We start from the raw sequence: 115,343 nt of genomic DNA, 5'->3' as shown, positions 1-115,343 counted from the left end.
GAAAAAGTCAGTGACCATTAGGTATTCGGCAGCTTGAAAACCGCCCTCTTCAACTAATTGTTCTTCAAGCAAGTACGGATCGACATATTGGAATTTAGGCTTATTCTTCAGATCTTTTGCCATAATACCGGCAATATAATACCTGACATGTAAATATAAAAGAAGTGAGTTATTTTCGAAAAATGAATTGGCTTCTTCTTGCAGCCTTGCGCGTATTTTCCAACGCTGTTTGGCAAGCCGCTGCTCTTCTTGTCGCCTAAAGAATTTCTCCCTTGCATTTTTATATCTCTTCTCCCAATCCTCTTGATTGTCGGCAAAGGTTTTTTTAATCCACGTTAAGCCATCAAATGGGCGATACTTCTTTAATTCGTTCCGGAACATGCTATTGATCAGCTTATGGTCTGAACCTTCCGTTACAAATCCCCTTTCGCTTAAAAAAGCCTTTTTTTCCTTTCTGGGCACATCATTTGATGCTTTATTTATCCAAACATTAATCCAAATTTGCTCAATAAAAGTCGTCCTGTCTGATATATATGCTGAATAAGAAGGCATTGTCTCTTGATTCTCTAAATAAAAATCAATATCCTGGATGATTTTTTCTTTTGTATTCTCTATAGCAATAGGATATATACTTTCTAATTTTCCCATAGTGATCCCCTTTTGAATTATCCAATATGTACTTGATTACTTCCTTTTATCCTCCCCAAATTTTTGTTTAAAATGAGCTTGTTACATTCGTTTTATCATTTAAATTCATGAGCTCCGTTATCATGAGAGGATGCAAAAATGTCAGGTTGCTTTACTTCCCAAGGTAAATATCAAAAATATGCCAAATATGCACATTAAAGTTACCCTCACCATTTCATTTACAGTATAATGCTATAAATACTGATTAGAATTTATGGATTATGAAGAGATACCCAGCCTTGGCCAGAATCGTTTTATAATCAGGAGAATTTAATGATAATAAAAAAAAGCCGAAAATAAAGTAAAGGTCCATTTTTCAACTTTCCCGATTACATGATTCATCCATAATACAATTCCAACCCCTTAATTGAGTTTAGAGTAAATCCGAGCAACTGTCACGATATTCAGATTATGCTTTTGTGTCTTTGCTTTGTGTATAAGGAATATCATCAGAAAACCCTAAAAAGAATATAGATAAAAAAAGGAGTCTGAGAATGATTCAGCAAGATATCAACTATTATAAAAATTTTGATTCCATCGCTAAAGAAGTATTAGCACTATTAGCTCAAACCATTGAGGTCAATACATTTTTCCTTTCTATAGTGAATCCCATCCAGAGTTTCATGATCAAGTCCTTCAATAGAAATGCAAAGTTAATTTGTGAAGGTGACATCCTTCCTTATAATATGGCTTATTGTAAATTAGTTGTTGAGAATGGCTTGGAACCACTTGTTATCCCGAATTTGGGGAAACATGAATTGACTAGTAACCACCCTGCAACGAGGTTTATCGGGAATGGGTGTTTTATGGGAGCTCCCCTTATAAATGAGGATGAAATCATTGGGACATTATGTGCATTCGACATTAATCCTCATGTTTTTAAAGAATATGACCTAACCCTCATTAAGTCTATGGCAGCTTTGATTAGTCATGCCATCAATCTTGAAAAAGGGATTATCAGGGATCCTTTATCAGGTCTTTATAATCGGAACTTCATTTATAATTATTTTGATTATCATCAAGATAAAACGAACGATGAAATGGCCCTTCTTTACATCGATCTTGACCATTTTAAATTTTTTAATGATTCCTTTGGACATGATACTGGTGACGGCGTCATCAAAAAGGCTGCCGAATGTTTTTTGCAAACCGTCCCCGAAGGCAGTCAGGTGGCTCGAATCGGTGGTGATGAATTCATTGTATTATTAAATCCTTCGCATTGTGAGGATTTAATGAAAAGCACTCAGCAAAACGCTGAATTATTATTGAACAGTTTATCCACCATGCCCATTACCATTAATGGAAATGATCATTTTATATCAGCTAGCATAGGGATTAGCTTTTATCCTCATCATGGTACGGAAATGGACTCACTTTTGAAAAAAGCGGACCGTTCCATGTATATGGCCAAAGAGTCTGGACGGAAAAATATTCAATACTTCCACCCTGAGTGATCATGTAAAAAATAAAAAAACCAGTTCTCCTTAGGAGACTGGCCTTCTTTCACCTTAAAAAAATCCAACGTTTCGCTTTCAGCCTTTGCAAAAGCTTGAGCAGGTCGGCATTTGCCTTATGTATCCGTTTCTCGGATGGTGAAGCGGAGGGGACCGGGATGTTAACTCTCTCGGGCTTTTTGTTCATATTCTGAAAGCCCCTTCCTATTCTTTGATTTTGAATAGTATATGCGGGTTAACCATTAAATATCATAAGGAAAGGAAAACCTTCCTTCTTATAAAACATTTTTTAACCGGCTGAGGCGTGCGGCTTTTTCTTTTTGTTTCAGAATGATGCGTTCGTTCTGTTTCATCACTTTTTTAGTGTGGGGACTTAAACCTACATCGGGTATTTTAACCTGTGGTTTGATTACGGCAACTGACACGTCGTTGCCGGCTTTATCATAAATGCTCATTTATCCTTCACCACCTGGTTTTTGTTTTATGACCATATCGAACATCATGATTAATAATGCTATCAATAAACAATCGACTTCTGAAACGAAGCTTTCTGATTTAACGTCAAGGATATAGGGTTCCATCAAAATACTAACAGGCTGCAGAGCCATTTTTTCTTCATCATTATAATACGTATCTTCTCTTTCCAATGTAGCACGAATGGTACTGCCATTCAAGTTCGGAACCCCATTTATCACCGACTGCTTGTCCTGTTCGGTTTTGAAAGGAAGGATTTTCACGTTCATCCCTTCCTTTGCTGCATATGCTTGAAGGAGAATGCTCAAATAAGCCAAGTATTCCTTATTCGTTTGATAATACTCAGGTATTCCTTCTTTCTTTAGGAGATGGAACATATTCTTGACCTTTTCCCTATTATCCGTTAATAGTTTATCACTTTCCGCAACGGCTTTTGTTGCATAGGATAGCTCGTTATCGCCAATCTTCGATATATACATGCTCAAGAACACAAACATATCAATCAGGATGAATACGATAGCCATGATCAAGAAATTTTCCCACTCATTAAAAATGCTCATCGGATAGAAATTCCAATAAATCAGTGCTCCCAGTATAAAAATGATATACCAGGTTTTTCGAATCGCTTCAATCCTTTTACTAACCTTCTCTTTATATTTCCAAGAAAGAATGACATAAGCTAATAATGCAATAAATACTACCCATACAAAGACTCTGAAAAACATTAACAATCGATTTATCCCCCTACCCTTCAGCTGCTACATTCCTTATCCCGTCCTCTATATTATTCATTATATATACCTCTATTCCCTGCCTGAGACGGGTGAAACTTAAACATTTGCCACAAGAAAAAACACTCCACGCAATGTGATTTTACAGATATCTTTATCATTTATATTGTGGGACATCATAGTAAATAACCGTATAAATTCTATGATATGATATGTATTAATATAAGCTATGATTACTATTGGAGGAAGCTATCATGATGAAAATTATTAAGATCCTCATTTCTACTTTTATACTCTTGTTACTTTTCCTTAACCTCTATCCTCCGCTTGGAAGACGGACAAACAAAGAAAAGGTAAAAAGTTTCACTACTAAAGAGAATTTTGCCAAAGGGAAATTCCAAAATCAGATTCCTGCCAGTCAAGCGATGAGTCTTAAGCATACTGGTTCCATTTTACGTGATTTCATAAAACCTAATCCAAAGAGGAGGCCCGACAGTCCCATTGTAATTGGAACAAAAGAACCCGCTTCTAAGAATTCCAATAAAATCACCTGGTTTGGTCATTCTGCATTCATGTTGGAGTTAGATGGGAAAACCATTTTAGTGGATCCCATGTTTGGCAAAGCACCCACTCCCTTTCCATGGTTCGGGAACAAGCGCTTTAGCGGGGAGCTGCCTTTTGATATCGATATGCTTCCTCCTATCGATGCCGTCCTGCTTTCACATGATCACTACGATCATTTGGATTATTTCTCGATAAAGAAATTAAAAGATAAGGTCAACCAGTTCATTGTCCCACTCGGTGTCGGTGGACATCTAGAAAGATGGGGTGTTAAACAAGAACTGATTCAGGAACATAATTGGTGGGATGAAGCCTCATTCAAGGACTTGCAATTTATTTGTACACCTGCAAGGCATTTTTCTGGTAGAAGTTTAGGCGATGGCAATACGACACTTTGGTGTTCTTGGATAATTAAAGGAAAACAAGAAAAGGTATATTTCAGCGGCGATAGTGGTTATGGCAGCCATTTTAAAGAAATCGGCGAAAAATACGGTCCATTTGATTTAACTTTAATGGAATGCGGCCAATATGATGAACGTTGGTCAACCATCCATATGATTCCGGAAGAAACTGTTCAAGCACACATCGATGTACAAGGAAAACGGATGATCCCCATTCATTGGGCAGGTTTCACATTGTCTTTTCATGACTGGACAGATCCGATAGAACGGGTAACAAAAGCGGCCAATGACCTGGGTGTCCAGGTCTGCACACCTCAAATAGGCGAACCGGTAGTGCTTGGTTCGACGGATTTCCCTCAAACAAGATGGTGGAAATGAAAAAAGGGGTTCGGAAAACGTATCATTCATCAAATGATGTTCCCGAACCAAATGACCCAAAGCAATACCTTCCCCCCTCAGGTCTGGTTTCTATCTAAATGTTATATCTAAGTTGATTGGAACGGGTGTACGAGACTCCTGCATGAAAAGCGCGTCTAGGGGATAACCCGCAGGCGAAAGCCGAGGAGGCTTACTGACCGCCCGCGGAAAGCGAGTGCCCTACGTTCCAATCAACGTCCAAATTTATACAAGCAAAAAAAACTGTAGACAAACTCGATTTTCATCGAGTTTGTCTACAGTCGAAAGGTCCATCCATATTGGGATGGACCTTTTTCATTTACAATTTCCCTTCATTATACTCAAGATTCACTTTTATTGAATGCTCTCTCTTCACGCCAAAATAATTCGTGCCTATTACACCTAAAATGATTAGTATCGAACCCAATATATCATAGATCGTAAGCTTTTCATTTAGAATGAGAGCTCCTGCCGCAATCGTGACAACAGTGGAAAGATTGGCAAACACACTCATTTGCGACGCTTTTATTTTTGATAAAATCGTATTGGATAATAATGAAGTGACCAATGAAGCCAATATTCCCAAATACAAAATGGAACTGATGAATTCCATGCTCGACCATGGTGTAAAGAATTCCGCCATCGTACCTTGTTTTAAATGGTTAACGAGTGCAGCTGCATTAAAAATGACAAAGCCTGTTCCCATCATGAAAAAGGACATTTCACCTGGTGTATGGTTCCTGGCAAGTGAACGGGTCATCGTTGTATAACAAGCAGTTGCAATACAGGATAGCAGGATCAATACCATCCCAAGCATGTCAGAAAAATTGATGCTGCTCCCTTTCATCACAAAAATAAAAATGACCCCAACTACCGACAAGACAATCGAAAGTTTTTGATATAAAGATGTTTTCTCCTTAAGGAAGTATCCAGCTATCATCAATGTTAGAATTGGAGTGACGGCTGACAGAATTCCAGCATCGGTGGATTGCGAATACTTAAGTCCGAAAGTTTGAAAGGCAAAGAAAAGAGTTGGGAATAATAGGGAAAGCGGTACAAGATTTTTAACCGACTCCCAAGAATAGTTCACCTTTATGACTTTTACGGCGACCAGGAATAAAATTATGGCGAAAGAAATCGTGAACCGGAACGCCAAAGTATCAAGCGGATTCGATTCAGCAATCGCCATTTTCGTGAATAAAAAAGATAGGCCGACAATACTTGAATGAAATAGCGCTAACATGTATGCAAATGATCGGGATTTCATGGCTGCAACTCCTCAACTAGATTACTATATTCCTATTTAGGTATAGTACCCTTTGCATCTGTATTGCAACCCAAGTTAGAGGTAAAAAAACTGGTCTTTTTCTGGATATTTAACGAATTTAAGCCTATTACAATAATGTATGGTTGAATTAAATCTGAATGCATCTTATCGTAAGAAATATTAATCGACAATGACAGAGTTTTTTGGATAGGTTTCTTCTAATTCAATACTATTGCAGGCAATTGGTTCTTCAAAAGCGGTCTGGGCTTTCTGTTTTCTTTTCAAATACATACTGATGGCATAAGCAACTGTGAAGTTTATCAATAAAGCAATTAAGCCTATATTAATATTCAAGAAATTCATCTGAGCCAGATGCATTCCTATGGCGAACAGATCCCCTGCAATGAGGCCCGCTGCAAAATACCTGCAGGTCTTATGGAGCGGAAAAAGAAAATCGATAATAATCCGGGCAAGAATTGCCCAAAACCATAATAGGCTGTGTTGATCAAGTTCAGCATCAAGCTCGGCGCCAGCAATGTTAACCCCATCTAACACAACAGATAGAAGGACACCAAATCAGCACAAACAACATGATAACAATATCTCTTTTATGAAGAATCATATTCATGCCTTAACGGTGATGCCCAGTTTCAATACTTCTAGATTTCTGAAGATTCCCGAATGAATAGGTTCTGCCCATTGCTACCTTCCCGGACATCTTCACCTGAGAAATTGGCATCCGCTTCTTTTTTACTAACAACACTGTAAAGTATGATCATTTACCGTTCATCTATGATAAAATTTCAACGAGGAAGCGAGGTATACATATATGTTGGTTACTATTGTAATTTTCGTTATGGCTGGTCTGGCGGAAATTGGCGGCGGTTACCTTATTTGGCTTTGGTTAAGAGAAGGTAAATCCATTTTTCTAGGTTTAGCCGGAGGTTTCGGGTTGGTGTTATACGGCATCATTGCAACATTTCAAACGTTCCCTACCTTTGGCCGTGTATATGCTGCATATGGCGGGGTTTTCATTGTTCTTTCTGTTTTATGGGGGTGGGGCATCGATAAGAAAACCCCTGATTTATATGATTGGATTGGAGCTGTAATCTGTTTGATCGGTGTTTCAGTCATTATATGGGGCCCTAGACAGTAAAAGAATTAAAGGGCATATGATCTGACCCAATAAAGTTAGACATATAATTTAAGCAGCTTCTAAGACCTGAGTTCGGTATTCTATCGGACTCAGGCGTTATCTAAACAATTTCCCTTACGGGACATGCTTTGTATAATGCGGGAATCTTTTAAGGTTTTTTGATACTTCTTCATTTGATAATGCCACCCTTGATCCGAATGGAGGATGACCGTATCTTCTGGTTTTAGGTGTTTAATCGCCTCATCTAACATATCTCCAACAAGTTTATAAACAGGGCGTTTCATCACTTTGTAGGCAATAATTTCACCATTACATAAATCAAGGATAGGGGATAGGTAACGTTTCTCCCCAAATAAATGAAATTCCGTTACGTCTGTTACCCATTTTTGATTCATTTTCTCAGCTTGAAAATCACGTTGTAAAATATGGGGGGCAATTCGACCAACACGCCCCTTATACGAACGATACTTTTTCATACGGACTAAACATTTTACGCCCATTTCATTCATGAGGCGGTTGATGGTCTTTGGATTGTGAGAAAACCCATATTTTTTTAACTCTTTTGTGATACGACGATAACCGTAACGTCCTTTATGTTCATGATAGATAGACTGAATAGTGGCTTTTACCTTCGAATACTTATCTTCTCGATTCAAGCGTTTTTCCCAATAATAGTACGTGCTACGTGGAATATCAGCGACTTTAATTAAGGCCACAACCTCATAAATGGACTTTAGTTCATAAATTACTTGCGCTTTGATTTGGGTTGTAATTTTTCCTGCATTTGAACTAAAGTATTTAACTTTTTTAAATACGCATTCTCCATTTCCAGTTGTTTAATTCGTTCTTCAAGCTCTTTAACCGAACCTTCAATTTGTTTGGATGGATTGATATCTTTTTTCATGGATGGTCTCCCCTTTTTCTTAGAAATTAGGGCATCTAATCCATAGGCATTAACATTTATTCTCCACGTCCGAATTAGCGCTGGAGATGAAATATTAAACCTAGCGGCTGCGTCGTAAGAAGATATACCCGTTTCATTCATATAATTAAGTACATCCATTTTAAACTCCATAGAATAACTTGTATAGGATTTCTTAAATCCATCGGCTCCTTGAATTTGGTATAAACGAACCCATCCTTGAATCATTTGATACGCAACTTCACATATTTTTTGAAGATCCATATAGCTGTGCTTTCCTTCAAGGTAAAGTCGTGTAATGAAAATTTTCTGTTCGGCAGAAAAATTAGCCATAAAAAAACACCCCGTAAATGTTAGTTTGGTGTCTAACATTTACGGGGCAGTTCAAGTTTGACTACAGTCTGGGCCCTCTTAGCAAAAGAGGGCTTTTACCTAATATAGTTTTAAGCTTCCAAGACATCTTTACGCTTTCTTTTCCTTGATTCTGTTATTAGATCATAACCAAGATAAAGGATGATGGCTCCGCCTAACAATTTAACATATAACGGAATGTCTGCTACAAAGAAATAAATCATAGAGAATAATGTCCCTATAATGCATAACCAAAAAATTACATGTTTTAAAATTTTCAAAGTATTGACTCCTCACAAAAGATGAGATTAATTTCTAGTTCGCTCCACTTCAAGGGAGAATTAATTATCCGTACCATCATTCTAACATTTATTCTTTAAAGTAAGAGTGACTCATATTGCGAAATTATGAACATTTAAGTAACTTTTCTCAAAAGCAGGCTACGCCAAACAATTTCTGGAAAACCTTTACGTTATTTCTTGTCAATTTTCCATTTCATTTATGGCAAAAAAGACTAAAAAAAATAGGCATGAAATGACAGCATGGGTATCCAAGCACTGCATTTCATGCCTATAGTTCACAAGACGTTCATTTTATTGGCTTCTACGCCCATTTCTTCAGTTGGTTCCGAGTGATCATGTTTATAATAAGCCATTTTCACTGGAACGAATGATAAGGCAACTGCAGCAATGAGACCCGGAATGGCGAAGGCGATGAAATTCAATTGGATGGGCAGCGAGATGGATAATAAAAATCCACCGAGTATGGGCCCGAGCATACCGCCAATCCTTCCGATACCAGATGCCACCCCTAGGGCAGTCGATCTAATATTCGGCGGATAGTACTGGGAAACATAGGCTTGTACAAGGTTTTGGGCACCAATGGTACAGGCTCCTGCAATCGCTACCAAAGTGTAAATCACAAATGAGCTTCCTCCCATTCCCAATAGCGTCAAACTTACAGCACCAAGCGCATACATCGGCACAAGCATTTTCTTGGAACCATAACGATCACAAAGTTTAGCGATGATAAGCGTGCCTACGATAGCACCGCCTTGAAGGACGATCAAGAAACCTAAGCTTGAATTCAACGCATACCCTGCCTCGATCATTAGCTTTGGAAGCCATGTATTCAATCCATATACCATCAATAAGCACATGAAAAAGGCGATCCAGAACATCAATGTGCTAAGAGTTCGGGAATCCTTAAACAATCCAACAATCGGCATATTGGCTTCTGTTTTTTTCACTTCCACAAGTTCGTCCTTGATGTCGAATTCACTTTCCGGACTTACCTTGGATAATATTCTGATCAGTTCTTCCTTTTTGTTGACTCTGATCAGATGGGTCGAAGCCTCTGGTAATCGTTTCATCATGAAGGGTAAAAACAACAATGGTATTCCGGCAAACCAGAATATTGATTCCCACCCCAGTGTCGGCATAACCAGGATACCCAGTATCGGCGCAAGCATCCCCCCGAATGAGTAACCGCACAAAACGATTGAAACGACCATGCTCCGCATCGTTTTCGGTGCATAATCCGTCAATAAGGCAATGACGTTCGGCATGATGCCCCCAAGCCCTAACCCCGCCAGGAATCGGAAAGTCGAAAACATCGTAGGCGTATCCGCAAATCCACATAAAAGCGTAAATAAACTAAATAAAATAAGTGTAATCGCGATTACGTTTTTCCTGCCTATCCGATCTGCTAATGTACCAAAGAAGATGGCCCCGAACAACATTCCAAATAGACCGTAGCTGCCCATGGCCCCAGCTTCCACGGAAGTAAGGTTCCATTCCTCTGTCAATAACGGGACGACTGTTCCGTAAACGACAAGGTCATAGCCGTCAAAAAGGATAATGATAAAACACCATGCCAGCAATCCTAAATGAAAGCGATTAAATTTACTGTTGCTAATTACCTCGGTCGTATTAATTTTAGCCATAAAATCTTTCTCCTCTCTAGGTGACTGCAATAATTCCATCCAAATGATAGCGCTTACGTAATCATTCAAAAAATATTCGACTCACATATTTTTATACAAATAGTGAACCGAGTTATCTAATTGTTATTATAAATGCTAATTATCTGATATTTCAATAAAAACTTTCACATATTATTCATTATTCTTGAAGCCTTCACATAACCCGGTTACTAACATGGTATTCGCAATTTCTGGATATCATCTTTTTTATACGGATCTTCAACGTTCCAAACCATAAAACGACAAAAAACCAGTCCCTTATCGGACTGGTTTCTAATTATTAAAGTAGTAAGCCGCTATTGCCGTATTCAAGTAAGAAAGTTTTAAACCACCACTCCTCAAAGTGGGTGTTTGCAGAAGCAATCCTGTTGTCCAAGTCAGTGACGAGGCATAACATTCCTGTTTCAATATAAAACTCCCTATTACAGCTTAAAGGTTAAAACTTAATTATCATTACGAACAACGCAGCTTGTATAGTTATAATACCGAAATATCTTCAAACTTGCAAGTTTAATCATTCCCATGCAACAAAAAAATTTCATGCCGGACATTAAGCTGGTGCAGCCAAATTAGTTTCATGCCCAAAACGTCAAATGGTTCTCTGATTACACTATCCGTCCCCCACTTTCATTGATATCATTTCAGGGAATATCATACTTGGGTAAGTAAATATTTTAAGATAGAATGTGCAAGATAAAATGGAGACGGAATTGAAAGCGTTTGTCTTCCAAAAATCATCGGATGTTCAACACTATAATATATTCTAAATACCATTTGCAAATACATGGAAGGGGTCTATAATATTAACTAATAGATTTGATTGGAGTGACTGATTATGCTATCAAACATTGGTTTTCCCGGTTTAATTTTAATCCTTCTTTTAGCTTTAATTGTTTTTGGACCGAACAAGCTGCCTCAAATCGGACGGGCAGTCGGCACCTCACTTAGGGAATTTAAAGATGCAACCAAGGGAATAACAGAAGAAATACAAGAGGAATTCAAAGATGACGTACAAGCTGCAAAAAAAGAAACGATAAAATGAAAAAGACGCCTGCACGCAGCAGGCGTCTTTGATGCGTTTGTGGCGCAGAACCGTCAGGCCACATCCCGACGTTTAGCTAAAAGCTTGTTCTTCGACTTACACAAATTAGCTCATCGCTTTATCAATATAACATTAAACTTATATTTTATCAAGTGATTTATTGAGCAGCCTGTTAACGGCATCCATTGGGAAGTGATTTAAATCCCTATTTATAGTTTGTTCATATTCTATAGACAGCTTTGTGGCTTTTTAGATATATTCTATCAAGTTGTTTATTAAAATATAAATGAGCCCATAGAGCTGTTCTGCAAAACCGTTCAACTTCATTACAAGTTCATTGTCAATTGAGTCAATTGATCCGAGGAAACGGCCACTTGATTGAACGCTTCATTAATTTCATCGAATATTTCATTCAGCTCTGTCATTTCCTTGGTGATCTTAATATTCTGCTCTTTTACAGAAAGCATGGCCTTTGCTATATCAGTAAAAAATATGCCCGTTTCTTTTCCTTGTTTCGTGCCTTTAGTAATTTCCCCGCTAACCATGGAAATTGACGTGTTCATGACGTTGGTAAAATGAGCGATTCCATTAACCAATTTCACTACTTCAGATACCGAGTCCTTGGTATTTTTCGATAGCTTCCTTACCTCACCTGCCACAACCGCAAATCCTTTACCATTTTCACCAGCTCTTGCCGCTTCGATCGCTGCGTTCAACGCCAACAAATTAGTTTGCTCGGCAATTGAAGTGATGATCGTGACAATTCGTTCAATTTCCTTTGAAGTATTGGAAAGCTGCTCCATATCTTTTGAAATGATCGTCATTTGCTCCTGCGTTTTCACCAATCTTTTCTCTAATCCCTGTAACAGTTCGACTCCCTCATTTGACTTTCCCTCTGCATGTATGGCAATCTCGGACCCCTTTTGGGTGGAATCATGAATTTCCCCTACCTTATTTGCCATTAATTGAGTTGCTGAACTGGTCTCTTGACTGATTGCTGCCAATTCCTCTGCATTATGATTGACCTGTAGTTTCATCGTCACTTTTTCTGCTAAGTCTTTTTGGCGAATCTTCTCATTTTCAAGTTCATATGCCTCTAAAACTATTTGCTGCTCTAAATTAAAAATTTTAGTGACAGCCAGAATGTTATCTTGATATTGCTCAATATTTTTTATGTTGGAAATCACATGAATGATCAATGATGGCAATAAATCCTGAAATGCACTCATATACCATTTTGGCTGAAGTCCAATTCGCACATGTACTTGTGCGATAATATAACGCTGTTTAATATACGCATCATCAATGGTTCCGCTAAACTTTCGAACATATGACGATGCAGTGTCTTTTTCAACCTATCAACAGAACCATTGTCCTTAATGATTTTCATTAAAGAGGGTTCATTTTCTAAATTTTTATAAAAGTTCCCTACAATTTGTGTCAAATGTCCCTTCACTTGTTCCTGTAAAGAACGAATTATACACAAATCCTCGATGGTCAAATGAATCATGTCCACTTGATTCAATACGCTCGGATATTCCCTAATATTGATACCGACGTGTTCTTTATATTGCCTATAGTCTATAGAATCTATCTTTTGTTTATTTCTCCATATTCTTTTCATGATTGAATTGCCCCCCATTTTTTAACCCATATATACTATTTCGACATAAAGTCTGTTAATCTTAATTCGCTTTGAGAAATTTTCTTCTTTCACATAATACTTATGAACGATATATGTCCAAACAAAAAAGACACTCCAGAGAGTGTCTCAGATCGTATACTTTTTGAGAGAGTGTAGAATATGAACGTTGATTTCCACTTCAGGCACTCGCTTTCCGAGGGCGGTCCGGGAGCCTCCTCGGCGCTCTTGGCGCCTGTGTGGTCTCCCTTGGACGCTCTTTTCCCGTAGGAGTCTCGTACCTTCCGTTCCAATCAACCGGAATATATTTTTATGAAAAAACTGTAGGTTGGATTCATTTCGAACACTTGAATATGCTCGCGACCTCCTACTGAATAACTGGCTAGCGAAAAACAAAAAAACATGAAGGATAACCAAGGTTTCATTTTAGTCGTTAAACTGAAACGCTCAAAAAGTGTCTTTTTCAATGATCTTTTTCCTGCTGGTTAAGATTGGAATGCTTACGGGAATAAGCGAAGTAAATGACTACTCCGATAGCCATCCAGATTAAAAACCTTATCCATGTATGACTCCCTAGCTGAATCATCAAGAATACACAAAAAACGATTGCCAGGCCAGGAACGAGCGGTACTGCCGGACAATAAAAAGCTCGTTTCATATCCGGTCTTGTTTTACGTAAAACGATAACCGCTACGGAAATCATCGTAAAAGCAGTCAATGTTCCAATGTTGACCAACTCTGCCAATTCACCAAGAGGTATGAATGCTCCCAATAGGGCCGCTATCATACCAAATATCCATGAAGCTGCATAAGGTGTTTTATATTTTTTATGAAGTTTTGATAAGGATTTTGGCATCAGCCCATCACGTGACATCGCAAACATAATTCGCGTTTGGCCATACAACATTACCAAAATCACCGTTGTCATTCCGAGGAAGGCACCTAGATCGATGATTCCTGCAACCCAATTTTGTCCTGCGCTTTGCAAGACCAAAGAAATCGGGTGATCAAGTGCCTTGCTGAATTGCGCATACGGTACCACACCTGTCATGATTAAACTTACGACCATATAAAGCACAACACAAATGACCAAAGATCCAAGGATTCCGCGTGGTAAATTCTTTCCTGGATTTCTTGTTTCTTCAGCAGCAGATGCAACTGCATCAAAGCCGATGAAGGCAAAGAACATTAAGGCGGCAGTTGAAAATACTCCATCGATACCAAATGGCATGAAAGGCTGCCAGTTTTCCGGCTTCACATAATAAATAGAAGAAACGATGAACAACAACACTACCAACACTTTAATAACGACCATTATATTATTGATTCTGGTCGTTTGTTTCGTACCTATGGAAATCAAAAAGGTAATCGCCATGACGATCAAAAAGGCCGGCAAGTTCATATAAGTCGTGACACCTCCGACCGAACCCGGTGCTGCCGTCAATTTCTCTGGAAAGTTAATTCCGAATCCACTTAAAAATGATTGGAAATAGCCCGACCACCCGGCTGATACGGCACTAACAGCCAATAAGTATTCAAGAATTAAATCCCATCCGATTATCCAAGCGGCGAATTCACCTAAAGTTGCATAAGCATACGTATAAGTCGAACCGGATACCGGCACGGAAGCTGCAAATTCTGCATAAGAAAGTGCAGCGAATAAACAGGCAAGCCCTGCAATGACGAAAGATAATGAAAGTGCAGGACCAGCATTCACTGCACCAGTACCTGTTAATACAAATATGCCTGTCCCAATAATCGCTCCGATTCCTAGCATCGTTAAATCCCAAACCCCCAGTTCCCGTTTCAATCCCTTACCGCCGGAACCTGCGTTTTTCAACAAGTCCTCAATGGACTTCTTCCTAAAAATACTCATGTTTTTTCCTCCGTAAATTTTATAAACTATTCTGAAAACTACAGACAAATAAATTCACTTACCATTTATATCGAAGAAATTTCGACAAATTTCTACAATTCCTGAATTGTCTGACTTTCAAATTATACGTATTACCCCTTCCTTCGTCAATGATTTATTATTGTAAAATTCTGTTTTTTGGATTTTATTTGGAAGGGAAGCCTTAATATTCAACAGGAATATCAATATTTAACAAATAAGGATGAACAATTCATTATTTTAATATCAATAAAGTGAGCTATTGGAGTATTTCAATTAATTTTTTCTTGTATAAGTTCTAATATTTTTAATCCAATATTGGATCATTCGATATTTTGTATATATATTATTATGAAATAATACTCCAATATTATTCTGATCATTCATGCACCAATAGTTTGACGGAATCAAAGTACATTACTATACTTATTAAGTCTTAAAAAAAGTACGGGAATTATGCTTAATAATTGAAGAAGGTGACATTCATGGATTTTGCAATTACCTATCTGTCTTTTTATTTAATCCAAGTCGAAGGAAAAGGCGATCAGGCTGATAAGCGTTTTAAACATTTCCAAACTCTTGATACTGAAGAATACGAAGAAAGTCCTCTAAAGGATTTTTTGGATGGGGAATTGATGAAGATTTCCAAACGGAAAGTCGACCGTCATCCAAAAACCGAACAAATACCGACGAAAATTGGTTCTTTTATTGTCGAAGAAGGACATGCACTTGATTCCAACCCTAATTACAATGTATTTAACCGTGTTCGATATGCAAAAACAAAACAGGAATTCCAAGAGGAAAACGAACAATTCACGCGGTCTTATATTGATACAAGTGCCGTCCGTGGCGGTGTCTTCATAATCGCATCGGCAAAATTAACGAAATATCTTGATGAACCATTCGTTTTCTTACTAAAATGTGATTTTGAGCCGAAAGTTGCTTCCATTTCGGATGAACGGACCTTGATTAGGCACGTTGAAATGGCAATCACCACTAAAAATATGAAATCCATCCAATACCCATACATGCCCGAAGAAGGTATGGTCGAAGAAGGCGAACTGAAGATCCACCAGGCCTCACATGCCCGCTACTTCGAGGACTTCTTGAAATTCGTCGAATATGGCGAATCGATGCCGGAAATCATGAAAAACCAGGTCATCCATATGGTCCATGAACATGTATCCGCACAATTGGAAGAAAACAGTGACGAACTGCAGAAGTTTGAACAGGACCTGGAAATCTGGGAAACAAGCGATAAACGCGAAATCCAGGAACGCCTTGAAACGCACCAAGTCGTCGAAGCCACAGCCCAGATTGTCGAGCATACACCTGAAGCCGAACTGCGTATGAAGCTTGGCAGTACATCCATAAAAGGACTATTAGCCGATTTTGGCGAAAGCATCCATTTAGGAAAGATTAATGGGAAGTATGTATTGATGATAGAATCCAATACAATAGAGTTCGATAAAGGCGTGTCGCCGATTGAATTTCATAGGCCGGATGATTTGCAACTACTAATCGAAAAAATCATAAATAAAAGTTGATAAATAGTCCGAGTTTTGTGAGCAAAAATGTGAGCAGTATGTGATCAATTTTAGACCTTAAAATACTTTTAATACTCTTAAATCTAACTACTAACTTTTGTTAGTAGTTTCTCCAGTTTGTTTATTTTTTCTAAGTCCTATTTTCAATTAAGAAGTTAAATATATTTTTTAGAAATGCATGCTGATCATGAGCCTAAGTAAATACTGCTACTTAGGCTCTTTTCTTATAGAACTTGTTTTCATACAACTTCACGTTCTGGTATTTCAAAGTTATAAATTTCCCCTTGCCTGCCACGTTTAGGAAGATTCTTTTGCATTTTCTCATAAGAAGTTAGCTTCCTCATTGTAGCGAATAACACTTCCACCGTGACTTTTGCAGCTTCTTTATTACCTTTCCTATCGTATATTTATCAAGTTACTTCTTTAACTCGGTAATCTCTAACTCAGTGGCTGTGATAATTTCTTGGAGGACATCATTGGCGAGAGTAATGGAAGGAAGATATCTGTTATTCATTAGTTGATCACCCTGTATTCACAGATGAAGTCAACTGGAGAATCATAAGGAAAGTGTTCTTCATGCCATTGAACCACACCCTCTGATGTTTCTACATTGTATGTAAACACTTCGCCAGTTCCAGCTACATAATCGAAAAGCTAAAGAATATACCTCAGCTCAGTTAAGGGGAATTAATAAAGAAAGAAAAGCTAGTGATAATAATATCCTTTACAATAAATTTCCTGTTTCCATGGAATTTTTGCGTTTTTTAATTCTAAGCAACCTAATTGGCGCATTTTCTTTATAATTTCTGATCTATCCTTATCAGGAAATAGAGCTTCTAATTCCTCGATTGTAGATAATATTGTTTTTTCTTCAAGTAATTTTTCTTAATCTTTGTAAAGGTCTATGGAAGTTAAATATTTTCAAACTTTAACGAACATAAATACTGGCTGTTGTGAGGTAAATAGAAAGTTTCCTTATTATTTAAGTGATTTTTTACAATACTCGGCAAAATATAAGTACTATTTGATTTATACAAAAAGCTCGGTTAGTCAAAAAGCCGAGCTTTTGTTACTCTATTTTTTCCATTTTTTAAAGCATTCATAATAACATTCGTAAATATTTTTCGAAGTTAACTCCTTCTACTTTAGGAATTTGCTCCAAGGAGGAATCATTGATAGCCTCTGTCAGGAATGCCACTGCGAGCTGTACGGATTTTTCTAGGTTCTCTCCACGCATCATGCTTCCCATAATCACAGATGCAAATAAATCACCAGTACCTGAATAGCTTTCACCGTTATACTGCGTCGCACTATAAAAGGTTCTACTTCCGTCCAAATACATATTTCCGATAAACTGCTTCTCTGAATCTGCTGACGGTGGATTCATTCCAGTGATGATAACCTGAGCTCCCGTTTCTTGCTGCAACATATTCCCTGCTTCTTCTATCGCTTTAATATAGTCCTCTTCGTTAGAATAGCTATGCAGCTTTTCATAAGACAATCCGGTTAATAAACAGCACTCTGTAACATTTGGTGTAATGACATCTGCACGCTTCACCAGTTCTCTCATAAGTACCAGTAATGCATCGGTAAAAAGTTTATAGACTTCTCCTATATCCCCCATTACTGGATCAACAAGTAAAATGGTTTCTTTTGTATAAAATTTATCTAAAAAATGGAAAATATTATTAATTTGCTCTTCACCAGTAACGAAGCCGGTATAGATTCCATCAAAGGTTACATTAAGCTTGCTCCATTCTTCTATGAAGTTTTTCATTTTGGATGTAAAATCTTCACAAAAAAAACTTGGATATCCGGTTTGCGCAGTCAATATGGCCGTTGGTAAAGGGCATGCCTGCACGCCCATGACCGAAAGAACCGGAATTGCAGCTGTTAATGAACATTTTCCAAAAGATGATAAATCCTGTAGTACAGCAACTTTTTTCATAATAACCTCCATATGGCCTATCCACTTTAAACTTTATTTATCTTATCATAAATCAGCTAAAAACAGTCATCTCCTCTCTCTTTTCAATACGTATAATATCTGTATTTTTTTCAACTGACCTCATAGTTTTTTAATAAATTGACACTTTTATAGACACCAGTCTTTTGCTAAAATCATAGGAAAATTCTAGTTAGGAAGGTTTACAGATATGCAAAATACACAAAGTTATTCAAGGTCAAGTCAAAAAACTATGGATTTAATTATTACCGCAATGTTGATTGCACTTGTGTTCGTATCTACATTCTTTTTGAATATTAAACTGCCAATTGCCGCAAATGGAGGGTTAGTTCATCTAGGAACAGCTATGCTTTTTATTGCATCTATTTTATTTGGTCCTAAAAAAGCAGCTCTTGCTGGTGCGATAGGAATGGGGTTATTTGATATAGTTGGAGGGTGGGCATTGTGGGCACCTATCACCATTGTGGCGCGTGGTTTGCAAGGATATATAGTTGGTAAAATCGCTTGGTCAAAGGGTCGCAACGGTACTAGCATTGCTTTCAATGTAATAGCAACAATCGTTTCAATTCCATTTATGATAGCTGTTTATTATATTGGTGAAGGGATTCTATACGGTAATTGGATTGCACCTTTAGCTTCGATACCTGGAGATCTCGTTCAAAATATATTAGGAATTATCGTTGCCGTCCCAGTTTGTGTTGCTTTGAAAAAGGTTCCTTATTTTAAGTAAATTCGCTATAAAGGTAAACGTCAAGTAGCCCCCAAATACTACATGGATGGTGTATTTGGGGGCTATGTTTTGTTTGCTTCCCTTTTTATCGGTACTCTGCATGCAGAGGGTAAACTAGATGACCACGACAAGACTTTATCTATTTCTTTTTTCATTCTTAAGTCTTTTAACATGAGCTCTCATTTTATCTAATTCCATTTGTTTCCCTTCTTCATCATTTGCCAATGCAGAAAATAAAGCTATCGTGCCTAATTTGTCGAATTCTACATCTCCAGATCCACCTTTAGTAAAACTAAAGTATAGTTCCGTAAACGCCTTAGCCATTAATTCGTAGTTAGGTTCATTTACAAAATAGCCATTTCCTCGCAGGCTATGTATTTTTTCACTCATCCCCCATCGTACCGCACCATTACCATGCTCTATTACCTCACCACACTTACTGCATAGCTTAAGTAGTTGTATACTCATCATGTCCTTAACTTCTTAATCCTACATACACTTAACTATCGATCCGTACATTTCAGCCAATAGTAATTATGATTATCCATACCCGCCAATTTAAATTAGTCTCTCGCCTTCTGTCATACGGATCATCTATGCATGAATAGATTCACGGTTAACACATCCTTATTTAGACAAATAAAAAAAGCCTGAGCATTTTGCCCAGACTCCTATCCAGAAATCATTTTTGGTATGTTGGTTTTTTAACTGCTATCAAAACCCAAAAGACCATGATTATTGGAATGAAAAATAAATTTAAATTAATTCTTTTATCAACGATAATTGAAAAAACATCGTTGATAATTAAACAAACTAAGCTTAATAAAATGCATAAAAGCAAAGAATGTAACGATAATTTCAGCATATTTATTCTCGAAAAGTCAGGTATGTCAAACAATGTGTTTCCCCCTTAGTTTCGGATATTTTACCAGTATCCTAGTGCTTTACAAGCCTTTTTAACTTTAGGCTTCTTTTTACCCCATTTGTGCCAAGCGAAATAAGTTCCTAATTTTATACAAGTCTTGAACTATAAAAGTAGCAACAGTCATCCCAACAACAGCCCCAAATACAAGTTTTAAAGCATTTTTGAACGCTGATCGTCTTGTTTAAGTATTTTCCTTCTCTAATAATTCTTTTGCGTCATAAATTTTTTACCATATTAACAGGATATTACCCTAATTTTATCCAACCTTCTACAATTCATCAAATCTTTACATGATTAATACATTTATTGAACTTATCTATTTTATAATTAAATTACAATTTAATAATTCACATCATATGGAGGATACAATTATGGAAATAAATGAAAGGCAACCATTTGAGTCTTTTTTATCTCCTCGTCAACTTACTGAGCTAAAAATCTTATCTATTAAAACAAACATAGCTTTCCATGAATTATTAGCAATGCCATCAATAGTCTCACTTCTGGAGAAACTGAACAATACTACCGAACTAAATAATGAGCTTAATAATAAAGAAATGATATTAAGAAATAAAGTTTTCATTAATAAAAATAAAGAAGTATTAAAAAAGACACAAAAAGCACTCGACCAATTAGGTTAAGTGCCTTTTCTATGTATTACATTCTAAAAAAGAATAAGTCATCACTTGGTTAAAGTAGATGTCTAGTTTTTCTTATGTTTCCATCCCTCATTACATAATAAAAAGCCACCCTTTTGGGACGGTTTGGATTTTGTTAATAATAAAATTTCAGACTTAATGTTTCCAAAACACTTAAAGTATTTCTTGATAAGCCCACAGTTGATGGTTATAGAGTAAACGACTATATAGAAGATCACCAATAATAAAGAATAAGATGGTCGGATAATAATCCAATTGCCCCATTTAATCCCTGCTAATAAAAAAAGCGCAGTAAATACAAAATGCATTTTATTCTCCAATGTTTTTTACTACAAATTATTCCGATCCTGTTAAAAAAGTATGCAAAAAAAGCACTCAAGTTATGAGCGCTTCCTGTGTGGTTAATATTAATGAATATCTCTCTTCTTGAACCGTCCACCCCGTACCTCCGCAATATTTGCCATTGCTAAGAAAGATGAAGGGTCGATTTCTTCAACAATTGTAGTTAACTTGGATTCTTCAAGTCTGGTAATTACACAGAAGATAACCTTCTTGTCTTCTCCAGTAAAAGCACCCTCACCATGTAAGTATGTCACACCACGTCCTAAGCGACTATTGATTGCATCACCCATCTCTTTTGCTTCATCGCTAATTATCCACACTGACTTTGTTTCTTCCATTCCAGTAATAACAATGTCAATGGCTTTAGCAGCTATTACATAAGCTAAGATTGAATACATAGCCCTATCCCATGTGTAAACGAATCCGGCAGAACCAAGTATAAATAGATTGATGAACATAACAATTTCACCAACAGAAAAAGGCACTTTTTTACTTATTACAATCGAAAGTATTTCTGTACCATCAAGAGCACCACCGTTACGAATTACTATTCCCACACCTATACCTAAAAAAATTCCGCCAAAAATTGTAGCAAGAAGGATATCTTCAGTGAAGGGAGGGATAGGATGAAAATATGTCGCAAAAATGGAAAGCATTATAATCCCATATATAGTAGATATAGCAAAGGTTTTTCCAAACTGTTTATATCCCAGATATACAAATGGTAGGTTCAAAAGGAATAGAAAGATTCCCAGTTTTATACCGGTAACGTGAGAAAGCATAATGGAAATGCCTGTAATGCCTCCATCAATTACATGATTGGGAATTAAAAAGATTTCCAATCCAGTGGCCATTAGCAAAGCACCAATTGTAATAAGAATGATCCGTTGGATAATTATCAAACGAGGTAACTTTCTATGCTGCTTTTTTAGTGCTTCCGTCAGAAAAATCACACCTTTTTATTATTCATTTATTACTATTATACTCTAATATTAAATCAGGAAAAATAACTTTGAATAATAGAATTCCTAACCTACCGCATAGTTTCTTCCGACTGTTTGTTACATCGCTCTCCAAGCTGTCCATGTGGTCATGTCTGAAACGGTACGCCTTAACATAATTGAACCTGTAGAACCGTGGTAAGGGAATGCTATTTGTAGAGCTGAAGCAGTTCCCGATTGGAAGTGCAGGACTCCCCAAGAGTTTGCAATAGATGGTGCAATCAATGCAGTACCCGTACACCAATAAAAGTTCGATTTAGTTATAGTGTAGTATGTTTTATGATAGAAGCTGACACAATAGAGTTCGATAAAGGAGTTTCGCCGATTGAATTTCACAGACCGGATGATTTGATGGAGATTGTGGAGCGGATTAATAAGAAAAGTGTTGGGGAGTAAGGGGTATTTTAATTGTTTTTTAGATGTTTTCTGAATGCTAGAAGTATTGATATATCTACGATTGAAAGCATTTTTGTGACCACATTTTTGACCCCGAAATTTAACGTTTAAAAAATATTTGTGACCAAAAAGATCGTGAAAAGTCTCTTCAACTATTACTTGCTTTTGAAATTATTGAATCTGAATACATTTTATTAGAAGAATCGGACTCAATTGATGAAAAAAAGTTACTAGAAGATTTACTCGCTCTAGAAGAAAAACAAAGCCTAAATCCAATGCAACAGCTCAAGGACGTTTAGAACTAAGTATCTTGTGTTAAATTCCTTTCGGCAACCGTAAAACCTCAAAATGTGCATGTTGTAAAAAAAATCTCCTGTTAGTTACTTAGTTATAGCTCATATTAAAAAACGTAAATTCACATCTAAAGAGGAAAAACTAATTCAAATATTGTCTGCCCTTTATGTTTTTTCGGTTGTGACGCTGCTTTTGAAAAAGGCGATATTTTTGTTGAAGACGGATTATTTAGAATGAATCAAACTGCTAACACATTATCTAGCAGAAGCCTTAAAGCATTTTCACAATCAACCTTGCGATTATTATAATGATATTACAGAGAATTTTTTAAATGGTACAAAGATTTCCATGTATTAAATGTACCGATTAAATAACATAAAACCAAACTCATTTAATTTACGGGTTTGGTTTTTTGTTTGATAAAAGAAGTTTGGGTTAATAACTTCTCTTATTTCGAAAAATAATAAAATCGATATTTCATTAATTGAAAGAACTGTGTGAAAAAGCGGATTTTACCTAGTTTGGGCTGTCTTTTTTTATTAATTGAAAAGTTGTTATGAAGATTTTGCAAGAAAACTAATGCCTCATTTTCCCCAAATAAAAGGAATTCATTTATCGTTATTTTGTTTTTCTCCTGTTACCTTTTTCACTTTCAACTTACCAGTATGTACTAATGAGAACTCCACTTTATCATCTATATCTGACTTAATTTCTATGAATTGAAACTTTGGTGTTATTTCTTTTTTTTCCAAGTTAACAGGAGCAATAATAAATTTGTCTTTATAGGTATTAATAACAACAAAATTCTGATCATTAGTACTTTCCATAATTAGATAATCTTCTTTTTCAGCAGCACTATTACTACCATACATAATAATCCAACCTCCTACTATTAAGATACATAGACCGATAGCCAACTTTGGAGAAGGTATATCAAATTTCACAACTACTACAATTAGTATTAAAAAAGGGATTAATTCTATAGGCTTTAGCAGACCAAATAGATACATTCCTAGAGGAATAAGGAAAAAAATTAAAGAGAGATTTTCAAAAAACGTTTTAATCTTTTTCTTCCTAACACTTAAGAAAGGAAAGGTCTCAAAAATGAGCCTACTATACTCCGGTATCACAAACAAAAAGCCTATTGCAAATACAACAAGCACAATTACAAAAGCCAAATTCTCCATTTTAAGCTCAAGAAAATTCTTAGGCAATCCATAATATTGATTAAATGAAGTACCGTATATGTAATAAATGCCATAACCAACAACCGCAGCAACGCTTAACCAAACTCCAATATCAGAGTCTTTTATCTTTTGTATTAGATTCTTCATCCATATCACTCCCACTAAATTTATTCTAATTCTCGGAACTGTATTTCGCTTAACTTCCTCTATTTTACAATACTTATAATTTTTTAATTGTACTATTATCTATTTTGCCTTCGATAAAAGGGTGTTTAGTAGAGGATAAACTAAATAGACCTCGTTCGAAGTCACACACTCGGTTTGAAAAATCGTGATGTGTGAGTATACCTACTATGTACAATTCTCATAGATGCAGGGGCAAATAATGTGGAAATTACCCCCTCACCCACTTCCTGTTATTAAACATTCATTTTGAATACTTAATAGATCAAGAACCTTCCTTTTGATATTACAAAAATCTGGAATATACTCAGGTTATACGATATGATTACATAAAACACTAACCACTTTGTATCTTTAGTTGCGCAGGTTTCAACCATATTTCCCCATTCCTGATTTTCTTCATACTGCTTTCTCTTGTTACATTTTCGGGTGATGCGTATAAAATCTACACGTAATCTAATACAATCAATTCTATTTACCATAAATTCTATTTACCATAAATTCAGCAACATGTGGAATTTTAGGGAACATGGTGTTTACTTGGTTCAACGCTGTGCAAGAGGCAGATTCAAGCCTCCGTAGCTAAAGATACAAAAATACGATAATCTTAAGCTTGTCGTTTTTCTTTTTACTTTGAAGATGTTTAAACAATAGTAACACGATTAAATAGCACCTGATTAGTAATGTTAAAATAAAGAATAGACAGGGTTTCACCCTGCCTTGTACTTACTGAATAGTATTCCCTTTCTCTTGGTTGCCCTGTACAAATGAAACTATCAGTCTGTTTACACCGTTGCTTTATAGCTATCATTTGGCTTTATCTTAGTGCCTTAGTGTACTTATCAATTATTGTTACATAAGTTAGTTTAAAACATGCTAGTTGCTGATGAATTTCTCCCTCAGTCCATTCAGATGGGAGCTTTCTTGATAACACCTCTCCAAACTTTATAATAGTACTTTTAAATTCTTCAAGTTTTGTCATCTGCATTACCCGTGAATCTTCAGAAGGATGAGCATTGTTCATCGATGCAATTCCTTTATGAAGTAATATCGGAATATATCTTTGATGCAAACCATATTTATCGTTATGCCACTAAATGAATGAAGTAACTGTTCTATGTCACTTCTAGATATTTCAAGACCGTTTCTTTGAGATTTTGCTTCGATTATTACATTAGTATCCTCCTCAAATCTCCATAAATTATCTGGTCCATCTCCATCTTCTTCCTCTGGTCTTTGGCATCCAAGAAACTGTCCAATTTTATAAACACTTTCTTCAAACTGTCAATATGTGATGAATAGACAAAGTTAGTTAATAAATCCTCAATGGCTATTAAGACATCAGTGCCATTACATAGTTAGATATCCACTACTTTATAATTCCTGCTTGTCTTCCCTTGACCTTTGTATTCTTTGCAAGGTATTTATGACGTGGCTTTAGTACCTTTAATGATTTGTCCTTAGCTAATATTTCTGATCATTTGAACGAACAGGATCTAATGGATATATTAGACTAGCTGCAACCTGGGTATACCAAGCCTCATCTATTTCATTAAGCTGCTTTTGATATGTTTGTATATAAACTAGCATGTTATTTAAAGATTCGTATACATTTCTCTTTTATACAAATCCATTGATTTTTGCTCATATATAGATAACTCTAAAAGAAATGATATGTCCTCTTTACTATTCGGTTCAACCTGGAAAATCATTTCTTTATGAAAATCATGCCAATCTTGATTTCTTGCTAAAACACCATCAACCGCACCAACAATCTCTTTTATAGCCTCTTCTGCATTTTTAGGTTTTTCGTCCTCAAAAAGAGTTAGTCCAAAGTCTATTTGTTCTCTTGTTTTTGGAGCGAAATATTCCCTGTCTATCCAAAAAAAATGTGAAAATTTCAATCTTTTGATTTGTTTTTATTTATCAAAGAATTTGGAAAGATTCTGTAGAATTGTTTATAGAGGTGTATAAAATGGTTAAAAGTAAAATAGGTATTTTACTGAGGACTTCCAAATACAAACGTGAATTCATTCAAAAAGAATTGGGAATCACAGCAAATACACTTTCAAATTGGTCTACAGGTAAAACATATCCAACTATAGATAAAGCTTATGAATTAGCAAAACTACTGGATGTTAATATCACTGATCTTTATCAGTGGGGGAACCAAGAGGAATAAATTCATAATTATAGGAGTGGTTATTGTGGAAGATTTTATTCAGCAAATGAAATCATTAGCTAGCCGTATCGAACGAATTAAAGGGAATGTTCAAACTGAAGAGGCTACTAAAACATCTTTAATCATGCCTTTAATTCAGGCACTGGGATATGATATTTTCAATCCTGAAGAACTAGTCCCAGAATTTATTGCAGATGTGGGCATTAAAAAAGGCGAAAAAATTGACTATGCTATCATGCAGGCTGGAGAACCTGTTATTCTAATTGAAGCTAAAAGTGTTAATGAAAAGTTAGGAAAACATGATTCTCAATTATTTAGATATTTCGGGACTACTCAAGCAAAGTTTGCAATATTGACAAATGGTATTGAATATAAATTCTTTACCGACTTGGAAGAGCCAAATAAAATGGATCAAAAACCTTTCTTTGTTTTTAATATGCTTGATTTACGTGATACCCAAATAAATGAAATTAGTAAATTTAAAAAATCTGATTTCGATGTAATAAATGTATTAACTACTGCTTCTGATTTAAAATACACGAATGAAATTAAGCAATTTCTTTCTAAACAATGGGAAGAACCTTCAGATGAATTTGTTAGACTTATAATTAATGAGGTTTATCAGGGAATCAAAACTAAAAAGGTACTCGACAACTTTAAAGACATCGTAAAAAAATCATTAAATCAATTTGTAAATGAAAAAGTAAATGACAAGTTACAACAAGCGTTAAATTCAGATACAGCAGAAAGCAAGAAGTCCGATACTTTTGTTGAAAGTGAAGTTATTGAGCTACAACAAGAAACCATAGCCGCTGCTGTTGAAGAAATTACTACCACTGAAGAAGAAATAGAGGGTTATGTACTAATAAAGTTAATTTTAAGGGAAGAATTTGAACCAACTAGAATTTATTATCGTGATAATCGTAGCTATTTTAATGTATTACTTGATGACAATATTAGAAAATGGATATGTCGTTTAGGCTTTAATTCAAGTAATAAATACATTCAACTAAATGACGAAATGAAAACGAGTATCAAAATTGAATCAGTAAATGACATACAAAATTATAAAAATGAAATAATTAATGTAGCCAAACAATTTGCTTAACTATACAAAAATGCCCCTACTCGATTAGAGTAAGGGCTATGTTTTTATCCTTTTACAATATTTACGAGTATCCCTTTTTCTTTAACTTTGCTGCTAATTTTTCAGCATTTTTCTCATTTATAATTAATCAAAAAAGACAGTGAGTTAATCTTTGCTTACTGTCTTTTAATGTATAACTAAACGATAAGTTATTCAGCTGTTCCTTCTTCCCTTGTTCCCATTGCTAATTCTCCTTTGTAGAAAAGGAATACCCCTAAAAAAGACAATAAGAAACAACTTTAATGCATTTTTAAAAAAACTTACAATTATTCCTGTACCATCATTCTGAGCTATCACTTGGAATTTTCTAAAATTAATCTGGAATAATTCAATCATCTACTTCTTACTTCCTTTGCGAAAGGTTCTATCGAGAAATGTTTTCTTTTTCTCAGGAGGCACAGGAAGAAAGAAACGATTCTTACTTGTTACATCAAGATAAGGCGTTAATATGTCAGTCTTCTCCTCTACAGAAGTTGCGGTATTTAACTGTTCTTCAATTTTTGCAAAATGTTTTGCTGTTGAGCCTTTTGACTTAAAGACAAAACGCCCATCCGGGAATTTTTGTGATTCTGCTGTTTCTTTTTCAGAATATGCATGGACAGACGGACGTGCCCAAAAAACATTTTTCCGCACCACACGTGCAGGACTTCCTGCAGCTGATACATTTGATGGGAGCGATTTTGTCACAAGTGACTTTGCACCTAAAATTGAACCTGTACCAACTTCTACTCCTTTAAGAATCATGACGTCCTGCCCAATCCAAATGTGGTCACCTAAGTACACACTTTTTGTTGGGTTAATCCGTTTTCGAGTTGTTCCATCGTAGATCAAATGTGGATCTGCCAAACGAACGACTACACCACTTGAAAACATATTATCATCACCGATGAACAGATTCTTTTGCTCAGAGAGAATAAATCTCGCTGCTCCATTAAATGAATAGTTGCGACCTAGGAAAAATGTATTGTCATTCCAAACATTGACTCTTATCGTTGCATTGCGTTTGGATTTCCCAATGATCATGAGCGAGTTGTTGCCATTAAAACTTAGCGTCGCATCTTTAAATTCCGCTCCACGTTCAATAATTAACCGATTTCCTTCACCAAACAATTTGATTTTACTATTCACAAACGAAATCTCATCTTCGGTATTTCCTATAAAGAGTATTTCATTATCCGTTTCTGGTTTCTGTAATATATTTAAAATGATTTCCATACTATTCGTACCCTCTTTTTCAAAGTGTTGAAAACGTGTTCATTATACATCATTTTTTACTCAACACAAAGACTGCCTAAGAAACCTGAGGAGATGTAAAGCTGAAGCCTTCGGATTTACTATTGATTATCGCTATTTTGCGGAATGGAAAATAATATCTTAGTTTTATATTGACTAAACGTTCATTCAATAATAAAATAAATCTGAAAATTCAGTGATGAAAAAGGAGGGGTTGCATTGGATTTACATTTCGAGGTTAATGGCAAGGGTCTTCCTGTTGTTCTTATTCATGGTGGTGGTGTTGATTTGAGGCAATGGACATTTTTAGCATCTCTTTTAACTAAAAATTACAAAGTGATCGTTTTTGATGGCCGTGGTGCCGGAAAATCCCCATCCCCCATAAAACATGCAAACTATGTAGAGGATGTATTGGCACTAATGGATTACCTGGAACTTACTCAGGCAACGATTATAGGTCATTCCATGGGCGGACAGATTGCCACTGATTTAGCCCTTAATTATCCAGAAAGGGTATCGAAACTTGTATTAATTGCTCCTTCTTTAACTGGTTTTCCCTATTCAAATGAGTTTGAACAATATCATAACAAGATATTGGAAAGTGCCCCCAATATAGATAAGATGTTAGAGCTTGCCCTTCATTCACCAACATACCAAGTTGTTATCGATAGTCCGCACAAAGATCTCACTGTCAAAATGCTCAGGCATCATTTCGGGCGTATGCTTAAGTGGCCCGCTGATTTCTGCATGATATGGCCGCGGCCGCCGGCAATGGAACGATTAGAAGAATTGAACACCGAAACTTTATTTTTTATCGGCAAAAAGGACTTGGCAGATAATTTCCGGGTTGCCGATTGTTTCCGAAAGGTACCAAACATCCGTTTCATCGAAATAGAGGATGCCGATCATATGCTGCCCCTCACCCATTCTGAAATTTTATATCAAGAATTCACTGCTTTTATGGAGGATTGAAGATAAAATGCCACGTACACCCGAAGAGAATGACCGTATTCGCCAAGCATCCAAAGAAAAAATTCGCGCTGCAGCCATGGAGTTATTTATAAAACAAGGCTATTACGCTACTTCCATAAGTGATATTGCTAAGCAGGCGGGCATTTCGAAAGGGTTACTCTATAACTATTATAAAGGAAAAGAAGAACTGCTTTCTGAAATGGTCGAGGCCAGAATCAAGGAGGTGGTGGAGGTCATGGAAGAAGCTTTCACCTTAAATACACCTCGTGAACAGCTTGAACATATAATCAATGGTGCCATAGATAATATCCACCAAAATCCAGAAGTCCATCGGTTCTATCTACACCTTCAAACTCAGCCAGAATCAGATGAAGAGTTGATAAAATACAGTCATCTCATAATTGAAGGAAATGCTAGACAATTTGAGTTTCAATGTAAAATATTTGAAAGTATGAGTGAAACGGAACCAAGGAAACGATCGTTATATTTTTCATCTGTGCTACAAGGAATTATGTTGATGATATCCACCTATCAACAGGGATTTCCGATAGAAGAAATGAAGAACCAGATTATAAGCGAGTTTTGTAACTAATCTTGAATGAAGATTTAAAAAGGAACTTCCACAGCTAAAATGGAGAAAAAAGAGATCGTCATTGACGGTCTCTTTTATGGGAAGAACTATTTATTAATACATTCATCTCGAACATGCATCATTGTCATATTAGTGAAAGCCTTAATATTTCTCCCCCTATCACTCATCGTCTGCTGACTACTTTGAAAATGGACGGTTTGGTATTCCAAGATGCAGATTCTAAAAAATATTCACTTGGCACGGTGTTTATCGATTATGCAAATAAACTTATAACCGATGTACCTTTTGTCTCGATAATCGATCCACCATTGATTAAATTAAGAGACGAAACACAGAAAACCGTTGGGTTTTATATGTTAACAAACATGGTTAGGATGTGTGTAATTGAACATGTAAGTAATCAGGAAATTAGCAGAAGGGCAGGTGTTGGCAATAATTCCGCTACAGCTCGGCTCAAGCGGACGGGTAATTTTGGCATTTCTAAGCGAAGGGTTACAGACACAAGTATTAAACCTCCTTCCAGAGGAAGAAAGAAAAATGCTACAACAACAATTGGGAATTATAGTAATACTCGTTACTCAATTAATGAGGAAGAAATCACGAAGAATGTAGCTGCATTATCAGCACCAGTTTTCGGTGCTAAAGGAAAAGTCATTGGAGCTATCTCCATTTCCGGTCCTTTCTTTCGCTGGCATAAGGAATCGATGGAACAACATATCTCTTTATTGTTAAAAACTGCTGAAAGTATTTCCAATTCCCTATATTAAATTATTTCAAAATATCACAGAAAAAAATCTCTTCAGAAACATAACTGAAGAGATTTTTTCACGACGACCCGCTTTAACCAAAACGATGAATGAAGACGATAATTCCTGCCCATCTATTCTACTAACAGAATACCGTCGGCAATCGGGCGTTCACCTGCTGCATCAGATGGTCTTGTGACTCGGTCATCCCCAACTGTCATGGTCGTCGATCCGCCGCCGTCAAGATTGATGGCATCGACTGCCCCTAATGACTTCATGACTTTCGCACTTTCTTCAAAATTAGCCCCCACGCTCCATCCTGGTGCGCGTCCATCAATGGTGACAAATAATAGATTGCCATTCTCTTTGATCCCTGCTAGCGTCCTTGGATTACGGCGTTCCCCAAAACGATAATAAAAGCCTGGATCTTCTTCCCAGTGAAAGCCTTCCTCTACGGCATTAATGGAAATTTCTCCGTTTTCCAATAATCGAGGACCTCCATTAATCATACTTGTAGTTTGGTTTAACTTTAATTGCCTTCCATCCCCGATGATTTTACTTTTCACTTGAATCTTCATTCCTTGTCGGGCATGGTCACGAAGCCACTCTGCCGCCTCCCCCGTTCCCGCAAGAACGGAACCACTGCTTGGAATGTCTCCCCCACGCTTGTTACGGATTTCCGCCACTACCCCTGCATGATTTACTACCACTTCCATACCGTCGCCCGATTCTGTCTTTTCTCCAAATACGGACGTATATTGGATAAGTTCACTTTCATCCTTACAAGTAAAATCATGTTTTGCCCGTTCTGTTGTCGTATCTCCTCCAACACCGCCACAATTGCGGATTAATCCTGGCTTCCGATTCAATCCATCCACTTCCCTAACCGCCCCATCAGATGAAGTAGCCTGAATTGACGTGGACACAGATGCAATGTTTGCCTTCCCTTCAGCAGAAGATAAAATCAGAGCTGAACGTCCATTTATAGCTTCACTGACAAGTTGACCTTTGCTTGCGAATATACCGGCAAGATCGCCTGGTGTTCCATCCTTCTCTCCCATAACAAAGTATCCTGCATTAACTCCTGCAATGGCATCATTTCTATCAGCGATTTTGGTCAATGTTTCTTTTCCTGTCACTGCATCATTTGCTAATTCAGGCACCACATGCCCATGAAATCGATCCTGATCCACTTCAAGGACGTTCACTACCCATGGTCCTGTTGTTTTCTCTCCGTCTTCACCCGTATACACAGTCCGAAGTCCAGAATATCCCTTTTCAGATAACTTGTTTTTCATTTCGGCTGCATCTGCTTCTAGCTGATATTGACCGATGCGAACAATGTACCCAAGCGGTCCCTTTTTCCGGTCATCCACGGCCCGATCCGATTCTTTTATGATATGAGCATTTTTGAAACCGTCTTTCTTTAAACTTCCCAACAATATCTTTGCCTGCTTTTGTGTTTCTACAAATGCCACATCCACTGTGTAAAAGTCTTTAGAAGATGTTTCACCACGATTGATTTTGGTATACTTCACTCCTGGTGCTAGATTCATGGAAGTTCTTTTCTCCTGCAAATTTGGGGTTCCAAGCGGAAGTAAATGATTTTTCATTTGCACTTGTGATTGAACATTCAATTTTGCTTGAACTGGAGTTTCGGGAATGGCATTTACAAACATCACAGATGCCAGACTAATAGAGGCGATAGGCAAAATTGGCTTTTTCCATATTTTTTTCATTTTTTCCTCCAATAAAGTTATGTCCTCCTTTAACTTTATTGTCTAAATGTGATGGAAAATTAAAAAAACTATTATATTTCAGTCAATTTTAAGTGAACAAAAATGAGCATAAATACTCGATAAATATTACAATTCAGATTTGTGAATGGATAAATTTGAGTATTTTGTCTTTGTATACAGTTAATCAAAAGTTTTGCTGGATAATCGTGAATATTATAAGATATGTGTGGGGTCATCTCCTAGGAGGTGAAATTTATGGAAACAGTAAAAAAGAACTTGTTGTTAATACCAACCATCTTGTCGGTTATCAATGTCATCTGCCTTGCTTCATTCCTTATTGGACTTAGTGTTATGAACCACCCAATTTCAAGAATTTTAACTGATCTTGGCTTGTTATGCCCATTGATCGCAACTTCATCATTCTTCTATTTAATGATTAAAGTCAAAAAGCATTCCGCATTAAAGTACTTTCATTTCGTAAATGCGGTTACATTTCTTGTCCCCCGTATGTATTCTTACGTTTCTTATACTTCGATTCCTAAACGATTGGGATATTTACTTTTAAAATGACTGCTAGTTTTTCATTCATAAAAAAAAGCCCTCATAGGGCTTTTTTGCTAAGCTAATTTTAAGCAATATAGTTCTATTCCATTTCAAATATCATCCAAATAGTTTTGCAAAGGTATTTTCACCGGCGATGCCGTCTGCAGATAATCCATTGGCCCTTTGAAATGCCTTCACAGCTATTTCCGTTCCGCTTCCAAAGATACCATCCATGCCATGTGGATTATGTCCTTCCAAATAAAGTGCAGCTTGAAGGATATAGGTGATATTCCCTTCGGCCCCTTCCCTAACATTAGGTGAAGCCGCTTTTGTTTGGGGTCCCCATATTCCATCAACCTTAATCTTTGCACCATATTGTTTATTCAATTCGGTTTGAAAACCCTTGATCAGCGCTTTTTTAGTATTGGGACCATAATATCCATCAACATCTATTTTTGTTCTATATCTGCTATTTAATGTCCTCTGAATGGACTTGATAGTTTGGTTGCCGCTGTCCTTTGCTGGTGTATCTTTTACAATGACTTCGGATTCGACTTGTGTAGGTGGTGGAGTGGTTCCATTCACTTTTGATATCAGTCTAGGCTTTGTTCCCGCATTTAACTCAGAATAAGTCAGTCCGCCCGTCATATCCAAGTGCGGATAATCTTTAAAGCTTGACCAATCCCCGCCCCATGCAAAGCCCAAGGATTTACCAATAGCCGCTACCCGTCTCCATTTTGCATCAACTGTCCATATGCCATTCTTTCCATCATCGCTGACTATGAAATAATCAATGGCTAGTCCATAGTTATGGTAAGATTGACCTGGCATCGCGTTGGTCACTCTCGGCTTCGATAAATCACTATAATTTTTACCATCGTATATATAACCTAGGCGACCTTGACCATATAGCTTTGCTTGCTCTTCCATAGAACGATAACCTGCGCTGATTTGCACGAAAATGCCTTCCTGGTATGCCCGTTTAACCATTTCCAAAGCTGATTCTTTTACGACTGGATGAATTCCGCTGCCCATATTCTTTTCTGAACGATCCAATAAAGTTTCTAATTTAACTGTCAATTCAATCACCTCCTAATATGTTATGGTGCTAATTAGGAAATGCTTGTACAGCTACCTTGACGTTACAAAAAAATCGCCCTTTTTATGTGGATCTAGTAAGCTTTCATCGTTCTTAAATAAAAAAAGCACAACCCCTAATGGAATTGTGCTTTTTTATATTGGCTGTTTTCGCATACTTTGTTGCTATTTACGAAGTAGTGCAGTGTGGTTGATTTCCCCTCCAGGTGCTCGCTTTCCGCGGGGCGGGCGGTGCTCCCGCAGGAGTCTCGCACTTCCGCTCCAATCAACCTAAAATAGTTTCGTTTTAAAAACAACAATCTTTACGAAAAGGGCCTTTATATTAAAGTGGCTTATTCTGATCTTCCTTATATTTTCCAATGACTTTTATCAATTCATCCAGCTTTTCATTTCTTTCTTGATCTAATCTTGTCTTTGCATTGATGAATTTTATGATCTTAATAATGAAATAAACACTTAAAACAATAAGTCCCAAATAAAACAAAATCGGTATGATTGCAAAAAGCCCTATTAAACTGCTGGCTTCGTCCATGAATAATTTCTCCCAAATGTAAAATATAGCATTATTATACAGGAAAAACAAAGAAGGCGTCCGATAACGATTTATTATTTCAATAATTATTTTGCGAAAAAAAACTGAAGCTAGTTATTAGGATCAGATAGGGGTAAAACAATATTCAAGGATTTGGTTCAGAAAAAGGGTGAAATTTAAGTTACCCATAATAAAAACCCCTATTTTTTCTATTAAAATATAACCATATATTTCTTGGCGATCTAATCAAAAAATCCATCGTAGTTATTCAATACATGATCCCTTTTTATAATAAGGCTTTCCATATTATCAAGGAACTTTGTCGACCTTTTCCAGGTATAAGAGGTACCTGTATACGAAAGACCGAGAGTTTCCAAAAGTCTTGAAACTCCGCCAAGTGTATACCACTCTCCTCATTCCTGTTCAAGCTCAATTTTCAGCTAAAGTGTAATTCTTTAATTCCAATAAGGTTAGTGTTACCATATAGTGAGTATATCTTCTAAATGAAGGAGCCAATCATGAATCCCAATATTTTATTGCGTAATAATGTAAAGATTAGAGGAAGAGGTACACGACCAATGATATTTGCACCAGGTTTTGGTTGTGATCAAAATGTCTGGCAATCAGTTGCAAAAGATTTCGAAGATGAATACCATATTATTCTATTTGACTATGTTGGATCAGGTAATTCAGATATACAGGCATATAATGTGGAAAGATACAGTACTCTTGATGGGTATGCACAAGACGTACTTGATGTTTGTTCGGCATTAGACCTAAAAGATGCTATATTTGTTGGACACTCTGTTGGATGTGTGATTGGGATGCTGGCATCCATTAAACATCCTGAATATTTTTCTAAACTTGTCCTGGTTGGTCCTTCCCCTTGCTACCTTAATCTCCCTAATGATTATTACGGGGGGTTCGAGAAAGAACAACTTTTAGGATTGATTGATATGATGGACAAAAATTACATAGGCTGGGCAACCGCTTTTGCGGGAACGGTCATGAGTAATCCAGATCGCCCAGAGCTTAAACGGGATTTAGAGAATCGTTTTTGTTCTACTGATCCCATTATCGCACGACAATTTGCGGAGGTTACCTTTTTTGCAGACAACCGTAAAGATTTAGCAAAAGTAAAAGTACCATCACTCATTTTGCAATGTTCCAAAGATGTTATTGCTCCGTCAGCAGTAGGTGAATATATTCATAAGCATCTTCCCGATAGTACATTGAAGATGATGAAAGCAACAGGACACTGTCCACATATGAGTCATCCAGAAGAGACGATATTCTTAATTCGACAGTTTTTGGATGAATTTCCGACAAACGATTTATAGATAGAGATGGGTGTGAATTTTTGTGAATGAACAACTAAATGAGGCACCCTGCGGATATTTAACTTTATCAGAAGAAGATGATATTTTATCCGTTAATCAAACCTTACTTAAATTATTGGGGTATAATCTCGATCAATTGCAAGGGCAGCCTATTAATTATATCCTCTCGGCTTCAGCTATACTCTTTCATCAGCTTTATCTGGTTCCTCTGATTAAATTAGAAAATCAGATTGAGGAAATATATATATCCTTAAAGTCTGTAGATGATGAAGAAATACCTGTGTTACTCAACGCTGTTCAAAGAGAACGAGATGGAAGAACCATTATTGAGTGTGTGGTGATTCCAATGCGAAAAAGAAACGAATTAGAAAATGAGCTTCTTATAGCGAAAAAAGAGGCAGAGACCGCACTAAATGCTAGGAATAAGGCTTATGCTGATTTAGAGATTGCTCATGAAACGATGAAAATGCAAAAGAATAAGCTGATTGAATTGAACGAAAAAAATGAAAAATTCAAAGTAGATACAGAAAGAGAACTGGGTCTTGCAAAAAAGATACAAGAGACACTATTGCCAGTTCCTATTATTAATGAACATCTTGAAATTCAAGCGTATTATAAAGGCTCCAATCAATTATCGGGTGATATATATGGTTTTTACCAAATTGACGCCCAGCGGTATGGCCTTATCCTACTTGATGTGATGGGGCATGGGCTTTCTTCTGCCCTAATAACCATGTCACTACATTCCATATTTGAAAGATTAATTTTAAAAGGTTCGGAAGTGAAAACGGTGATGAAAGAATTAGATGACCATCTCCATTCTTTATTCAAAAACACAAGTAAATCATCTCATTACTGCACTGCCGTCTACCTTTTAATCGATACTGATAAGAGAGAAATTAATTATATAAATGCAGGCCATCCATCCGTTCTTTTACAGGAAATAAACGGAAAACAATATGAGTTGCGTTCTAATCGGCCGCCACTCGGGATGTTTGAAGATATACTTTTTAAAACAAATACCATTACATACAATAAGGAAAGTATGCTGTGCCTTTATACAGATGGAGTTGAAGAACCTATAGGTTCAGACCGTTTATGCTCATTGTTAAAGACCTATTCCACTGCCCCTTTATCCACAATTAAGGAGGAAGTTATACAAACGCTTAGATATGAAGAGGACACTCTCCAACGTAAAGATGACCAATGTCTTATTTTAGTTAAACTAAAATAAAACATCGGGGTTGTGCTATCTGCTACATAACTAATCCAAGTTACTGTTCAATTTCTTGGGAGTTCGTATAGGGATTAACTTTAGTTCAATGAACTTTTATTTTCTATATCCCATGCTTAAAAACACTCTGCCATAATGGTTGAGTGTTTTTTCACCTTTATATATTTCAGCGCAATTCCACTAATATATATCACGCATGTCCAAATAAAAAAGGCAGCCGCTGGGCCTGCCTCTGTTGAACAACTTATGTCCAGTCATTCATTTAGTGATTAATGACGGCGCTTGTTTTTTTTGCATTTGCACTTACATTTACAACGCTTTCCAGGAAACCATACTGTACTTGGGTCATTGTTTTCAAAACATTTTTCTTCATAACAACAGTTTATCTCCATCCTAACACCCTCCTTACTATTGTATATGCATGGACCGATGGAAGGTGTGGACAAGTTGCTAAAAGTTTAGACTGAATGCAAATCAATTCATCATGATTCTGGACAATTTCCAATGTATGTGGAAGCAAACTAAAACCTCCCCCAGTTTTATGGCCAGGAATAAACGATCTTCGCATCATTATTTTCGTTCAAACATATATGATTTCTCAACGATTAAACCATAATATAGTTATGTAAACAACTACTTGTCATTATTTTAATAATAGTTAATCGAAAAAACCTCAATATCAAGTATTTAACGACGCATGCGGAAAATTATGACACGAACCGAGCTATTTTATCCCTCTTCTTAGGATGCGGCATCCGGTTGAATGTGCTATCCACCTTAACTACTAGACTTGGTTTACGAAGAAAAACACAATACTAGCAGGGGTGACGGTTTAGTTCACGGAGTTTAGCAATCTGGCGAAAGTTATTGACAATGATTATCATTCCTATTAATATGTTGATGTAGTCATTGAAAATGAATATCATTATTAATTAGACATTTTTTAGTATATTTTTAACCTACACTATATCAGTAAGGAGAAAATCAAAATGAAAAAGCTATTCATACCCTTCCTGCTCTTGTTCGTGCTTATCCTTAGTGCCTGTGGGAACAACGAGAAAGCGAACGAAAATAATGATTCCAAGACAAAATCAGAAACAATTACATATCAATCAGAAACTGGCCCTGTTGAGATTCCTAAAAACCCAAAAAGAATAATAGCTCTCTCCAATGGACCTAATGTATTGGCTTTAGAAGGTAATATTGTTGGAATAGATCAATGGACTAATATGAATCCCCTTTTTCAAGATAGACTTAAGGGCGTGGAAGTCGTTTCAGAAGATGACCTGGAGAAAATCATTGAACTGGAACCGGATTTAATCATAGCGGGATCCGAGATGAAAAATATCGGAAAGCTAAATGAAATTGCTCCGACTGTTGTATTCACTTGGGGGAAATTAGATTATTTATCACAGCAAATAGAGATTGGAAAACTTTTAAACAAAGAAAAGGAAGCAAAAGAATGGGTTAATGATTTCGAAACGCGTGCAGAAACAGCAGGAAAAGCGATACGTGCAAAAATTGGTGAAGATGCAACCGTTTCTGTCATTGAAAATGATGCTAAAGAGTTTTATGTATTTGGAAATAATTATGCACGCGGAACAGAAATATTGTATCAAGCAATGGACTTGAAAATGCCTGAAAAAGTAAAAGAAAAGGCACTTAAATCCGGCATTTATGTCCTCTCATCTGAAGTGCTTCCTGAATATACTGGAGATTATATTATCTTTAGTAAAAACCCGGACGTAGTTAATTCATTTGTGGAGACCGAAACGTGGAAAAATATACCTGCAGTTAAGAACGATCGTATATTTGAAATAAATAGTAAAGCATCCACTTACAGTGATCCAATCACTCTAGAGCATCTTCTAGAATTTTTCGAAAAATCATTTCTTAACAAATAGTATGCAAAGAAGGAATTCTTTAAATGAGAATTCCTTCTTTTATGTGTTTTATACTTGTATCTTCGAAAAAACAAAAAGCACTTTTGCCTAAAAGGCAATCAAGTGCTAAATCCAACTGATATTCATATCAAATGAAAAGACCTAAACTTTACCGTTAAGGTCATACAAAAAAACAAGCTTTTCTTATCCTCCACTAGTCTTTCTTGAGGTAGTCTTCTAAAATACTCTTATCATATTCAGTTTCAGGTAAAAGACCCAAACGAGTATATTCCCAAATAACCCTTCTTTCGTGATCATCTGCATCTGATAAATCTTCATAATCATAGTCAACCTTAAATTTTCCTGTACTTTCTAAAGTAAAAGATAAATTGGTCCATTGTTCTTGATTATTATCTTTAAATTCATCTAATAATTCTTTTAAAACCTTTATTAACCTCCGCCATGTTTCTCTATACTCTATTCTACTAATACTATGTAATTCAGGGATATCGTGACTATATATGAGTTTATCATTAATAATAGGCTGATAGAAAAAGAACGCAGTCCCTGTCCCCTCATTAACTTCTCCATACAAAATTACTTTACTCCATTCTTCTGGAATCATCCCATTTACAGTTTGAGCTATTTTCAGGTAATATTCATTTAGTTTTGATTCATTCATTTTTTATCCCCCTGCTCTATTTTCGAATGTTCTTAAATCCCAACGGCCATCGTAAATTTTATACTCTATGTCGAAACTTGTAGGTCGAGTTGAATTTCCCTCATACACAGGATATATTTTCACTTCTACTGTTTTAGGAGGATTACTGTCTAAAGCTTTTGCCCAAGATATTTCAAGTTTTTTCCATTCTCCCATATTCAGGTTTGCATTCATAGGAACAAGGTTGTCTAGATGACCAGATCCTTTAAATATGCTGGCGATTAAGTGGCCCCCTTGATCATCTGGCAAGCGGTCTTCCCTTCCAGCAATCCGCTGAGCATAATTGTTTCGTTTACCACTGCCTAAGTCGAGAGAACCTTCTACACTTGTTATCCACCCTTTTCGTCTGTTTTATATACATGACCACCAGGGGATGTATATTCAATATTCGGTTTTAAAACTTTCTTCATTCGCTCTCTTGTATAATGCTTTCCATACTCCACTTTTGTAATTTCAATGGAGCCCTTTGCAAGCACTACTTTGCCTGTACCCTTATCACCATCACTCTTCACCGCAAACTTCTGCACGATATCCTTAATCGTCGTTTTATCAAATGTGACATGTTTATAGTTATTTCCATACACCGTCGCTAATTCTTCGACCCTTATACGGAGAGGCACTTTCACTTTACCGATTTCCCTGCCGAAGGCTTGAACCTTCTGAACCTGCTTTTGCGTAAATTCCTTGCTGTAAGGGACAAACCTTGTACCACTTGCTACTTTATCGGCGACCTTCGCCGCACCAGCCACACCGCCGATTCCGAGTGCCATCAACAGCCCGTTCTGGCGCTGTTCCTCGGTCAGTTGGTTGCCGATCATGTCTTTGCCTGTGGCTGCTTCACCGAGGCCGTTGGCTGCGAGGAGCCCGTATATCCCGTATTCGGTTTTCTGGAGGAGGCTAAAGCCTTTTGTCGTTTTATAGGCATCTAGTGCGTGGTCTGCTGGACAGCTTGCGCCCTGTTACTGGATCGACTCCGTTATTATTTGATTGCTTTACTTTTCATGTCACTTTATCCAACCACTTGCGTACACTCCCAACCCGATTTTAATCCATATTAATGTGATTACTTTAACCTTAAAACAATTAAGGCAAAAAAGCCTTGAAAGGCAAAAGCCAATCAAGGTCTTATTTACAAATTCCTTTGTTTCACATCTTCGAACCATATATCAAAGATATCATCAGGCAATAGTTCGTCATAATTAGAATATACTAAATCATATTTGTATTGACCTTTTAAACTGTTTTGTTTCACATTATAATGTAATTTTATCTCAGTAGGCATTTCTTTATTAAACTCGTTTCATTTTTTTCTCTACTCATACACTGTCACAGTCATTACAGTCTATATACACGACAATAAAAATTTAAATCTAGTGTATTATGCTCTTTTATTTTTTAACGCTATAACGCTAAAAAGCACTCGTTGCCTTTAGTTGACAATCAAGCGCTTTAAGTTCATTTGTTTTTAAGTAACATTAAATTGTAAGTTTCATAGTAACAGTAGGACAACTTTTATATGTCGTGACAAATACTACGTTAAAACTTACGAATTTGTACGAGTTCGTTAGTTTAATATACAATTCATGTGTTTATATTCATCGCCCAGTAAAATGTCATATCACCTAAGCTCATACTTCTTTTTCTATCTATCATTGCCGTAATGCTCTTTGATGGTACAACCATCATGAGTCTTTACTTTTTACAGCCGATTTTATATTGCAACGTCCTGGTAACCTACTTCAATTATTTTTTCATTTAATAGACGAAGCCCTAATCCATTTTCTATATCCCATGTACAATTAAATGTAATTCCAATATCTCGCCCCTCAAAAATATCCGCATAAGGAACAACAATTCCATCTAAAGTTATCATTTCTAGTATTTGATTTGTTGTTTCAACTAATGGATAATTTTCATTTAATCCAATATCATAACCTAGTTCATGTCGCTTTTGTTTGTAATAGTCTAAAATTGATTGCAATAAACTTAGCTGTAAATCCTCCCATTTTTGCATTAATGCTTGATATGCCATATACTGCTCTTCATCAAACTTTCCATCTTCTTCGCCATCTACCATCAAAGATATCTCTTTTTCTTTACCAAAAAAATGAATAGTGGTATCCTTAGCCCAACCATACTCATATTCAAGTTCACCAAAAATTGGGTCGTTTATAGTCATTTTAAGATCTCCTCTTTTTGTTTATTAGCAAACCCTCCAGGTATAAAAGCTCCTGCATTTATTTCTCCTACACCACCCAGATGTCCGAATTCACTATTTATTTTTGTTGGCACAAGTTGCATTGTTTTAACATCATTTAATTCATGCCATGTTAATTTATTATTTTCTCGATATTTCTTTATATCTCTTGCACTAATTTTACCAGACTCCATCCCAAATTGGCTTGCTAATTCAGGTGAATTATTAAGTTGATCAGCTAATTTTTGGTCTGATTGAACAAAATTAGCTCTTCTGGCTTTCCCTCCATAAGTTCCTTTTCCTCCAAGCATATAGTTGATTTCAACTTGTGCTTTTGCTGTCGGTGAAAAATCAGGAACAGCATTTTTATATTGGATGCCATCAATCCCAACTTCATCTAAAATTTGTTTTAATTGACGGTCCGGTGGCGGCTTAAGTATTCCCTTAGATTCACCCCTTATTCCCTCAAATTCAACCTTCGAATTCTCTAATGCAGGTGTCTGATTAAGCCTCGCTTCATACGAACTAGCAAATTCAGTTTGTCTAAAGGCAGGTGGAACTTCCGTCCCCTTAGGAACACTCTCCCCTGAAACACCCTCTACTTTTTTATCCTTCACCGTGAATTTCTGATAGGCTTCCTTAATTGTCTGTTTTTCCATTACAATTTGGGGAAGGTTTGGTCCTCCTGCGAGGGAAACTTGTTCCATACTTATCCGTTTAGGTATTTCTTTTTTGCCTAGTTCGTCACCTATATTTTTTAACGTGGTTTTTCCTGATCTCGCTATGTCTGTTATTGTAGCTTGAACCTTCTGAACCTGCTTTTGCGCAAACTCCTTGCTGTAAGGGACGAACTTTGTACCACTTGCTACTTTATCGACGACCTTCGCCGCACCAGCCACACCACCGATTCCGAGTGCCATTAACAGTCCGTTCTGGCGCTGTTCCTTGGTTAGCTGGTTGCCGAACATGTCTTTGCCGGTGGCCGCTTCACCGAGGCCGTTGGCTGCGAGGAGCCCGTATATCCCGTATTCGGTTTTCTGGAGGAGGCTAAAGCCTTTTGTCGTTTTATAGGCATCTAGTGCGTGGTCTGCTGCATTGAGTCCTTTGGCCGTTTTGTAGATGGCGCTGCCGCCTTTGATGGCCCGTCCGGCCCAGCCGACGACGGGGATGAATCCAGCGGCGGCCATGGCGCCGGCCGCGATTCGTTCGGCATCGGACAGCTTGCGGCCCGTTACTGGATCGACTCCGGTCGAGGCCCTGATTGAATCATAATATCCCGTGAATTCCCCTGTAAAGGTTTTTGTCGTATCCCAGGCTTTTTCGTACCATGGTCGATTTTCGAGTTCTTCCATTTCCTGTTCGATTTTCCGGGCTTCTGCTTGTTCCTTTTTGAAGGTTTGATAGTCTTTCATCTGACCGGCGACTTCATCCTTTACTTGATAAACGTCACTACTCTTGAATGCCGATTCGTTGAATGTCATCGGCGAAATGTTGCCGTCCTGCTTGGTGGCATCAAGCAAGGCACGGAAGAGGCCAACGGCCACGTTTTCCTGCCCGATGGACACATCATATTCCTCGACCAGTTGCCGGTCGACATTCTCGACCTTTGTCACGGTGTCATCCAGCCTGTGCCCGGCCAGCGTGATTTTTTCATTAAAGTCCTTTTGGTCGAACATATCAAGAGATAGGATATCGTCAATGCTGTTCAGGATCCTTTGGAGATCGTTTGCTTGTTCATCGACAAGCGACTTCGCTTGGCTGATGCCGTTTGAGACTTCACCATCTAAAAAGGGGACCTCTACCACCGTATTTCCGGAGAGATCCGCCTCTTCCAGATTGGCCGGTATGCCTTCCAAAAAACTGATCTGGGTCGTGAATAATTCCATCCAGGCGTCCGCCACCTCGATTTGTGCTTCATAGAAGCTTTTGATGGCGGTAGCACCGGCTCCCTGGAACTCGTCATCCAGGCCGACAATGCCCTGAAATTCCTTTTTCAGGGCTGTGACTTCCTTCTTTAGTTCTTCATATTGCTTGGCGCGCGACTTGGTTGCGGCCGTCAATGTCTCGGCTTCATATATCTTCATCGCTGATACCCATGTGAAGACGTATGGGCGATGGCTTCATCCTGTTCTTTTAATAAGTCAATGTTGGCACGGGTATCTTCCACATTTTTCTGGACGATTTTGATATATTGCTCAAAGACCTTCTCCAGGTTCGTTTCGCGATCGATCCATTTCGAGGTGAATTCCAATTTATTGTTGCCAAGCTCGCCTGCCGGCAAATTTCCAAGCGTGACTGTACCAAGTGCCGTCTTCACCTGATCGACTTGCTTCGTTACGGCAGGATGATTCAGTTTGATTGTCGTCATTAAAACAACCGCCTTTTTAAATCGGATATTTTACTTTCCAGCTGCTCAAATGCCTCTTCGCCTTTGCTCAAAAGGGAGTCGGCTTCTTGTGCTATATTCCCCGCTATGCTCAGAAGCGTATTCTCTGCATTCAGCTTTGTAATCATCGCTTCGATTTTCCATTGGTAATCATCATAATCGTCATGAATGATACTGAACATCACATTATAGGCATCCTGACGGGCATCCTGAAAGTGATCCGAACGGTTACCTGTCCAGCTGCCACCAAGCTCAGGCTCTTTTATTTTCCTAATCTCGTTAAGACACATGCTTTGTTCTTTTATAATATCGTTTTTTGCATTTTCTAATCGTTCAATTTTCACATTTAAATCAGCTTTTTTACTGGAGATAGCAGAGTGTATATTACTCAAAATATCTGCATATACCATGAAACTCACCTCAGAAACAGTATAATCCTACACTAACTGTCATATTTTTCTTATTTAACATTATAAGGATTAAAGTCCGAGAGTTAAATAGGGATAAATATGCTATTTTGTCAGTTGAAAGAGAAGTTTGGCATAAAAAAGTTCCTACATACCATATTCTTTATACCCGGCATTTTACCAATTTTAAACAAGTAAACCCCTTGAATTCTCTATAAAAAATTTCAAACACTTCATTCAAACTGTCCTTGACTGTATCTATGCAGCAAGTCATCCCGAACAAATTCCCTGCAAGAGGAGGATAAATGTGACCGTTCGGGATGTATCAAATCACCAAAAGGCAAATCACCGACAAATTTAACTTCACCTTCAAAATCCTGTCCGGATTCAGCATCAAAACCGATGACCTTCACAAAGCATGTTTTGTGTCCGGTTTTCATAAAATCAATTACTGTTAACACATGATTATGTATATCATTCATACCTTTCTCCTCCAACCATGAAATCATTAAGTAAAAATATTATTTACTAGCATTCCGATTAAAACAATTATGGTTTAGATCGCTAAGATGTTAAAACATTGGAAATAGGCACTCCTGCTTTCCATGAATTACTTTATTTTTCTATGTATTTTGTTTAGCAGCCGTTACATGAACTGATTTCTTCATTCATATATGTTTTTTTTTCGTTTCCAAGCATGTTTATGATTTCCCATTACTTCCACCGAAGGTCAGTCTGATAGCCTCGAGGACCTTCCCTCTTCTATATAGATTTATAACCTGCTATAATCTAAGGATTGGAGGTGTGAGAAATGAAAGAAATCATCCAGATATTAGCTGAAATCGTCAATAATCTTCACGATTTCATCCTATTCTTTGTAAGTGACACATTAAATTCAAATGCAACGGACAAAGATTTACATTTTTGGATAATGGGAATCATCGGTATCATCATATTTTTGTTCGTGTTATTTTTATCTAATTTAATTGCCCGGATGCGTTTTGGGATAACGATACTCTCTTTCCTTTATACCTTTACAGTCATGGTTGTTTTAGTATTTGCCATAGAGATACAGCAAGCCCTTACCAGCAGAGGAAATATGGAGTTTCAAGATGCGGCGATAGGCCTATGGGGGTTCATCGTATTTTTCATGGTTTTTGCTGTAATATCATCCCTATTCCTATTGGTGAAGAATTTTTTCAAGCAATCAAAATAAAGGTAACGATAGGTCAGCTTGCTTAAAACATTCCTAATGCCTTTCAATAAATGGAAATTCGGGTTTTGTATTGGCGGGAATGATAGATTCTCTGCAGCATCATCATAAATCGAAAGCAAGGTTACAGAGAAGCAAATATGATTTGAGGATTACTTCGATTCATTTTCATTGAATAAATCAACGCTGAACAGATTAAAAGAATCGTCGTCATTAATACGTTCCTGATCATTTCCTGTAATATCAGAACTATTTTCCCTGCGGCGGCGATTTACTTCCCTTAATTCCGCTTCCAGGAATTCCGCTTGTTCGTGAGAAAGCTTGATCGTGATTTCATTATTTTGATCATCTGCAGCTTTCAAGAGGACATAGCTATCCGCAGCATTACGTAAAGTCACATTGCTTACTGTTAAGTTCATGTTCGCTAGTTCATATCTTGCCTTCATAATGTAAAAAGAACCTCCATCGGAAAATACCGGATAAAATAAAGTATATTAAATATACTCTACTTCAAGATATTTAAATATACAAATTCTTTGTTTGGAAAAGCCTTGAAACCTAAGAATGCTACCTCCTTAAAGATTTCCGACAATAAAAAATTGATATGCCGCATCATTAAAGATTCGTTCTTGAATAAGGGTACAGAAGGGGTTCTTCCCTTGAAATTCCAGAAATTCCTGGAACCAATTGAAAGCGAATTCGTCCCTTTCTTAAAAATACTTGAATGAATTCAGATTGACTATAAACAATGGAACCCTCCATTAGTGGAAAGGTTCCATTTATTTTTATACTTCTTTCTCGAGCGCCCTAGTAACATGGTATGGACCCCTGCCTTTATTTGAAGCAATGACGGTTCTCAATCGCTTTGCCGGATATACCGCAGAATTGAAACTTACCCCCGGGTCATACCCCATAAGATGGTATTTGAAAATCGCGTCATTTTTTTTACGGATCCATATACCATAGCCATAGTATTCCCCATCATCTTCTATAGCAATATGGGTTTCCAATAAGAGATCGGTATATTCTTGATTCAGTAACTTATTGGAAAATAACCCCTCCCAAAACCTGAACATATCTGATGTGGTAATATACGCCCCTCCATCCGCACTGCCTTTGATGGGAAGGGAATAAACGTTGGTTCTCCATACTCCATTTTCTTCGTGTATGTACCCTAATGCAGTATTTTTAGGTAGCTGATCCATGGAAAAATAACCGGAATTTTTCATTTCACAAGGCAGAAAGATGTTCTTGTCGATATATTCGGTAAATTCAAGTCCAGTTAGTTCCTCAACAATCAATCCTAATAAAATATAGCCTGCATTATTGTAATGGAACCTTTCCCCGGGTTGAAACATCATCACCTCATTTTGAAACATTGGCAGGAAATCCTTTAATCCTTTTACATGGTACATCGGATTATTCTGCCATAGCTCCTCAAAATCATCCATCACTTCTTGATCAAAGTAATCAGGGATGCCCGAAGTGTGTGTTAAGAGGTGCTGTATGGTCACATTTTGATTGAAATCAGGAAACATGATCCGAACACAGTCTTTAAGTTTAGAATCGAACCTAAGTTTTCCTTTTTGTATTAATTGGCAAATGGCTATCGCGGTAAACAGTTTACAACCGGAAGCAATACCGAACCTTGTTTCGGTCGTATTCATGATTTCATCCGCTCGATTGGAATAGCCATGCGCTGAGCTATGGATCAGATCATCTCCCGCTTTCACACTGATTACACCCGAGAAATTCAATTTCCTTTCTCGTTGCTTCAATATTCTTGGATATGTCCATATGTAGAGTCACCCTTTTCTGGTAAAATTTTCATTATTGATGTGTTGGCAAAGGTGCTTGTTAGGTCTTGCAAAAAAACCCGCATCTTATGTGATGCGGGATAACGTATCTTAGATTTCACTCGTTATTTCCACCAAGTATCATAAACATTGATGGCTTCATTGCGTTTATGTTCGGTTTTAGTATACCATCCTTCGATGATTTCAGCTGCTTCCGTTCTGATTTCCTTGCCTTCAAGATAATCATCGATTTCATCATAGCTAACGCCTAAAGCCACTTCATCAGGAAGTAACGGTTTGTCATCTTCTAAATCGGCCGTTGGTATTTTCGTATAAAGGCGCTCAGGAGCACCGACAAATTTCAAGATTTCTTTTCCTTGCCTTTTATTTAAACGGTATAAAGGAATGATATCCGCTGCACCATCACCATGTTTCGTAAAGAAACCTGTAATTGCTTCAGCTGCATGATCCGTACCAAGCACAACGCCTTTATACAGCCCGGCTAAATCATATTGCACCTTCATTCGCTCTCGTGCTTTAACATTTCCTCTTAAGAAATTCGATAGCTTTTCAGAAACTGCTTCTTCCACAGCTTTGACAGATGCATCCACCGCTTCCTTGATGTTGACTGTAACCGTTTGGCTTGGCTTAATGAATTTTAAAGCCAGCTGCCTATCATCTTCATCTGCCTGCACTCCATATGGCAAGCTTACAGCAACAAACTTATAGTCGCTGCCATTCGTTTCTTCATTTAATTCATTGACAGCGGTTTGGGCAATATAGCCCGCCAGTGTTGAATCTTGACCTCCGGAAATTCCAAGTACAAAGCTTTTCAGAAACGTATTTTTCTTCATATACCCTTTTAATAGATCAACACTTTTCCTGAATTCGGCTTCGGGATCGATCGTTGGTTGGACAAGTAATTTTTTTACGATTTCTTTTTGTAATGGACGCATTGGCATTTCCCCGCTTTCTAATAAAATAGATTGGTCATTTCGTTAGCATTCTTTCTACTTTGGCTTTAACTTCATCTATATTCCTCATTTTATTATCCCAACAATCCTGACTTAGATCTACCGGATATTCTTCAGGATTAAGGGCACGAAGGTACTCCGGCCATAATACTTGAAGATTTTTTTGCGTGAAGGCCTTGATTTCATCTATGGTCGGCAATTCATAAATCAAACTTCCATCCTTGAAAATATCCACATGCAGATCAACCGCATCAAAATCCGTGACGAATTTACTTAGGAATGTATGGACAGGATGAAACATTTTTAATTTTTCCTGCTCCTGCGGCTTCTCATATTCCATCGCCAAATAATCACCTTCAGCATGATGGTTCACTTTATTGATGATTCGATATACTCGTTTTAAGCCAGGTGTCGTGACCTTTTCAGGGTTAGAAGAAATTTTGATGGTATCTCTCATATTCCCATCTTCTCCCTCTATTGAAACCATTTTATAAACAGCACCCAGCGCTGGCTGGTCATAAGCCGTAATCAATTTGGTTCCGATGCCCCAAATGTCAATTCTTGCTCCTTGTTGTTTCAGATTGATGATTGTATATTCATCCAGGTCATTGGAAGCGACAATCTTCGCATCATGGAATCCTGCAGCATCAAGCATACGTCTTGCTTCTTTTGATAAGTAAGCTAAATCACCACTGTCAAGACGGACGCCAATGAAATTGATTTTATCACCCAATTCCTTGGCAACACGGATTGCATTCGGGATGCCAGAACGCAATGTATCATACGTATCAACCAAGAATACACAGTCTTTATGGGAAACAGCATATTTATGAAAAGCCGTATATTCATCTTTATAAGCTTGGATCATGGAATGTGCATGCGTCCCTGAAACCGGAATGCCGAACAGCTTTCCAGCACGTACATTACTAGTGGAATCAAAGCCAGCAATATAGGCCGCTCTCGCTCCCCAAATTGCGGCATCCATTTCTTGCGCCCGCCTTGAACCGAATTCTAGGGCAGATTCTTCACCGATGACCTGCTTGATGCGTGATGCCTTTGTTGCCACGAGTGTGTGATAGTTCACAATGTTAAGCAACGCAGTTTCTATGAGTTGAGCCTCACCAAGCGGTGCTTCCACCCGTAATATCGGTTCATTGCCGAAGACGAGTTCCCCCTCTTTCATGCAGCGGATCTCTCCCGTGAAACGGATGTTCTTCAAATATTTCAAAAATTCTTCATCATAGTGCAGATCATTTTTTAAATAGTCGATATCACTTTCCGAGAAGGAAAAGTTTTGAAGGTAATGGACAATTTTTTCAAGTCCTGCAAAGATCGCATATCCGCTATTAAATGGAAGCTTTCTGAAAAATATCTCGAAAACTGCCTTGCGGTTATGTGTTTTGTCCTGCCAATAAGTTTGGGCCATATTAATTTGGTATAGGTCAGTGTGTAATGCGTAACTGTCATCGTTGTATTTTTTTTCCATGGATAAGTTCCTCCCAAAAGAGAAGCATTCGCTTCCCTTCTATTCTGTTGCTTGAATCGAAATTATAGAATGGTTGCTCCAAGAGACCCTTTAAAATGTCCAAGCGCCCAATGGTGACCGGCATCATTGAACGAGGCCACTGCATGTTCATATACAAAAATTTTATAGCCTAAATTATAAGCGTCGATTGCCGTATGTAAAATGCAAATATCTGTACAAACTCCGACTAAATATACATCGGTAATGTGACGTTCCCGCAGGCGGATATCAAGGTCCGTTCCTGCAAAGGCCGAATAACGTGTTTTATCTATATAATGAACATTCTTTTGATTTTTATTTGTTTCATATTCCTCTTTTAACGCCCCGTATAGGTCTCTACCCATTGTACCGCTAATATTATGCGGTGGAAACAAATTCGATTCGGGATGTAAGCGGTCTCCTTCTTCATGTAAATCAATAGCGAATACCGTATATTCGCCTTGTTTGATAAATTCCTTGGTTATACTGACAAGTTCCTTCTCGATATCCTGACCTGGCTTCCCGCAGGTCAATGAACCCCCGTCTGCCACGAAGTCATACGTATAATCTATATTGATCAATGCCTTTTTTCCCATTTCACCAATTCCCCCTTAATAGTAAATAGAGTCCATGACAACCTCTGCATTAAACCGGTAAAGCTGTGAAGGCCGATACGAATTACGTTTCGTTTTCTTTTGCATTCCCTTTTCATCCAATACTTTCTCCAAAAACGGAAGCTTCGGGGCCTTTGCATAAAAAAGGGAGTCTGCACTGATTTTTGCATCATCTCTGGCTGTCAGCAAAACCCGTTGCAGTTCAGAAAGTGTAAATTCATCCGGCAGGAATTTTTGGGCTATCGTCGTTTGCACCATTTCTTTTTTCAATACATTCATCGCATCGTTAATAATTGTATAATGATCAAATGCAAGATCTAATTGTAAGGCTTCCTGAATCGTGAACAATTCAACCTCAGCTGCGTCATCATTCGCTTTTCTTTGATGAAGAAACTCTTCCTGGACAATTGCATAAAAAGCATTGGATATGATCCATCCCCTGGGATCGCGCCCCGGGCGGTCATAAACCCCGAAATGCTTGACATGGAATCCAGCTACGCCCGTTTCTTCTTTCAATTCTCGTTTGGCTGCTTCATAGGCAGTCTCGGAGGCATTGACAAAGCCTCCGGGTAAAGCCCATTTATCTCCTTCAACATTGGGGCTTCCTTCCTTATCTTTTGAGGCACGTTTAATCAATAATAGCTTCAAAAACATTTCAGGAGGGGCTTTCTCTGCCGTTTTCTTTGTAGTAATAGTAAAAATTGCAATATCTGCTGTGTATCCATCTGGAGTAATATATTTCTTTATTTCCTGCTGAGCCATGGCAACTCTCACTTTCTTTCACTAAGTATGGAATTAAGTAATTAGTAAATCTTTAATTACTAATTATAGTACTCTTCCTTGTGTGATTTAGCAACTCTAAAACAGAAAAATTTTCTAATTATTTAAATAATCATTCATTTTATTCCATGAAAAAAGCCCGGTCATGATGAACCGGGCTTTTTCCATGGAATACTTTATACGGGATAGACCCCATGCTTACGATCGGTAAATGTCAATTGCTTACTGCTATACGCTTCAAACCGCGCGCTCAATTCATCACGCAGGTCATTCGGCTGGATGATGCCATCAACGATCATTTCAGAGGCTAAGCGGTAAATATCGATATCTTCATTATACTCATTGCGCTTCTGTTCAATGAATTCAGGGCGTTCTTCTGGTTCCATCGCATTGATTTTATTGGCATAGACTGCATTGACCGCAGCTTCAGCTCCCATGACCGCTATCAATGCCGTCGGTAAGGCAAGAACGCAGTCCGGTTCAAAGGCGGGACCGGCCATCGCATATAGTCCGGCACCATAAGCTTTACGGACGATGACGGAAATCTTGGGAACAGTGGCTTCACTCATGGCCGAGATCATTTTCGCACCATGGCGAATGATTCCTGCCCGTTCGACCTTCGTTCCAATCATGAATCCTGGAATATCCACCAGGAATAACAGCGGTATATGGAAAGCATCACATAAGTTGATGAACTTGGCAGCCTTATCAGCTGAATCATGAAACAGGACGCCGCCCTTGACTCGCGGCTGATTGGCTATGATCCCTATCGTTTGTCCATTTAACCTTGCAAGCCCAGTGATTAATTCAGGGGCAAATAGCTTCTTGATTTCACAAAATGATTGCCTGTCTATAACCCTATCGATCAGGTCGTACATATTGAAGGCTGCATTCTGATTTTTAGGAATCAGTTCTTCCAAAGTTTTTTCGAAATCCGCAGGCAGCTCAGGTTTTACGCTTTTAGGTCTTTCTTGATAATTTCCTGGAAAATAGCTTAAGTACCTGCGCGCAAACGCGATCGATTCTTCTTCCGACTTGACAAGTACATCGCCGCATCCTGAAACGGAACAATGCATTTTCGCCCCGCCCATTTCCTCTTCGCTCACTTTTTCGCCAATGACCATTTCTGCCATTCTCGGTGAACCTAAATACATGGATGCATTGCCATCAACCATTACGACAATATCACAAAAAGCTGGAATATATGCCCCGCCGGCGGCAGACGGACCGAACAATAGACAAATTTGCGGGACTTTTCCTGATAGCTTCACTTGGTTGTAAAAGATGCGGCCAGCTCCACGGCGGCCCGGAAACATTTCTACTTGATCCGTAATTCGTGCCCCGGCAGAATCGACTAAATAAAGAAGGGGCAGCTGTAACTTTTCGGCTGTTTCCTGAATGCGAATGATTTTCTCGACGGTCCTTGCTCCCCAGGATCCAGCTTTCACAGTCGAATCATTGGCCATGACACAGACCCTTTGACCATTGATTTTTCCGATGCCCGTAACCACACCATCAGCAGGCAGACCAACACTTGCACAATTGGCAAAGAAAGCGTCCTCTATTTCTACCCCTTCATCGAAAAGCAGCTCTAGACGTTCACGTACGAAAAGCTTTCCTTTTTCAGCGTTTTTTTGATGATACTTTTCTAAACCGCCTTTTTTAATCGTTTCAACCGTTTCGGTTAGTTTATCCGTCGTTACCATCCCTGTTCCTCCTTCAATAGAAATCATTGGCCCTTATATACCGGTTTGCGTTTTTCCTTGAATGCTGACAGACCCTCCAGTCGGTCAAGGGTTTTTAAAGTTGTCTGATAGCAGTCATTTTCAATTTGCAATCCTGTTTTCAAGTCGGTTTCAGCCCCTTGATTGATCGCCGCTTTTGCAGCCCTGAGTGCTAATGGGGCATTGACCGCAATCTCCTTAGCCAATTTTTTCGCTTCCTCAAGTAAATGTTGGGGTGAATATACATGACTGATGATTTTCAAGGCATGTGCCGTTTTTGCATCCAATCTCCTTGCCGTATAAATCAGTTCTTTCGCTGTCGGCATTCCGACTATCCGAGGCAGTCGCTGTGTACCGCCTGCACCAGGGATGATGCCTAATGACGTTTCAGTCAGCCCCACCTTTGCCGTTTCCGATGCGATGCGTATATCACAAGCGAGTGCCAATTCCAGCCCACCGCCAAAAGCCGAACCGTTGATCGCAGCAATGACCGGTACTGGAAGGTTTTCTACAGCCGTAATCGTGTCTCCGATCAACTTGACTGTCTCCTTGACTTTATCATCATTCATACCCGCTCTTTCCTTAAGATCCGCACCTGCACAAAACGCCTTTTCACCTGCTCCCGTTATAATGACTGTTCGTAAATTGGAATCTCTCTTCAATCCATCCAGCCCTTCGATTAAGCAATGAAGCAATTCTGTGGATAAAGCATTAGCAGCATCCGGCCGATTCAAGGTCACGAGGGCTATTCCCTTTTCTTCATACCTTATATCAACTAATGAAGTCATACATTCACCTCGATTTCGCTTATTGTGCGTTATTTACAGCCATCTGATGGCTAGGCAATGGTTTTTCCAAAAAGCTTTGCACCATGGCCGCAGCCTTCAATAGCTTTTCGGGATTGATTCCTGTGTCAATCCCCATTTTATGTAGCATATGAACCAGGTCATCCGTAGCCACATTTCCGCTCGCTCCTGGTGCATACGGGCATCCCCCTAAACCTCCGAGCGAAGAGTCGAAAGTGTCAATACCATAATTTAGTGATTCAAGGATATTTGCGAGTGCCATTCCCCTTGTATCATGAAAATGGAGGGCAATTTGGCTCATATCATATCTTTTTACAGCCTGTTCAAGGAACAGTGCAACCTGTCTTGGAGATGCGACCCCAATGGTATCACCCAACGAGACTTCATCGATGCCATATTCAAAAAGTTGATCACAAACACGGAAAACCTGATCAGTCGAAACCTCCCCTTCATACGGACAGCCGAAAACGGTTGAAACATAGCCCCTGACCGTTTTCCCGCTATTTGCTGCTGTCCTGATGACATCCTTCAATATTGGAAAGGTATCGGAAATCGACTTATTGATATTTTTTAGATTATGCGTTTCACTGGATGACATGAACACGGAAATATCATCGATATTGGCGTCAAGGGCCGACTCCAGTCCCCTTTGATTCGGAACAAGGGCCGCATAAGTGATACCAGGCTTGCGCTTTATTCCCTTAGCCACCAGGACGGCATCACTCAATTGGGGAATCCACTTTGGGTGTACGAATGAAGTCACTTCTATATAAGATAATCCTGTATCAGAGAGCTGATCGATCCACTCCATTTTGCTTTGTGCAGGTATTATGACCTTTTCATTTTGCAGCCCGTCACGGGGTCCAACTTCCTTAATTGTCACTTTTTCAGGCCAATTCATCATACCCCTCCGTCCCTTTATTCAATGACGGCCAAAACGTCGCCTTCATTTACGAAATCCCCTTCATTCACTTTTAGTTCTTTTATGGTGCCAGCTTCCTCGGCTGCAATGGGGATTTCCATTTTCATCGATTCCAAGATAATGATATCCTGTCCGTCGGTTACACTTTGCCCCTCATTTGCTACGATTTTCCAAACGCTTCCTGCCATGCTTGCCTTTAATTCTGCCATTTTATTTTCCTCCCGATCATTATGTTTTAAGTTATACAGTCAATTTTTGAATATATTTCGCAATGAAATCCGTAGTCGTATTTCCTTTGGAAAAAGCCTCATGAGAAATTATTTCCATCAGCAAAGGAAGGTTTGTTTTAATCCCTTCGATTTTATAGCTTGCCAGCGCTTCTCTTAATCTCTCAATCGCATTATCCCTCGAGTCGCCGCTCACCACCAATTTGGCGATCATCGGATCATAAAAGTGGGATACGACCGAAGTTCCATGAACGGCCAATTCATGACGGATCCCTTCACCTTCCGGAAGTTCCATGGTGGTGATCCTCCCCGGTGCCGGATAAAAGGTTTTCGGATCTTCAGCATAAATGCGGACTTCAATGGAATGTCCGTTCTGTTTAATCTCACTTTGGGTGAAATCCAATTTGTTGCCCGATGCAATTTTAATTTGCTGTTCGACTAAGTCCAGTCCCGTAATTTCTTCAGTGACAGGATGCTCTACCTGAAGGCGTGTATTCATTTCCAAGAAATAAAAGTTTTTATCTGCATCTACTAAAAATTCGAGTGTGCCCGCATTGCTATAACCGATGGATTTTACCGCTTTCACTGCAGCCATTCCCATCCTGTTTCTTGTTTCTTCGTCAAGGAAAGAAGATGGAGCCTCTTCCACGACCTTCTGGTGGCGCCTTTGAACGGAGCATTCCCTTTCCCATAAGTAAACAGCATTCCCAAAGGAATCCGCCAATACCTGAATTTCGATATGACGAGGCTTCTCAATCAATTTTTCTATGAACATATCTCCATTGCCAAAAAATAATTGGGCACGTTTTTGATTCCCTTCGAAGGCTTTGGTTAGTTCATCTTCATTAGCAACGGCCTGCATGCCGATTCCCCCGCCGCCTGCTGCTGCTTTTAACATGACTGGATAGCCAATCTTTTCGGCAACGGCTGCCGCTTCTGCACTATCAATTAACGGACGTGAAAATCCAGGCACCAATGGAAGTCCTGCTTGCTCCATCTTTTTCCTCGCCTCGACTTTATTGCCCATTTGCTGGATGATCTCTGGTTTGGGACCAATGAATATCAAGCCGGCTTCTTCGCATGAACGTGCGAAATCTGCATTTTCACTAAGAAAACCATATCCAGGATGAATGGCCTCCGCTCCGGTTTCCTTGGCTATTTCCAAAATCTTATTGACGTTTAAATAGCTTTCCTGCACTCTCGGACCACCCAATAAATATGCCTCATCCGCCAATCCCACAAAAGGCGAATCCGAATCTGCTTCCGAATGGACTGCGACAGTAAGTATTCCCAGCTTCTTGCATGTACGAATAATGCGTGATGCTATTTCTCCCCTGTTTGCGATAAGAATTTTTCGAATCATTCGATATCCTCCTTATTTAGTGCGTTCCGTTAGTAGGTCAAGAGTTTGCTGCCGAAGCTTATACTTTTGGATTTTTCCGGATGCAGTCATTGGATAAGCATCGGTAAATTGAATGTAACGCGGAATTTTATGAAAAGATATTTTCCCTTTGCAATACTCTATCAATTCTTTCTCCGTAAGGGTTTCTCCTGCTTTCAAAATGATCCATGCGGCTACCTCTTCCCCATATTTCTGATCTGGAACGCCCAGTATCTGGACATCGACAATTGCAGGGTGTTGGTAGAGGAATTCTTCAATCTCACGGGGATAAATATTTTCCCCTCCGCGAATGATCATATCTTTCAGCCGGCCAGTAATCTTGCAATAACCCCTCTCATCCATCACTGCCAAATCTCCCGTATGAAGCCAGCCTTCCGTGTCAATCGCCTGCTCAGTGGCTTCCGGGTTATTATAATAACCCTTCATTACATGGTATCCCCTCGAACAGAGTTCACCCTGCATGCCCCGCGGGACTTCCTCCCCTGTCGCCGGATCGACAATTTTCACTTCCACTTTCGGCAAAGCCCTTCCCACTGAAGAAACACGAAGTTCGATCGGATCGTCCGTTCTTGTCATCGTAATTCCTGGAGAAGATTCCGTTTGACCATAAGTAATCGTGATTTCCGTGATGCCCATCTTATTCACCACGCTTTTCATGACTTCAATCGGACATGTCGAGCCTGCCATGATACCAGTCCGTAACGAGCTTAAATCATACTGGTCAAAGTCATCGAGATTAAGTTCAGCAATGAACATCGTCGGTACACCATGAAGCCCAGTACATTTTTCGGCTTCAACTGTCTGAAGGACAACGCGTGGATTAAATTCCACAATCGGCACCATTGTTGCCCCAACTGAAACAGATGCCATCGTACCAAGGGAACAGCCGAAACAATGAAAAAACGGAACCGGGATGCATAGCCGGTCGGCTTCGGTCAGCTTCATGCACTCTGCGACATTCAATCCGTTATTGACCAAGTTGGAATGCGTCAGCATCACTCCTTTTGGAAATCCTGTCGTCCCTGATGTATATTGCATGTTAATCACATCACCTGGAGCCAATTCCTCCATTCTCATGTCGAGCGATTCCTCCGAAACGGATTCGCCTCCGCTAATGACTTCATCCCATGAAAACGTTCCGGGATAACGTTTTTCACCTAAAACGATGATATTTTTTAATTTTGGCAGTTTCTCAGATTGTAATTTTCCTGGTTCTGCATTTTTCAATTCAGGTACGATTTCGTACAGCGTATCTATATATGAATGATCCTTATATTGTTCCATCAGGATGATCGTCGTCGAATCGGATTGCTTAAGCAGGTATTCCAGTTCACTTGTGCGGTAATTAGTATTGACCGTCACCAGCACCCCGCCCATTTTCGCGGTGGAAAATTGGGATATAAGCCATTCCGGTTTATTGGATGCCCAAATGGCGATATGTTCCCCTTTTTTAATATCCAGTGACATGAACCCCCTGGCAGCCTTTCGGCAAATCTTTTCAAATTCGCGATAAGAATGGCGCAGGCCTAGTTCATGGTACACAACTGCTTCATTACCACCGTATTGTTGAGCTGTCCTTTCAAGCAATTTCCCGATCGTAACATCTAGCAAATCAGACATCAAACTCCTCCTAATCAAATAAAGGTAAGAATGAACGCTTTTTGCTGAATAGATAACATCTGCTTTTCACCCAAATGAACCCCAAGCATCAAGTTCATTTTACGTTCCGTAAAGATTAACAGCCTAATTGCCTGGCGATAACGAGTCTTTGAATTTCGGATGTACCTTCACCAATTTCCAATAACTTAGCATCTCTTAAATAGCGTTCCACTTCATATTCACGCATGTAACCAGAGCCGCCGTGTATTTGAATCGCTTGATTGCTGGCGCGAAACGAGGTCTCACTAGCAAAGAGCTTGGCGTATGCCGCTTCCTTTGCAAAAGGTTTTTTATTGTCTTTTAACCATGCAGCCTTATATACCATATTCCTCGCCAATTCGATTTCCATCGCCATATCTGCAAGCTTGAATTGAATGGCCTGGAAATTTGATATGGTTTTACCGAATTGAATGCGCTCTTTTGAAAAAGCTAAAGCTCTGTCAAAGGCAGCCTGAGCGATACCGACGGCCAAAGCTGCAATGGAAATCCGTCCTCCATCAAGCGTGAATAGGAATTGTTTGAACCCTTTGTCCGGATCTCCCAATAAATTTTCCTTTGGCACCCGAACATTATCCAGAATGATTTCACAAGTATTGGAAGCCCGGACTCCCATTTTTTCATAATTGCTGTTGATCGTCAGCCCTTGGGTATCGGTTGGCACGATGAATGCCGAGATGATGTTTTTGCCCTTTGAATCTTTTCCCGATACAGCAGTGACAGTAACCGTTCTTGAATAGCTGGCATTTGTTATCCATGTTTTTTCGCCATTAATCACATATTCATCACCATCCAACACGGCAGTCGTTCTCGTACCGCCAGCATCGGAACCCGCATTAGGCTCTGTCAACCCGAAAGCTGCCAGGGTTTCACCGGTCGTGATTGGAACCAGATATTTTTGCTTCTGTTCTTCGGTTCCAAAATAGTAAATTGGACTTGCCCCGAGCGAAACGGCTGCGGCATAACTTAAGCCGGTTCCCCCGCACGCCTTGCCAATCTCTTCAACTGCAATGGCATACGAAATCGTATCTCCGCCCGAACCGCCATATTCTTCAGGAAACGGAATTCCAAGCAACCCGAGTTTCCCCATTTTTTTGAATACATCCTCCGCAAACATGGACTTTGCGTCCAACTCTATCGCAATCGGTTTAATTTCCTTTTCAGCAAATTCCCTTACCATTTCCTTAATCATCTGCTGTTCTTTTGTAAGTGAAAAATCCATATGTTCATTCCCCTTTCTATTGAGACCGACTAGTTGGTCTGTACAAATCAAGTTGATTGTTCAATCCACAACAACTTGGTTCTTCAGTAAAAATGGCTGGGTGATTTCCGCTTCTTTTTGTTTATCTATCAATAGGGCATTCAGAATTAAATCCACGTAAATATCACCGATTTCGTCGATCGTTTTTCCGCCGTCCCTTTTGTACCATTTGTAGGACCAGTTCACCATGCCCAGAATTGACATTCCGGTAATTTCCACTGGCAATTCGCTGCGGAATACTCCCTTGTCAATACCTTCTTTGATAACGGAAAAAATGATTTCTTTATACGTTTGACGCTTTTTTTTGATTGCTTCAACATAAGGTGGTTTTAAGTAAATGCTTTCTTGATAGAAAACTGAGATGTGTGGTTTATAGAGGTCAAAAACTTTAACAAATGATTGAATGATCTTTTGCATTTTTTCTGTTGGATGGGTACTTTCTGAAATGGCTTCCTGTGCTTTTATTAAAACATATGAAATAAAGTAATTATGGATGACAAATAAGAGTTCATCTTTGGAAGAGAAATGGTGATAAAAACCACCTTTGCTAGTTCCGCATGCCTTAACGATTTCGTTGACGGAGACACCATGAAAACCATGCTGATCGAAGAGCGTCAACGATGTTTCAATTATTTTTTCTTTTAACTCCGTAAGACTGCACCCCCTTTGTATCCGCTTACATTCCATCCAGAATAAAGAGCTTGATTATGTATAAACTGGATTTATTTAGATTTTACCAAATAATTAAAAATTGTCAATTTTTAATTATCAACAAAAAAACAGCCCTCAAAACCAAGAGCCGTCAATCCAGTTTATTTAAGAAGCAGTCGATACCATGTCATTTACTACCCTTGACCGGTTTAACTTGGGCTTTTACAAGCTGCCATCCATTATTATATTTCCACACTGATTTGATCTCCAGTATCGGATCACGCTCATCGGACCCTTTTACATTTTGGATTCCGATAAGCGCTTTTCCTTTTCCAAAAACGGTCTTGAAATCCAGTGAAGAGTATGGATCAACCAAAAGCTCTGTCGGTTCATTTAGTTTTCCATTTTGATAAATGCCCAATTTATCATAAGCTTGTTTTCTGGAACTGACATCCATCACCACAGGTTTTTGACCTTCAATAATGATTTCCGCTTTGTATCCGTCAAGAAATTGTGCCATTACAGGAACGGATGGCGGTACTTCAAGCTCCTTCACTTTTCCATCCTTGAATGTATAGGCGTAACTGGATATCAACCGCTCTCTACCTTCCATCAAAACCGTAACCAATACATCCTGGACCCCATCATCATTCAAGTCGGCAACCTTTAGATCTGGATTATACCCAGCTTCAAGCGGGACGTCGATTGTACGGCGATTGCTTTCCACACTTAACTCAATTTTTTTCAGAAACTTACTACCTTCCTCATAAGGCAGTCCCTGAACCTGGATGATGTCTATTTTCTGGTCACCTGTTACATCTCTTTTAGTTGAAATATATGTGCCATCCACCTGAAAATTTTTATCATGCGCTTCAACCGCTTGATAGCTCAAAAATAGTGAGATGACTAAAACCGCATATTTTAGCAGATCTAACTTTTTCATAGTGATAACCTCTCTTTTCAAAGATGAACTAATTTGACATTTGTCGCCGTTTGAACTTTCGACGCTGATCTTTCATGAAGATGGACCAGAAATAATAGAACCCTGGTACTAATATTGCAAAGCCCACGATATACGTGGCAAACACGGCCCGGAATGAGGTTGGATCGGTAAATCCTGATAGAATCGTGACATTTGGATAGATGATATAAGGTAAATGAGCGATACCATAAACATAACTGCTGATTAAATACTGTATGATAATCGCAATGACAGCGAGGCGTGGCATCCCTTTAACCTCCTGCTTAGAAAAATAGGGTAGGTACAGTGCTATCCCGCTAATGATGAAAAAAATGAGCGAGATGAATAACAATGCAGAGTTTTTCATCATTCCTTGGTAAATCCAATTCGCTTCGTTTCTTAACGTGAGCATGACCAACAGAGCCATGACCAACATAAGCGGTCCCGTTATCATTGCATCCCTGCGATATATTTTGTATGCTTTCATTTCGTCGGCCTGTTTTGAGTAATCGGACAGGAGCAAAGAAGATAAAAAAAGCGTGCTCATAATGCCGAATCCCACAAATGCATACTCATTCGGGCTCGTGAAAAGTTTAGATAAATTCAATTCTTCATTTCCTCTCACACCTTCGACAAACCCAAGATGAGTGATTGGCAATACGCTGATTAATAGCCCCGGTATGATCAATCCCGTCAATCCTGAGATATACGTTAACGCTTTTTCATATTTGTCAACGCTATGCGAGAAAACCAAGAAAGCACTCCTAATACATAGCAGAACCAATATCAGGCTCGCTGGAACGATCAAGGCTACCCCAATCGGGAATACCGCACCTGGGAATAAACTGTAAATCGCAATGACAAGACCAACCACAAAAGTATTCGTCACTTCCCAAGTTGGTGATAAATAGCTATTCGCTATCTTGGTAGCATTCGTCTCTTCCTTTTTAATGTAAGTCATTGCCCAGAAGCCCGCGCCAAAATCCATAGAGGCCATGATGGCATAAAGAAAAATAAAACCCCAGACCAGTGTTATTGCAAGAAGAGCATCACTCATTCGCCTTCCCCCCTTTTATGAATTCGAATCGAAAAGTCTTACACCTTTCTGTTCTGCTTTATATATATCATCCATTACGGAATGACGTTTGTAATAATACAAAAGTGTAAACACGACAGAAACGCATAAAATGATATATACAATAATGAACATCGTGAATAAGAATCCAAGGTTTTCGTACGAAGTGACTGAATCCTCCGTTGTCAGCATCCTGTATATCGTCCAAGGCTGTCTGCCGGTACAGGCAAAAATCCAACCGCATTCTATCGAAATCACCGAAAGCGGCCCTGATGCAACAAACAGCCAAAGAATCCATTTCGGATATGTCTCCTTTTTCAGCCATTTATTCCATACCAATGCAAACAGTGCCAACGCGATTAAGCCTGAACCAATCATGACCATGGCATTGAATAAGATATGGACATAAAGCGGCGGCCAATACTCTTCCGGAAAATCATTCAAACCGGTCACAACCGTATCAAAGCTATTACCAGATAGAAAGCTTAATAACCATGGAAATTCAATCCCATACTTCACTTCCTGAGCTTCCCTATCGGTATAACCGAACAAGGTAAGTCCGGCATGGTCCTGTGTTTCAAACAACCCTTCTGCCGCTGCCAGTTTTTCCGGCTGTTCCCTATATAAATGCTGCGTAGTCGCATGACCGTTCAATGCCGTCAAAAACGAAAAAACCAAGCCCAAGACAATACTGAGCCTCAGTGCTTTTTGGTGAAAATTAAATTCAGCAGTGCCATATTTATTTTTCAGCATCTTATAGGCTGCGACGGACGCCACGACAAAAGCGCCTGTAGTATAAGCAGTCAGGGCCGTATGACCTGCCGTCACCAAGAAACTTGGGTTAAAAAATGCCGCCCAAGGATCGACATCGACGATTTCCCCATTTTCAAACCGGAACCCAGCAGGTGTCCCTTCAAAAGCATGGACATTCGAAATCAAAACAGCCGAAGCCAATGCTCCGAATGCAACAAAGAATAAACTCACGATTCGGGCCCATGGCTTGATTTTTTCAGCAGCATACACATAGATTGACATGAATAGCGCTTCAACCATGAATGCATAAATCTCGATTTGGAATGGAAGCGCCATGACACGTCCTATCACTTCCATGAACCCAGGCCATAATAGTGACAGCTGCACACCCGCAATCGTACCAGTCGGAATCCCGACCCCAAGTAAAACCCCTAATGTTTTGGTCCAGCGTTTAGCCATGACGACATACTGTAAATCCTTTGTCCTTTGATACATCAATTCAGCTGCCAACATCATCATCGGCAACCCGACGCCAATCGTTGCAAATATGATATGTACAGCCATATTCGTCCCGAACATTGCGCGGGCCATTTGTATATGATCCATACTGTCTTCCTTTCTACCCTTTGTCTCTTGGTAGTATCTCCTCTGTAAAGGAAAATATTTAATAATATTCCACAAACTAATTTTTCATAGGTTTTGCAGAAGCTCGGTATTCACTTAATGATGTTTTTGGATGATTGTTTACTATATATTCTACCGAGGTTATTTTTGGTATATATATTACGTGGAATTCACCAATGCACTAAAAAATTTGTTACTAAGCCTTTAGATGACAAATTATTGAATATCCTTCATAAATGGTGACCCAATCGGAATAAGATAGCGTAAATCCCATATAGAAAGTGTAACAAGAGAGGAGAAAAACATTTTGTCCTTTTCCAAAGATCCGTTATCACCCGAACAAATGCTGGCTGTGATCAAAAATGGCCTGGGGCCTACCCCAATCCCCAAAAAAATCATTATCATTGGTGCAGGCATGTCTGGATTGGTTGCAGCATCCCTTTTAAAACAAGCGGGGCACGATGTTACGATATTGGAAGCAACCGGGAGGGTCGGAGGGCGTGTTTTGACCATACGGGAGCCATTTTTAGAAGGTTCCTACCTTGAAGCCGGTGCCATGCGCATTCCCAATTATCATTACTTAGTTGCTGAATACATCAAGAAGTATGGTTTACGAGTCAACACCTTTGTGAATGCGACTCCTAATGATCCCATTTATGCCAATGGAATCAAGACGACCGCTGCCATATATCAACAGAACCCGGATATACTGAGGTATCCTGTAGCTCCCCATGAAAGGGGTAAAACAGCTGAAGAATTACTTAACATGGCAATCAAGCCTGTGACTGACTTCATCATTCAAAACCCGCGTAGAAATTGGGAAATTGTCATTAAAGAGTTTGATAAATACTCCATGAGCTTCTTTTTGCAGTATAATCCAGTCGGAATCAGTCTATCTACAGGGGCGATTGAAAGCATCAAAGTCCTGATGGGTTTAGAGGGATTCCCGGAACTTTCTTTTCCGGCCATACTTCGGGAGCTTATGCCGCTCTTTAATCCAGACGTGAAATTTTTTTCAATCGAAGGAGGAAACGACCGGCTTCCTTATGCCTTTCTACCGGAATTGAAGGATAATTTAATCTTCAGATATGAAGTGACAAAGATCATCCAACATGATAATCAAGTCACCATCCATTCCAAACATACTCAAAGTCAAAACCCCTTAACGGTTACCGGTGATCTTGCCATCGTGACGATCCCTCTTCAATTGCTGCAATTTATAGATATTGAACCCCGGAATTCCTTTTCCCATAATAAATGGAAGGCAATAAGGGAACTCCATTATGCTGCTTCCACAAAAATTGGACTTCAATTCACACATAGGTTTTGGGAAAAGGAAGGAATCTTCGGCGGTAAATTGACGACAGATTTACCTATTAGATTTTCTTATTATCCCAGCCAAACGAGCAACCAGAGTGAATCCGGTCTCATCTTAGCAAGTTATACATGGGAAGATGATGCCACTTTATGGGATATCCTACCAGAAAAAGATCGCATACAACACGCATTGAAAAATTTGGCAGTGATCCATGGTAATCAAGTATATGATCATTTTTTATCAGGAGCTTCTTATAGCTGGACATTGAATCAGTATTCCTACGGCGCTTTCTCTATGTTTAAGCCTGGTCAGGAAACGGACTTGTTTCCATACATCCCAACTCCTGAAGGAAGGGTCCACTTCGCTGGAGAGCATACATCAACCGTACCAGCATGGATTGAAGGAGCCATTCAATCCGGAATCAGGGTTGCACATGAAGTGACAAATCTGCCTAGAACTTTCGGTGGCCCTTGAATGGACCATTTCCTTGGCTATTAAGTAACCTCATCAACAAAGAACACTGACAAAAAACCTCCCATTTGGAAGTTTTTTACAGTTTGTAGACAAAAGGGGTTCGGAATTAAAAAATTCTGAACCCCTTTTGAAATTCCCTTTGAATTTTCGCCTAAAGTTAAGAGATTGCGGCTCTACGAGCCCACATGTTAGGCCATTTTTGGACCGCGCCTTGTCCAATTGGCCATCTTCTTTAAATTAATGGCAGCGAAAGTAAGCATCTCCTGCATTGACAATTTTTTAAGTCCCCTTAAAGTAGTCCAACGCATACCATGCTTTTCTTTTGCATCTGCGAATACACACTCAATCGTTTCTTTACGTTTTGCATATATAGGTTTTACATCTTGATGATGACGTAGATGATCTGCTTCTTCCACATGTGTTTGCCAGATATGCCGGGTCACCACTTTTTGACAGGCTTTGCTTTCTGTACACCGAGATAAAAATGAGCATGTTGTACAAATTTGTTTTGGCGATTTGTACTCACGATAACCCTCTTTATTTGTTGTTGAGTATTTTAAAGTTTCGCCCGAAGGGCAAAGGCAACAATCAAAATGTTCATCGTATACATAGTCTTGTTTGCGGAAAAATCCTTCTTTGATGCGAGGACGTGTATAAGGTAAAGCCGGTATGATTTCTTTGTTAAATAGGTAGCTTGTAATCGCTGGTGTTTTATAAGCTGCATTTGCAGCAACGGCTTCCGGTTTTCCAACTTGCTCAATCATTTGTTCAACTAGTGGCTCTAAGATCTGACTGTCATGTATATTTCCAGGTGTTACAATCGTTCCCAATACAAAACCGTTGCGGTCGCGTGGAATGAATAGGCAAACTGTTTTGTTAGTTCATCTTTCACATAGTAGCCACTCTCACTCTCAGAATCCGTTATACTTTCTTTTTAATCTCTTTAGTCTCTTCTTTATCAAATTTATCTGGTGGAAAAGGCTTTTTTCCATGGTTTTCACGATCTTGATTGATTTCTTCTTGAAGACGTCCTTGATACGCTCGTGTTTCATTACGAACGATTTTCTTTTCAAATTTCCGTTTATTCGCACTGGCTTTCACATGTGTGGAATCCGCGAAAACGTGTACAGCACTTATTAACTTTTTATTAGCAGCTGTCATTAAAATGCGATATAAAATCTGTTCAAACAGGTCTGTATCTTTAAAGCGTCGCTCATAATTTTTCCCGAACGTGGAGTAGGAGGTACTTTATCATGGAAACCATAGCCTAAGAACCAACGGTAAGCCATATTGGTTTCAACTTCTTCAATCGTTTTACGCATGGAACGAATACCGAAGGTATATTGAATGAAAGTCAGTTTAACTAAAATAACTGGATCAATACTTGGGCGTCCTAAATCTGAATACATATCTTTCACCAAGTCATAAATGAAAGTGAAGACAATGGCAGCCTCCATTTTACGAACCAAATGGTTCGGTGGCACCAGTTGATCTAAAGTAATCATTTCAGTTAATCTCGCTGAATAGAATCATGTTTAGAAAGCATCCTCATCACCTCAAGTTTTAATACTTCTATTTTAAAACAAAAATGACTCCAGGCAAAAGTGTTCTAACTAAAAGGTAAGACAATGTTGATTGGAGCGGGTGTACGAGACTCCTGCTTAGAAAAGCGCGTCTAGGGGAGACCCCGCAGGCGAAAGCCGAGGGCCGCCCGCCCGCGGAAAGCGAGTGCCCTACGTTCCAATCAACGTTCAAATTGTACAAGCCATAAAAATAGACAAACTCGATTTTCATCTAGTTTGTCTACAGTCTGAAAAAACCTTCCATTTGGAAGGTTTTCATTCTTATGCCCATTCACTTTATCCCACCTTTTGAACCGAAGTCTACGATCCTTAAGTCCACTTCATAATTAATATCGGCTTTACTGAAAACTTCGTCCCATTTATTCTTATTTTTCTCCCAAAACTTTGGATGCTGATTTTGCACATAACGATACAATCCTGCTACCCCTGTTTTATAATCATGCTGTAATTTGTATACGATTTTCTTGACATCCTTTTTCACTTCATCCTCGGCAATACGCTCAACCTCTTTTAAATAGGCTTTTTCAAAAGAATTCTCCTTACCATACCAATCTTCCGAAAGTCTTGCTGTGTACCCGACCTCAATATTGATCGTCAAATGATCACCATTCAATTCCGTAGTGATTTTCCTCCTTGTCCTATTGATCACTTCGACACTTAAAGGCTTACCGTGTTGGACCGCTTCGATTACTCCACCCTTTACCTCTCCGTTCAGCCAATTTAATGCAGCAATATCTTCATCATTCATGACCCCGACCAACTTTGAATTGTTGATCACCCCTGCACCCGCCAAAATTAATTTCCCACCCCTAATATCAACGGCCTGAATGGCAAAGCTTCCATCTGACTGTAAATTTGAGGATGCTTTGCCCAGTGTTAAAGGCGGAAGTATCTTATTCGTTCTGTGCTCATTATCTTTCAATTCATAGATTACATTCGAGGGAATCTCCCCTTCTTCGGATCGTCCCAAAATTTCTTTCGTCGGTCTCTTCGTTAAATAAACATGACAGCTTCTCCTTGTATTATTATCGCGTATTGACTGATTAATGATCGCTTCCATCGGGATTTTCCTTAATACATCTTCATTAATGAGGATGATACGCTGATGATTGGTTAATACCGTATTGGTAATGAGTAAAGAATCCCTAATTGCTTCATGAAGTGTTTTGGCACTGACGGTAACATTTTTATATTTTAGTTGGGCCTGATTCTCCTGAACACTATTTCCTGGAGGCACCAGAATTTGCTGTGTTAACATGATTTCGTCATCCTTTTTGCTTTTATCGATCCCCACTCCAACTACAAGGGATAACTCTTCAATATTTTCACTGTCCCAACAGCCTGTAAGTAAAGGAATAAGCAAGATCAACCATAATCTTTTCATCCGCTTCTTCTACTCCTTTTCAATTGAACGATTACGAATGTAATAATTGGTAAGCCAATCAATATAACCGGAAATAGATATCCAAGCAAATCGCTCATTTTTAAAATTCCAGTTATATCTTTAGGGATTTTGGCCAGAAGAAAAACGACGGGAACCAAGACAATAAGGTTCGTTGTATATGAATTGCTAAATATTTTTGTCATTCCTTCTGCTGCAAAGTAAAAGTAAATTGCATGTGTTAAAAAAAACTGAAGAATCCAAGTGATTAAGAGAAATAGCTCCATACGCTCTAAAAATATCCCTGTTACTTCAAAGGACTGAACAAAAGAAATGGTTGGCAAAGTAACCGCTTCGACTTCCGGGACGGTCAGCGTAGCTACGACCAATACATATGTAATCACATATAAAATCAGCGGGATGAAAAAACCGATTAAAACGCCACTTTTTATCTTGTTTTGATTTTTAACGACGCCAAACAAAAAGATGAAAAGTTCAATTCCAAAAAAAGACAAAGTTCCGGAGCCCATTCCTTTCATGACTGGTAGAAATCCTTTCGCAAGAACAGGCTGGAGGTTTCTTAACTCTACAATCCTGAGACTGAACAAATAAATGAGCAAGACGATGACGATTGTCAAAGGAAGAAAGAAGACACAAGCCTTTGCTATGGCTTTTATTTTGCCTGTCAAAAGATGGACACTCGCTAAAATCATGGAAAGTATCACGATTTCAACTGGTGTTTCCTCCAACAAATAAAACCGGACCATTTCACTCATCGCAAGAACTTCAAAGCTGGCCACGCCTATAAAGTACACCACCACAACCAACCCAATAAGTTTGGAGAGCCATTTTCCATAGGCCTCCTCCATGTACGTGTAATAGTCAGCGACCTTATGTTTTTTTAACAGAACAACCAATAAGCATAACAAAAGGGCAATAGCAATCCCATTTAAGATCAAGACGATCCATCCATCGGTCGAATGGATTTTTTCCGTTAACGTCCTTGGAAGGGTCAGCATTCCAATTCCTAACATGCTGCATGAAATGATCGCAGCCAATTCGCCACTAAGAATTTTGCCGTCGGACAGGCTCATAAGAATCCCCCCCTTTTTTCCGCTTCGGTAACCTCAGGAACGCATCCCTCCAGGTCTTTTCACCGATAAAATCCATTGGTTGAAAATAAGGTTCTTGGAAACTCGTCAATTTTGACAAATGACTGATAACAATGATAAAGAATAATGTAGTTCCGTATAAACCTAAAACGGCGGCAAAAATCATCGCCCCGAACCTTAATGCCCTGAACGCCAGTCCAAAGCTATATTGCGGGACCGTAAAAGAGGTAATCGTCGTGATCGAAACGATTATGACCATGAGGGAACTTACAATATTGGCTTGAACTGCCGCTTGTCCAATAATGACCCCGCCAACCAATCCAACCGTTTGACCAATGGGCGATGGGAGCCGAATACCTGCTTCGCGAAGGAGTTCAATCGTTACTTCCATGATGATGGCTTCAACAAACGGCGGAAATGGCACGTTCTCCCTTGTACCCGCAATTGTCATCGCCAGTTCTGACGGAAGCAATCCAGGGTTGAACGAAACCAAGGATATATAAATCCCTGAAAGAAATACGGTAACAAATAAAGATAAATAGCGAAGTATACGTAAAAAAGAACCCGCTACCCACCTTTCATAATAATCATCCGGTGACTGCAGCAGCATCGTGATCGTCGTTGGTGCCATCAAAGCAAATGGCGATCCGTCAACCATGATGACCACCCTTCCCTCCTGCAATGCAGCCAATACTTTATCTGGACGCTCCGTATTTTGGATTTGCGGGAAAGGGGTTAACGCTGTATCTTCAATTAATTCCTCAAGCATCCCCGAGTCTTGGAGATCAGTAGCTTTCACTTCATTTATCCGTTTATTCACTTCTTTTAGCAAAGAATCGCTAGCTTTTCCTTCATAATAGATCAATGCAACTTCCCGTTTTTCCATCGTCCCGAACTTCTGTTGTTGGACGATAAGGTTGGGATGGTTCGAATATTGCCTTATCAAGCCGATATTTTCTTGAAGACTTTCGATAAACCCAAGCTTCGGTCCCCTGACAACCCTCTCTGTTGAAGGTTCACCCAGTGTACGAACTTTTTCCTTTTTCAGATTCAAGACATAACCATTTACAATTCCATCTATAAATAAAAGCGTTTTTCCGTCAAAAATATGCTCTTTGGCTGTTTCATATGTTTCAACATCATCCTGTTCCCTGACTGAACAGATTTTGGAAATGACCAGCTGTTCGATAGAAACCGGATGCCTAGTTTCAACCTGGGCAGCCGATAGATCCAGGACTATCTCATTGAATGCAGGATAGTCCATCGTTCCATTGACAAATACGAATAATCCCGAAACTTCATAACCGGGAATGAATATCTGTTTAAATACTACATCATCCTGCATATCCAATTCAGATTTCAATTCTTCCTGCTTTTGATCCAATTTAATATGCAAGGGTTTACTTTTCATGGTGAACTCCTTTGGTTAAATGGGGTTTTTATATTCTCAGTTTCCGCTATTTACAATATTTTTATGCGACAGGAAATGAAGGCAGCTTTTACACCAATTTATTTAATGAATTTCCTTTCTGAAGCGAGCGACATTAGCATCCAAAATGGTTAATTTGTAATTAAATTGCAAATGCTAGGATTATAAGCTTTAGTGCAGAGGTGACAACATTGTTTAACCGCAGAACGTTCAAAAAAAAGCCAAATCAACCAAACGAAAAAAATGAAGAATTAAATAACGTTTCGGAAGTAAGGGACCTATTCAATACCCTATCTTCATCCAATGATTTCATTAACCATCAAGGAACATATAATGGCGTAGGCTATTGGGTCTCTTTTTATCGCTCGTTGATTGATGCACAGGTACTTCATGAAAGTGTTCTTTCTGTCATACCGACTCTGGAAACGATAAATTTGGAGCAAATAAAAGAAAACGTTCCTATTGAGAATACACTAATCACCAGTACCAAGGTTGTAATTGAAGACAGGATCATGAGAGGCGAAATTGCACTTCGTTTAGATGGAAATCTTGATGAATGCCTATTAATCAATGTTGCGGCCCAACAGGGGAGACAAGTTGAGAAACCTGAACTTGAATTTGGCATCATAAGTGCTCAAGAAGCATTTGTCGAGGATCTTGATATCAATCTGAATTTAGTCAGAAAAAGGCTTCCTGTCCCTGGATTGCAAGTAAGTGAAATGACTGTGGGATCCTTGTCTAAAACGAAAGTGGCCGTTTTATCGATAGAAGGGATCGTTGATCAGGAAAATGTTGATAATGTTATCCAAAGGATCAATGACGTAGAGTTTGATGAAATATTGGACGGGTCCTATCTCGCGCAAATGCTATATGATAATTCAAATACCTTGTTTCCCCTTTTTCTAAATACGGAAAGGCCTGACCGCATCGCAAGTGCATTGGCTGAAGGCAAGGTAGCCCTGTTAATCGATAGGTCGTCCTCTGCACTTATTACTCCAACCATTTTGTTGGAATACTTCATCACCATGGAAGATTATAATATGCCGTGGATTCCGGCATCCGCTTTCCGTTTATTAAGAATATTCGCGGTCGCTTTTTCGATTTTTGCCACTCCCATTTATGTAGCCGTGCTTACCTATCATTATGAACTGATTCCTAAAGATCTTTTGGAAACGATCGTCACGTCCAGGAACTTAATACCTTTTCAGCCATTGATCGAAGCATTATTCCTGGAGATCTCCATTGAGTTATTACGGGAAGCGGCTGCCAGGCTGCCAACAAAGGTAGGCCAGACATTAGGTATCGTCGGCGGTATCGTTATCGGTCAAGCAGCCGTTGTTGCTGGTTTGACCAGTAATATCTTATTGATCATCGTTGCCCTCTCGGCATTGGCATCATTTGTTACTCCCATTTATAAAATGGGTAATGCCATACGGCTGCTGCGGTTCCCCTTCTTAATCGGGGCCCAAATTTGGGGGCTGCTGGGCATTACCATAGCAGCCGTGTTTTTGATGACCCACCTTATCAAATTAACTTCTATGGGACACCCGTACCTCGAACCGATATACCCATTCCGCATGCAAGATTGGAAAGACAGCTTTGTTCGGCTTCCTTTCAATCTTTTCAAATCGCGGCCTGTAAATTTACGTCCAGATGATATAGCCCGACAGCCACAGCCCAAAAAAGCAAGAATCAAAAAAAATGATTTTAATGAATGATCTAAATGAGGGTCCCATATGAACCAAGCTGGAGTTAATGAAAAGTATAAAGTGTCACCGTTCTATGTGTTTTTTTTAGTGCATTCCATGCAAACAGGAGTAGGCGTTTTGAGTTTTCAAAGAGTTTTAGCGAAGACAACGGGAACGGACGGCTGGATTTCGATCCTTCTGGCCGGCCTGATCGTTCATATAATGATTTGGGTCATATATAAAATCTTCAGTATCGTTCCAGGCGATATCATTACTGCAAATAATCAAGCATTCGGGAAATGGATAGGGAATTTCTTCAGCCTATTATTCGTTCTTTACTTTTTGATCATTGGGATGGATGTCATGATTAGCTATATAAATGTCATACATGTATGGATGTTTGAAGAAGTCCCATCTTGGGCGTTTGCAGTGGTCTTCCTGGTTTTGATTTATTATATTCATACGGGAGGATTCCGAACTATTACAGGTATCGCCTTTTTAAGCGTCATTTTGACATACTGGCTTTTATTTGTCCTATTCTATGCCATGAAATACTCTGAATTCACCAATTTGCTTCCTGTTTTCCACCACGCTCTATTGGACATATTGAAAGGAACCAGAAGTACTTCATTGACGCTGCTTGGTTTTGAAATGATCGTGATGTATTATCCGTTCATCAAAAATGCCAAAACTTCACAAAAATATGCCCATTGGGGGGCCTTATCGACAACCTTAATAACCGTATTCGTTTATTTGGTTTCACTTGTTTTTTATTCACAAAAACAGTTGGAATTGACTATATGGCCAACACTGTCAATGACCAGCATTGTCGAATTGCCCTTTATCCAGCGATTTGAATATATAGATGTTTCTTGGTGGGCCATCATTATCATACCTAACATGACCATCGCCTTTTGGGCAGCAAGCCGAGGTCTCAAGCGCTTGTTCAATGTTCAGCAAAAGTATCCATTATGGGGGATATCGATTATTATCCTGCTTACCAATATATTTGTTTTTGATATCGATTCCCTCTATATATTGAATAAAATAATCGATCCATACGGCGTACTCTTTATTGCTTTATACTTGCCTCTTCTTTTGGTCATCATCTATATAAAGAAACTGAGGAAACGTATATGAGAAAATTATTTCTTGTTATCTTGGCTTTGCCCCTCCTTTGCAGCTGTGCCCAGCCAAGAGTGGTGGATGAAGTCAATATGTCCCAGGCCATTGGCTACGATATACTCAAGAATGATAATATCGAAGGAATGTTCGTCATCCCTATCTTCGAACAGGACAAGATGGGTAAATATCAAATCTTAAGCGGAACATCGACGACAACAAGTGATGTCCAGGCTGTCGTTTCCAAAAAAGCGAATAAGCCGGTATTGCTTGGACAGACACGCATCATTTTATTCAGTGAGAAAATGGTTCGGGAAATCGGAATGACAGAACTGACCGATTATCTCTATCGTGAACCACAACTTGGAAACAGGGTCATTTTGGCCATCGTTGAAGGAAAGGTCAAGAATGTCATAAATTCGAAACCACCAAATACGAATGTGAATATTGGAATTTTTTTATCAGGTTTGATCAATCAACAAATTGAAACAGGTAATGGACCGGATACTAACCTCCATCTTTTTTTAGGAAACTCTCTGGAAGATGGCGGCGATTCCTATCTTCCTTTATTTAAATTAATCAATAATGAAGTTTCGGTTTCTGGAGCCGCCCTATTTCATGAAAATAAGATGGTCAGCACAGTCCCCACGGATGATATGTTCATCTTTAAAACATTAGTTCAACATCATAGGCGGGGAATATACAAATTCAAATTAAAAGACAAGAAAAAAAGCGATATTGTTGTGGAAAGTATCCGAAGCGGTTCAAGTTATGAGGTATTCAGCTCAGAGAGAAATCCCTCGATCACGATCAAGATCAAAATTAAAGGACAAATCAAGGAATCCATGCGCAGTGAAAACCTTACCAATAGAAAGATGATAAAAAAAATTGAAAAGGAAATGGAAGCTGATATAACCAGGCAAGCAAACCGTCTTATGAAAGATTTTCAGAAAAAATCCCTTGATCCGATTGGGCTGAAGGAAAAATATCACGCCAAAAATAAAAAATTGACCTATGAACATTGGAAAAATATTTATCCGACAATGGACATTAATATAGAAACCAAAGTTAACATCATCCAAACCGGGGTCTCAGAATGATGAATTGTCGATATGCCATTTAGAAATCTTCATCAGATTGGAAAAACTACATTCATATTAAATTGCTGTTGAACAGCTCAATTATTTACCTGCATGGCTGGCAGATGCTTTTGAAACAGCAAGAATTGTGGTTAGCGGGAAAAAATGAATCTGATTATCTACCTATCGTCGTTACATAAATAACAGGAGCTGTAAAATATGAAAACACCTATGAAATCAATCATCACTGCCTTAGTATTAAGTATTTGTTTAATCCAAGGAAACTCATTCACTTCCGCAGGTAACGAACAAGATGAATTGAAATCGGATAAAGTGACCTTTTTTGGGTCCCCTACTTCTGTGATTTCCAGTTCAGTTGCTGCGCCTCAAAGTTATAACTGGTTATTGTTTAGCGGAACAGTTGCACCTCTTTTAAACAAGGATGGAAAAACCACTTATGAGAGATATGGCAATACAGAAAAGCAGGCAATCGGAATCTTAGAGAAATTAAAAGCAGATTTGAAAACAAAAGGACTTTCCCTCGCTGATGTAATCTATCTGCGTGTGTATGTCGCGCCAGATCCAAACAAGGGAAATACACCAGACTATCAAGGTTGGTTCGATGCTTACGCTCTTTTCTTTAATACAAAGGAAAATCCAGTGAAAACAGCCCGTTCCACTGTAGGGGTGCAAAGTCTGGTTTCACCGGATTATCTCATTGAGATTGAAGCAGAAGTAGCCTATAAAAATAACAGCAAGGCAAATAAATAGACGATAGATGAGTATGGTCACGATTCAACATATCGATGTTCCAGCCACTCTGGAAAGCCTTTGAATACCAAAAGAGACAGGAAATTATTCCTGTCTCACAGACTGTACAATTCGAACGTTGATTGGAACGTAGGGCAATCGCTTTCCTCAGGCGGGTCCGTCCTCGGCGCCCTTGCGCCTGCGGGGTCCCCCCTGGACTTGCTTTTCCTGCAGGGGTCCCGTACCTTCCGTTCCATCAACTTTGTTTTAAAATACAGATAGAACCCCTTTTGTCTACAAAAAGAGACAGGAAGTCATTCCTGTCTCTCATTTGTTTTAATCAATCATGAAAATTCGTTCCATCCGTCACTTCTTTAATAATGCCAGCATTAATGACGAAGTCGCCAAAATGCTCTCCTTGCTGACGTTCTTTTGCATAACGGGAAAGAAGTACACGCAACTCTTTCAATATCTCTTCTTCACCAATGTTTTCGCGGTACATTTTACTTAATCGGCTTCCGTCGAAAGCAGCACCGAGATACATATTATATTTACCAGGTGCCTTACCGATAAAGCCAATTTCACCGAGTGCGTGCCGGGCACAGCCGTTCGGGCAACCAGTCATGCGTATCGTGATTTCTTCATTCCTCAAGCCGTTTTCATCAACGATGGCCTCGATTTTATCAATCAGAACCGGCAAATAACGCTCTGCTTCGGCCATTGCCAACCCGCATGTCGGAAGCGCCACGCATGCAATCGAGCTGCGTCTGAGAGCAGAATGATGTGCACCATCCGTCAAACCGTATGTTTCAAGCAATTCTATGATTTTTTCCTTTTTCTGGCTTGACACTTCTGCAATGATCAGGTTTTGATTGGCAGTCAATCGGAAATCACCCGTATGGATCTTTGCGATTTCGCGCAAACCGGTCATCAGCTTGTAATCATTAATATCGGCAATTCGGCCACCCTCGACAAATAGTGTAAAATGCCATTTACCCTGCATGCCTTTTACCCATCCATAGCGGTCGCCATTATTATCAAAATGGTAAGTTCTCGCTTCCTCCAGCTTCCATCCTAGACGATTTTCCAGTTCAGCTTTTACCGGTTCAAGCCCAAGCCTGTCTACCGTATACTTGAACCGGGCATTTTTCCTTACGGACCGGTTTCCGTAATCACGCTGAATCGTAATGATTTTTTCAGCCACATCCAGTATTTTGTCTTGCTGGCAAAAGCCGATTACCTTGGCTAGTTGAGGATATGTCGCCTTGTCACCATGGGTCATTCCCATACCGCCGCCGATCGCCACATTAAAGCCAACAAGTTTTCCATTTTCAACAATTGCTATGAAGCCAAGATCCTGGGAGTAGACATCAATGTCATTGGATGGCGGGACCGCAATGCCTATTTTAAACTTTCTTGGCAAATAAAGCTTTCCGTACATTGGTTCGACTTCCTCCAATTCCGGAGTAGCGACAACTTTTTCTTCATCCAGCCAGATTTCATGGTACGCCCTTGTACGCGGCAATAGATAATCACTCAATTTTTTCGACCATTCATATACTTCGGAATGGATTTCGGATTGAAATGGAATCGAATTGCACATTACGTTTCGGTTTACATCTCCACATGCAGCGATTGTATCCAACATGGAAGCATGGATTTCCTGAATGGTTTTTTTCATATTCCATTTTAAAATACCATGCATTTGAAACGTCTGCCTTGTTGTCAATTTCAAGGTTCCGTTACCGTATTTCTGGGCAAGGTCATCCATAACAAGCCATTGAGAAGGCTGTGCAACCCCGCCGGCCATGCGAACACGCAACATAAATTGATAGGCAGGCTCCAGTTTTTGTTTTTGACGCTCATTACGCAGATCCCGATCGTCCTGCAAATAGCTGCCGTGATGTTTCATCAGTCGATTGTCATCATCCGGAATACCGGCGCTAATCCGATCCTGCATCACTTTTCCAAGTGTACCTCGCAAATAATCGCTTCTCTCTTTAATTTGCTCAACATCACTTGGCGGGCCTGCTGGTGCTTTCAATAGTGGGTTCACCATGTTGTAATCTCCTTTTCTTCTAAATTTCAATACACATCACGTTGATAGCGTTTATTCTGTTGCATATCTTCTAGATAAGCTTGCGCATCAGCATGGCTCATATTGCCTTCTTTTTCAATGATCTCAATAAGCGTATTATGGACATCATGTGCCATGTTTTTCTCGTCACCGCAAATGTATACAACTGCTCCTTTTTGAAGCCATTCGTATAATTCCCCGCTTTGCTCGCGCATCCGGTCTTGAACATACACCTTTTCATCCGTATCGCGGGAAAAGGCCACATCCATTTTCGTAAGTACACCTGTTTTCAACCACTTTTGCCATTCAGTTTGATAAAGGAAATCCGTCACGAAATGCTGATCTCCGAAAAAGAGCCACGTTTTCCCTTTCGCTTCCGTTTCTTCGCGATCCTGGATAAAGGATCTAAACGGGGCAATGCCCGTTCCCGGTCCAACCATGATAATTGGCGTATCTGGGTTCTTTGGCTGCTTAAAGTTCTGGTTATGCTGAATGTAAATGGGCAGCAAGTCCCCTGGCTGTAATCTGTCCGCACATAAAATTGAGCAGACCCCTTTTCTTTCCCGACCATGACTTTCATACCTGACAGCTCCGATTGTCAAATGCACTTCATCCGGATAGGCGGACAAACTACTCGCAATCGAATACAGACGGGCTGGCATTTTCCGAAGTATCGATACAAACTCTTGCGCCGATTCACCCCATGAACCAAAATCACGGACAAAATCAAGCAAATCACGGCCTTCTCGATATTCTTTTAACCGTTCTTCATTACCAGGCTTTAAAAGCTCCTTTAAATCCTCATTACCAGAAAGCTGTGCCGCTTGTTCAATGAGCGATTTGGTCAATACCGTTATTTCAAAGTCGGAGATGAGCGATTCCCTAAGCTGACGAAGTTCCCCCTGCTTATTGACCTTCACGGTTTCTTCAGGATCCCAATCCAGTTCCATAAGAAGCATATCCACTAAATCCGAATCGTTTTTCGGATAAATGCCAAGGCTGTCACCAGGTTCGAATGTAAGGCCTGAGCCCTCAAGAGATAACTCAAGATGATGAGTTTCTTTATTGGAGCCACGTCCGTTCAAATTTATGTTTTCCAACACTTCCGCTTTAAACGGATTCTTTCTCGAATAAGAAGTTTGTTCACCTACAGAAGCTTTTGCTTCGGGAACTGCAGCAGCAGAACTGACTTGCCCTTCACTTAAACTGGAAATGACTCCTTCCAGCCATTCGGAAGCAGGCTCATCATAATCAAGGTCACAGTCCATTCGCGGAAATAACCGTGTCCCCCCAAGTTCCTCCAAGCGTTTATCGAATTGTTTTCCCGTTTCACAGAAAAACTCATATGAGCTGTCCCCAAGCGCCAATACCGAATAGCGGAGACCCTCAAGGCTTGGTGCCCTCCTGCCATGAAGATACTCATGGAAAGACAATGTATTATCCGGCGGATCACCTTCTCCATGCGTGCTAACGGCAATCAGAAGATTTTCGATTTTTTTCAAATTGTTGACTTTAAAGTCACTCATGGATGAAATGGTAACCTGAAAGCCATTACCCTCAAGCTTACTCGCCGCATTTTCTGCCAGCCCTTGAGCATTGCCCGTCTGTGAACCATACAGGATGGTCACTTCTTTTGATATTGTCTTCCCGCCGCTTTGAGCTTCCAATACCGGGGCGTCGGCTGAACTTGTGTTCGAAACTGACAAAGATGCAGTCAGATAACCGCTCAACCAAATTTTTTGTGTTTCGGTCAAGCTTGGCAGCAGGCTGTTAAGGAGCTCTGCTTGCTCTTGATTAAAGGGACTGTTACTTACCTGAAGTTGCACGATTTCCACCTCACAAAGGGATATTAACTTATCTTAGTTGATTATTATGTATAACGAGTGGGTTTAAATATTTTATTTCGATCCATAAATTAATTAACTCGTTTACTCCTATAGACCAAGTCGGTTTTAACTGCAAAAAAAATGAAAAATACAGTTATATAGGTTCATAGCACGCAACAAAGGACAATAGCTTTCCCAGCCTATACTCTTCCTAAAATAAGTTTCTCATTAAAACTTTACTGGAAGGTACATCATTAGTAAAATATATATAATTTATTATAACTATTAAGAATATTAATAATAAGGAGAAATTTCTATGTACTATGATGCTCTAAAAACATTTGTGACCCTTGTGGAAGTCAAGAATTTTACAAAAACAGCAGAAATTCTTCTTATGTCGCAACCAAGTGTTAGTTTGCATATTAAAAAATTAGAAGAAGAGTTCCAAACCAAATTATTCCTCCGTTCTCCTAAATTTTTGAAAGTCACCTTAACGGGAGAAATTCTTTACGACCGGGCGAAGCAAATGATCACAATCTATGAACAGACCAGACAAGACATACAGGAACACGATAGGTCCATCAAGGGCGAATTAAAGATAGGTGCAAGTTTTACAATAGGAGAGTATATCCTTCCTTCTTTACTCATCGACCTTCAAGAGGAATATCCTGAACTTGAACTTCAAGTGATAATTGGGAACACGGAAGAAATCGTTCAAGCCGTTCGGCTATACAAAGTGGATATTGGTTTAATCGAAGGTCAAACTAATGAAAAAGAGCTTTCTGTTCACCCATTCATGCAAGATGAGCTATTCATTGTGTCTTCTAACAATCATGAACTTGCTAATAAAGACGATGTGGAGATTACTGATTTACATGACCAAGCATGGGTAACGAGGGAAGTTGGATCTGGTACACGAGAATACCTGAACCATGTCATACGTTCAAATGGTTTGAAAATTAAATCGATACTCACGATAAGCAGCAATCAAGGAATTAAAGAAACACTTATAAAAAACGGCTCAGGGCTGGCCCTGCTTTCCCGAAGTGTCATTGAAAGGGATGTACAAAATAAGATCATTTCTATCATTCAGGTAAAAGATGAATCCTTTAACAGGACACTTTCTTATGTCTATTCCCCCATTATGAAAGATAAAAAAAATGTAAAGACTTTTATAACTGAATTAAACAAAAAGTGGCCCATGAAAACAAAGCCGATAGGATGATCATTGCAAAGAAAGCTATTCCAAAGATGGAGTTACAGACACATGGTGTTTGAACTTATTTGTGATTTTATTAAACAACATAAGCCAAATGATCGGGAATATCGGCTTTATTATACTTAATAAACATTCTTATGCACATTAACTTATAAACAATTGGGTATACGAATGAATAGAGAATTGTATAGATAAAAAATGATAGGGGAGCGGGTTTCATGGATATTGAGATTAAAGAAGCAGCGATTGAACAACTATTAAAAATGAATTATAAAGAGAATGAAGGGGTTCGTATCGAAGCCATTTATGTTGGAAGCTGTTCAATTTATGTGGAACATGAATTGAAAATCGATAATAAGAACGAAGATGATGAGAGATTCATAATTACTGGGGTCCCCATATTAATATCAAGTGAGTCTAAAAAGCATCTTCCAGATAAAGTCTTCCTTAATTACAGTGACGGACTTGGATACAAATTATATTCAGAAGATGAAACATTGAGGTATAATCTCCAATTGAAGAGAGTGAATTAAAAAATGAACATAGTAAAAAGCCCATGTGTATCAGTGGGCTTTTTTTGGTTATACTCAGAGAATTTTTTATCGGCAGGATAACTAGAGGGATTTTATTTCCCATAGGATAGCACTGCACTAACTGCTCCATTACCAGGAAAATGCTTTAATAAGTACTTTTATCTATTCTATTATTTGTTTCAATGTTATTTTACAAATTAATAATGACCGAAAGTTTAAAGAATAATTGTTATTATTCTTCCACTCTTCTGGACTCGAGGTGCCGCTCCAGCTTCCTTTTTACCCGCTGAAGTGCATTATCGATCGTCTTTTTTTGAACATTCAGTTCCTTTGATATTTCTAAATAAGTTTTTCCTTCCAGGTACAAGTCCACAACACTGCTTTCCAACTCACTAAGGACTTCGGTTAAAATTAGCTCAATATCACAAATTTCTTCTGATTTTATTAAGATCGTGACTGGGTCATTTTGTCTCTGTTCAGGGATTAGATCAATTAGACCCTGTTCCGACTCCCCTTGTTGGATAGGCATATACAATGAAACATAATTATTTAAGGGAGAATGCTTTTGGCGAATCGCCGCTTTAACGGCCGTTATGATTTGTCTTGTAATGCACAGTTCCGCAAATGATCTGAAAGACGCCTTTTTGCAATTTTTGTAGTCTCGAATGGCCTTATATAGCCCAATCATCCCTTCCTGAAAGACGTCTTCCTTATCTCCACCCGTTAAAAAATACTTCAATGCATTTGATTGAACGACACATCTGTATTTATTGATTAAAAAGTCCAGTGCATCCTCATCACCATTATGGATTTTCCCTACCAACATTACATCTTCCATATGAGTATAGTTTTCCATTTGTTTCTTCTCGATGATTACACTCATTTATTTTCCCCCACTCACTTAATTGAGCCCCGATATAAAGAATGCATTATTACTTCAATGTATTAAAGTGCATTCAATATTATAATATCTCAGAAATGACGATAATGATATTCGCAAATAACGACATTTTTCAACAAAATCCAGATATTTATAACTAGAAACTTTCAGTCAGCTTTAATTGATTTGGTAAAGATTTTTTCATTATAGTCGTTTTGTTTAACTCCTGATCATTGACGGATATAGTTGTGCCGGTGGTTGTGGTAATTATGGCGGGGGTTCAGCATATGGCGGCTTACAAATAGCATGATGATAATAATAATCTTAAAGAACTATTCTGCACTAATGATTTAATAGAGCCTAACCAAAAGGAGAAGAACGAATCTATCCTACCTTCATTAGCTTTAGATGGAAAAATAAGGGTTGCGTTTAAAACATCGTCTCTAATAAATTAGCTGATTTCATTTAAACCCTTCTTTCGCAAAATAAAAAAGCACCCTTCAAAGGATGCTAAAACATATTATTAACTCAGTCATAAAATGGAGTACTGGATTTAATTATTCACCAATGTCCCGGTATGTAGAAGATCCTAACTTAAGCATTCATAAGTCCTTAAAGCGGTGGATTTTCAACACCTAAATGAATCCAATCTTCTTTTGGCGGTCCATAAACCCCAGAAGGTTTAATTCCTGCTTGACGCATCAGAACCGTAACTTGTCCGCGATGATGAACAATATGCTTGATTAGCCCCATAAGGATGGAAGAATTTGTTTCCTGTCTTCCGAACGCTTCTTGTATTTGTCCCAGGGATTCGTCTGTCCATTGTTGTTCAATAATTTTGGCTGCATGAGAACTTACATTTTTAAAAGTGATGGCAATTTCGCGGGCTGAAGTTGGAACGTTTTCCGAACTTTCTATCCGGTCTATCTTTAACCCGAAATGAGCTAGATAATCTGGAATATTCGTCGTGAAATGCCACACAATTCTTCCTAAAGTGCGACCTTCAGGATAAACTTGTTGTTCTAAGGATTCATCAGTCAAACTATCCAAGACATTTTGAGTGAGTATGGCTTCTTTATTCCATTCTTTAATAAAATCTGAAATTGAAATATACATATAATACCTCCCCTATTTCGATGGATAATTACTTAAAGTACATTATAAAACATATGTTCCCTCATTACAAATTCCTTATTAAACATGCAATAAATAATATCCATTCTAATTAGAAAACCATTGCTTTTGCTTTGTACTGGACGCCTGGAAGTTTTGGTTACAAGTTTTAAAGAAAAACTGTTGAACCTCTTCTGCATTTTGATCCTTTAAGTCCAAAAAAGTATACCCATTTCAAGAGCTGAAATGGTTAACCCTGATTAAATCGAATACTGGACGTGTAAGTTTGTGACTGCAATTTTATGAATGCGGTGCTCTACAAATATTCCTGCCACTAGCTATACACAACAGGAATCGCTACTTTATAATAGGGGGAAATCATGTTATTAATATATATAAATTCAGTATTTGGTTAGGAGAAAAGCCATGCAAAATAAGCTTAGTATAGGAGAAATGGCGAAGTTGCGAGGTGTAACCGTAGATACGTTGCGCCATTACGATAAAATTGGATTGCTAAAGCCTTTTCATATTGACCCCGAAACTGGCTATCGTTATTACTCCATTTCCCAGTATGAGGTTCTCGGAACGATCAAAGAGTTAAGGAGCATCGGGTTTTCCTTAGAAGAAATCAAGCAGTTTCTTACGGATCGCAATGTCAAAAAGTCGGTTCAATCACTTCAAAAATCAATGGCTAATATACAGGAAGAAATTAAGAAATTGCAAGGTATCCATAATATTTTGATGACACGATTATACAATATTGAACATTTCACAAACAGTTACAGGAATTCGGATATCGTGATAAAACAATTTGAAGAACGGGAATACATCCAGCTAGACAGATCGGTAAGTTGGGCGGATACAGAAAATCTTTATTTTGGATATTTGGAGCTCGAAAACAAGATTGGTGGAATCATTCCTGCTTTGGCCAGCAATAAATTTGGAGATTTCATCAAGAAAGAGTATTTTGATGAAATTCGTCAATCATCTGACTTTTCCGCTAACCTAAGTGACTATCAATCTCAATCATTCATTCTTGTTCAGGGTGAGGAGTCAGAGCAACCTACCAAAAAAATTGAAAAAGGGCTATTTTTATGTTCCTATTATGGAGGACTTATAAGGGAGAAAATGCTAACCCAGCTAAAAAAGCTACTCCATTATTGCGATACTCATGACTATATTATTACCGGTGACGCCTTTCGAATTATGCAGGTTGACGTTTCTCTGACCGATCAATATGATGAAGCTTATTATGAAATACAAATTCCGATTCAAGAAAAAGTAACAAGTAAACAGCCTTCGAAATGAAAGTATTATCATTTCGAAGGCTGTTTTTTTGTATCGAAGCTGTTTACTCTCGTGTTAGACGAGACTTTATAATGGATTTATACATTTTGAATGGAGTGATGCATTCCTAAATGAAAACAGCAAACCATTATTTTGAAAAATCATTTTGTTCTAAGGAGTGATACCTTTTATTAAAAAGTGTGAAATCAAAAAGACAAGGCCATGTTGTTCCTTGCATTATGCTACTCTTCTTTACCAACTCCTCTGTGCGGCCGATTGGAGGACAGGCAATTATGAAAAAATGGTTAAAAGCATTCAGTCAGAGCTCAAGTTGTATCCATTTACAAGTAGTTACTATTTATATTGGTTATCCTTAAATGAATCCAGACAAATAATCTTTCCATTGACTGAATTTACTGAATTTTAAATTAAATAATCCGCTTATTCACTATGTGCACATTAATGAATGTGTACGATTGTTAGTAAAAAATTCACAAGGAGGATTGATTAATGGAAAATACGAATTCACCAACTCTTAAACGTACTCTTACTTTGAAGTATGTCGTCTTTTTCGGATTGGCTTTCATGGCTCCAAAAACGTTTTTCTCAACTTATGGGGTTGCTGTAGACAGCACCAGCGGGATGATGCCAACGGCTTATGCCATTGCTTTAGTTGTCATGTTATTTACAGCTTATAGCTATGCCCAATTAGCGAAAGCGTTCCCAAAAGCAGGAGCAGCATATACGTTTACGCAAAAATCTATAAGTCCACATATAGGGTTTATCGTTGGTTGGACAATCATCATTGATTATATATTTAGCCCGATGATCAGCGCCCTAATCGTCGGAATTTCATTGAAAGCTTATTTTCCATCCATTCCGATGTTTGTTTGGATCATTTTATTTATTGTGATTATTACTGCTGTCAACATCCTTGGCATTAAATTAGCAGCGAAACTTAATACGTATATGCTTTCCTTACAATTTTTATTGTTTGCACTATTTTTTATTTTGTCCATTAAAGGTCTTCTTGAAGGAAAAGGAACAGGGACATTATTTTCCACCGTTCCCTTTTATGATCCTGAAATTAGTGCACCGTCTCTCCTATCTGTTATCCCAATTCTTTGTTTTAGCTTTTTAGGCTTTGATGCAGTAACTACTCTGTCAGAGGAGACGAAGGATCCTACGAGAACGTTGCCAAAAGCGATCTATTTCATAACGATGATTGGCGGATTTTTATTTATCACAAGTTCTTATTTTGCACAACTAATTTTTCCGGAGTTCCATTCTTTCACTAACCCTGAATCCGCCTATTTAGAGATCGCGATGTATATCGGCGGAAACATTTTTGTGAGCTTCTTTGTGGCAGTGGGGCTAACTTCCACCACAGCTTCAGCCGTGGCATCGGGAACGAGCGCCTCTCGTATTTTGTATGCGATGGGAAGGGAAAATGTATTGCCGAAAAAAATCTTCGGCTATCTATCACCGAAATACCGGACACCTGTGTTCAATATTTTACTCATTGGCGGGATTGCATTAAGCGCTCTTTTCTTAAATCTAACAACAGCTGTATCTCTTATTAGTTTTGGTGCGTTATTTGCCTTTTTCTTTGTGAATCTTTCGGTTGTTTCTTACTATTTTCTCCAAAAGAAACAGAGCTCTTTTAAAGGAACGATTCAATATTTGATTATCCCGCTTACTGGTGCAGCACTAATTGGATTGTTTTTCATAAATCTAGATAAACATTCACTAATACTAGGTGGAACTTGGCTTCTTATTGGATTTATTTATCTATTAAACTTAACGAAAATGTTCAGGCAGCCGCCTCCTGAGCTTGCCTTTGAGGAAGCTTAATAATAAAGCTAAAAAAGAAGGGAATGATTGATGATGAGTCAACAAGTAGCTGACGTAATTATTTCAAGTAATACTGTATTTACAGGTCTTTCCGACCAACCTGAACCCGCCTCCATTGCAATTAAGGACAACAAAATTGTTGCGATTGGTACTGAGGAAGAAATTAAACACTGCGCAGGTGAGCACACGAAAATCTATCAGTTTAAAGACCAATTAATTATGCCGGGATTCCATGATTTCCACCTTCATATCATGCAAGGTGCCGTTGCCCTCAATAGTGTCAATCTGTTCGCCGCTCGCTCAGAAGATGAAGCGGTGGAAATGATTGGCGAATTCGCTAAATCAAAACCGGAAAATCAATGGGTAATCGGATTTACTTGGGATGCAGGTTATTGGGATACACAACAATTACCGACTCGCCATTCATTGGATCATATTCTTCCAGACCGTCCGGCACTCATGTTTCACGCTGAAGGCCATTATGCATGGGTGAATACAAAAGCTTTGGAGATTGCTAATATTACTCGTCATTCGGAAAATCCTTTCTATGGCATTATAGGAAAAGATGAAAATGGCGAACCCAATGGTATTTTATATGAAAAAGCAATGGATGCGGTTATCCGCCATGCCTTTAATTTTTCAAATTCACAAAAAAATGAAATCTTCTCCAATTTCTTGGCACACGCAGCAAGCTTAGGGGTGACTGCTGTCAATGACTTACATGGTTTAAAGACAATAGAATCACTAGAAGTTTTCAAAGAATTCGAAGACAACGGTAAATTAACAACGCGGATTCATTTATGGCCTGCATTACATGGCGATCTTGGGCACTCCAAACAATTGCGAGAGACATATCAATCGGATAAACTCCGTGTGTCGGGACTTAAACAATTTATCGATGGTGTCATTACCGCCCGTACAGCTTATCTACTCGAGCCTTATGCGGATCAACCAGAAACACGCGGTGAGACGTCTTTCCCTCCTGAAACGATCAAAAAATGGGTCGTTGCTGCAGATAAAGAGGGCTTCAGCATTCGTTTTCATGCGATTGGAGATGGAGCAATCCGTCTTGCCTTAGATGCCTATGAGGAAGCGCAAAAGACAAATGGTAAACGAGATTCACGACATTCCGTTGAACACATTGAAGTTATTCATCCAGATGATATTCATCGTTTTAGTGAGCTGGGTGTTATGGTCTCAATGCAGCCAGATCACTTAGCGATGTCTGAAAGAGGTGTTTACACCGAACAAATTGGTGCTGAACGAGAAAAGTATGTCTTCTCGATTAATACTTTGCAAAAAAACGGTGCGAAACTGGCTTTTGGAACGGACTTCCCAATTGATATTTTGAATCCGCTCCTCCAAATTTATCGTGCGGTAACGAGAATCGACAGCAGCGGAAAAACGGTATGGCATCCACATGAGTGCATCACACTTGCCGAAGCATTGAAAGCTTATACCAGTGGCCCAGCCTACGGTACATTTAGAGAGCAGGAATTAGGGACATTGGAAGCAGGTAAACTTGCTGATATTATCGTCTTGGAACGAAATCTCTTTGAAGTGCTTGTGAAAGAAATACCAGATATAAAGGTACTGTTAACAATGGTTGATGGTCAAGTAGTTTATGATTATGCCGGTTCTTTAGTAAGATAAAGTAAACGATTCGGAATAAGAGATCAACTAGCGGATGTACATCTTTGTCATCAAACGTTTACTTAAAATGCAACTTATTATTTTTAGAAATTCAATACCAAAATAGACCACCCTATGGAAAATAAAAACTATAGAAAAGTTGGGCATGGAGATCGGTCTGCTTTGCAGAATCAGTATGGTATTGGAATAAAGAATGACTATGATGCAGCCATTTAAATAGGGGGACTGATATATGAATAATTCAAACTCACCAACTCTTAAACGTTCACTTCCATTAAAATATGTTGTGTTTTTTGGTTTGGCCTTTATGGCCCCAACTACTTTGTTTTCAACATATGGAGTTGCTGTTCATAGCACGAACGGGATGATCACTACTGCTTATATCGTTGCCTTTATCGTTATGCTATTTACAGCCTACAGCTATGCGCAAATGGTCAAAGCCTTTCCAAATGCGGGTGCAGCCTATACGTTTACGCAAAAATCCCTAAGTCCTCACATTGGTTTTCTCGTAGGTTGGACCATTATACTGGATTATATGTTCAGTCCAATGATCAGTGCTCTATTGTTAGGAATTGCAATGAAAGCCTATTTCCCTATAATTCCTATGTACGTCTGGATTATTCTCTTTATCGTCACGGTTACGATTATAAATATTCTCGGTATTAAGGTAGCGGCTAAGCTTAATATGGGGCTTCTATTCTTGCAATTCGGAACACTTGCGTTGTTCACCATTTTTTCAATAAAGGGGCTTTTAAATGGTCAAGGTGCAGGTACGCTTTTTTCGATCCTCCCGTTTATTGATTCAAATATAAATATGTCAGGCTTCCTATCCATCATCCCTATTTTATGCTTTTCCTTTTTAGGGTTTGATGCAGTAACAACTCTTTCTGAAGAAACGAAAAACCCGCGAAAATCCATACCTAGGGCCATTTATCTTGTAACGATCATTGGTGGATTATATTATTTTATCGGTTCGTACTTTTTACAGCTTGTCTGGCCAGACTACCAATCATTTAATGCCCCGGAAGCTGCCTATATGGAAATTGCAATGTATATCGGGGGGAACTTTTTGATAAGTTATATGCTTGCTGAAGGAATCATGTCAAGTTTTTCATCAGCTATTGCGTCAGGAACAAGTGCTTCACGTATTTTATTTGCAATGGGACGTGAACGTGTACTTCCTGCCAAAATATTTGGATATCTTTCTCCTAAATATCGTACACCTGTCTTCAACATATTAATTATAGGAGGCGTTGCTCTAAGCGCACTTTTCTTAAGCCTTACAACTGCCGTATCTCTTATAAATTTTGGTGCATTATTCGCTTTTACTTTCGTTAATCTTTCGGTTATCGCTCACTATTATTTCCGAAAAAAGCAGCGTTCCTTAATGGGGGCCATTCGGTACCTTATCATTCCGTTAATTGGTGCTTCTCTTACAGGTTTCTTTTGGATAAAGTTAGACATCTATTCGTTAATACTGGGAGGAACTTGGTTTGCGATCGGATTTGTGTACCTTCTTAACCTTACAAAAATGTTTAGACAGCCGCCTCCTGAGCTTGCCATTGAACAGGCTTAATAATAGAAGCTATTCTATAGAATTGAAAGGAATGATAGATAATGAATCAACAACTAGCTGATGTAATTATTTCAAGTAATGCTGTATTTACAGGACTTTCTGATCAACCGGAGCCCGCCTCAATTGCGATTAAGGACAATAAAATCATTGCGGTTGGTTCTGAAGAGGAGGTTAAACCTTATTCAGGCGAGAATACCAAAATCCATCAATTTAATGACCAATTAATTCTACCGGGTTTTCATGATTTCCATCTTCACATGATGGATGGGGCTGTTTCGATGAATAGTGCCAATTTATTCCCATCCCGTTCAGAAGAAGAAGCGTTGGAAATGATTCGTGAATTTGCCGAATCGCGCCCGCAAGATCCTTGGATAATCGGGACTTCATGGGATGCAGGATATTGGGATACGCAGCAATTACCGAATCGGTCTTCATTGGACCGCATTCTCCCCGACCGTCCGGTGCTTATGTTTCACGCCGAAGGTCATTACGCATGGGTAAATTCAAAGGCACTTGAAATCGCTAATATTACCCGTCATACGGAAAACCCTTCGTATGGAATGATTGGAAAAGACGAAAATGGGGAACCTAATGGACTTTTATACGAAAAAGCAATGGACGCGGTTATCCTCCATGCCTATGATTTTACAAAAGAACAAAAGAGAGAACTTTTCACGAATTTCCTCACTCATGCGGCTGGTTTAGGAGTAACATCCGTCCACGACTTATTTGCAATCGAAGCATTGGAAATGCTTAATGATTATGATGTTTTCAAAGAATTTGAAGACAATGGAGATTTAACTGCCCGTATTCATTTATGGCCAGCTTTAAATGGCAATCTTGAACGTGTCAAAAAATTACGAGATACGTATCAATCGGACAAACTTCGTGTGTCAGGACTTAAACAATTTATCGATGGCGTCATTACAGCCCGTACCGCTTATTTACTTGAACCTTATGCTGATCAACCGAATACACGAGGTGAATCATCGTTCCCTCCTGAAACAATCAAAAAATGGGTCGCTGATGCTGATAAAGAAGGCTTCTGCATTCGTTTTCATGCAATTGGCGACGGAGCGATTCGCCTTGCTTTAGATGCCTATGAGGAAGCGCAAAAGACAAACGGTAAACGAGATTCGCGTCATTCCGTTGAACACATTGAAGTGATCCACCCTGATGATATTCATCGTTTCAAAGAGCTAGGCGTGACCGCTTCAATGCAGCCGGATCACTTTGCGATGTCTGAAAGAGGTGTTTATACCGAGCGGATTGGTACAGAACGAGAAAAGTATGTTTTCTCGATTAATACACTGCAAGAAGCCGGAGCGAAATTGGCATTCGGAACGGACTTCCCAATCGATACCCTTGATCCGCTTCTGCAAATCTATCGGGCAGTAACGAGAATCGACAGCAGCGGAAAAACGGTATGGCATCCACATGAGCGCATCACACTTTCCGAAGCATTGAAAGCTTATACAGCCGGATCAGCTTATGGTTCCTTTAGGGAGAAGGAATTGGGAACATTAGAAGTGGGAAAACTTGCTGATATCGTAGTATTAGAACGAAATCTCTTTGAAATACCAGTAGAAGAAATTCCCAATACAAAGGTACAGCTAACGATCGTTGATGGGAAAGTTGTTTTTGATCATACGACGTCTTTAATCGAAAAGTAACATCATTATTAAAGGAGGATTCTACAACTGTAGAATCCTCTCAGACTGTAGACAAACTCAAAATCGAGTTGTCCTTTTTTATGTCTTGCACAATTTGGATGTTGATTGGGAACGTAGGGCATTCGCTTTCCGCGGGCGGTCCGCCCTCGGCTTTCGCCTGTGGGGCGCGCTTTTCCCGAAGGAGTCTCGTACCTTCCGTTCCAATAACTTTACCTTTTAGATAGAACACTTTTCCCTACAGTCTTTTTTGTTTTAGGCTGTTTTCACATACTTTGTTGCTATTTACCAGGTAGTGAGTTGTGGTTGATTTCCCCTCCAGATGCTCGCTTTCCGCGGGGCGGGCGGTGAGCCTCCTCGGCGTAAACGCCTGTGGGGTCTCACCTGTCCCGCTGCTCCCGCAGGAGTCTCACAATTCCGCTCCAATCACCCTTAAGTAGTTTCATTTTAAAAACATCAATCTTTACGAAAAGAGCCTTGTTTTAAAATAGATCTATTAAAAACTTGAGGTAATGAGGATGCTTTCGAAACATCATTCTATTCAACGAGATCAACTTGAAATGATTACTTTAGACCAACCAGCTGGTGCCGGTGAACCAGTTGGTTAGTAAAATCTCAATTAAAGAGAGACGTATTGGCGTATAGCGATGAAGCACCGCCAGAGTGAACAAATAGAATGTTATCCTCCGGCTTAAAGGTGCCTTTTTGTATTAAATCGATGAGTCCCGCTGCCGCTTTCCCCGTATATACCGGATCCAGCAGTATCCCTTCCGTTCTTGCCATTAGCTTGACTGCTTCCACCATTTCAGGTGTAGGCAAAGCATAACCCGGGCCGACATACTCATCAAAACACGTAACAGCCTCACGAGGAAGTGAATTCGGAATGCCGATATGTGTTAAAGTTTCCTTAACAAGCTGAAAAACTTTCTCTTCTTGTTCAGCTTTCCCTCTGCTTACGTTTATTCCAATTACCGATACTCCACTGTGATTTCCATGAAATCCTGCCACCAAACCAGCATGCATTCCTCCACTGCCGCTTACACAAATAACTGCTTTCAAATCAATTCCTTGCTCAAAGGACTGGGCCAAGATCTCCTGAGCACATGCAACGTATCCCGTCGCACCAATGACATTCGATCCCCCAACCGGGATGATGTAAGGTTGATGCCCTTTCTCTGTCACCTCTTTAGCCACTTTTTGCATTTCTTGCATTAAGTCAGCTCCATTAGGCACTACTTTGATTTGTTCAGCGCCTAATAAATGGTAGAGAAAATAGTTACCGTTAAAATCCGGTTCAGAATTTGAAAGGCCCTCTTCCAACACAAGGATGCATTTCATTTTCTCTTTAACCGCAGCAGCTAGTGTCAAGCGGCAATGATTTGATTGAATGCCTCCACATGTAATCAATGTATCCGCGCCTTTGTCCAATGCATCGGCAACAAGGAATTCCAGTTTCCTTGTTTTATTTCCGCCTGCCGTCAGACCAAGCATATCGTCTCGTTTAACGTAAATGGATGGGCCCACAAGAACTTCAGAAAAATGATCCAGTCTCTCAACTGGTGTATATGTCGGTGTATATCGTTTCCTGGGAAATTGTGCTAAGTTCATTAATAACTCCTCCTGCTTCCTCTATGTATATTAAAGAAAGAAAATATCAATCTGATATTCTCTTTCGTTTAAAATAAGCTTCGATTTCAATCATAGCATCTTTATGTAATCGAGCAACATGAATCTCCCTTCTAGCATGGTTATCTGTAAAAAAGAATTTTCATATACATCATTCGTCAGGGCAAAATGATATCAAAACCTACTATTAGTGCTTCCGTTTTTTCTATGACCACCTTTTTTCCCAAAAAGTATCAGGCAGCTTCCCAGTTACAGCATATATAAGGGCTACCTGGAATTTTTTATCTTGCCAAAGGTCCGATTGCCTAGTGAGCGTCTTTCGTAGTAATAGTGTCATCCATCCCATTGAATTGTATTAATAAAAAGTATGAAGCATTGAAATGGACATCACTCATTTTTTAAATAAATATACTTGTATATTTATAGAAAAGAGCGCCATGGAAACCAATCATTATCTATATATTCAAATTAAATAGAACATTATTATTCTAAGCCCTTAAGGGAAGCTATATTTTTTGTTATTAAAAATGCAATCATTGAAGCGTATTATTGCCCGGAGACCGTTTAACGGAAGATGATATCGCCCAGCAAATCAATTGTAGCCGTACACCGTTTGTAAAGCTTTTGGGAAATTGGAATAGGAAAATTTGCTACAGGTTAAACCTGTCCATAGGGATGGTCATATCCAATGTGGACATTGAACTTTAGCAGCAATAATTGGAAATCAGTAATGCTCGAAAACCATTCTAAGCAAAAAGCTTGTGAAGGAATTACGGAAGAGGAGTTAAAAAAACTGGTATGGGCAACAGATAAACTGCAACAAGAAATAAATAAAAATGACCGAATAGCGGCAAGTCGTACAAACATCGAATTTCACCGCTTATTATATTCCAACTCGAGAAATAACTTTCTCCAAAAAACTACAGATTCATCATGGTTTCCTTTCGAATCCTTTTTATCGGCCCGTAATGAGGAATTACATTGGTGGATAAATCTTGGTATGAGGAACGAAACAAAGAGCACTTACAGTTAATCCAGGCCATTCGTGACAAAGTTGTAGAAAAAGCAATAAAGGTCAATACGATCATATTGATGTTACATTCTTCACTTTTTTATTCGAACCGTACAAGGCCATGGTTGAAGTACCCTTCCCGACCATTGCCTTGTATGCTTTTTATGGTTGCGCTTCTTGGTAGTTAATCAGCTGATTAGGTGGGAAAATGGCTAGGTTTTTCGATTGAATGACCCCTGGGGTTCTTATTCCTAATTATGTAAGTTCCAATTACCCGGACAATCATCATACACCTTTTGATGAGCAGTGGTTACTTGTTTACTCATCGTAACGTTCCAGCAATTCAATAATCACTTTAAAGGTCGCTTTTGTATCCATATAGGCATACCGGCCTTTTCCGTTAAAAAAGTTTCCTGTCTGTATGACCGGATAGCCCATTTCTACCAGCATCTTCATTTTAGCCTCCATGTCTTTAACGAAAAAAGAGATATGGTGAACACCCTCACCATATGTTTCTAGATGATCTTTCCACGTACTGGGTGATTCGCCCGGCTCGATCAATTCAATTTGAATTAACGGAGTATTGATGAACATATATTTTGATTTGCCTTCAGTGGGCTTCCCTTTGTAAATCACGTTTGTAATATCGGATGAACCAGAATGGATGATGGGAGGTTTTTCAACACCCAACAACTTACTATATGCATCTGCAGCCGCATCAATGTCTTTGACAACAAACGCAAGCTGTTCCACTTTGTTAGTCCCTAGTAGCGGCTCTATGCTGTCATCTTCCGGTCTTTCCCATGCCGTTACTCTTGGCTCCGCACTTTCAAGCAGTTCAACTAACGTTTTGTGATCATCTAGTGTATCCACATATACATATCGGCCGTCACTTGAAGTGAATTCACCCGTTTGCAAAGCTGGGTAACCATTTTTCTCCATGATTGGCAGCCTCTTTTGGATAGAGTCCACATCAAAAGCTATATGGTGGATCCCTTCACCTACTTCATCCAGGAACTCACGCATGGTTCCTGGATTTTTATCGGGTTCTATTAGTTCAAATTGGACGGTCGGTGTATTCAGAAAAGCCAGTTTGGATTGCGATTCCGTTGGTACACCTCTAAAAGTGACTTTCGAAACAGAACTGTCACCAGTTAGAAATGGTTCTGCCTTCTTAATGCCCAGCAGTCTTGTGAAAGCTAGATTAGCAGCTTCAATATCTTTTACAACAAATGCGAGTTGATTAATATTCCTATTGCCCAATAGTGATTCAGCCATACTAATAAACCTACTTCCCATAGTTTATTTTATTATGAACTCAACCCAGTCCGCGAACGGACAATCCTCCATCACTGGAGATGACTTCACCGGTAATAGCACGCGCTGCGTCTGATGCCAATAGTACATATGCAGCTACATGATCTTCGGGCAGCTGTGCAAGCTGAAGAGGGTTTCTTTTTTTTATGCTATTTGCCTTCGTTTCATTATCCACCATTTTAACGAATGGACGTAGGGGAGGTATGACCGATAATGCTGTCAGTGTGCCACCAGGCGCTACAGCATTCACCCTGATGTTAGGAGCGAGTTCAAAGGCAAGCTGGCGCATCAGCCCTATTTGGGCATGCTTGCTTGCTGTGTACCACACCCCGCCGCCATCCGGATAAAAACTGGCACCGGATACGGTGAAAATAATATTTCCATTCGATTTTTGCAGTTCTTCAAGAGCGGCTTTAGCACCGAAGAATGATCCTTTTACGTTAATATCGATCAGAAAATCATATGCATCGGAAAGTGCATCGGGAGTTACGTCGGCAAATTTAGCAAATCCATCAAAGACTCCTGCATTGGCAACGAAAACATCCAGTTTTCCAAATTGCTCGACAGTGGCCTGGACAGCCCTCTCATTGTCTTCATATTTGCTTACATCGCCTTGGTTAATGAGAATCTCTTCACCAAATTCCGCTTTCATTTTCTTTAGCGTTTCTATCGAGCGGCCGATGATGCTGACTTTTGCCCCTTCTTGTATGAAACGTCTAGTGACAGCCTCCCCGATACCTGAATTGCCACCGGTAATCAGCACTACTTTATCCTTTAACGCCATTGCCATTGTAACCAGCCTCCTCTTTTTAACCAAGTCAATATTATACGAAGATAGCAAGATTTCTAGTATTTATCGTTGATTGATCAACAATGAATATTCGTTTGGAAAGTTTCCATTTACCTTCTTCGAAAATGAATTCATCATTTCGTTCCCCCGAAATCAGATCATGTTGAATATCCGTGCTGCGGCTACGATAGATGAGCAGGTAGCTCTTGACGACTGCCTTTTCACCTTCAACATAGTCTTTAACACGTACATTTGAGACAAAACGCCGTGTTCTTGATGGCGGTATTTCCGCCCAAGCATAATCCGTTTTCAAACGATCCACACGCAGTTTAAGCAGCTCAATATCATCATTAAATGTAAACATGTCTGTTGAATAATCCGGGCGTTCCACCCCTTCTTTATTAACACGTACAGGCATTTGATAACGTAAGCTCGAATGCATTAAATCGAACCAATCATCAAATTCAATATCATCCAGTAATTGAGCTTCATCATACAGCCACTGTTCAAATTGACATTTGAGCAACATTTTCTCCACATTCATTTCCGTTCCCCCTCCCGCTTATCATTTCGTCATCAATTCAAGCCAGTACTTGTAAAAATTCCTTTGGCTCGCTTCAGTGAATTTATCATCGTAAGCAACACCAGGACCTATAAAATCAACTGGTTTACGATGAAGACCCATTGTATAATTGTAGGTTAGATTCTTTAGGAAAGGCATTGGGCCTTGGGCTGCTTCAGTGATATCAGTAAAAACTTCCGTATCATCCTGTTCGAAAATACCGGATGGACTAAAGGTCAAGATAAATGAATCTCTTGATCTATCTTTCCAATCTTGGGAGGCGTTCTTTTCCACGAGCATCCAAGCAATCACTTCCATTTTATTGTGACCGATTGGCCGCCACATCCTTATTGAAGTGTTGGAGATGAATTGGTCTTTGATTTTTGTATGGGATATTAAAAATGATAGGTTAGGGAAGACATTCCCAATCATATTCTTTAAGTTTGATAACACTCCATATTGTTCTTCTGACAAATTAGTTTTAAATTCATCTTTCAATTCTTCCGGGAAAGCGAAGTCAGGATTAGGAGTCCCTAAGTTTAGTCCATGTCCGTTATCCGTATGGATTTGAAAACCGCGCTTTGAATAGGTAGCATTGGGCACCATGCCCAGTTTGGCAATGGATCCGTGTGTGACCATCGTGTGATAGGAATCACCAACAAAGTTATCGGAACCAACTTTCCAGTTGGAATTAACAACGAATCTTTGCGGAACTCCGATTACTTCCATTTCTGCACGTCCTACAAGGATATCCAAATACCATTTAATGTCGCCAAGGAACTCTTCAAGCGGCTCAGCATCTTCATTCCAAGTTCCAAATAAAAGACCTTTATAGGATTCAAGCTTTACTTTGTGAAGGCCCATTTCCGAGCGGTCAAGGTTGCCCCCATATATGTCCTTTTGTAATGGCACTCCTACGAGTTCACCAGTGTTTTTAAAATTGAACCCATGGTAGGGGCACGTAAATAATGACTTGTTCCCTTTATCTGCACGGCATAGTTTCATTCCGCGATGGGTGCACATATTATAAAACGCCCTGATTTCCCCTTCAGCATCACGAGTAATGATGAGCGAGTAGCCAGCAAGTTCACGGGTCATGAAGTCTCCTTTGTTCGGTACTTCAGAATCATGGCCGATAAAAACCCATGTTTTCAAAAACACTTTTTCATGTTCTATATCATAAACCTTTGGGTCTCCAAGGAGGTATGCAGGTATAATGCCTTCCTCTGGTTTAACCGTTTCGGTCAAATAGTCAACAACTTGCTGTTTCGACATTTCTTCTAAGGATTTTTCAGTTTTAAGCATACTTTTTCTCTCCCTTCCAAGCTTTACATCATTATGCATTACCCGATCTGAACGCTTTTTTCCTTGTTTTGCAGAGTCGCCAAAACGCTTAATGCCGCTAGATAACTCGTTTTCGGGTTATTTGGCATCGGATCATTTTCCACTTCCAGTTTCAGTTTCCCGAACGAACCTGACGCTTCTATCAGGTGATTGTTTTTTAACACTTTTGGATCGGCAATGATTTTCACTTTCGTCTTTTCTGATCCAAGACCAGCCATAGACAGCACAATCGCAACATTAATGTTTCTCGGAAACAGCTTGATCGCTTCTGCAGCAGTTCCTTCAAATAATACCGTTTCTTCTGTCACTGAAGACCCTGCCGGCAATGCGTTTGGCGGTTTTCTTGTGGTGATGCAAACAGATTCAAGGCCATTCACCGCTTTTGCCGATTTAAGTACATCTAGACCTCCAATCGCACCAGACGGAAGGAGAATATTCACGTTATTCAATTTACAAATCTGGTTTGATTGTTCTTCAAAGGCGGAATTCGCCATCACGCCAATGCTGCTTAGCAAGAGATCCTTCCTGCTTTTAAGCACTTTCAATGCATACTCTTCAGCTGCTTCTATCGTTGCAGCCTCTATGACTAAATCTACATCGGATTTAAGGAGTTCGTCGACATCACGATATGGCTGTGTCCTGAATTCTTCAGCTAATTGTGCCGCAACTTCTTCACGGCGGGCATAAATCGCAACGATTCTTCCACCTGGAAGAAGCCCGTCGTTATTAATGGCCTGAAGCAGAAATTTTCCGATATTACCGCACCCGATTAAACCTAACTTCATGTAGTTTCATCCTTCCTCAATCAGCAAACCCGTATGAGTCCGCAAAGAATTCCAACCCGCAATGTCTTGTTTCCCGCGAAACACCGCTTTCTTTTAAGCCAGGGAAGTCCAGAGCCAAGTCGCTGAAAACGGTATGATTATTATGGAATACCGCACCAGCTTCAAGGCGATCTGCCATTTCGACAGCGATATCTTCATTCTCGGTCCAAACAGATGCACGCAGCGCAAACTCACTATCATTCGCTAATTTTACAGCTTCATCGATATCATTGAAAGGTAAAATTGGAATGATCGGTCCGAATTGTTCCACTCGAACCAATTCGCTCTGCTGATCGACGCCAGTAATAATGGAAGGAAGCATATAATAACCTTTATCCCAAGTTTCCGGATTCAGCTGAATGCCGGTTGTGATTATATTTCCTCCAGACTTAGCGGTACGTTTGATCAAGCCATTCACAAAGTCATATTGTGCTTTATTATTCAATGGACCCATGGTTACATCAGGCTGAATTCCATCACCGATCACCATCCGGCTGAACTCTTTGGTCAGCTTCTCCACAACTTCATCATATCGTGATTCTTGGACGTACACTCTTTTTACAGCAGAACAAACCTGACCCGCCGCTCGTAAAATCCCCATCCTCAAACGTTTGATAGCCGCTTCGTCCATATTGGCATCTTCCAAGATGATGGCAGGATCATTGCCGCCAAGTTCCATATATACTTTTTGCAGATTTCCAGCTGATTTCTGCATGATATCTTTCCCGGTTTCCGTGCTTCCGACAAACGCCAATGTCCTTACGCGTGAATCGGAACATAGTGTGTCGCCAATTGCTTTTCCTGATCCTGAGACTATATTGATGACTCCTGGAGGAAAATGTTCAGCAACTACTTTTAAACAGGTCATGATCGTTAAGGGACAATTCGTTGCAGGTTTTACGACAACGGCATTGCCTGCCAAGACAGCAGGTATGACCCTTTTAAATGTTAATATCATCGGAGAATTCCACGGTGTGATTATTGCCGTGACACCTCTTGCCCTTCTTCGGATTTGGACTTTTTGTTTTCCTGGAAGTACTTCAGGCTTCCACCAATCAAGTAACTCTGCTGCACAGCCCTTCATTACTTCAACACAGCGCAGTAAATCCTTTTTAGCTTCAACAAGTGTTTTGCCATTCTCGCGTACAAATACTGTAACATTTTCCTCGATAACTTTTGATAGTTCTTCTGCCGCAGTTTTCATCCTGTTTGCCCGTTCCCCGATATCAGAGCGAGACCACGTTTCAAAAGCATTTTCTGCCGCTTCAATAGCGCCATTCACGATTTCTTCAGAGCATTTTGCCACCTGGCCAACTACTTCCGATGTATTTGCCGGATTTACAACATCGACTTTTTCCGGTAATTCTATCCATTCTCCATTAACTAGATATTTTCCTGAAACAAATGGGTATGTCGAAATCATTCTCAATCCTCCTTATAGTTTTTTGGGCTTGAATGCTTCCGCAGCTCCCGGTGGTCCGCCAAATGGTTTGGCCATTGGCCCCACAGCTTCCATATCAACGACGATCATTGAAGGTTTACGTCTTTCCTTGGCCTTTTTCAGTTCGGATATGAACTCATCTCCAGAACCAATACGCACTGCATCAAAATGCATGGACTCAGCCAGTTTCACAAAATCAGGGCTCAATAAGTCCACTGCTACCTGCCGACCATATGCGGCTGTTTGAATATTGCGAAGAACTCCATAGCCTGAGTCATCGAACAATACGATGATAACTGGTAAGTTTTCTTCGGCTGCCGTAACCATTTCCCCGACGTTCACCATAAACCCACCATCTCCAGCCATAAGAACGACGGTTTTATTTTGACATCCCATTTGGGCACCGATTGCTGTTGGAAGACCTTGACCAATTCCGCCGCCTGATGCATGAATCGATGTTCTCGGTTCATAGATTTCAAATAAACGGCTACCCCAAACATTTGCCTGTACGGTCACATCACGAACTAGAATGGTATCCTCTGGTAATATCTCCCTCATGCCATCTACAAATTGCTCATACGGTCCAAGCGTTTCCCTGAGTTGAGCGCGCACTTCATTTCTAAGTGAAAGAACTTCTTGTAAATAAGATGGCTCTGCATGAACTGAACGTTCTTCAAGCTTTTGAATGATGGCAGCAAGCATATCTTTTGCATCGCCAACCAAACCTAACGTGGCTTTATAGTTCCGGTTAATGGCCTGCCAATCCGCATCGATCGCTATATGTTCTTGTGGCACCGGCACTTTCCAGTTGGATGTTTCATTCCCCCTAAACCTTACACCTACGCTAATCAATAAATCTGCATTTCTTAAAAACTCTTTTGTAGTTTCATATGCCGCAAAATGTCCGATGCATTGTTCATGGTTTTCTGGAATCGAACCTTTTCCTGACTGACTGGTTATTACCGCTGCACCAAGGATTTCCGCCAATTTTTGCAGCTCTTGCGAAGCATTGGCACTGATGACTCCACCACCGGCCCATATGACAGGTCGGCTTGCGCTTACCATTTTTTGAACGGCTAGTTCAGGAATAATTGGCATTGAATTTGTTTCAGAGGGTGAAGTTCGTAGCCCTTCGAGTGAAAGATCCTCTATGATCACCGATTGATAGTCAATTGGAATTTCCAATGTAACCGGACCCGTAGGTGCAGTTAAAGCTTCTTGGATTGCCTTCCTTACTACTGCTGCGGTTTGGTCAGGGTTTCTAAGCCTCACTGCATTTTTACAAGCTCCGCTCATCATTGAAAGCTGGTCTTTACACTCATGTATGTATCCTTTGCCTGTACCAAGATAAGAAGAAGCCACCTCACCTGTTAGATGAAGAAGGGGGACACCTGCTGCCCAAGCTTCCACTAGTGAACCAGCTGCATTTCCTGCCCCTGTTCCAGTACTGGTAATCACTACACCCAATTTCCCGGTGGCGCGTGCATATCCATCAGCCATATTAACGGCACCGCTCTCACCGCGTGAACAAATGAGTTTGATGCTCCCTTCCCTAAGAATTGCATCATAGATGGGCATATTGTGAATGCTGACAATCCCGAAAACAACTTCCACACCTGCTTGAACAAGCTCCTTTACGATGGAATCGGCGGTCGTAAACTCTATTTCTTCTTGTATTTTCATCGCGTTATCCTACCTTTTTCAGTAATATATTTATATTGCCTTTCCGATCGCTCCTGCCGTCTCAATCGTCGAACCCGCTACATAACTTGCTTTGTCTGAAGCAAGGAAAACAATGACACTGGCCACTTCTTCCGCTTCCCCTACGCGGCCGAGAGGGATATTCCGTTTTTTCGCTAGGTCCCCGTAATACTCTTCAGGGTCCATATCAGGCGCATTTTTCAACCTTCTTCGCTCCCATTGATCGGTCCGGATCAATCCAAGACTCACTGAATTCACCAATATATTGTCAAAGGCCAATTCCTGGGACAAGGTTTTGCTTAAATTAAGGAGGCCAGCCCTTGCTGCTGCAGTCGCTACCATATGACGTTCAGGTTCTTTGGCAAGCGTTGCATTAATATTAATGATCCGCCCTCCTCCCCTTTTCACTAAATGAGGATGCGAAGCACGAACGGCATATATGATGGCAAAAAACTTTAACTGAATCTGTTCTTCCCACTGCTCATCCGTTATGTCAAAAAAGTGACCCATCACGCTTTGACCGGCTGCATTCACCAAAATATCGATTCCGCCAAACCTCTCAGCGGTACCATTAATGAAAGAATCCACATCCGATTTTGAGGTGACATCACATGTTGATGCAAAAATATCTTCCTTTTCACCAAATGAGAGCAATTGACTTTGTGCACTTTCCATACGTTCAGCACTTCTGCCGCAAATAGCCACTTTCGCTCCTTCAGCTAAAAACATTTCTGCTGTTTTTAAACCCACTCCCGACGTGCCGCCCATAATAACAGCCACTTTTCCTTGCAATCCTAAATCCACTCTCTTCACTCCTTTTCAAAGCCATTTTCCTCAAATGCTGTCCTTTAATCAACAAGAAGCTAACTACGCAAAAGAATCATGAGAGGAAATCAAACTCCTCCTCATTTTTTCGCCATGACAGAACCTTCTATATGAGAATCAACCCAGCCTGGATCGGGATCTCCTCCCATTGCTTTGCGCGCTTCAGGTTTCGGCGGCCCTGCAATCCCCCACTGATCCATTAAATGCGGTACCCGTTTCCATACACGTGCTCTCCACTCAGATTCATCTTCGATCGTTTCCAGATAACATGTATACTCCATTACAAAACCGCCTGGGTCTTGAAAATAACAGAAAATATTGTCTCCCGGCCCATGACGTCCAGGTCCCCAAAGTTCTGACAAGCCCGCTTTTCGGACATTGCTTATTCCTCGCATCAATTCATCCACGGAATCGACTTCGTATGCGATATGATTGACTGACGCATGCTCATCTTGATTGAAGGCGATGGAGTGATGCTTTCTGTTGCACCGGAGGAATGACATTTGATGCTCACTCCAATCAGTGACTTTAAAACCAAGGACATCCGTATAAAACTCAACGATCATATCTAAGTTCTTCGTGTTCATTACAACATGATTCAATTTCACTGGATCAACATTTTTCTTGCTCCAAATAGACGTTTGCACTTCCACCCAAGCCGAAAGCTCGATCACGCGGTTTTCCGGATCAATAAACCGCAGGCCATAACCGGCACCTGCTTCATCCAAATATCCAGGCGGTTCAATAATTCGAACGCCCTTCGATTGTAATATCCCTGCTGCACGGTCCACCGCATTTTTATCGACCATGCCAAAAGCTATATGGTGCAATCCACGTTTTTCTCCCTTGTGGAGGCTAAGAATATGATGTTCCGGTCCAGCCCCCCGGAAATAAACCGTATTCTCCTCTTCCGGAACATCCACCCTATCCAGACCCCAAACCTTTTCATAAAACTCTGCTTGATCGTCGAAATTCGGAGTAATCATGCTTATATGCCGTAAATGAGTAATCCCAAGCATTTTTTATACCTCCCATAATTTAGATTGCCCTTTTGATCATTCGCATTGGCCATATTTAACAATCTAATCGAAAAGGGCGCCTCATTAATTTTCATAATGCAGGTGCCCTTTCGGCTAAATGGTCAATCTTTAATGATGGCTTCTCTTTCTTTAGAGCGTTGTTTACGCAGTTCTTCCAGTTCACTGCCTTCAGGATATGTCGGTAAGTTAGGCTTCACTGCACCAAGCATCACTAGCATGCGCGCCTCTACATCCCCGTCATTCCTAATTCCCCGATAAACCCCCGGCGGGCTGCTTATGCAGTCTCTCGCACTTAATTTGATTTCATGCACTTCACTGTAGCTGTCCTCTTGAATTAATGCCGTGACTTCACCCTCAAGAATGAAAAACACTTCTTCAACATCGTCATGAAGGTGCAAAGGACCGATACATCCCGGAGGAAGTACCATCGTACTTAAAGTGAAATGTTCACCTGCAATTACATTCGTATCGTTATTGGCAGTGGCACCACGTCCGATATATCTCATCTGTGCGCGTCTATAAGCGGGATCAATTTCTTCTTGGAACTTCAAGACATTCCAATCAAGAGTACGGTCTTTCAATCGGGCAACATATTTTTTTTCAAAATCCTTCACTGAAAAAGTTTCTTTTGTCATTTTAAAATTCCTCCCTTATTTGTTGTTTCTAAACCGAATTATGTTTCATAAGCAAAACATTGTTTTGTCTATGAATTAAGTCTAAAATGAAACCGCTTCATTGTCAATGAATTTTTAGAATATTTAAAACTATTTTTATAATCCGAACGTTCATCACTATGGGATAAACTTGTAACGATTTGCTTTTCTTAACACAAAAAAGTGTGGATTTCCCTAATGGGAGATCCACACTTTCGAAAGAGACTATTCACTTATTAATCGATTTTAAATCGTTCAGACATCTTCGTGTTGATAAGGCTTAACCCCGCTGTATCCCATATAAACGGATAACTGACGAGAAACTTCCAACAGTTTCGGCAAGGCAATTTTATCGATGAAATCCTCTTGATAAGCAGACTCTGTTGCCACGACATTCAAGGCAGCCAATACTTTCCCAGTCCTATCAAAGATTGGGGCGGCAACCGAACGGATGCCAGGGTGGAATTCCCCGCTTGTCATCGAATAACCATTTTGCCGAATCGAATCCAGCTGTTTTTGAAATTCACCAGGCGCGGTGAGTGTTTTGTCTGTATAAGGAGTAAGGTTCGATATTTTGAACATTTGCATGAGCAATTCTTTCGGTTGATATGCCAAAAGTAATTTTCCATTGGCCAAAGCATGTGCCGGCAGCCGCAACCCTATGTTCACATTGACAGCGGATACACCTCTGATCGGGGCACTTCCAACATAAACAACTTCCTGTCCATCCAAAATGGAAAGATGGCAGGAGGCTCCGATTTCATCACGCAAGGTCTCCATATAAGGTTGGACAATTTCCTGGAATTTCAAGCTATTCAAATAGCTGAACCCCAATTCAAGAACTTTAGGAGTTAAACTATAACGTTTGGTATGTTCATCCTGAGACAAGTAACCAATATTTTGTAATGTGAATAATAAACGATATGGTACTGTTCTGCTTACTCCCAGTTGTTTTGCTATTTCTGAAAGAGACAAGCTCGGCTGTACTTCATTAAAGAGCTTAATGATTTCCAAGCCCCTAACCAATGAATTAGCACTATATTTCTCTTTCTCTTTTTCTTCGCTTGCCATTCAAGTATTCCCCCCGTTGTGAATAAATCTCATTTTCCCTGACTATAACCCGTTCAGTAAAGCTTTCTTCATACCTAGAAAGAAGAACTTGCAACATATATATACATTTTTTTCTGATCGTTCTTTTGGTGAATGTTTATGATGCATACTTCAATGGTTGCCTATTTTTCTTTTGCTTCCTTAACTAGAAAGGTACTTTGGCGCCAGTAGCGCGCACCGGCCTTTACTTTGCAAGTTCTTCCAATCATATTTCGATGGATTGTAATCAATTCAGAAGTTTCCGTTTACTTTCTTTCCTGCTAACAACAGCTGGTCTATGAGTCATATCAGATATACTCAACGCTTTCATCGCTTCCGGAAAACGGCTAGTAAAAGCCGGGAACTTTTAACCGAGCTGGTGTCTTCGAACGCTATTCATTATCCCTATTCCTGTTAAAGAATCAGTACCGCAAATTGGCAACCATTACTACCTCACAATCCTTTACTCTTCATGTATAAATAGAATAGTGTTTATGTGTCAATTAAAGCATATTTACATATATAAAACTATTTGGAAGGCCTAGCATAATTGACGTTTCAATAGAAAAGCTCGTTGTTATATGACCAAATATAACCAATTACAGCAGTAAAAACAAATAAAGAATTTTCATACATCGATATTCTCTGTCAAATCGCGAAATTTTCCATATTAAGCATTTCATATACAAAACAATATAAATGAATTATAGATTTTCCTGATTTTAAATTCAATATCAACAAGTCAGAATTTTTAATAATTTGTAAATAATTTGTTTTTTGGACACAAAGAATCAGTATTACTTCCATTTAAAGTCCTGGTTGATAGAGCTCCCATCTACTCAATAGGATGAAACAAAGTTCGATTTATAACCGAAAGCGCTTATAATCTAAAAATATAAAATAGTCAAAATATTAAATTGACAATCAAATTATTTTAATTTATCGTTAAGAAAGTAAAACTTTGTTTTCCTTACAAAACACATCTGTTTCTTTTTTCTATCAAAATTTTAAAGAAAGGCGGGAAAAATCAAAACAAACTAGTACCTTTCTAAAGGGATAACTTTAAAACACTTATTCTCAAATGTAAGCGTTTTAAGGAATGTTAAAAAGCGATAGGGAGATGGTATTATGTTAAATGGGCAAAAAAGATGGTTGTATATTGCCGTACCAATTTTTTTCTTTTGGTTTTTCGGACAAATTGATAAGGTTGGCATTTCCATCATTCAAACAGATCCAGAATTCTTGCATGCACTCGGTATGACAGGTGCTGACAAAAATGCAAAGATCGGTCTTCTATCTTTTGTATTCACCATTGCTTATGGAGTTTCAAATCTTTTTTGGGGCTTCATCATTGATAAATTGGGTGCCCGAAAAACAGCCATCGCCGGTTTATTCGTTTGGACAATCACGATGATTATGTCAGGACTGGCAAATTCATATGAAATATTTTTAATTAGCAGGATCATTCTTGGTTTTGGTGAAGGGATGATGATTCCGGTTTCCGGAAAGCTCATTTCTAACTGGTTTAATAAACGCGAACTGGGGAGGGCCCAGGCATCTTGGCTTACCGGAAACTATTTAGGACCGGCAATGGGAGCCGTTGTTTTGGTGCTTGTGATATCTTTACTTCACTGGCAAGCAGCTTTCTTTATGCTTGCAGCTTTCAACTTATTTATAAATATCCCGATGTTCATCTTAATGACGAGGAATACACCAGAAGAACACCCCCGTATAAGTAAAGATGAATTGGCATTCATTCGCCAAACGGATGATGAAATAAAAGAAACCGCCCATTCAGAGAATAAGAAAAGTTTCGCCCAAGATTATCGTTTCTGGATCGTTTGGTTCGGTATGCTCGTATGCTCCTTCTTATTTTTCGGAATCAGCATTTGGCTTCCTACATATCTCATTGAAGCAAAAGGGTTTGAAAAGGAAGGAATGTCGAGCATTACTTCACTTTCCTGGCTATTCGCTTTAGGATTTGTCTTGGCATGCGGTTTTCTGGCTGACAAAACCAGACGTCCAAGTTTGATGGCCACGATTCTATTTTCATTGACGGCTGTCTTTTTGACTGTAGCAGTCTTCATCCCCAACCCTATTTTGGCCGGACTATGTATGGGACTGGCAATGGGATGTCAAGGCGGTGTGTTCCACATAAGCAATATGCTCATGGTAAAATACTCAACACCTGAAACGGCAGGACGAGCCGCAGGTCTAATTGGATTCACGAATATCATGGGCGGCTTTTCGAGCTATATCATGGGATGGCTTCGTGACTTGTCTGGCGGGGACTTCAGTTCATCGATCGCCATGCTGATTTTTACAGCCCTCTTAGGCTTGGCAGCTTATTTATTCTCCATTAAGAGAGAATCCGCAGAACTGCGCTTATCACCTATACATGTACAAAAGATACAAGCATGAAGTCCTTGTAAAATCAGTTTTATACCTCCAACCCTTGAATTATCAGGGGTTTTTCTTGTGCCGACTTAAAAGTAAGTCGAAATAACATCGCTCTTTTTTGGATTTCCCGATAAAATTCCCCACCGGTTACTCCGAACCACTCCTTTATTTGTATAAATATGTCGATAGTTAAAATATTCAAAAAATGATATTTTTTTGAATGCCCATGTTATATTATTTATGGAAAAAAATACTTGTCAAGTAAGGTGAGTGTGTGAATATAGAAGTTTTAATTCTCCATTATATTCAGGAAAAACGTCAAAAACCTAACCATGCCAATGATTTATTGGACTATATTCAGAATGAATATGTAAACGGGAAGCTGTCAATCTTGCAATATAGAAGTCTCTGTCAGGACTTATATCTTCGAGGAGCCAAACAAACGTCTCCTGGATGAAGCTACACCCTTGTCACTAGACTAACTACTTCCGATTGTGGATGAATTTTGTTACTGTTTTATTCCGCAACGACCAATCCATAAAAATACAGCCGGTCATTTCTCCCCACCCCAGTATGTTCATAAATAAATAAAAGCCTCCGTGATCTGTCACCCCAAGACAGTTCACGGAGGTAAATGTTACTTAATCAGACATTGCAGAATTCCATTTTAATTAAATGAATATATCGAAAATTAAAACCAAACCGAATGCAACGAAGGAAAGTAATGTTTCCATCACTGTCCAAGTTTTGAAAGTTTCTTTAACGGTTAGTCCCATGTATTCTTTTACTAACCAGAAACCGGCGTCATTAACATGGGAGAACATGAGTGAGCCTGCTCCCGTGGCAATTACGAGCAATTCTAGATTTACACCCGTCATATTGGCAACGACCGGTGAAACGATCCCTGCTGCCGTGGTCAAAGCGACGGTTGCAGAACCTGTGGCAATCCGAATCAAACCGGCCACAAGGAATGCAAGAACGATCGGTGATAAAGAAATTTCTTCAGACATGGAAGCGATTGCAGTCCCTACGCCACTATCAATTAAAATTTGCTTGAACCCTCCGCCAGCACCGATAATTAGAATTATGGATGCTAATGGCAATAAGCATTCTTCCGTCAACTTTTTAATTAGTGATTTGTCCATTCCCTGTCTGTAGCCCAAGAAATAGTAAGCTGCAAAACAGGAGATTAATAGGGCGATCACTGGACTTCCGATAAACAATAAGAATTTTTCAATCGAACCCGGTAGCGGCAGATAAGGCGCCACTACCGTTAAAACCATCAACAATACTGGCAAAAGGATGATGAAGAACGATACTCCAGTGCCGGGTAATCCACTTGACTTTGTTTCGACACGGATCAATTCCGGTTCTCCAACAGGAATAACCCGTTTATGAATCCATTTTGCGAATAGCGGTCCCGCAATTACAGCCGTCGGGAATGCGATGATCAATGAGTACAGAAGTACCTGCCCCATGTTAGCATTATAAATTCCAATAGCTGTCATGGCTCCAGGATGCGGAGGCACCAGCCCATGTACGATCGATAAACCAGCAAGTACTGGAATGCCAATTAACAAGATGTTCACTTTGGTTGATTTACGAATGGAAATGACCAAAGGAAGCAATATTACTAAACCAACCTCGAAAAATACCGGAATGCCGATAATGAAACCAGATAAAAGCATGGCCCATGGCAGGTTTTTCACACCGAATTTATTAATGAAAAAGTCAGCAACCTGCATTCCAGCTCCAGAGTCGGACATCATCTTTCCTAGGATGGTCCCTAATGCCAATATTCCAATAAGGTGCCCAAGGACCGCTCCGACACCCGTTTCATAAGCTCCAACGATCTTGTCCATTGGCAGTCCGGAAAAAATCGCTAAAAATAAACTGGCAACAGTCAGGCTGATGAACGCATGCCATTTCCACAATGATACCCCCAAAATGACGATTACGATTGCTATCAGCGTGATTCCTAATAAATATAGTTCCATATATTCTCCCCATTCCCAAGAAATCGCTTACATTCAAACCAATACAATAAATGGGATTATTGTACCGGCTCGTTATATGTCACAATGTAGTTCTGTTTAGCCGTGTTGTAATATCCTTCACTGTATTCCGTAACATTTCCGTCCCCATCACTGGAAATCCTAATCCTCTTTAGTACTGGACTATTTTTTTCGATTTTCAGTGTTTCGCAAATGTGATCCGGAGCGATAGCAACGGCAAACTCATCTCTGAATGTTTCAAGTTTGACGTTTTGCTCTTCCAAAAAGCGGTACAAAGAATTGATTTGGACCTCTTTTATCTCTTCTTGGTTTAAATCAAGTGAAATATAATGTGTAAAGTAAATATATGGTTCATTGTCCAATAAATATATCCGTTCGATACTAATGCAACGGGCACCAAATAAAGAATGCAGCTTAGAGTCTGAAGAAAGGTCAATCTGACTTATGTTTAACACCTTTTTTAAAATGGAGTGCCCTTCCTCCACCAACAGCTCTGTGAAACGTTTCCCTTTGGAAAGTTTGACAATCGAACCATTAGCTATGACTCTAGTGCCTTTGCCGCTTTTCTTTTCAACATACCCCTCTTGCACGAGTTCTTTGATTGCATTACGGACAGTAACCTTACTTACGTTAAATTCTTCTTCCAAAAGAGGCTCGGAGGGAATGTTTGTGTCGATGGCATAAACCCCATGTAAAATACGATCCTTTAATATTTCTTTTATCTGTAAATACATCGGTCCATTTTTCCTGTTCACATTCATTCCTAATCTCCTGCCTTATCTTTTAATATCTTCCATTTTACCTTCCATTGCCGAGAGTATCTCCTTTTCGGTTGCCAAAGGAGTATCTCCAACGACAGTACATGCCAGCATTCCTGATACAACAGCAAATCGTACTGTCTTTTCAGGGGAATATCCCAGCAATTCGCCATGTAAGATTCCACTGGTGTAAGCATCGCCTGAACCTATTCTATCATATACGGAAAATGATAGGATATCGGAAAAGTAAAATGTTTCTTCTTTGTATATATACCCCCTCAACGTATGGCTATTATCACTGTTGATCGAACGGTGTGTCCCCGCTATCGATTGAATTTTGAATCGCTTGGCCACTTCAGGGATCAACTCAACAAGCTGTTCTTCCCTTGTGGAACCTTCTGACTTCATTCCTAAAATATAAAGGGCGTCTTTTTCATTCATCATGACGATATCAGCCAAAGAAAGCATTTCCTCATAATGAGGCTTTGCGTCAGCGTAACCACCCTCCCATAAGGAAGGTCGGTAATTGCAGTCGAAACAGACTGTACCGCCCTTTTCTTTGACTTTTCTAGCCAGCACCTTCATGCTTTCCCGTACATTTTCCGCCATTGCAAGCGTGATTCCGCAAAAATGGATGATATCCGTCTTTTCCGAAATCATATCCATATCATAATCGGATAAGGTGGCAGTATTAAAACTGCTTTCCAGTCGATTGGAATATGTGACACGGCTCGCCCGCTGTCCAAATCCATTTTCCAAAAAGTACATCCCCATATATTTGCCGCCTCTAGAGATGTAGTTCCTGCCGATTCCTAAGCCCTGCAAAGCTGAAATTGCTGAATCACCAAGGGGGTTATCCGGTAACATTGTCACAAGATACCCATCATGTCCAAGTTTTGTCATCGCAGAAGCCACATTTACTCCCGTGCCTGAAAAGGAGTATTGCAGCGTGTTAGCCTGTGATAGCAATTCATGCCCTGGTACCTGCAAACGCATCATTACTTCCCCGAATGCCACAATCCTTTTAGGCATATTTTTCAACCAATTTTTTTGTCATGGCCAATAATTTCCGTACATCCTCCCCATTCGTTTTACCAGTCGCTTCATCAATGATGGAAGAATATACGTGGGGAATGACTTTAGGCACTTTTGCTTCTAATGCAATTTCTAATATAGTCTCGAAATTATTTAAGTCGATTCCACCTGTTGGTTCCAAAGCAAATCCCTCTTCACCACAAGCTTTTGCTACAGCACGATATTCATCTTCATGCTTCAGCCCTTTCATAGGGAAATATTTCAAAGCATTTCCTCCCATATCGCGAACGAGCGCAATGGCAGCTTTGATTGGCACAATGGCAGTTTCACTTGCGCCTGCACTTACTGGACCAGTGGAGATATTCACATAACCGACTTTCCCAGTTGGAGAAACAAGTGAATTTATCCAGCTATCCTTCTCGCCTAAATTGGCCCTCGTAGCACCAACAGCCGGAAAAACCTGGTTAATATGACTGCCTGGATAGTATTTTGCTATTTCTGCGACAACTGCAGCCTGTCTATTATCGCCTGCGCCCAATCCAATTGAAACGGCTTCATCAATGGCTTCCCCGTATTCTTTCATTGCTGTAACACCTGCTTCGACAGTTGGATAATCCTTTGAGAGTACACCCACCAATACATGTCCTTCAGCTGCTTCAAAGACTTCCACTGCATTTTCCACACTATTTGCAAGTACATTTAAGGCTACACGATCATTCAATAACCGTTTGTTTATGTTTGTCATCCTTGTTTTCCTCCTAATATGGTTCTTAATCGTGATTCAATAACATTTATATCATCACCTTGCAATGGACGCGGATCTATATCGAAAAAGCCTTGCCTTATCCCATAATCCCGTGTATAAATGGCGATATCCCCATTTTTGAGCTGCTCGTTCACTTCTTTCGCCGTCGTTTCCGTTATCAAAGGATTTATGGAAATACGTGCTCTATATATGGCACGTCCGGCTTCATCCTGAACTATCGTTACTTTTACGCCATCAATCGAGTCAAGTGATGTGAGAACTTGTAAACTAGCTTTTTCTTTTTCGCTATTATCCGTCTTGACAAAATACTCATCCAATGCCTGAAGCAGACCAAAGGTCGTTTCCTTTCCAACCTTCATGCTCCTTCCTATACAGTGCAATTGAACCTTTACCCATTCGATATATTTTTTTCTGCCAGCAACGATACCGGATGTGGGTCCTTCAATGGCTTTTGAACCACTATAAATCGCCAGGTCGGAGAATTGTACATATTTTTCCAAATCTTCTTCCGCTGCTGCATCGACAATCAGAGGGATATTATTCGTTTTGGCCACTTCCCATGCTTCTTCGACCGATATCATATTTTTCTGGACAGCATGGTGCGATTTCACATATAAAATAGCGGAAGTATTTTCATTTATGGCCTCCGCAATATGTTCTGCTTTCCCTTCATTTGCATATCCAACTTCAACCAATTTTCCGCCGCCAAGATAAATCATGGTTTCAACCGGTGCTCCATACTGAACGTTATGGCCTTTCAGCATGATGATTTCATTCTTTTGAATACGATCTTGATGAAGCCTTTCGCTTTTCCTTCTGTTTCCTTCAGTAACGATTGCCGCTACTGAAAGCGCAATTCCGCTTGATGCTGAGTTTACGACCACAGCTGCTTCAGAATGAAGCAAATTCGCTATATGCTGGCCTGACTTATCGACTAAATCAGAAATTTCAACATAATTTTGCCCACCTTTTTTCATCGCGTCCATCACTGTGTCAGTTGGGGCAGAGACTCCCAATATGCTCATTCTTCCGCTTGCATTGATGACTCTTTTCAAACCGTATTTAGCATTCAATGAATTCTCCATTTATAACCACTCCTTTTACAACAACTCTTTTTTCTGCCATCCTTTTTTCGCCTTCGGAATCCAATAAAAGGGTCGGCTCATTCTCGATCGAGAATAAAGTCAGGTTCGCAATATCCCCAGCTGAAACCCTTCCAAGCTCTGGTTTATTCAACCAAGCTGCTGCATTGACCGTAACCGCATCTATTACTTCTTTTAATGGATAACCGAGGTACAAAATTTTTGTAAGCACATTTGCCATATTAAAAACTGGCCCATTCTCTCTGTTTTTCCGATATATATCCGTACTGATCGTATTGAAGCCGATTCCCCGCTTTTTAGCCATTTCTGCAGTTTTAAAAGAAAAGCTTGCCGTTCCATGACCTACATCCAAATGTACACCACGTTCAATCGCCTTAATCAACTCAGGTAGCGGCTCTTCTCTTTCATCAAATAAATTATTCGCTTTACCATTTAGAAAATGAGTAATAATGTCCTTTTCCTCAAGTAATTGAAGGACTTCCTTAATATCAGGCGGCCCTGAACCGATATGAACCATTAATGGTAAACCCGTTTCAGCCGAGAACTTCCTAGCGATTTTTAATGGCTCTATACCATTTGGACCAACTACACTTTTACTTATTCTCGCTTTAAGTCCAACGACAAAATCCCCGTACTTGGAAATTGCCTTCATTAATTCCCCTTCGTCCAGCCATGAAATATCCGATAACTCATCAACCCTTTTCAATCCAATCCGCGAAATATTCAGAAAGGCGAAAACATTCGTTTTGGAATTTTCACAACTTCTAACAAGATCGGTTATCCTATCTGCCCCCGTGCTTCCCGCATCTATGACCGTTGTTACACCAGTTTTATATCCAATCTCATCAACCTCATCACCATAAGGATCGAATTCCGGAAAAGCATGTACATGCATATCAATCCAACCGCTCGAAACAAAAACCTTTTGATCATAATCTATTATCTTATCTCCTGTTGCAGTTCCGGGTCGTGCAATTTCCTTAATCATCCCATTTTCCAGGATGATATCCGCTGCTTTACCCTCTACCATTTTTACATTCTTCAGAACTAACGTATCTGTCATTTCCCTCATCCTTTTCGGTACATCCTATCGATTGAAAGTACTTTGTATACGGTTACACTGAATTGTATATGAATTCATTAATTTCTCTTTACAAAAATAGATTATCATATTTTGTTGAACTAATCAATATAACGTTATAATGTTTGATTTAAATTTACAGAATTTTTATAAGATCAAGGCTATTTTTTCTTTGTGCTTCTTAGTTTCTTCATATAATATAATCTCATTAGTTTTTTAAAAATTTTTCATGCTACCCATGAAAAAAGGC

General features: G+C 39.3%; 103 protein-coding genes, 1 other RNA gene and 5 pseudogenes (1 of these 109 running past the window's edge). 33 read left to right on the top strand and 76 right to left on the bottom strand.

From position 1 onward, the window contains the following. On the bottom strand, positions 1-648 hold the 5' end (the start) of the coding sequence (locus NYE65_RS24575) for a helicase-related protein (RefSeq protein ID WP_340861936.1). 1,923 nt of this gene lie to the left of the window's left edge; the window shows 648 of its 2,571 coding nt (coding positions 1-648); it begins with the start codon at positions 646-648; its stop codon lies beyond the left edge, outside the window. A gap of 533 nt (positions 649-1,181) precedes the next feature. Between NYE65_RS24575 and NYE65_RS24570 the strand changes: the two genes are divergently transcribed. Then, positions 1,182-2,141, top strand: a complete 960-nt coding sequence (locus NYE65_RS24570; protein WP_340861935.1) for a sensor domain-containing diguanylate cyclase — start codon at positions 1,182-1,184, stop codon at positions 2,139-2,141. Between the two features lie 275 nt (positions 2,142-2,416). On the opposite strand, the gene NYE65_RS24565 is transcribed toward NYE65_RS24570, so the two are convergent. Continuing rightward, complete coding sequence (locus NYE65_RS24565) at positions 2,417-2,596, bottom strand: hypothetical protein (RefSeq protein ID WP_340861934.1); 180 nt, start codon at positions 2,594-2,596, stop codon at positions 2,417-2,419. Then, positions 2,597-3,340: a type II toxin-antitoxin system SpoIISA family toxin gene (locus NYE65_RS24560; protein WP_223255799.1), complete on the bottom strand. Its 744-nt coding sequence runs from the start codon at positions 3,338-3,340 to the stop codon at positions 2,597-2,599. A 260-nt stretch (positions 3,341-3,600) separates the two neighbouring features. On the opposite strand from NYE65_RS24560, the gene NYE65_RS24555 reads away from it, so the two are divergent. Continuing rightward, positions 3,601-4,686, top strand: coding sequence for an MBL fold metallo-hydrolase (locus tag NYE65_RS24555; RefSeq protein WP_340861933.1), 1,086 nt, complete (start codon positions 3,601-3,603; stop codon positions 4,684-4,686). A 337-nt stretch (positions 4,687-5,023) separates the two neighbouring features. Here NYE65_RS24555 and NYE65_RS24550 read toward each other — a convergent pair whose 3' ends face one another. Next, the gene (locus NYE65_RS24550) at positions 5,024-5,971 is read right to left on the bottom strand and encodes a DMT family transporter (RefSeq protein ID WP_328177951.1); all 948 of its coding nucleotides are present in this window, start codon (positions 5,969-5,971) and stop codon (positions 5,024-5,026) included. A gap of 180 nt (positions 5,972-6,151) precedes the next feature. Next, the gene (locus NYE65_RS24545) at positions 6,152-6,526 is read right to left on the bottom strand and encodes a hypothetical protein (protein WP_340861932.1); all 375 of its coding nucleotides are present in this window, start codon (positions 6,524-6,526) and stop codon (positions 6,152-6,154) included. A gap of 274 nt (positions 6,527-6,800) precedes the next feature. On the opposite strand from NYE65_RS24545, the gene NYE65_RS24540 reads away from it, so the two are divergent. Further along, complete coding sequence (locus tag NYE65_RS24540; RefSeq protein WP_054395923.1) at positions 6,801-7,127, top strand: YnfA family protein; 327 nt, start codon at positions 6,801-6,803, stop codon at positions 7,125-7,127. 92 nt (positions 7,128-7,219) lie between these two features. Here NYE65_RS24540 and NYE65_RS24535 read toward each other — a convergent pair. The 5 genes and pseudogenes from NYE65_RS24535 to ssrS all read right to left on the bottom strand — a co-directional run. After that, a pseudogene (locus NYE65_RS24535) lies at positions 7,220-8,172 on the bottom strand (IS3 family transposase); the annotation flags it as partial. A 60-nt stretch (positions 8,173-8,232) separates the two neighbouring features. Next, positions 8,233-8,382: pseudogene (locus tag NYE65_RS27365) on the bottom strand (helix-turn-helix domain-containing protein); the annotation flags it as partial. 110 nt (positions 8,383-8,492) lie between these two features. Then, positions 8,493-8,681 (bottom strand): hypothetical protein, encoded by a 189-nt coding sequence (locus tag NYE65_RS24525; RefSeq protein ID WP_340861930.1) that lies wholly within the window; start codon positions 8,679-8,681, stop codon positions 8,493-8,495. Positions 8,682-8,977: 296 nt separating this feature from the next. Next, positions 8,978-10,345, bottom strand: coding sequence for an MFS transporter (locus NYE65_RS24520; RefSeq protein ID WP_034312106.1), 1,368 nt, complete (start codon positions 10,343-10,345; stop codon positions 8,978-8,980). A 325-nt stretch (positions 10,346-10,670) separates the two neighbouring features. Beyond that, positions 10,671-10,858, bottom strand: a non-coding RNA gene (ssrS, locus tag NYE65_RS24515) — 6S RNA. A 361-nt stretch (positions 10,859-11,219) separates the two neighbouring features. On the opposite strand from ssrS, the gene tatA reads away from it, so the two are divergent. After that, entirely contained in the window at positions 11,220-11,426 is a 207-nt protein-coding gene (gene tatA, locus NYE65_RS24510; RefSeq protein ID WP_034312109.1) for a twin-arginine translocase TatA/TatE family subunit, read from the top strand. Positions 11,427-11,752: 326 nt separating this feature from the next. On the opposite strand, the gene NYE65_RS24505 is transcribed toward tatA, so the two are convergent. From NYE65_RS24505 to NYE65_RS24495, 3 genes are all read right to left on the bottom strand, one after another. Beyond that, entirely contained in the window at positions 11,753-12,718 is a 966-nt protein-coding gene (locus NYE65_RS24505) for a globin-coupled sensor protein (RefSeq protein WP_340862184.1), read from the bottom strand. Then, positions 12,652-13,050 carry a protoglobin domain-containing protein gene (locus NYE65_RS24500; RefSeq protein WP_340861929.1) on the bottom strand — a complete coding sequence of 133 codons (399 nt, stop codon included), beginning with the start codon at positions 13,048-13,050 and terminating at the stop codon, positions 12,652-12,654. The genes NYE65_RS24505 and NYE65_RS24500 overlap by 67 nt, the downstream gene beginning before the upstream one ends. A 481-nt stretch (positions 13,051-13,531) precedes the next feature. Then, positions 13,532-14,944: an amino acid permease gene (locus NYE65_RS24495; protein ID WP_340861928.1), complete on the bottom strand. Its 1,413-nt coding sequence runs from the start codon at positions 14,942-14,944 to the stop codon at positions 13,532-13,534. Positions 14,945-15,447: 503 nt separating this feature from the next. Here NYE65_RS24495 and NYE65_RS24490 point away from each other — a divergent pair. Next, complete coding sequence (locus tag NYE65_RS24490) at positions 15,448-16,509, top strand: DUF3900 domain-containing protein (protein WP_340861927.1); 1,062 nt, start codon at positions 15,448-15,450, stop codon at positions 16,507-16,509. 1,099 nt (positions 16,510-17,608) lie between these two features. Here the strand turns inward: NYE65_RS24490 and NYE65_RS24485 are convergent. Continuing rightward, on the bottom strand, positions 17,609-18,457 hold the full coding sequence (locus tag NYE65_RS24485) for a pyridoxamine kinase (RefSeq protein ID WP_340861926.1): 849 nt from the start codon (positions 18,455-18,457) through the stop codon (positions 17,609-17,611). Positions 18,458-18,665: 208 nt separating this feature from the next. Between NYE65_RS24485 and NYE65_RS24480 the strand changes: the two genes are divergently transcribed. After that, positions 18,666-19,205 (top strand): ECF transporter S component, encoded by a 540-nt coding sequence (locus NYE65_RS24480; RefSeq protein WP_057277721.1) that lies wholly within the window; start codon positions 18,666-18,668, stop codon positions 19,203-19,205. A 135-nt stretch (positions 19,206-19,340) separates the two neighbouring features. Here the strand turns inward: NYE65_RS24480 and NYE65_RS24475 are convergent, their stop codons facing one another. Continuing rightward, positions 19,341-19,676 (bottom strand): hypothetical protein, encoded by a 336-nt coding sequence (locus tag NYE65_RS24475; protein WP_340861925.1) that lies wholly within the window; start codon positions 19,674-19,676, stop codon positions 19,341-19,343. Positions 19,677-20,501: 825 nt separating this feature from the next. Here NYE65_RS24475 and NYE65_RS24470 point away from each other — a divergent pair. After that, positions 20,502-20,771: a hypothetical protein gene (locus NYE65_RS24470; protein ID WP_053534936.1), complete on the top strand. Its 270-nt coding sequence runs from the start codon at positions 20,502-20,504 to the stop codon at positions 20,769-20,771. Positions 20,772-21,196: 425 nt separating this feature from the next. On the opposite strand, the gene NYE65_RS24465 is transcribed toward NYE65_RS24470, so the two are convergent. Continuing rightward, on the bottom strand, positions 21,197-22,075 hold the full coding sequence (locus NYE65_RS24465) for a YitT family protein (protein ID WP_095395772.1): 879 nt from the start codon (positions 22,073-22,075) through the stop codon (positions 21,197-21,199). Between the two features lie 336 nt (positions 22,076-22,411). Here NYE65_RS24465 and NYE65_RS24460 point away from each other — a divergent pair, with 336 nt between their 5' ends. Continuing rightward, on the top strand, positions 22,412-22,528 hold the full coding sequence (locus NYE65_RS24460) for a DUF3898 domain-containing protein (protein ID WP_191930165.1): 117 nt from the start codon (positions 22,412-22,414) through the stop codon (positions 22,526-22,528). Positions 22,529-23,430: 902 nt separating this feature from the next. Here NYE65_RS24460 and NYE65_RS24455 read toward each other — a convergent pair. The 3 genes from NYE65_RS24455 to NYE65_RS24445 form a co-directional block, all read right to left on the bottom strand. After that, complete coding sequence (locus NYE65_RS24455; protein WP_095396337.1) at positions 23,431-24,156, bottom strand: hypothetical protein; 726 nt, start codon at positions 24,154-24,156, stop codon at positions 23,431-23,433. 853 nt (positions 24,157-25,009) lie between these two features. Next, positions 25,010-25,216, bottom strand: a complete 207-nt coding sequence (locus NYE65_RS24450) for a hypothetical protein (RefSeq protein WP_340861924.1) — start codon at positions 25,214-25,216, stop codon at positions 25,010-25,012. 571 nt (positions 25,217-25,787) lie between these two features. Next, positions 25,788-26,096, bottom strand: coding sequence for a hypothetical protein (locus NYE65_RS24445; RefSeq protein ID WP_340861923.1), 309 nt, complete (start codon positions 26,094-26,096; stop codon positions 25,788-25,790). 71 nt (positions 26,097-26,167) lie between these two features. Here NYE65_RS24445 and NYE65_RS24440 point away from each other — a divergent pair, with 71 nt between their 5' ends. Together NYE65_RS24440 and NYE65_RS24435 are read left to right on the top strand one after the other, a co-directional pair. Beyond that, entirely contained in the window at positions 26,168-26,374 is a 207-nt protein-coding gene (locus NYE65_RS24440) for a helix-turn-helix transcriptional regulator (RefSeq protein WP_095396334.1), read from the top strand. 25 nt (positions 26,375-26,399) lie between these two features. Further along, on the top strand, positions 26,400-27,482 hold the full coding sequence (locus NYE65_RS24435; RefSeq protein ID WP_095396333.1) for a type I restriction endonuclease: 1,083 nt from the start codon (positions 26,400-26,402) through the stop codon (positions 27,480-27,482). Between the two features lie 375 nt (positions 27,483-27,857). Here the strand turns inward: NYE65_RS24435 and NYE65_RS24430 are convergent, their stop codons facing one another. Beyond that, entirely contained in the window at positions 27,858-28,736 is an 879-nt protein-coding gene (locus tag NYE65_RS24430; RefSeq protein WP_340861922.1) for an acyltransferase, read from the bottom strand. A 237-nt stretch (positions 28,737-28,973) separates the two neighbouring features. On the opposite strand from NYE65_RS24430, the gene NYE65_RS24425 reads away from it, so the two are divergent. The 3 genes from NYE65_RS24425 to NYE65_RS24415 all read left to right on the top strand — a co-directional run bounded on the left by NYE65_RS24425 (position 28,974) and on the right by NYE65_RS24415 (position 31,085). Beyond that, positions 28,974-29,726 carry an alpha/beta fold hydrolase gene (locus tag NYE65_RS24425; RefSeq protein WP_340861921.1) on the top strand — a complete coding sequence of 251 codons (753 nt, stop codon included), beginning with the start codon at positions 28,974-28,976 and terminating at the stop codon, positions 29,724-29,726. Between the two features lie 7 nt (positions 29,727-29,733). Continuing rightward, positions 29,734-30,318, top strand: coding sequence for a TetR/AcrR family transcriptional regulator (locus tag NYE65_RS24420; protein ID WP_340861920.1), 585 nt, complete (start codon positions 29,734-29,736; stop codon positions 30,316-30,318). A 188-nt stretch (positions 30,319-30,506) separates the two neighbouring features. Further along, entirely contained in the window at positions 30,507-31,085 is a 579-nt protein-coding gene (locus tag NYE65_RS24415) for an IclR family transcriptional regulator domain-containing protein (RefSeq protein WP_340861919.1), read from the top strand. A 113-nt stretch (positions 31,086-31,198) separates the two neighbouring features. On the opposite strand, the gene NYE65_RS24410 is transcribed toward NYE65_RS24415, so the two are convergent. Then, the gene (locus NYE65_RS24410; RefSeq protein WP_340861918.1) at positions 31,199-32,803 is read right to left on the bottom strand and encodes a phosphodiester glycosidase family protein; all 1,605 of its coding nucleotides are present in this window, start codon (positions 32,801-32,803) and stop codon (positions 31,199-31,201) included. A gap of 255 nt (positions 32,804-33,058) precedes the next feature. Between NYE65_RS24410 and NYE65_RS24405 the strand changes: the two genes are divergently transcribed. Then, complete coding sequence (locus NYE65_RS24405) at positions 33,059-33,373, top strand: hypothetical protein (protein ID WP_340861917.1); 315 nt, start codon at positions 33,059-33,061, stop codon at positions 33,371-33,373. A 90-nt stretch (positions 33,374-33,463) separates the two neighbouring features. Here the strand turns inward: NYE65_RS24405 and NYE65_RS24400 are convergent, their stop codons facing one another. Both NYE65_RS24400 and NYE65_RS24395 read right to left on the bottom strand, forming a co-directional pair. Next, on the bottom strand, positions 33,464-34,426 hold the full coding sequence (locus NYE65_RS24400; protein ID WP_340861916.1) for a peptidoglycan-binding protein: 963 nt from the start codon (positions 34,424-34,426) through the stop codon (positions 33,464-33,466). A 340-nt stretch (positions 34,427-34,766) separates the two neighbouring features. Next, a complete protein-coding gene (locus NYE65_RS24395; protein WP_340861915.1) occupies positions 34,767-34,976 on the bottom strand; it encodes a hypothetical protein in 210 nt (69 codons plus the stop codon). 518 nt (positions 34,977-35,494) lie between these two features. On the opposite strand from NYE65_RS24395, the gene NYE65_RS24390 reads away from it, so the two are divergent. The 3 genes from NYE65_RS24390 to NYE65_RS24380 all read left to right on the top strand — a co-directional run bounded on the left by NYE65_RS24390 (position 35,495) and on the right by NYE65_RS24380 (position 39,454). After that, on the top strand, positions 35,495-36,316 hold the full coding sequence (locus tag NYE65_RS24390) for an alpha/beta fold hydrolase (RefSeq protein ID WP_034312169.1): 822 nt from the start codon (positions 35,495-35,497) through the stop codon (positions 36,314-36,316). Positions 36,317-36,338: 22 nt separating this feature from the next. Continuing rightward, the gene (locus NYE65_RS24385; RefSeq protein WP_340861914.1) at positions 36,339-37,550 is read left to right on the top strand and encodes a SpoIIE family protein phosphatase; all 1,212 of its coding nucleotides are present in this window, start codon (positions 36,339-36,341) and stop codon (positions 37,548-37,550) included. A 989-nt stretch (positions 37,551-38,539) separates the two neighbouring features. Continuing rightward, complete coding sequence (locus NYE65_RS24380) at positions 38,540-39,454, top strand: iron-hydroxamate ABC transporter substrate-binding protein (RefSeq protein WP_063576316.1); 915 nt, start codon at positions 38,540-38,542, stop codon at positions 39,452-39,454. Positions 39,455-39,647: 193 nt separating this feature from the next. Here the strand turns inward: NYE65_RS24380 and NYE65_RS24375 are convergent, their stop codons facing one another. The 10 genes and pseudogenes from NYE65_RS24375 to NYE65_RS24330 form a co-directional block, all read right to left on the bottom strand. Further along, entirely contained in the window at positions 39,648-40,115 is a 468-nt protein-coding gene (locus NYE65_RS24375; RefSeq protein WP_340861913.1) for an antitoxin YezG family protein, read from the bottom strand. A gap of 3 nt (positions 40,116-40,118) precedes the next feature. Further along, on the bottom strand, positions 40,119-40,487 hold the full coding sequence (locus tag NYE65_RS24370; RefSeq protein WP_328177281.1) for a DNA/RNA non-specific endonuclease: 369 nt from the start codon (positions 40,485-40,487) through the stop codon (positions 40,119-40,121). Next, entirely contained in the window at positions 40,484-40,972 is a 489-nt protein-coding gene (locus NYE65_RS24365) for a hypothetical protein (RefSeq protein ID WP_340861912.1), read from the bottom strand. The genes NYE65_RS24370 and NYE65_RS24365 overlap by 4 nt, the downstream gene beginning before the upstream one ends. Positions 40,973-41,283: 311 nt before the next feature. Next, positions 41,284-41,451, bottom strand: a pseudogene (locus tag NYE65_RS24360) (DUF600 domain-containing protein); the annotation flags it as partial. A 414-nt stretch (positions 41,452-41,865) separates the two neighbouring features. After that, a complete protein-coding gene (locus tag NYE65_RS24355) occupies positions 41,866-42,333 on the bottom strand; it encodes a DUF6985 domain-containing protein (RefSeq protein WP_098936517.1) in 468 nt (155 codons plus the stop codon). Then, a complete protein-coding gene (locus NYE65_RS24350; protein WP_340862183.1) occupies positions 42,330-43,010 on the bottom strand; it encodes an HNH endonuclease in 681 nt (226 codons plus the stop codon). The genes NYE65_RS24355 and NYE65_RS24350 overlap by 4 nt, the downstream gene beginning before the upstream one ends. A 471-nt stretch (positions 43,011-43,481) precedes the next feature. Next, a pseudogene (locus tag NYE65_RS24345) lies at positions 43,482-44,435 on the bottom strand (ribonuclease YeeF family protein); the annotation flags it as partial. Then, positions 44,432-44,719: a YwqI/YxiC family protein gene (locus NYE65_RS24340; protein WP_034306007.1), complete on the bottom strand. Its 288-nt coding sequence runs from the start codon at positions 44,717-44,719 to the stop codon at positions 44,432-44,434. The gene NYE65_RS24340 and the pseudogene NYE65_RS24345, both read right to left, overlap by 4 nt. Next, complete coding sequence (locus NYE65_RS24335) at positions 44,719-45,147, bottom strand: YwqH-like family protein (protein WP_340861911.1); 429 nt, start codon at positions 45,145-45,147, stop codon at positions 44,719-44,721. The genes NYE65_RS24340 and NYE65_RS24335 overlap by 1 nt, the downstream gene beginning before the upstream one ends. A 230-nt stretch (positions 45,148-45,377) precedes the next feature. Beyond that, positions 45,378-45,626 carry a hypothetical protein gene (locus NYE65_RS24330; protein WP_063593417.1) on the bottom strand — a complete coding sequence of 83 codons (249 nt, stop codon included), beginning with the start codon at positions 45,624-45,626 and terminating at the stop codon, positions 45,378-45,380. A 329-nt stretch (positions 45,627-45,955) separates the two neighbouring features. Between NYE65_RS24330 and NYE65_RS24325 the strand changes: the two genes are divergently transcribed. After that, positions 45,956-46,360 carry a hypothetical protein gene (locus NYE65_RS24325; protein ID WP_340861910.1) on the top strand — a complete coding sequence of 135 codons (405 nt, stop codon included), beginning with the start codon at positions 45,956-45,958 and terminating at the stop codon, positions 46,358-46,360. A gap of 149 nt (positions 46,361-46,509) precedes the next feature. Here NYE65_RS24325 and NYE65_RS24320 read toward each other — a convergent pair whose 3' ends face one another. The 17 genes from NYE65_RS24320 to NYE65_RS24240 all read right to left on the bottom strand — a co-directional run bounded on the left by NYE65_RS24320 (position 46,510) and on the right by NYE65_RS24240 (position 64,069). Next, the gene (locus tag NYE65_RS24320; protein WP_340861909.1) at positions 46,510-46,803 is read right to left on the bottom strand and encodes a hypothetical protein; all 294 of its coding nucleotides are present in this window, start codon (positions 46,801-46,803) and stop codon (positions 46,510-46,512) included. A gap of 339 nt (positions 46,804-47,142) precedes the next feature. Continuing rightward, complete coding sequence (locus NYE65_RS24315; protein WP_340862182.1) at positions 47,143-48,156, bottom strand: serine hydrolase domain-containing protein; 1,014 nt, start codon at positions 48,154-48,156, stop codon at positions 47,143-47,145. A 122-nt stretch (positions 48,157-48,278) separates the two neighbouring features. Beyond that, entirely contained in the window at positions 48,279-49,109 is an 831-nt protein-coding gene (gene nadE, locus NYE65_RS24310) for an ammonia-dependent NAD(+) synthetase (protein WP_063593412.1), read from the bottom strand. A gap of 34 nt (positions 49,110-49,143) precedes the next feature. Beyond that, positions 49,144-50,613 (bottom strand): nicotinate phosphoribosyltransferase, encoded by a 1,470-nt coding sequence (locus NYE65_RS24305; RefSeq protein WP_034312208.1) that lies wholly within the window; start codon positions 50,611-50,613, stop codon positions 49,144-49,146. A 62-nt stretch (positions 50,614-50,675) separates the two neighbouring features. Then, a complete protein-coding gene (locus NYE65_RS24300) occupies positions 50,676-51,227 on the bottom strand; it encodes a cysteine hydrolase family protein (protein WP_034312211.1) in 552 nt (183 codons plus the stop codon). Positions 51,228-51,242: 15 nt separating this feature from the next. Continuing rightward, positions 51,243-52,007 (bottom strand): NUDIX domain-containing protein, encoded by a 765-nt coding sequence (locus tag NYE65_RS24295; protein ID WP_063576326.1) that lies wholly within the window; start codon positions 52,005-52,007, stop codon positions 51,243-51,245. A 194-nt stretch (positions 52,008-52,201) separates the two neighbouring features. Continuing rightward, entirely contained in the window at positions 52,202-53,731 is a 1,530-nt protein-coding gene (locus tag NYE65_RS24290; protein WP_096338496.1) for an acyl-CoA carboxylase subunit beta, read from the bottom strand. A 23-nt stretch (positions 53,732-53,754) separates the two neighbouring features. Then, positions 53,755-54,537, bottom strand: a complete 783-nt coding sequence (locus tag NYE65_RS24285) for an enoyl-CoA hydratase (RefSeq protein ID WP_340861908.1) — start codon at positions 54,535-54,537, stop codon at positions 53,755-53,757. A 19-nt stretch (positions 54,538-54,556) separates the two neighbouring features. After that, positions 54,557-55,459, bottom strand: a complete 903-nt coding sequence (locus tag NYE65_RS24280) for a hydroxymethylglutaryl-CoA lyase (RefSeq protein WP_328177141.1) — start codon at positions 55,457-55,459, stop codon at positions 54,557-54,559. Positions 55,460-55,473: 14 nt separating this feature from the next. After that, entirely contained in the window at positions 55,474-55,686 is a 213-nt protein-coding gene (locus NYE65_RS24275; RefSeq protein ID WP_034312225.1) for an acetyl-CoA carboxylase biotin carboxyl carrier protein subunit, read from the bottom strand. A gap of 31 nt (positions 55,687-55,717) precedes the next feature. Further along, positions 55,718-57,067: an acetyl-CoA carboxylase biotin carboxylase subunit gene (locus tag NYE65_RS24270; RefSeq protein WP_340861907.1), complete on the bottom strand. Its 1,350-nt coding sequence runs from the start codon at positions 57,065-57,067 to the stop codon at positions 55,718-55,720. Between the two features lie 12 nt (positions 57,068-57,079). Next, positions 57,080-58,717: an AMP-binding protein gene (locus tag NYE65_RS24265; RefSeq protein ID WP_340862181.1), complete on the bottom strand. Its 1,638-nt coding sequence runs from the start codon at positions 58,715-58,717 to the stop codon at positions 57,080-57,082. 124 nt (positions 58,718-58,841) lie between these two features. Continuing rightward, positions 58,842-59,984 (bottom strand): acyl-CoA dehydrogenase, encoded by a 1,143-nt coding sequence (locus NYE65_RS24260; protein ID WP_034312230.1) that lies wholly within the window; start codon positions 59,982-59,984, stop codon positions 58,842-58,844. A 60-nt stretch (positions 59,985-60,044) separates the two neighbouring features. Next, on the bottom strand, positions 60,045-60,710 hold the full coding sequence (locus tag NYE65_RS24255) for a TetR/AcrR family transcriptional regulator (RefSeq protein ID WP_340861906.1): 666 nt from the start codon (positions 60,708-60,710) through the stop codon (positions 60,045-60,047). A gap of 151 nt (positions 60,711-60,861) precedes the next feature. Then, positions 60,862-61,617 (bottom strand): hypothetical protein, encoded by a 756-nt coding sequence (locus NYE65_RS24250; RefSeq protein WP_048680669.1) that lies wholly within the window; start codon positions 61,615-61,617, stop codon positions 60,862-60,864. 28 nt (positions 61,618-61,645) lie between these two features. Continuing rightward, positions 61,646-62,692 (bottom strand): cytochrome d ubiquinol oxidase subunit II, encoded by a 1,047-nt coding sequence (locus NYE65_RS24245; RefSeq protein WP_340861905.1) that lies wholly within the window; start codon positions 62,690-62,692, stop codon positions 61,646-61,648. A 15-nt stretch (positions 62,693-62,707) separates the two neighbouring features. Next, a complete protein-coding gene (locus NYE65_RS24240) occupies positions 62,708-64,069 on the bottom strand; it encodes a cytochrome ubiquinol oxidase subunit I (protein ID WP_328177145.1) in 1,362 nt (453 codons plus the stop codon). A 361-nt stretch (positions 64,070-64,430) separates the two neighbouring features. Between NYE65_RS24240 and NYE65_RS24235 the strand changes: the two genes are divergently transcribed. After that, on the top strand, positions 64,431-65,879 hold the full coding sequence (locus NYE65_RS24235) for a flavin monoamine oxidase family protein (protein ID WP_239861430.1): 1,449 nt from the start codon (positions 64,431-64,433) through the stop codon (positions 65,877-65,879). Positions 65,880-66,067: 188 nt separating this feature from the next. On the opposite strand, the pseudogene NYE65_RS24230 reads toward NYE65_RS24235, so the two are convergent. From NYE65_RS24230 to NYE65_RS24215, 4 genes and pseudogenes are all read right to left on the bottom strand, one after another. After that, positions 66,068-67,425 (bottom strand): annotated as a pseudogene (locus NYE65_RS24230) (IS1182 family transposase). A gap of 308 nt (positions 67,426-67,733) precedes the next feature. Next, positions 67,734-68,846, bottom strand: a complete 1,113-nt coding sequence (locus tag NYE65_RS24225; protein WP_328177146.1) for a Ger(x)C family spore germination protein — start codon at positions 68,844-68,846, stop codon at positions 67,734-67,736. Continuing rightward, a complete protein-coding gene (locus NYE65_RS24220; protein ID WP_340861904.1) occupies positions 68,843-69,937 on the bottom strand; it encodes a GerAB/ArcD/ProY family transporter in 1,095 nt (364 codons plus the stop codon). Before NYE65_RS24220 ends, NYE65_RS24225 begins: the two co-directional genes overlap by 4 nt. Next, complete coding sequence (locus NYE65_RS24215) at positions 69,909-71,366, bottom strand: spore germination protein (RefSeq protein WP_340861903.1); 1,458 nt, start codon at positions 71,364-71,366, stop codon at positions 69,909-69,911. Before NYE65_RS24215 ends, NYE65_RS24220 begins: the two co-directional genes overlap by 29 nt. Before the next feature lie 209 nt (positions 71,367-71,575). On the opposite strand from NYE65_RS24215, the gene NYE65_RS24210 reads away from it, so the two are divergent. The 4 genes from NYE65_RS24210 to NYE65_RS24195 all read left to right on the top strand — a co-directional run bounded on the left by NYE65_RS24210 (position 71,576) and on the right by NYE65_RS24195 (position 76,044). Continuing rightward, positions 71,576-73,102 carry a spore germination protein gene (locus NYE65_RS24210; RefSeq protein ID WP_340861902.1) on the top strand — a complete coding sequence of 509 codons (1,527 nt, stop codon included), beginning with the start codon at positions 71,576-71,578 and terminating at the stop codon, positions 73,100-73,102. Positions 73,103-73,120: 18 nt separating this feature from the next. Further along, positions 73,121-74,212 carry a GerAB/ArcD/ProY family transporter gene (locus NYE65_RS24205; RefSeq protein WP_340861901.1) on the top strand — a complete coding sequence of 364 codons (1,092 nt, stop codon included), beginning with the start codon at positions 73,121-73,123 and terminating at the stop codon, positions 74,210-74,212. After that, the gene (locus tag NYE65_RS24200; RefSeq protein WP_340861900.1) at positions 74,209-75,294 is read left to right on the top strand and encodes a Ger(x)C family spore germination protein; all 1,086 of its coding nucleotides are present in this window, start codon (positions 74,209-74,211) and stop codon (positions 75,292-75,294) included. Before NYE65_RS24205 ends, NYE65_RS24200 begins: the two co-directional genes overlap by 4 nt. 198 nt (positions 75,295-75,492) lie before the next feature. Beyond that, a complete protein-coding gene (locus tag NYE65_RS24195; RefSeq protein ID WP_340861899.1) occupies positions 75,493-76,044 on the top strand; it encodes a RidA family protein in 552 nt (183 codons plus the stop codon). Positions 76,045-76,363: 319 nt separating this feature from the next. Here NYE65_RS24195 and cysI read toward each other — a convergent pair whose 3' ends face one another. Both cysI and NYE65_RS24185 read right to left on the bottom strand, forming a co-directional pair. After that, positions 76,364-78,082, bottom strand: coding sequence for an assimilatory sulfite reductase (NADPH) hemoprotein subunit (gene cysI, locus NYE65_RS24190; protein WP_340861898.1), 1,719 nt, complete (start codon positions 78,080-78,082; stop codon positions 76,364-76,366). A gap of 26 nt (positions 78,083-78,108) precedes the next feature. Next, complete coding sequence (locus tag NYE65_RS24185) at positions 78,109-79,926, bottom strand: assimilatory sulfite reductase (NADPH) flavoprotein subunit (protein WP_340861897.1); 1,818 nt, start codon at positions 79,924-79,926, stop codon at positions 78,109-78,111. Positions 79,927-80,242: 316 nt separating this feature from the next. On the opposite strand from NYE65_RS24185, the gene NYE65_RS24180 reads away from it, so the two are divergent. Both NYE65_RS24180 and NYE65_RS24175 read left to right on the top strand, forming a co-directional pair. Beyond that, a complete protein-coding gene (locus tag NYE65_RS24180; protein ID WP_283930666.1) occupies positions 80,243-81,151 on the top strand; it encodes a LysR family transcriptional regulator in 909 nt (302 codons plus the stop codon). 212 nt (positions 81,152-81,363) lie between these two features. Further along, complete coding sequence (locus NYE65_RS24175; protein WP_340861896.1) at positions 81,364-81,678, top strand: iron-sulfur cluster biosynthesis family protein; 315 nt, start codon at positions 81,364-81,366, stop codon at positions 81,676-81,678. Between the two features lie 232 nt (positions 81,679-81,910). Here the strand turns inward: NYE65_RS24175 and sigH are convergent, their stop codons facing one another. Beyond that, complete coding sequence (gene sigH, locus NYE65_RS24170; RefSeq protein ID WP_340861895.1) at positions 81,911-82,561, bottom strand: RNA polymerase sporulation sigma factor SigH; 651 nt, start codon at positions 82,559-82,561, stop codon at positions 81,911-81,913. Positions 82,562-83,170: 609 nt separating this feature from the next. Next, complete coding sequence (locus tag NYE65_RS24165) at positions 83,171-83,674, bottom strand: DinB family protein (protein WP_340861894.1); 504 nt, start codon at positions 83,672-83,674, stop codon at positions 83,171-83,173. A gap of 423 nt (positions 83,675-84,097) precedes the next feature. On the opposite strand from NYE65_RS24165, the gene NYE65_RS24160 reads away from it, so the two are divergent. The 5 genes from NYE65_RS24160 to NYE65_RS24140 all read left to right on the top strand — a co-directional run bounded on the left by NYE65_RS24160 (position 84,098) and on the right by NYE65_RS24140 (position 91,714). Then, the gene (locus NYE65_RS24160; protein ID WP_340861893.1) at positions 84,098-84,979 is read left to right on the top strand and encodes a MerR family transcriptional regulator; all 882 of its coding nucleotides are present in this window, start codon (positions 84,098-84,100) and stop codon (positions 84,977-84,979) included. Between the two features lie 489 nt (positions 84,980-85,468). Beyond that, entirely contained in the window at positions 85,469-86,812 is a 1,344-nt protein-coding gene (locus NYE65_RS24155) for an APC family permease (RefSeq protein WP_340861892.1), read from the top strand. A gap of 33 nt (positions 86,813-86,845) precedes the next feature. Continuing rightward, positions 86,846-88,465 carry an amidohydrolase gene (locus NYE65_RS24150; RefSeq protein WP_340862180.1) on the top strand — a complete coding sequence of 540 codons (1,620 nt, stop codon included), beginning with the start codon at positions 86,846-86,848 and terminating at the stop codon, positions 88,463-88,465. A 232-nt stretch (positions 88,466-88,697) separates the two neighbouring features. Then, positions 88,698-90,041 (top strand): APC family permease, encoded by a 1,344-nt coding sequence (locus tag NYE65_RS24145; RefSeq protein ID WP_340861891.1) that lies wholly within the window; start codon positions 88,698-88,700, stop codon positions 90,039-90,041. Positions 90,042-90,082: 41 nt separating this feature from the next. After that, positions 90,083-91,714, top strand: a complete 1,632-nt coding sequence (locus NYE65_RS24140; RefSeq protein WP_340861890.1) for an amidohydrolase — start codon at positions 90,083-90,085, stop codon at positions 91,712-91,714. Positions 91,715-92,326: 612 nt separating this feature from the next. On the opposite strand, the gene NYE65_RS24135 is transcribed toward NYE65_RS24140, so the two are convergent. After that, the gene (locus tag NYE65_RS24135; RefSeq protein WP_340861889.1) at positions 92,327-93,319 is read right to left on the bottom strand and encodes a D-cysteine desulfhydrase; all 993 of its coding nucleotides are present in this window, start codon (positions 93,317-93,319) and stop codon (positions 92,327-92,329) included. 706 nt (positions 93,320-94,025) lie between these two features. Here NYE65_RS24135 and NYE65_RS24130 point away from each other — a divergent pair. Next, complete coding sequence (locus NYE65_RS24130; RefSeq protein WP_340861888.1) at positions 94,026-94,370, top strand: FCD domain-containing protein; 345 nt, start codon at positions 94,026-94,028, stop codon at positions 94,368-94,370. 297 nt (positions 94,371-94,667) lie between these two features. Here NYE65_RS24130 and NYE65_RS24125 read toward each other — a convergent pair whose 3' ends face one another. The 11 genes from NYE65_RS24125 to NYE65_RS24075 form a co-directional block, all read right to left on the bottom strand. Continuing rightward, positions 94,668-95,627, bottom strand: coding sequence for a VOC family protein (locus NYE65_RS24125; RefSeq protein WP_340861887.1), 960 nt, complete (start codon positions 95,625-95,627; stop codon positions 94,668-94,670). 40 nt (positions 95,628-95,667) lie between these two features. Continuing rightward, positions 95,668-96,456, bottom strand: a complete 789-nt coding sequence (locus NYE65_RS24120; protein ID WP_223255793.1) for an SDR family NAD(P)-dependent oxidoreductase — start codon at positions 96,454-96,456, stop codon at positions 95,668-95,670. Between the two features lie 34 nt (positions 96,457-96,490). After that, complete coding sequence (locus NYE65_RS24115) at positions 96,491-97,000, bottom strand: aromatic-ring-hydroxylating dioxygenase subunit beta (protein ID WP_034312295.1); 510 nt, start codon at positions 96,998-97,000, stop codon at positions 96,491-96,493. 21 nt (positions 97,001-97,021) lie between these two features. Continuing rightward, on the bottom strand, positions 97,022-98,323 hold the full coding sequence (locus tag NYE65_RS24110) for an aromatic ring-hydroxylating oxygenase subunit alpha (protein ID WP_340861886.1): 1,302 nt from the start codon (positions 98,321-98,323) through the stop codon (positions 97,022-97,024). 38 nt (positions 98,324-98,361) lie between these two features. Continuing rightward, complete coding sequence (gene nadX / locus NYE65_RS24105; protein WP_340861885.1) at positions 98,362-99,147, bottom strand: aspartate dehydrogenase; 786 nt, start codon at positions 99,145-99,147, stop codon at positions 98,362-98,364. Between the two features lie 16 nt (positions 99,148-99,163). Beyond that, positions 99,164-100,609, bottom strand: a complete 1,446-nt coding sequence (locus NYE65_RS24100; RefSeq protein ID WP_340861884.1) for an aldehyde dehydrogenase family protein — start codon at positions 100,607-100,609, stop codon at positions 99,164-99,166. A gap of 12 nt (positions 100,610-100,621) precedes the next feature. After that, positions 100,622-102,310 carry a thiamine pyrophosphate-binding protein gene (locus NYE65_RS24095; RefSeq protein ID WP_340861883.1) on the bottom strand — a complete coding sequence of 563 codons (1,689 nt, stop codon included), beginning with the start codon at positions 102,308-102,310 and terminating at the stop codon, positions 100,622-100,624. A 30-nt stretch (positions 102,311-102,340) separates the two neighbouring features. Beyond that, complete coding sequence (locus tag NYE65_RS24090) at positions 102,341-103,132, bottom strand: SDR family oxidoreductase (protein ID WP_055348419.1); 792 nt, start codon at positions 103,130-103,132, stop codon at positions 102,341-102,343. A 101-nt stretch (positions 103,133-103,233) separates the two neighbouring features. Beyond that, on the bottom strand, positions 103,234-104,172 hold the full coding sequence (locus tag NYE65_RS24085; RefSeq protein ID WP_191930203.1) for a VOC family protein: 939 nt from the start codon (positions 104,170-104,172) through the stop codon (positions 103,234-103,236). A 122-nt stretch (positions 104,173-104,294) separates the two neighbouring features. Beyond that, a complete protein-coding gene (locus NYE65_RS24080) occupies positions 104,295-104,828 on the bottom strand; it encodes a cupin domain-containing protein (RefSeq protein WP_034312308.1) in 534 nt (177 codons plus the stop codon). 273 nt (positions 104,829-105,101) lie between these two features. After that, positions 105,102-105,917: an IclR family transcriptional regulator gene (locus tag NYE65_RS24075; RefSeq protein ID WP_048678846.1), complete on the bottom strand. Its 816-nt coding sequence runs from the start codon at positions 105,915-105,917 to the stop codon at positions 105,102-105,104. A gap of 1,146 nt (positions 105,918-107,063) precedes the next feature. On the opposite strand from NYE65_RS24075, the gene NYE65_RS24070 reads away from it, so the two are divergent. Both NYE65_RS24070 and yppF read left to right on the top strand, forming a co-directional pair. Then, a complete protein-coding gene (locus NYE65_RS24070; RefSeq protein WP_340861882.1) occupies positions 107,064-108,356 on the top strand; it encodes an MFS transporter in 1,293 nt (430 codons plus the stop codon). A gap of 253 nt (positions 108,357-108,609) precedes the next feature. Continuing rightward, positions 108,610-108,792 carry a YppF family protein gene (gene yppF / locus NYE65_RS24065; RefSeq protein ID WP_055348417.1) on the top strand — a complete coding sequence of 61 codons (183 nt, stop codon included), beginning with the start codon at positions 108,610-108,612 and terminating at the stop codon, positions 108,790-108,792. Between the two features lie 214 nt (positions 108,793-109,006). On the opposite strand, the gene NYE65_RS24060 is transcribed toward yppF, so the two are convergent. From NYE65_RS24060 to NYE65_RS24035, 6 genes are read right to left on the bottom strand one after another with little or no spacing between them, the layout of a single operon-like run. Further along, on the bottom strand, positions 109,007-110,332 hold the full coding sequence (locus NYE65_RS24060) for a GntT/GntP/DsdX family permease (RefSeq protein WP_034312312.1): 1,326 nt from the start codon (positions 110,330-110,332) through the stop codon (positions 109,007-109,009). A gap of 56 nt (positions 110,333-110,388) precedes the next feature. After that, a complete protein-coding gene (locus NYE65_RS24055; protein WP_095678358.1) occupies positions 110,389-111,111 on the bottom strand; it encodes a GntR family transcriptional regulator in 723 nt (240 codons plus the stop codon). Positions 111,112-111,126: 15 nt separating this feature from the next. Further along, the gene (locus NYE65_RS24050) at positions 111,127-112,140 is read right to left on the bottom strand and encodes a sugar kinase (RefSeq protein ID WP_340861881.1); all 1,014 of its coding nucleotides are present in this window, start codon (positions 112,138-112,140) and stop codon (positions 111,127-111,129) included. Then, positions 112,133-112,888 carry a 2-dehydro-3-deoxy-phosphogluconate aldolase gene (gene dagF, locus NYE65_RS24045; RefSeq protein WP_034312316.1) on the bottom strand — a complete coding sequence of 252 codons (756 nt, stop codon included), beginning with the start codon at positions 112,886-112,888 and terminating at the stop codon, positions 112,133-112,135. The genes NYE65_RS24050 and dagF overlap by 8 nt, the downstream gene beginning before the upstream one ends. Continuing rightward, positions 112,885-113,994, bottom strand: coding sequence for a DgaE family pyridoxal phosphate-dependent ammonia lyase (locus NYE65_RS24040; RefSeq protein WP_057277778.1), 1,110 nt, complete (start codon positions 113,992-113,994; stop codon positions 112,885-112,887). The genes dagF and NYE65_RS24040 overlap by 4 nt, the downstream gene beginning before the upstream one ends. Beyond that, a complete protein-coding gene (locus tag NYE65_RS24035; RefSeq protein ID WP_340861880.1) occupies positions 113,972-115,075 on the bottom strand; it encodes an amidohydrolase/deacetylase family metallohydrolase in 1,104 nt (367 codons plus the stop codon). The genes NYE65_RS24040 and NYE65_RS24035 overlap by 23 nt, the downstream gene beginning before the upstream one ends. Positions 115,076-115,343: the final 268 nt, after the last annotated feature.

The sequence above is a fragment of the Peribacillus sp. FSL R5-0717 genome (assembly GCF_038002945.1).
GTDB lineage: Bacteria > Bacillota > Bacilli > Bacillales > DSM-1321 > Peribacillus > Peribacillus frigoritolerans.
Note: the sequence above shows the minus strand (reverse complement) of the source record. Positions and strands in the feature narration are given on the sequence as shown.

What these genes read in the sequence shown, in the direction of transcription:
- NYE65_RS24570 (WP_340861935.1), top strand. Translation starts at nt 1,182, where the DNA reads ATGATTCAGCAAGATATCAACTATTATAAAAATTTTGATTCCATCGCT.
- NYE65_RS24565 (WP_340861934.1), bottom strand. Translation starts at nt 2,596, where the DNA reads ATGAGCATTTATGATAAAGCCGGCAACGACGTGTCAGTTGCCGTAATC.
- NYE65_RS24560 (WP_223255799.1), bottom strand. Translation starts at nt 3,340, where the DNA reads ATGTTTTTCAGAGTCTTTGTATGGGTAGTATTTATTGCATTATTAGCT.
- NYE65_RS24555 (WP_340861933.1), top strand. Translation starts at nt 3,601, where the DNA reads ATGATGAAAATTATTAAGATCCTCATTTCTACTTTTATACTCTTGTTA.
- NYE65_RS24550 (WP_328177951.1), bottom strand. Translation starts at nt 5,971, where the DNA reads ATGAAATCCCGATCATTTGCATACATGTTAGCGCTATTTCATTCAAGT.
- NYE65_RS24540 (WP_054395923.1), top strand. Translation starts at nt 6,801, where the DNA reads ATGTTGGTTACTATTGTAATTTTCGTTATGGCTGGTCTGGCGGAAATT.
- NYE65_RS24520 (WP_034312106.1), bottom strand. Translation starts at nt 10,345, where the DNA reads ATGGCTAAAATTAATACGACCGAGGTAATTAGCAACAGTAAATTTAAT.
- tatA (WP_034312109.1), top strand. Translation starts at nt 11,220, where the DNA reads ATGCTATCAAACATTGGTTTTCCCGGTTTAATTTTAATCCTTCTTTTA.
- NYE65_RS24500 (WP_340861929.1), bottom strand. Translation starts at nt 13,050, where the DNA reads ATGAAAAGAATATGGAGAAATAAACAAAAGATAGATTCTATAGACTAT.
- NYE65_RS24495 (WP_340861928.1), bottom strand. Translation starts at nt 14,944, where the DNA reads ATGAGTATTTTTAGGAAGAAGTCCATTGAGGACTTGTTGAAAAACGCA.
- NYE65_RS24490 (WP_340861927.1), top strand. Translation starts at nt 15,448, where the DNA reads ATGGATTTTGCAATTACCTATCTGTCTTTTTATTTAATCCAAGTCGAA.
- NYE65_RS24485 (WP_340861926.1), bottom strand. Translation starts at nt 18,457, where the DNA reads ATGAAAAAAGTTGCTGTACTACAGGATTTATCATCTTTTGGAAAATGT.
- NYE65_RS24480 (WP_057277721.1), top strand. Translation starts at nt 18,666, where the DNA reads ATGCAAAATACACAAAGTTATTCAAGGTCAAGTCAAAAAACTATGGAT.
- NYE65_RS24475 (WP_340861925.1), bottom strand. Translation starts at nt 19,676, where the DNA reads ATGATGAGTATACAACTACTTAAGCTATGCAGTAAGTGTGGTGAGGTA.
- NYE65_RS24470 (WP_053534936.1), top strand. Translation starts at nt 20,502, where the DNA reads ATGGAAATAAATGAAAGGCAACCATTTGAGTCTTTTTTATCTCCTCGT.
- NYE65_RS24460 (WP_191930165.1), top strand. Translation starts at nt 22,412, where the DNA reads ATGATAGAAGCTGACACAATAGAGTTCGATAAAGGAGTTTCGCCGATT.
- NYE65_RS24455 (WP_095396337.1), bottom strand. Translation starts at nt 24,156, where the DNA reads ATGAAGAATCTAATACAAAAGATAAAAGACTCTGATATTGGAGTTTGG.
- NYE65_RS24450 (WP_340861924.1), bottom strand. Translation starts at nt 25,216, where the DNA reads ATGAACAATGCTCATCCTTCTGAAGATTCACGGGTAATGCAGATGACA.
- NYE65_RS24440 (WP_095396334.1), top strand. Translation starts at nt 26,168, where the DNA reads ATGGTTAAAAGTAAAATAGGTATTTTACTGAGGACTTCCAAATACAAA.
- NYE65_RS24430 (WP_340861922.1), bottom strand. Translation starts at nt 28,736, where the DNA reads ATGGAAATCATTTTAAATATATTACAGAAACCAGAAACGGATAATGAA.
- NYE65_RS24420 (WP_340861920.1), top strand. Translation starts at nt 29,734, where the DNA reads ATGCCACGTACACCCGAAGAGAATGACCGTATTCGCCAAGCATCCAAA.
- NYE65_RS24415 (WP_340861919.1), top strand. Translation starts at nt 30,507, where the DNA reads ATGGACGGTTTGGTATTCCAAGATGCAGATTCTAAAAAATATTCACTT.
- NYE65_RS24410 (WP_340861918.1), bottom strand. Translation starts at nt 32,803, where the DNA reads ATGAAAAAAATATGGAAAAAGCCAATTTTGCCTATCGCCTCTATTAGT.
- NYE65_RS24405 (WP_340861917.1), top strand. Translation starts at nt 33,059, where the DNA reads ATGGAAACAGTAAAAAAGAACTTGTTGTTAATACCAACCATCTTGTCG.
- NYE65_RS24395 (WP_340861915.1), bottom strand. Translation starts at nt 34,976, where the DNA reads ATGGACGAAGCCAGCAGTTTAATAGGGCTTTTTGCAATCATACCGATT.
- NYE65_RS24390 (WP_034312169.1), top strand. Translation starts at nt 35,495, where the DNA reads ATGAATCCCAATATTTTATTGCGTAATAATGTAAAGATTAGAGGAAGA.
- NYE65_RS24380 (WP_063576316.1), top strand. Translation starts at nt 38,540, where the DNA reads ATGAAAAAGCTATTCATACCCTTCCTGCTCTTGTTCGTGCTTATCCTT.
- NYE65_RS24375 (WP_340861913.1), bottom strand. Translation starts at nt 40,115, where the DNA reads ATGAATGAATCAAAACTAAATGAATATTACCTGAAAATAGCTCAAACT.
- NYE65_RS24365 (WP_340861912.1), bottom strand. Translation starts at nt 40,972, where the DNA reads ATGATCGGCAACCAACTGACCGAGGAACAGCGCCAGAACGGGCTGTTG.
- NYE65_RS24355 (WP_098936517.1), bottom strand. Translation starts at nt 42,333, where the DNA reads ATGACTATAAACGACCCAATTTTTGGTGAACTTGAATATGAGTATGGT.
- NYE65_RS24350 (WP_340862183.1), bottom strand. Translation starts at nt 43,010, where the DNA reads ATGGAAAAACAGACAATTAAGGAAGCCTATCAGAAATTCACGGTGAAG.
- NYE65_RS24340 (WP_034306007.1), bottom strand. Translation starts at nt 44,719, where the DNA reads ATGACGACAATCAAACTGAATCATCCTGCCGTAACGAAGCAAGTCGAT.
- NYE65_RS24335 (WP_340861911.1), bottom strand. Translation starts at nt 45,147, where the DNA reads ATGGTATATGCAGATATTTTGAGTAATATACACTCTGCTATCTCCAGT.
- NYE65_RS24330 (WP_063593417.1), bottom strand. Translation starts at nt 45,626, where the DNA reads ATGAATGATATACATAATCATGTGTTAACAGTAATTGATTTTATGAAA.
- NYE65_RS24325 (WP_340861910.1), top strand. Translation starts at nt 45,956, where the DNA reads ATGAAAGAAATCATCCAGATATTAGCTGAAATCGTCAATAATCTTCAC.
- NYE65_RS24320 (WP_340861909.1), bottom strand. Translation starts at nt 46,803, where the DNA reads ATGAAGGCAAGATATGAACTAGCGAACATGAACTTAACAGTAAGCAAT.
- nadE (WP_063593412.1), bottom strand. Translation starts at nt 49,109, where the DNA reads ATGCGTCCATTACAAAAAGAAATCGTAAAAAAATTACTTGTCCAACCA.
- NYE65_RS24305 (WP_034312208.1), bottom strand. Translation starts at nt 50,613, where the DNA reads ATGGAAAAAAAATACAACGATGACAGTTACGCATTACACACTGACCTA.
- NYE65_RS24300 (WP_034312211.1), bottom strand. Translation starts at nt 51,227, where the DNA reads ATGGGAAAAAAGGCATTGATCAATATAGATTATACGTATGACTTCGTG.
- NYE65_RS24295 (WP_063576326.1), bottom strand. Translation starts at nt 52,007, where the DNA reads ATGGCTCAGCAGGAAATAAAGAAATATATTACTCCAGATGGATACACA.
- NYE65_RS24290 (WP_096338496.1), bottom strand. Translation starts at nt 53,731, where the DNA reads ATGGTAACGACGGATAAACTAACCGAAACGGTTGAAACGATTAAAAAA.
- NYE65_RS24285 (WP_340861908.1), bottom strand. Translation starts at nt 54,537, where the DNA reads ATGACTTCATTAGTTGATATAAGGTATGAAGAAAAGGGAATAGCCCTC.
- NYE65_RS24280 (WP_328177141.1), bottom strand. Translation starts at nt 55,459, where the DNA reads ATGATGAATTGGCCTGAAAAAGTGACAATTAAGGAAGTTGGACCCCGT.
- NYE65_RS24275 (WP_034312225.1), bottom strand. Translation starts at nt 55,686, where the DNA reads ATGGCAGAATTAAAGGCAAGCATGGCAGGAAGCGTTTGGAAAATCGTA.
- NYE65_RS24270 (WP_340861907.1), bottom strand. Translation starts at nt 57,067, where the DNA reads ATGATTCGAAAAATTCTTATCGCAAACAGGGGAGAAATAGCATCACGC.
- NYE65_RS24260 (WP_034312230.1), bottom strand. Translation starts at nt 59,984, where the DNA reads ATGGATTTTTCACTTACAAAAGAACAGCAGATGATTAAGGAAATGGTA.
- NYE65_RS24255 (WP_340861906.1), bottom strand. Translation starts at nt 60,710, where the DNA reads ATGGAATGTAAGCGGATACAAAGGGGGTGCAGTCTTACGGAGTTAAAA.
- NYE65_RS24250 (WP_048680669.1), bottom strand. Translation starts at nt 61,617, where the DNA reads ATGAAAAAGTTAGATCTGCTAAAATATGCGGTTTTAGTCATCTCACTA.
- NYE65_RS24245 (WP_340861905.1), bottom strand. Translation starts at nt 62,692, where the DNA reads ATGAGTGATGCTCTTCTTGCAATAACACTGGTCTGGGGTTTTATTTTT.
- NYE65_RS24240 (WP_328177145.1), bottom strand. Translation starts at nt 64,069, where the DNA reads ATGGATCATATACAAATGGCCCGCGCAATGTTCGGGACGAATATGGCT.
- NYE65_RS24235 (WP_239861430.1), top strand. Translation starts at nt 64,431, where the DNA reads ATGCTGGCTGTGATCAAAAATGGCCTGGGGCCTACCCCAATCCCCAAA.
- NYE65_RS24225 (WP_328177146.1), bottom strand. Translation starts at nt 68,846, where the DNA reads ATGAAAAGATTATGGTTGATCTTGCTTATTCCTTTACTTACAGGCTGT.
- NYE65_RS24220 (WP_340861904.1), bottom strand. Translation starts at nt 69,937, where the DNA reads ATGAGCCTGTCCGACGGCAAAATTCTTAGTGGCGAATTGGCTGCGATC.
- NYE65_RS24215 (WP_340861903.1), bottom strand. Translation starts at nt 71,366, where the DNA reads ATGAAAAGTAAACCCTTGCATATTAAATTGGATCAAAAGCAGGAAGAA.
- NYE65_RS24205 (WP_340861901.1), top strand. Translation starts at nt 73,121, where the DNA reads ATGAACCAAGCTGGAGTTAATGAAAAGTATAAAGTGTCACCGTTCTAT.
- NYE65_RS24200 (WP_340861900.1), top strand. Translation starts at nt 74,209, where the DNA reads ATGAGAAAATTATTTCTTGTTATCTTGGCTTTGCCCCTCCTTTGCAGC.
- NYE65_RS24195 (WP_340861899.1), top strand. Translation starts at nt 75,493, where the DNA reads ATGAAAACACCTATGAAATCAATCATCACTGCCTTAGTATTAAGTATT.
- cysI (WP_340861898.1), bottom strand. Translation starts at nt 78,082, where the DNA reads ATGGTGAACCCACTATTGAAAGCACCAGCAGGCCCGCCAAGTGATGTT.
- NYE65_RS24180 (WP_283930666.1), top strand. Translation starts at nt 80,243, where the DNA reads ATGTACTATGATGCTCTAAAAACATTTGTGACCCTTGTGGAAGTCAAG.
- NYE65_RS24175 (WP_340861896.1), top strand. Translation starts at nt 81,364, where the DNA reads ATGGATATTGAGATTAAAGAAGCAGCGATTGAACAACTATTAAAAATG.
- sigH (WP_340861895.1), bottom strand. Translation starts at nt 82,561, where the DNA reads ATGAGTGTAATCATCGAGAAGAAACAAATGGAAAACTATACTCATATG.
- NYE65_RS24165 (WP_340861894.1), bottom strand. Translation starts at nt 83,674, where the DNA reads ATGTATATTTCAATTTCAGATTTTATTAAAGAATGGAATAAAGAAGCC.
- NYE65_RS24160 (WP_340861893.1), top strand. Translation starts at nt 84,098, where the DNA reads ATGCAAAATAAGCTTAGTATAGGAGAAATGGCGAAGTTGCGAGGTGTA.
- NYE65_RS24155 (WP_340861892.1), top strand. Translation starts at nt 85,469, where the DNA reads ATGGAAAATACGAATTCACCAACTCTTAAACGTACTCTTACTTTGAAG.
- NYE65_RS24150 (WP_340862180.1), top strand. Translation starts at nt 86,846, where the DNA reads ATGAGTCAACAAGTAGCTGACGTAATTATTTCAAGTAATACTGTATTT.
- NYE65_RS24145 (WP_340861891.1), top strand. Translation starts at nt 88,698, where the DNA reads ATGAATAATTCAAACTCACCAACTCTTAAACGTTCACTTCCATTAAAA.
- NYE65_RS24140 (WP_340861890.1), top strand. Translation starts at nt 90,083, where the DNA reads ATGAATCAACAACTAGCTGATGTAATTATTTCAAGTAATGCTGTATTT.
- NYE65_RS24135 (WP_340861889.1), bottom strand. Translation starts at nt 93,319, where the DNA reads ATGAACTTAGCACAATTTCCCAGGAAACGATATACACCGACATATACA.
- NYE65_RS24130 (WP_340861888.1), top strand. Translation starts at nt 94,026, where the DNA reads ATGTGGACATTGAACTTTAGCAGCAATAATTGGAAATCAGTAATGCTC.
- NYE65_RS24125 (WP_340861887.1), bottom strand. Translation starts at nt 95,627, where the DNA reads ATGGCTGAATCACTATTGGGCAATAGGAATATTAATCAACTCGCATTT.
- NYE65_RS24120 (WP_223255793.1), bottom strand. Translation starts at nt 96,456, where the DNA reads ATGGCAATGGCGTTAAAGGATAAAGTAGTGCTGATTACCGGTGGCAAT.
- NYE65_RS24115 (WP_034312295.1), bottom strand. Translation starts at nt 97,000, where the DNA reads ATGAATGTGGAGAAAATGTTGCTCAAATGTCAATTTGAACAGTGGCTG.
- NYE65_RS24110 (WP_340861886.1), bottom strand. Translation starts at nt 98,323, where the DNA reads ATGCTTAAAACTGAAAAATCCTTAGAAGAAATGTCGAAACAGCAAGTT.
- nadX (WP_340861885.1), bottom strand. Translation starts at nt 99,147, where the DNA reads ATGAAGTTAGGTTTAATCGGGTGCGGTAATATCGGAAAATTTCTGCTT.
- NYE65_RS24100 (WP_340861884.1), bottom strand. Translation starts at nt 100,609, where the DNA reads ATGATTTCGACATACCCATTTGTTTCAGGAAAATATCTAGTTAATGGA.
- NYE65_RS24095 (WP_340861883.1), bottom strand. Translation starts at nt 102,310, where the DNA reads ATGAAAATACAAGAAGAAATAGAGTTTACGACCGCCGATTCCATCGTA.
- NYE65_RS24085 (WP_191930203.1), bottom strand. Translation starts at nt 104,172, where the DNA reads ATGCTTGGGATTACTCATTTACGGCATATAAGCATGATTACTCCGAAT.
- NYE65_RS24080 (WP_034312308.1), bottom strand. Translation starts at nt 104,828, where the DNA reads ATGACAAAAGAAACTTTTTCAGTGAAGGATTTTGAAAAAAAATATGTT.
- NYE65_RS24075 (WP_048678846.1), bottom strand. Translation starts at nt 105,917, where the DNA reads ATGGCAAGCGAAGAAAAAGAGAAAGAGAAATATAGTGCTAATTCATTG.
- NYE65_RS24070 (WP_340861882.1), top strand. Translation starts at nt 107,064, where the DNA reads ATGTTAAATGGGCAAAAAAGATGGTTGTATATTGCCGTACCAATTTTT.
- NYE65_RS24060 (WP_034312312.1), bottom strand. Translation starts at nt 110,332, where the DNA reads ATGGAACTATATTTATTAGGAATCACGCTGATAGCAATCGTAATCGTC.
- NYE65_RS24055 (WP_095678358.1), bottom strand. Translation starts at nt 111,111, where the DNA reads ATGAATGTGAACAGGAAAAATGGACCGATGTATTTACAGATAAAAGAA.
- NYE65_RS24050 (WP_340861881.1), bottom strand. Translation starts at nt 112,140, where the DNA reads ATGCCTAAAAGGATTGTGGCATTCGGGGAAGTAATGATGCGTTTGCAG.
- dagF (WP_034312316.1), bottom strand. Translation starts at nt 112,888, where the DNA reads ATGACAAACATAAACAAACGGTTATTGAATGATCGTGTAGCCTTAAAT.
- NYE65_RS24040 (WP_057277778.1), bottom strand. Translation starts at nt 113,994, where the DNA reads ATGGAGAATTCATTGAATGCTAAATACGGTTTGAAAAGAGTCATCAAT.
- NYE65_RS24035 (WP_340861880.1), bottom strand. Translation starts at nt 115,075, where the DNA reads ATGACAGATACGTTAGTTCTGAAGAATGTAAAAATGGTAGAGGGTAAA.